Source organism: Paenibacillus sp. FSL H8-0034 (assembly GCF_038000305.1).
GTDB lineage: Bacteria > Bacillota > Bacilli > Paenibacillales > NBRC-103111 > Paenibacillus_S.
Map to the genome: position 1 here is coordinate 1,651,616 of NZ_JBBOBS010000001.1, position 115,343 is coordinate 1,766,958.

General features: G+C 46.2%; 107 protein-coding genes and 1 other annotated feature (2 of these 108 running past the window's edge). Of the genes, 63 read left to right on the forward strand and 44 right to left on the reverse strand.

The features are described from left to right. A protein-coding gene (locus NST47_RS07515; protein WP_341154575.1) for an ATP-grasp domain-containing protein crosses the window boundary here: on the forward strand, positions 1-29 show its 3' portion. 1,162 nt of this gene lie to the left of the window's left edge; 29 of the gene's 1,191 nt are visible here — the last part of the coding sequence; its start codon lies off the left edge, out of view; it ends in the stop codon at positions 27-29. 25 nt (positions 30-54) lie between these two features. Then, the gene (locus NST47_RS07520; RefSeq protein ID WP_341159624.1) at positions 55-867 is read left to right on the forward strand and encodes an amidohydrolase family protein; all 813 of its coding nucleotides are present in this window, start codon (positions 55-57) and stop codon (positions 865-867) included. A gap of 63 nt (positions 868-930) precedes the next feature. Here NST47_RS07520 and NST47_RS07525 read toward each other — a convergent pair whose 3' ends face one another. Together NST47_RS07525 and NST47_RS07530 are read right to left on the reverse strand one after the other, a co-directional pair. After that, positions 931-1,389 (reverse strand): hypothetical protein, encoded by a 459-nt coding sequence (locus tag NST47_RS07525; protein WP_341154576.1) that lies wholly within the window; start codon positions 1,387-1,389, stop codon positions 931-933. A 227-nt stretch (positions 1,390-1,616) separates the two neighbouring features. After that, positions 1,617-2,360, reverse strand: a complete 744-nt coding sequence (locus NST47_RS07530; protein ID WP_341154577.1) for a DUF975 family protein — start codon at positions 2,358-2,360, stop codon at positions 1,617-1,619. A 322-nt stretch (positions 2,361-2,682) separates the two neighbouring features. Here NST47_RS07530 and NST47_RS07535 point away from each other — a divergent pair, with 322 nt between their 5' ends. The 6 genes from NST47_RS07535 (at position 2,683) to NST47_RS07560 (ending at position 10,689) form a co-directional block, all read left to right on the forward strand. Further along, on the forward strand, positions 2,683-3,855 hold the full coding sequence (locus NST47_RS07535) for an MFS transporter (protein ID WP_341154578.1): 1,173 nt from the start codon (positions 2,683-2,685) through the stop codon (positions 3,853-3,855). 164 nt (positions 3,856-4,019) lie between these two features. Then, on the forward strand, positions 4,020-5,111 hold the full coding sequence (locus NST47_RS07540) for a GntR family transcriptional regulator (protein WP_341154579.1): 1,092 nt from the start codon (positions 4,020-4,022) through the stop codon (positions 5,109-5,111). Between the two features lie 164 nt (positions 5,112-5,275). Next, positions 5,276-5,971, forward strand: a complete 696-nt coding sequence (araD, locus tag NST47_RS07545) for an L-ribulose-5-phosphate 4-epimerase (protein ID WP_341154580.1) — start codon at positions 5,276-5,278, stop codon at positions 5,969-5,971. A 19-nt stretch (positions 5,972-5,990) separates the two neighbouring features. Beyond that, a complete protein-coding gene (locus NST47_RS07550) occupies positions 5,991-7,661 on the forward strand; it encodes a ribulokinase (protein ID WP_341154581.1) in 1,671 nt (556 codons plus the stop codon). 327 nt (positions 7,662-7,988) lie between these two features. Further along, a complete protein-coding gene (araA, locus tag NST47_RS07555) occupies positions 7,989-9,479 on the forward strand; it encodes an L-arabinose isomerase (RefSeq protein ID WP_341154582.1) in 1,491 nt (496 codons plus the stop codon). Positions 9,480-9,714: 235 nt separating this feature from the next. Continuing rightward, on the forward strand, positions 9,715-10,689 hold the full coding sequence (locus NST47_RS07560) for a diaminopimelate dehydrogenase (RefSeq protein WP_341154583.1): 975 nt from the start codon (positions 9,715-9,717) through the stop codon (positions 10,687-10,689). A gap of 84 nt (positions 10,690-10,773) precedes the next feature. Here the strand turns inward: NST47_RS07560 and NST47_RS07565 are convergent, their stop codons facing one another. The 3 genes from NST47_RS07565 to NST47_RS07575 are packed head-to-tail and all read right to left on the reverse strand — an operon-like array spanning position 10,774 to position 13,920. Next, positions 10,774-11,619: a carbohydrate ABC transporter permease gene (locus tag NST47_RS07565; protein WP_341154584.1), complete on the reverse strand. Its 846-nt coding sequence runs from the start codon at positions 11,617-11,619 to the stop codon at positions 10,774-10,776. A 1-nt stretch (position 11,620) separates the two neighbouring features. Next, positions 11,621-12,550, reverse strand: a complete 930-nt coding sequence (locus tag NST47_RS07570) for a carbohydrate ABC transporter permease (protein WP_341154585.1) — start codon at positions 12,548-12,550, stop codon at positions 11,621-11,623. A 56-nt stretch (positions 12,551-12,606) separates the two neighbouring features. Then, the gene (locus tag NST47_RS07575) at positions 12,607-13,920 is read right to left on the reverse strand and encodes an ABC transporter substrate-binding protein (protein WP_341154586.1); all 1,314 of its coding nucleotides are present in this window, start codon (positions 13,918-13,920) and stop codon (positions 12,607-12,609) included. Between the two features lie 241 nt (positions 13,921-14,161). Here NST47_RS07575 and NST47_RS07580 point away from each other — a divergent pair, with 241 nt between their 5' ends. The 6 genes from NST47_RS07580 (at position 14,162) to NST47_RS07605 (ending at position 24,095) form a co-directional block, all read left to right on the forward strand. Further along, positions 14,162-16,456 (forward strand): helix-turn-helix domain-containing protein, encoded by a 2,295-nt coding sequence (locus NST47_RS07580; RefSeq protein ID WP_341154587.1) that lies wholly within the window; start codon positions 14,162-14,164, stop codon positions 16,454-16,456. A 216-nt stretch (positions 16,457-16,672) separates the two neighbouring features. Continuing rightward, positions 16,673-17,599, forward strand: a complete 927-nt coding sequence (locus tag NST47_RS07585) for an ABC transporter permease (RefSeq protein ID WP_240416130.1) — start codon at positions 16,673-16,675, stop codon at positions 17,597-17,599. Position 17,600: 1 nt separating this feature from the next. Beyond that, positions 17,601-18,473 carry a carbohydrate ABC transporter permease gene (locus NST47_RS07590; RefSeq protein ID WP_240415859.1) on the forward strand — a complete coding sequence of 291 codons (873 nt, stop codon included), beginning with the start codon at positions 17,601-17,603 and terminating at the stop codon, positions 18,471-18,473. Positions 18,474-18,511: 38 nt separating this feature from the next. After that, on the forward strand, positions 18,512-20,029 hold the full coding sequence (locus tag NST47_RS07595; protein WP_341154588.1) for an ABC transporter substrate-binding protein: 1,518 nt from the start codon (positions 18,512-18,514) through the stop codon (positions 20,027-20,029). A 142-nt stretch (positions 20,030-20,171) separates the two neighbouring features. Continuing rightward, positions 20,172-22,538 carry an AraC family transcriptional regulator gene (locus NST47_RS07600; protein ID WP_341154589.1) on the forward strand — a complete coding sequence of 789 codons (2,367 nt, stop codon included), beginning with the start codon at positions 20,172-20,174 and terminating at the stop codon, positions 22,536-22,538. Between the two features lie 54 nt (positions 22,539-22,592). Then, positions 22,593-24,095 carry a sulfatase gene (locus tag NST47_RS07605; RefSeq protein ID WP_341154590.1) on the forward strand — a complete coding sequence of 501 codons (1,503 nt, stop codon included), beginning with the start codon at positions 22,593-22,595 and terminating at the stop codon, positions 24,093-24,095. A 160-nt stretch (positions 24,096-24,255) separates the two neighbouring features. On the opposite strand, the gene NST47_RS07610 is transcribed toward NST47_RS07605, so the two are convergent. Beyond that, positions 24,256-24,402 carry a hypothetical protein gene (locus NST47_RS07610; protein ID WP_341154591.1) on the reverse strand — a complete coding sequence of 49 codons (147 nt, stop codon included), beginning with the start codon at positions 24,400-24,402 and terminating at the stop codon, positions 24,256-24,258. 647 nt (positions 24,403-25,049) lie between these two features. Here NST47_RS07610 and NST47_RS07615 point away from each other — a divergent pair. Further along, positions 25,050-26,198 (forward strand): cyclopropane-fatty-acyl-phospholipid synthase family protein, encoded by a 1,149-nt coding sequence (locus tag NST47_RS07615; protein WP_341154592.1) that lies wholly within the window; start codon positions 25,050-25,052, stop codon positions 26,196-26,198. Between the two features lie 117 nt (positions 26,199-26,315). Here NST47_RS07615 and NST47_RS07620 read toward each other — a convergent pair whose 3' ends face one another. Next, positions 26,316-27,374, reverse strand: a complete 1,059-nt coding sequence (locus tag NST47_RS07620; RefSeq protein WP_341154593.1) for a LacI family DNA-binding transcriptional regulator — start codon at positions 27,372-27,374, stop codon at positions 26,316-26,318. Between the two features lie 420 nt (positions 27,375-27,794). Between NST47_RS07620 and NST47_RS07625 the strand changes: the two genes are divergently transcribed. The 21 genes from NST47_RS07625 (at position 27,795) to yunB (ending at position 54,798) form a co-directional block, all read left to right on the forward strand. After that, the gene (locus NST47_RS07625) at positions 27,795-29,126 is read left to right on the forward strand and encodes an ABC transporter substrate-binding protein (protein ID WP_341154594.1); all 1,332 of its coding nucleotides are present in this window, start codon (positions 27,795-27,797) and stop codon (positions 29,124-29,126) included. Positions 29,127-29,251: 125 nt separating this feature from the next. Then, positions 29,252-30,157: a carbohydrate ABC transporter permease gene (locus tag NST47_RS07630; RefSeq protein ID WP_341159625.1), complete on the forward strand. Its 906-nt coding sequence runs from the start codon at positions 29,252-29,254 to the stop codon at positions 30,155-30,157. Between the two features lies 1 nt (position 30,158). Further along, the gene (locus NST47_RS07635; protein WP_341154595.1) at positions 30,159-31,001 is read left to right on the forward strand and encodes a carbohydrate ABC transporter permease; all 843 of its coding nucleotides are present in this window, start codon (positions 30,159-30,161) and stop codon (positions 30,999-31,001) included. A 54-nt stretch (positions 31,002-31,055) separates the two neighbouring features. Next, positions 31,056-32,552, forward strand: a complete 1,497-nt coding sequence (locus NST47_RS07640) for a DUF5605 domain-containing protein (RefSeq protein ID WP_341154596.1) — start codon at positions 31,056-31,058, stop codon at positions 32,550-32,552. Positions 32,553-32,555: 3 nt separating this feature from the next. Beyond that, positions 32,556-33,992 carry an L-fucose/L-arabinose isomerase family protein gene (locus NST47_RS07645; RefSeq protein WP_076235589.1) on the forward strand — a complete coding sequence of 479 codons (1,437 nt, stop codon included), beginning with the start codon at positions 32,556-32,558 and terminating at the stop codon, positions 33,990-33,992. A gap of 83 nt (positions 33,993-34,075) precedes the next feature. Then, positions 34,076-35,023 (forward strand): transketolase, encoded by a 948-nt coding sequence (locus NST47_RS07650; protein WP_341159626.1) that lies wholly within the window; start codon positions 34,076-34,078, stop codon positions 35,021-35,023. Next, positions 35,016-35,954 (forward strand): transketolase family protein, encoded by a 939-nt coding sequence (locus NST47_RS07655; RefSeq protein ID WP_341154597.1) that lies wholly within the window; start codon positions 35,016-35,018, stop codon positions 35,952-35,954. The genes NST47_RS07650 and NST47_RS07655 overlap by 8 nt, the downstream gene beginning before the upstream one ends. Positions 35,955-35,966: 12 nt before the next feature. Next, positions 35,967-37,508, forward strand: coding sequence for a glycerol kinase GlpK (gene glpK, locus NST47_RS07660; protein WP_341154598.1), 1,542 nt, complete (start codon positions 35,967-35,969; stop codon positions 37,506-37,508). A gap of 42 nt (positions 37,509-37,550) precedes the next feature. Further along, positions 37,551-39,023 carry a DUF5605 domain-containing protein gene (locus NST47_RS07665; protein WP_341154599.1) on the forward strand — a complete coding sequence of 491 codons (1,473 nt, stop codon included), beginning with the start codon at positions 37,551-37,553 and terminating at the stop codon, positions 39,021-39,023. Positions 39,024-39,049: 26 nt separating this feature from the next. Then, positions 39,050-40,501, forward strand: a complete 1,452-nt coding sequence (locus NST47_RS07670) for a DUF5060 domain-containing protein (RefSeq protein WP_341154600.1) — start codon at positions 39,050-39,052, stop codon at positions 40,499-40,501. 75 nt (positions 40,502-40,576) lie between these two features. Continuing rightward, a complete protein-coding gene (locus NST47_RS07675; RefSeq protein WP_341154601.1) occupies positions 40,577-41,653 on the forward strand; it encodes a lactonase family protein in 1,077 nt (358 codons plus the stop codon). Between the two features lie 336 nt (positions 41,654-41,989). Beyond that, positions 41,990-43,543, forward strand: coding sequence for an extracellular solute-binding protein (locus NST47_RS07680; RefSeq protein WP_341154602.1), 1,554 nt, complete (start codon positions 41,990-41,992; stop codon positions 43,541-43,543). 166 nt (positions 43,544-43,709) lie between these two features. Then, positions 43,710-46,028, forward strand: coding sequence for a helix-turn-helix domain-containing protein (locus tag NST47_RS07685; protein WP_341154603.1), 2,319 nt, complete (start codon positions 43,710-43,712; stop codon positions 46,026-46,028). Between the two features lie 224 nt (positions 46,029-46,252). Continuing rightward, positions 46,253-46,933, forward strand: a complete 681-nt coding sequence (locus tag NST47_RS07690; protein WP_341154604.1) for a GntR family transcriptional regulator — start codon at positions 46,253-46,255, stop codon at positions 46,931-46,933. 42 nt (positions 46,934-46,975) lie between these two features. Next, complete coding sequence (locus tag NST47_RS07695) at positions 46,976-47,872, forward strand: dihydrodipicolinate synthase family protein (protein ID WP_341154605.1); 897 nt, start codon at positions 46,976-46,978, stop codon at positions 47,870-47,872. A 31-nt stretch (positions 47,873-47,903) separates the two neighbouring features. Next, positions 47,904-49,073 (forward strand): mandelate racemase/muconate lactonizing enzyme family protein, encoded by a 1,170-nt coding sequence (locus tag NST47_RS07700; protein ID WP_341154606.1) that lies wholly within the window; start codon positions 47,904-47,906, stop codon positions 49,071-49,073. 237 nt (positions 49,074-49,310) lie between these two features. Beyond that, entirely contained in the window at positions 49,311-50,270 is a 960-nt protein-coding gene (locus NST47_RS07705; RefSeq protein WP_341154607.1) for an ABC transporter permease, read from the forward strand. 99 nt (positions 50,271-50,369) lie between these two features. After that, positions 50,370-51,242 (forward strand): carbohydrate ABC transporter permease, encoded by an 873-nt coding sequence (locus NST47_RS07710; protein WP_262682092.1) that lies wholly within the window; start codon positions 50,370-50,372, stop codon positions 51,240-51,242. 23 nt (positions 51,243-51,265) lie between these two features. Next, complete coding sequence (locus NST47_RS07715) at positions 51,266-52,822, forward strand: extracellular solute-binding protein (RefSeq protein WP_341154608.1); 1,557 nt, start codon at positions 51,266-51,268, stop codon at positions 52,820-52,822. Positions 52,823-52,957: 135 nt separating this feature from the next. Then, the gene (locus NST47_RS07720) at positions 52,958-53,770 is read left to right on the forward strand and encodes a sugar phosphate isomerase/epimerase family protein (RefSeq protein WP_341154609.1); all 813 of its coding nucleotides are present in this window, start codon (positions 52,958-52,960) and stop codon (positions 53,768-53,770) included. 239 nt (positions 53,771-54,009) lie between these two features. Then, positions 54,010-54,798: a sporulation protein YunB gene (gene yunB, locus NST47_RS07725; RefSeq protein WP_341154610.1), complete on the forward strand. Its 789-nt coding sequence runs from the start codon at positions 54,010-54,012 to the stop codon at positions 54,796-54,798. Between the two features lie 9 nt (positions 54,799-54,807). On the opposite strand, the gene NST47_RS07730 is transcribed toward yunB, so the two are convergent. After that, a complete protein-coding gene (locus tag NST47_RS07730) occupies positions 54,808-55,842 on the reverse strand; it encodes a M23 family metallopeptidase (RefSeq protein WP_341154611.1) in 1,035 nt (344 codons plus the stop codon). A 212-nt stretch (positions 55,843-56,054) separates the two neighbouring features. Between NST47_RS07730 and larC the strand changes: the two genes are divergently transcribed. Then, the gene (gene larC, locus NST47_RS07735; RefSeq protein ID WP_341154612.1) at positions 56,055-56,564 is read left to right on the forward strand and encodes a nickel insertion protein; all 510 of its coding nucleotides are present in this window, start codon (positions 56,055-56,057) and stop codon (positions 56,562-56,564) included. 88 nt (positions 56,565-56,652) lie between these two features. Here larC and NST47_RS07740 read toward each other — a convergent pair whose 3' ends face one another. Then, positions 56,653-57,825 (reverse strand): LarC family nickel insertion protein, encoded by a 1,173-nt coding sequence (locus NST47_RS07740; RefSeq protein WP_341154613.1) that lies wholly within the window; start codon positions 57,823-57,825, stop codon positions 56,653-56,655. Positions 57,826-57,827: 2 nt separating this feature from the next. Beyond that, complete coding sequence (gene larB / locus NST47_RS07745) at positions 57,828-58,619, reverse strand: nickel pincer cofactor biosynthesis protein LarB (protein WP_341154614.1); 792 nt, start codon at positions 58,617-58,619, stop codon at positions 57,828-57,830. A gap of 125 nt (positions 58,620-58,744) precedes the next feature. Here larB and lipA point away from each other — a divergent pair, with 125 nt between their 5' ends. Both lipA and NST47_RS07755 read left to right on the forward strand, forming a co-directional pair. Further along, a complete protein-coding gene (gene lipA / locus NST47_RS07750; protein WP_341154615.1) occupies positions 58,745-59,650 on the forward strand; it encodes a lipoyl synthase in 906 nt (301 codons plus the stop codon). 124 nt (positions 59,651-59,774) lie between these two features. Further along, the gene (locus NST47_RS07755; protein WP_341154616.1) at positions 59,775-60,272 is read left to right on the forward strand and encodes a YutD family protein; all 498 of its coding nucleotides are present in this window, start codon (positions 59,775-59,777) and stop codon (positions 60,270-60,272) included. A gap of 71 nt (positions 60,273-60,343) precedes the next feature. Here NST47_RS07755 and NST47_RS07760 read toward each other — a convergent pair whose 3' ends face one another. After that, positions 60,344-60,802 (reverse strand): YhcH/YjgK/YiaL family protein, encoded by a 459-nt coding sequence (locus NST47_RS07760; protein ID WP_341154617.1) that lies wholly within the window; start codon positions 60,800-60,802, stop codon positions 60,344-60,346. A 213-nt stretch (positions 60,803-61,015) separates the two neighbouring features. After that, a complete protein-coding gene (locus NST47_RS07765; protein ID WP_341154618.1) occupies positions 61,016-61,828 on the reverse strand; it encodes an HpcH/HpaI aldolase family protein in 813 nt (270 codons plus the stop codon). A gap of 258 nt (positions 61,829-62,086) precedes the next feature. Here NST47_RS07765 and NST47_RS07770 point away from each other — a divergent pair, with 258 nt between their 5' ends. From NST47_RS07770 to NST47_RS07790, 5 genes are all read left to right on the forward strand, one after another. Beyond that, the gene (locus NST47_RS07770) at positions 62,087-63,058 is read left to right on the forward strand and encodes an ABC transporter permease (RefSeq protein WP_341154619.1); all 972 of its coding nucleotides are present in this window, start codon (positions 62,087-62,089) and stop codon (positions 63,056-63,058) included. Further along, on the forward strand, positions 63,052-63,981 hold the full coding sequence (locus NST47_RS07775; protein WP_083689678.1) for a carbohydrate ABC transporter permease: 930 nt from the start codon (positions 63,052-63,054) through the stop codon (positions 63,979-63,981). The genes NST47_RS07770 and NST47_RS07775 overlap by 7 nt, the downstream gene beginning before the upstream one ends. Before the next feature lie 60 nt (positions 63,982-64,041). Then, positions 64,042-65,649: an extracellular solute-binding protein gene (locus NST47_RS07780; RefSeq protein WP_341154620.1), complete on the forward strand. Its 1,608-nt coding sequence runs from the start codon at positions 64,042-64,044 to the stop codon at positions 65,647-65,649. A 52-nt stretch (positions 65,650-65,701) separates the two neighbouring features. After that, positions 65,702-68,104 (forward strand): alpha-glucuronidase family glycosyl hydrolase, encoded by a 2,403-nt coding sequence (locus tag NST47_RS07785; protein WP_341154621.1) that lies wholly within the window; start codon positions 65,702-65,704, stop codon positions 68,102-68,104. A 102-nt stretch (positions 68,105-68,206) separates the two neighbouring features. Then, on the forward strand, positions 68,207-70,531 hold the full coding sequence (locus NST47_RS07790) for a helix-turn-helix domain-containing protein (protein ID WP_341154622.1): 2,325 nt from the start codon (positions 68,207-68,209) through the stop codon (positions 70,529-70,531). 29 nt (positions 70,532-70,560) lie between these two features. Here the strand turns inward: NST47_RS07790 and NST47_RS07795 are convergent, their stop codons facing one another. The 4 genes from NST47_RS07795 to ylbJ all read right to left on the reverse strand — a co-directional run bounded on the left by NST47_RS07795 (position 70,561) and on the right by ylbJ (position 76,199). After that, positions 70,561-71,376, reverse strand: coding sequence for an NAD kinase (locus NST47_RS07795; protein ID WP_076235605.1), 816 nt, complete (start codon positions 71,374-71,376; stop codon positions 70,561-70,563). Positions 71,377-71,508: 132 nt separating this feature from the next. Next, positions 71,509-72,186, reverse strand: a complete 678-nt coding sequence (locus NST47_RS07800; protein ID WP_341154623.1) for a PilZ domain-containing protein — start codon at positions 72,184-72,186, stop codon at positions 71,509-71,511. A 169-nt stretch (positions 72,187-72,355) separates the two neighbouring features. After that, the gene (gene glgP / locus NST47_RS07805) at positions 72,356-74,911 is read right to left on the reverse strand and encodes an alpha-glucan family phosphorylase (RefSeq protein ID WP_341154624.1); all 2,556 of its coding nucleotides are present in this window, start codon (positions 74,909-74,911) and stop codon (positions 72,356-72,358) included. A gap of 37 nt (positions 74,912-74,948) precedes the next feature. Then, complete coding sequence (gene ylbJ / locus NST47_RS07810; RefSeq protein ID WP_341154625.1) at positions 74,949-76,199, reverse strand: sporulation integral membrane protein YlbJ; 1,251 nt, start codon at positions 76,197-76,199, stop codon at positions 74,949-74,951. A gap of 384 nt (positions 76,200-76,583) precedes the next feature. Between ylbJ and NST47_RS07815 the strand changes: the two genes are divergently transcribed. Further along, a complete protein-coding gene (locus tag NST47_RS07815) occupies positions 76,584-76,982 on the forward strand; it encodes a globin domain-containing protein (protein ID WP_341154626.1) in 399 nt (132 codons plus the stop codon). Positions 76,983-76,996: 14 nt separating this feature from the next. Beyond that, positions 76,997-77,695, forward strand: coding sequence for a DUF2225 domain-containing protein (locus tag NST47_RS07820; RefSeq protein WP_341154627.1), 699 nt, complete (start codon positions 76,997-76,999; stop codon positions 77,693-77,695). Between the two features lie 73 nt (positions 77,696-77,768). Here NST47_RS07820 and NST47_RS07825 read toward each other — a convergent pair whose 3' ends face one another. Genes NST47_RS07825 through NST47_RS07835 form a run of 3 tightly spaced genes read right to left on the reverse strand, consistent with a single transcriptional unit; the run spans position 77,769 to position 79,342 of the window. After that, complete coding sequence (locus tag NST47_RS07825; RefSeq protein ID WP_341154628.1) at positions 77,769-78,866, reverse strand: GGDEF domain-containing protein; 1,098 nt, start codon at positions 78,864-78,866, stop codon at positions 77,769-77,771. A 48-nt stretch (positions 78,867-78,914) separates the two neighbouring features. Next, on the reverse strand, positions 78,915-79,154 hold the full coding sequence (locus tag NST47_RS07830; protein WP_076235552.1) for a hypothetical protein: 240 nt from the start codon (positions 79,152-79,154) through the stop codon (positions 78,915-78,917). Then, complete coding sequence (locus NST47_RS07835) at positions 79,151-79,342, reverse strand: YycC family protein (protein ID WP_341154629.1); 192 nt, start codon at positions 79,340-79,342, stop codon at positions 79,151-79,153. Before NST47_RS07835 ends, NST47_RS07830 begins: the two co-directional genes overlap by 4 nt. Positions 79,343-79,498: 156 nt before the next feature. Between NST47_RS07835 and NST47_RS07840 the strand changes: the two genes are divergently transcribed. Further along, entirely contained in the window at positions 79,499-81,289 is a 1,791-nt protein-coding gene (locus tag NST47_RS07840; RefSeq protein ID WP_341154630.1) for a M3 family oligoendopeptidase, read from the forward strand. Between the two features lie 171 nt (positions 81,290-81,460). Here NST47_RS07840 and NST47_RS07845 read toward each other — a convergent pair whose 3' ends face one another. Next, on the reverse strand, positions 81,461-82,720 hold the full coding sequence (locus NST47_RS07845; protein WP_341154631.1) for a methyl-accepting chemotaxis protein: 1,260 nt from the start codon (positions 82,718-82,720) through the stop codon (positions 81,461-81,463). 214 nt (positions 82,721-82,934) lie between these two features. Between NST47_RS07845 and NST47_RS07850 the strand changes: the two genes are divergently transcribed. Together NST47_RS07850 and NST47_RS07855 are read left to right on the forward strand one after the other, a co-directional pair. Continuing rightward, positions 82,935-83,324, forward strand: coding sequence for a VOC family protein (locus NST47_RS07850; protein ID WP_341154632.1), 390 nt, complete (start codon positions 82,935-82,937; stop codon positions 83,322-83,324). Between the two features lie 172 nt (positions 83,325-83,496). Further along, a complete protein-coding gene (locus NST47_RS07855) occupies positions 83,497-83,880 on the forward strand; it encodes an O-methyltransferase (RefSeq protein ID WP_341154633.1) in 384 nt (127 codons plus the stop codon). A gap of 216 nt (positions 83,881-84,096) precedes the next feature. On the opposite strand, the gene NST47_RS07860 is transcribed toward NST47_RS07855, so the two are convergent. Then, entirely contained in the window at positions 84,097-84,282 is a 186-nt protein-coding gene (locus tag NST47_RS07860; protein ID WP_341154634.1) for a hypothetical protein, read from the reverse strand. Between the two features lie 659 nt (positions 84,283-84,941). On the opposite strand from NST47_RS07860, the gene NST47_RS07865 reads away from it, so the two are divergent. Next, entirely contained in the window at positions 84,942-85,697 is a 756-nt protein-coding gene (locus NST47_RS07865) for a hypothetical protein (RefSeq protein ID WP_341154635.1), read from the forward strand. Between the two features lie 109 nt (positions 85,698-85,806). Here the strand turns inward: NST47_RS07865 and NST47_RS07870 are convergent, their stop codons facing one another. Both NST47_RS07870 and NST47_RS07875 read right to left on the reverse strand, forming a co-directional pair. Further along, a complete protein-coding gene (locus NST47_RS07870) occupies positions 85,807-86,199 on the reverse strand; it encodes a hypothetical protein (protein ID WP_341154636.1) in 393 nt (130 codons plus the stop codon). 1,259 nt (positions 86,200-87,458) lie between these two features. Beyond that, a complete protein-coding gene (locus NST47_RS07875) occupies positions 87,459-87,872 on the reverse strand; it encodes a hypothetical protein (protein ID WP_341154637.1) in 414 nt (137 codons plus the stop codon). 143 nt (positions 87,873-88,015) lie between these two features. Between NST47_RS07875 and NST47_RS07880 the strand changes: the two genes are divergently transcribed. Continuing rightward, entirely contained in the window at positions 88,016-88,267 is a 252-nt protein-coding gene (locus NST47_RS07880; protein ID WP_341154638.1) for a DUF7667 family protein, read from the forward strand. 130 nt (positions 88,268-88,397) lie between these two features. On the opposite strand, the gene NST47_RS07885 is transcribed toward NST47_RS07880, so the two are convergent. The 12 genes from NST47_RS07885 to NST47_RS07940 form a co-directional block, all read right to left on the reverse strand. Next, a complete protein-coding gene (locus tag NST47_RS07885) occupies positions 88,398-88,511 on the reverse strand; it encodes a sporulation protein YjcZ (RefSeq protein ID WP_262682059.1) in 114 nt (37 codons plus the stop codon). A 243-nt stretch (positions 88,512-88,754) separates the two neighbouring features. After that, on the reverse strand, positions 88,755-88,979 hold the full coding sequence (locus NST47_RS07890) for a DNA-binding protein (protein WP_341154639.1): 225 nt from the start codon (positions 88,977-88,979) through the stop codon (positions 88,755-88,757). A 17-nt stretch (positions 88,980-88,996) separates the two neighbouring features. Further along, entirely contained in the window at positions 88,997-89,398 is a 402-nt protein-coding gene (locus tag NST47_RS07895; protein ID WP_341154640.1) for a VOC family protein, read from the reverse strand. Positions 89,399-89,471: 73 nt separating this feature from the next. Then, complete coding sequence (locus tag NST47_RS07900) at positions 89,472-89,627, reverse strand: hypothetical protein (RefSeq protein ID WP_341154641.1); 156 nt, start codon at positions 89,625-89,627, stop codon at positions 89,472-89,474. 35 nt (positions 89,628-89,662) lie between these two features. Beyond that, positions 89,663-89,836, reverse strand: coding sequence for an aspartyl-phosphate phosphatase Spo0E family protein (locus NST47_RS07905; protein ID WP_076236604.1), 174 nt, complete (start codon positions 89,834-89,836; stop codon positions 89,663-89,665). Positions 89,837-89,969: 133 nt separating this feature from the next. Next, positions 89,970-90,116, reverse strand: coding sequence for a hypothetical protein (locus tag NST47_RS07910; protein WP_341154642.1), 147 nt, complete (start codon positions 90,114-90,116; stop codon positions 89,970-89,972). A gap of 77 nt (positions 90,117-90,193) precedes the next feature. Further along, on the reverse strand, positions 90,194-90,865 hold the full coding sequence (locus NST47_RS07915; RefSeq protein WP_341154643.1) for an SOS response-associated peptidase: 672 nt from the start codon (positions 90,863-90,865) through the stop codon (positions 90,194-90,196). Positions 90,866-90,959: 94 nt separating this feature from the next. Beyond that, positions 90,960-91,604 (reverse strand): transmembrane-type terpene cyclase, encoded by a 645-nt coding sequence (locus tag NST47_RS07920; protein WP_341154644.1) that lies wholly within the window; start codon positions 91,602-91,604, stop codon positions 90,960-90,962. 159 nt (positions 91,605-91,763) lie between these two features. Continuing rightward, positions 91,764-91,910, reverse strand: coding sequence for a hypothetical protein (locus NST47_RS07925; protein ID WP_341154645.1), 147 nt, complete (start codon positions 91,908-91,910; stop codon positions 91,764-91,766). Between the two features lie 68 nt (positions 91,911-91,978). After that, positions 91,979-93,583 (reverse strand): catalase, encoded by a 1,605-nt coding sequence (locus NST47_RS07930; RefSeq protein WP_341154646.1) that lies wholly within the window; start codon positions 93,581-93,583, stop codon positions 91,979-91,981. A 176-nt stretch (positions 93,584-93,759) separates the two neighbouring features. Further along, complete coding sequence (locus NST47_RS07935) at positions 93,760-93,987, reverse strand: alpha/beta-type small acid-soluble spore protein (RefSeq protein ID WP_076236594.1); 228 nt, start codon at positions 93,985-93,987, stop codon at positions 93,760-93,762. A gap of 71 nt (positions 93,988-94,058) precedes the next feature. After that, positions 94,059-95,534 carry a stalk domain-containing protein gene (locus NST47_RS07940; protein WP_341154647.1) on the reverse strand — a complete coding sequence of 492 codons (1,476 nt, stop codon included), beginning with the start codon at positions 95,532-95,534 and terminating at the stop codon, positions 94,059-94,061. A 118-nt stretch (positions 95,535-95,652) separates the two neighbouring features. On the opposite strand from NST47_RS07940, the gene NST47_RS07945 reads away from it, so the two are divergent. After that, on the forward strand, positions 95,653-96,135 hold the full coding sequence (locus tag NST47_RS07945) for a hypothetical protein (protein WP_341154648.1): 483 nt from the start codon (positions 95,653-95,655) through the stop codon (positions 96,133-96,135). A gap of 133 nt (positions 96,136-96,268) precedes the next feature. Beyond that, positions 96,269-96,820 carry a DUF420 domain-containing protein gene (locus tag NST47_RS07950; RefSeq protein WP_341154649.1) on the forward strand — a complete coding sequence of 184 codons (552 nt, stop codon included), beginning with the start codon at positions 96,269-96,271 and terminating at the stop codon, positions 96,818-96,820. Positions 96,821-96,942: 122 nt separating this feature from the next. Here NST47_RS07950 and NST47_RS07955 read toward each other — a convergent pair whose 3' ends face one another. From NST47_RS07955 to NST47_RS07975, 5 genes are all read right to left on the reverse strand, one after another. Continuing rightward, the gene (locus NST47_RS07955; RefSeq protein WP_341154650.1) at positions 96,943-97,716 is read right to left on the reverse strand and encodes a fumarylacetoacetate hydrolase family protein; all 774 of its coding nucleotides are present in this window, start codon (positions 97,714-97,716) and stop codon (positions 96,943-96,945) included. Positions 97,717-97,918: 202 nt separating this feature from the next. Further along, positions 97,919-98,674: an IclR family transcriptional regulator gene (locus tag NST47_RS07960; protein WP_341154651.1), complete on the reverse strand. Its 756-nt coding sequence runs from the start codon at positions 98,672-98,674 to the stop codon at positions 97,919-97,921. Positions 98,675-98,857: 183 nt separating this feature from the next. After that, on the reverse strand, positions 98,858-99,811 hold the full coding sequence (locus NST47_RS07965; RefSeq protein WP_341154652.1) for an aldose 1-epimerase: 954 nt from the start codon (positions 99,809-99,811) through the stop codon (positions 98,858-98,860). A gap of 128 nt (positions 99,812-99,939) precedes the next feature. Beyond that, positions 99,940-100,947 carry a TIGR03943 family putative permease subunit gene (locus tag NST47_RS07970; protein ID WP_341154653.1) on the reverse strand — a complete coding sequence of 336 codons (1,008 nt, stop codon included), beginning with the start codon at positions 100,945-100,947 and terminating at the stop codon, positions 99,940-99,942. A gap of 12 nt (positions 100,948-100,959) precedes the next feature. Next, entirely contained in the window at positions 100,960-102,132 is a 1,173-nt protein-coding gene (locus tag NST47_RS07975) for a permease (RefSeq protein ID WP_341154654.1), read from the reverse strand. 197 nt (positions 102,133-102,329) lie between these two features. Further along, positions 102,330-102,600: a binding site (T-box leader), on the forward strand. Between the two features lie 64 nt (positions 102,601-102,664). Here NST47_RS07975 and trpS point away from each other — a divergent pair. After that, entirely contained in the window at positions 102,665-103,648 is a 984-nt protein-coding gene (trpS, locus tag NST47_RS07980) for a tryptophan--tRNA ligase (protein WP_341154655.1), read from the forward strand. A 60-nt stretch (positions 103,649-103,708) separates the two neighbouring features. On the opposite strand, the gene NST47_RS07985 is transcribed toward trpS, so the two are convergent. Beyond that, entirely contained in the window at positions 103,709-103,888 is a 180-nt protein-coding gene (locus tag NST47_RS07985) for a hypothetical protein (RefSeq protein ID WP_240419237.1), read from the reverse strand. A gap of 154 nt (positions 103,889-104,042) precedes the next feature. On the opposite strand from NST47_RS07985, the gene NST47_RS07990 reads away from it, so the two are divergent. Further along, positions 104,043-104,273 (forward strand): alpha/beta-type small acid-soluble spore protein, encoded by a 231-nt coding sequence (locus NST47_RS07990; RefSeq protein WP_076236572.1) that lies wholly within the window; start codon positions 104,043-104,045, stop codon positions 104,271-104,273. Between the two features lie 158 nt (positions 104,274-104,431). Here NST47_RS07990 and NST47_RS07995 read toward each other — a convergent pair whose 3' ends face one another. Then, on the reverse strand, positions 104,432-105,412 hold the full coding sequence (locus NST47_RS07995; protein WP_341154656.1) for a metal-dependent hydrolase: 981 nt from the start codon (positions 105,410-105,412) through the stop codon (positions 104,432-104,434). A 227-nt stretch (positions 105,413-105,639) separates the two neighbouring features. Between NST47_RS07995 and NST47_RS08000 the strand changes: the two genes are divergently transcribed. From NST47_RS08000 to NST47_RS08015, 4 genes are all read left to right on the forward strand, one after another. Beyond that, entirely contained in the window at positions 105,640-105,969 is a 330-nt protein-coding gene (locus NST47_RS08000) for a hypothetical protein (protein WP_341154657.1), read from the forward strand. Between the two features lie 121 nt (positions 105,970-106,090). Further along, on the forward strand, positions 106,091-107,902 hold the full coding sequence (locus tag NST47_RS08005; protein WP_341154658.1) for an ABC transporter ATP-binding protein: 1,812 nt from the start codon (positions 106,091-106,093) through the stop codon (positions 107,900-107,902). Beyond that, positions 107,899-110,013 carry an ABC transporter ATP-binding protein gene (locus NST47_RS08010; RefSeq protein ID WP_341154659.1) on the forward strand — a complete coding sequence of 705 codons (2,115 nt, stop codon included), beginning with the start codon at positions 107,899-107,901 and terminating at the stop codon, positions 110,011-110,013. The genes NST47_RS08005 and NST47_RS08010 overlap by 4 nt, the downstream gene beginning before the upstream one ends. Positions 110,014-110,195: 182 nt before the next feature. Continuing rightward, the gene (locus NST47_RS08015; RefSeq protein WP_341154660.1) at positions 110,196-110,729 is read left to right on the forward strand and encodes a DUF302 domain-containing protein; all 534 of its coding nucleotides are present in this window, start codon (positions 110,196-110,198) and stop codon (positions 110,727-110,729) included. Positions 110,730-110,944: 215 nt separating this feature from the next. Here NST47_RS08015 and NST47_RS08020 read toward each other — a convergent pair whose 3' ends face one another. After that, entirely contained in the window at positions 110,945-111,280 is a 336-nt protein-coding gene (locus tag NST47_RS08020; protein ID WP_341159627.1) for an SDR family NAD(P)-dependent oxidoreductase, read from the reverse strand. Positions 111,281-111,611: 331 nt separating this feature from the next. Here NST47_RS08020 and NST47_RS08025 point away from each other — a divergent pair, with 331 nt between their 5' ends. The 4 genes from NST47_RS08025 (at position 111,612) to NST47_RS08040 (ending at position 114,709) form a co-directional block, all read left to right on the forward strand. Continuing rightward, positions 111,612-112,109 carry a DinB family protein gene (locus tag NST47_RS08025; RefSeq protein ID WP_341154661.1) on the forward strand — a complete coding sequence of 166 codons (498 nt, stop codon included), beginning with the start codon at positions 111,612-111,614 and terminating at the stop codon, positions 112,107-112,109. Between the two features lie 131 nt (positions 112,110-112,240). Then, complete coding sequence (locus NST47_RS08030; RefSeq protein ID WP_341154662.1) at positions 112,241-113,473, forward strand: aminopeptidase; 1,233 nt, start codon at positions 112,241-112,243, stop codon at positions 113,471-113,473. 132 nt (positions 113,474-113,605) lie between these two features. Continuing rightward, positions 113,606-113,788, forward strand: coding sequence for a hypothetical protein (locus tag NST47_RS08035; RefSeq protein ID WP_341154663.1), 183 nt, complete (start codon positions 113,606-113,608; stop codon positions 113,786-113,788). Between the two features lie 138 nt (positions 113,789-113,926). Then, a complete protein-coding gene (locus NST47_RS08040) occupies positions 113,927-114,709 on the forward strand; it encodes a CAP domain-containing protein (protein WP_341154664.1) in 783 nt (260 codons plus the stop codon). Positions 114,710-114,771: 62 nt separating this feature from the next. On the opposite strand, the gene NST47_RS08045 is transcribed toward NST47_RS08040, so the two are convergent. Next, positions 114,772-115,343: the 3' portion of a DMT family transporter gene (locus NST47_RS08045; protein ID WP_341154665.1), read on the reverse strand. 394 nt of this gene lie beyond the right edge of the window; the window shows 572 of its 966 coding nt (coding positions 395-966); its start codon lies off the right edge, out of view; it ends in the stop codon at positions 114,772-114,774.

A 115,343-nucleotide genomic window follows, 5' to 3' on the forward strand; every position in this document is an offset into this window, starting at 1 on the left:
AGGACCTGGTGATTCGTTATGAACGATAAACAAAGGTTAATCGTCGATTTCCACATGCACCCCGGACCCAGATGGCTTCCGACTGAACGGAGGCTTCATGAGCTGCCTCATGTAAAGGAGAACTTTGAACTGCAAATCCAGGCCATGGACAGAGCGGGGGTGGATATGGCGGTATGTTTGCTGATGGATGAAGATTGGTTCCGAACGGAGGCCGGAAATAAGCTGTTTGAAATATACCGCACCTATGACTGGGATCAACGGTTTGTTTTTTGTGCAATGTTCGATATATTCCGTATATTTGAAACAGAAAAGGCTTTGGACGATGTTGCCGCGGCGGCTAAATTAGGAGTTAGGGGTATTAAAATACATCCTGATATTCAGCGTGTAAACAAAAGAGATTTTCCGCGTTTGGCTGCTTTAGCTCAAAAAGCTGAAGAATTAAACATGTTTCTCATTGTCCACGCTTATAGCAACCAGCACATGGAATATGATAATATCGGACTCGAAATTGTTTCCTCTATTGCCTCCCTGGTAAAAACGCCGATTATTGTGGCACATGCGGGAGGAGTGGATTTTTCAAGAGCCGTATTTTTGGCCAAACATCATGAAAATATCATGCTGGATCTATCTTATATTTTGGAGCTTGAACCATTAAATTTCAAGATCGGCGGATTATTGAAATGGGGCATTGACCAATTAGGTGCTGGCAGATTTCTTTTTGGCTCCGATCATCCCAGCTGCGATACCCTCCAGTATATAAACAGATATATGGAAATATTTCAAGAGATTCGTTTAACCAGTGAAGAAATCTCGATGATTTTTGGGGAAAATGCTTTGAAAATCATCAATGAAGCAGGTGAAATATAAATAAACCATTCGTAATAAGATAGTCCCCGCCTCAGGAGAGGACGGGGGCTCAAGTATGTCCTATTATGCGATTCTCATAATAACAAGGTGTGCTGAAACAGGGCTTGTTCCTCCAGCAAGAGGAGTGATGGTTAGGGCCGTTGTATTCCCAGCAGGATTTCGTACGGCCAGTATTGATTTGTTTACGGTCGTTCTCACAAGAGACATTCCTACTATTTGAGAAGTACCTGTTGCTCGCCCAACCACCGTGTAGGCTATTTCGGCGCCATTGAGAGTTAAAACGAGTTGTCCGGCTTCAGTCACACTCACCTGAAACAAAACCTGATAAGTGCCTTTTGCAGACAATCTAAATGTACTGGGACTAGTACGTGCAATAGCAATCCCACTAGTAGGTCCATTTTGCGGAAAACTTACGTCTGTACCGGGAGCGACTGTTGCTGCATTATCAGGAGGCATCAATGCAAAAAAATCTGAAAAGCTTAATACTCCGGCTGGTCCTTGAAGACAATTACAACATCCCATACTCTCATCTCCTATTTTCAACATACATTATCATATTAAAAGTAAAAAAAGATAAACATAGTAAATACCTATCCAACTAAAAATAGTAGTTACTATTCGTATGCACTGGCGGTAAAAGAAAAATAGCGGAAAAAGCCTTTTCCATAAGACTGGAAAGGCTTCTCCCGCTGCTGTCGGCATATTTTACATATTGAACCAGTGAACATACCGGCATACCTGACTGTGACTTATTGCACGATCAGATCAAGCTCCTCGTAGCTGCACTCTTGGTTATCAAGCAGATTTTGCCGCAATGCCAAATATAATTCCGCTTTTGTAGCATTTTCATAAGGCATAACAAACAGCACACCGACGAACAGCGCAATGCATCCGAGCAAATACCATCCGATAAAAGAAAGATCCAGAACCCACATCTTGAACTTGTGTCCGGCCGTCATCCGATTGCTCAACTCAACCGCCCGTTTGTATCCAATGTTGGCGTTGTCAGCCAAAATATAAGGCACCATGCGATACGCATACGATTTTACGATTCCAGGAATAAAGAGCAGCAGGAACCAGAGGAAGTTAAGAAAATCTTTCCATAACATGGATTTTACGATTGCCAAATATTTATTTTTGCGAAAACCGTATTCAATATGATTCAAATTATTATCGCCCTGTGCATTTCTTACAAAATACCGTCTGCCACCAACCTCAAGCGAATAACATAAAAAAATTCGAAACGCCATCGCAAACAACATAATCCCAAGAAATATAACGACGAAGATGAGTATGATCAGTAAGGTCTCATTATCCATCAAATCCCTGAATATTTCAGTAAAGCTGTCTCTGCCGCTGCTGGCATTATGACGATTGTACGAGCTGCCTCCATCAAGGTTCCAGGTATCAGGATTAAACCCATTAAAGAGATTGGATGGGATACTGCTGCCGCTGCCCCCGTTACCACCTACAAAGCCAATAATCAAACTCACCAAGAAGGCTTTCCAATAAGAGGTTCTTAACACGTCCTTTGCTCTCGTCTTAAGTTCCTTACGCGTCCACATGTGAATCAATCCTTTACAATTTGATAAGGTCTTCATCTATATATACCCATCTGCTGCAGTTGATTATGTGCGGAATACACTTTTTTGTCAAGTAATGGATAAGCTCAAAAAATTATGGTTGCATGATCTGTAGAATGGGTTATGATGTCATCATGCATGTAAGGCTGCTGCGTACTTTGCGCAAACTGAAGAGGCCTAATATGCCGCAATTATATGAAATCAAGAGCACAAATTTAAGGAGATGGACAACTTGCGCATCGCGGCATCTATCCGCAAAGTGCTGATCATGAACGCAGCCTCAACGATTATTTTTAACTACATTGGTATTTTTGTAAATCTGTTCATCTGGGAAAAGAATCATAGTATTTTTGACGTTACCTGGTTTAATCTGATTATGTTCATCACGTGGAGTCTCGCTTTTGCCGGGGGATCACGATTGTTAACCAAATATACGACACGAGCGTTGATTCGAACGACAGCGACATGTGGTGCGATCACGTTTATTCTCTTGACTACGCTGACGCTGGACAACCGTCTGCTGTGGATTACCATTATTGCGATACCGGTTGGGATCATGTGGGGATTGTATGCCGCTTCGCAAAATATTACATTAACCGCTATCGGCAAGGGCGGTAATTTTGAAGATTATTTCTCATATGCGACGATTATTGGACAGACCATTTCCATTGTGAATCCGATCGTATTTGCTTTCATTATCAAATGGATTGGTTACTACGGTTCGTTTATTATGATGTTTATATTTATAACGGTGCTAATGGTGGTTTCGTTCTTCATTTCTCCTGTGACCTTGGCGGAGGAAAAGAAGCCATTGTTCCAGCAGATGCGCTTCTCAACGGTATTTTCTTATCCGGCTATTCGCTGGATGGTGCCTTCTTGTTTGGCTGCCGGTATATTTTTGCAGTTTCAGGGCTTGTTTGCCTTAATTTTTACGTTTTCCGTCTCGAATGACAAGCTGGTCATAGCTCTGCTCAATGTCCTCTACGCAGTATCCTCGATCATTGCGATGGTGCTGCACAGAAAGCTTACGGTGAGCAGTGGGATTTGGTTGAAGGTAGGCATGGTGGCGATCTCGATCGGCTTTCTGATCGCGCTGCTTCAGCATTCGGTATTCCTTGTGATTTCGAATATTTTAACGACAGTGGGACTCTTTTATTTCAGTACGATCTGGAACAGCGGTCAATTCCGAATTATTAGCCGTCATACCTCCATTGAGCAGGCGCGAATTTTATTATGGCGTGAATGGTTTCTTAATATATCGCGGATCGCGATGCTGGTTCTTATTTTGTTTGTAAAGGATTTACAGGGTCTGACCTTCATCCTGCTGCTTGCTTTTTCACTTGGCTGCGCACTGCTGGTGCCGTTCTTTTCACAAAAAAGTGAGGAAGCCTTGGAAGCTGAATGAGGATTTGCACAAAATGGTTGCAGAGAGCTGTTTCGTAAGGTCCGAGAGGATTTGAGGGACGGCTTTTTTGTATGGCTAGCTGAAGGTTATAAGAATAGCATGGATAAATGGTACGTACAAAAGTATAATAGAAATTAAAAGATCACGAACAACAGAGGTGCACGATGAGTAAAAAACCTTTACCTAAATATATACAGCTAAAACAGGAAATTATGGGCTGGATACATGCCGCAAAAATTATGCCCAATGAGCGGATGCCGACCGAGCATGAAATTGCCGACCAATTTGGCATGAGCAGGCAGACGGTCCGGCAAACATTAGGCGAGCTGGAGCAGGAGGGCTGGCTGTATCGTGTGCAGGGAAGCGGTACGTATGTGGCGCCAGCACCAAAGCGGAAACGGGAAATTCAAACCATCGGTGTGCTGACGACCTATATTTCCGACTATATATTCCCTTCCATCGTGCGCGGAGTGGAAAATGTGCTCAGGTCGAGAGGCTATCGGATGCTGCTTTCCAGCACGGACAATGATAAGGCCAGAGAACGCGAAAGTCTGCAAATACTGCTGACCCATCCGCTTGCCGGGATTATCATCGAGCCGACCAAAAGCGCGGAGGGAAATCCGAATCTCGATTTTTATTTATCGTTGGAATACAGAAGCATTCCATTCTTGATGATCAATGAGAGGTACATGGAGATGGACTGCCCTTATATTAAAATGGATGACGAAGCCGGCGGGTTTACAGCAGTTGAGCATCTAATCAAGCTCGGACATCGGCGCATTGCCGGATTTTTCAAAATGGATGATCTGCAGGGAGTGAACCGGATGAAGGGCTTCATTCGGGCGCACCATGAGTGGAAGGTTCCGCTGCTGCCACACGCTGTGATTCATTATGCAACGGAAGAAAAGAAAACGAAGCCTTACGCTGCAGCTTTATCCATGCTAAGACAGGACGATGAGCGGCCGACTGCCTTTGTCTGCTATAACGATGAGCTGGCTGTACAGCTGATTGGCGCGATTCGCGAAGCGGGATTGACCGTTCCCGGAGATGTTTCGGTAGTCGGCTACGATGATTCAACGCTCGCTACCGCGATGGAGGTGAAGCTGACAACATTGGCACACCCGAAGCTGGATTTGGGTAAACAGGCAGCAGAAACCTTAATTGATATGATTGAGCATAAACCATCGGATATCGCTGATCGTTCGAAGATCTGGAAGCCCGAGCTGATTGTCCGTGAATCGACGAGACCTGTATAAGAGTGCGAAGCATATTTAGAAGTTCGTGAAGAACGAGCGCAGCGAGACTTATTCACCGGACTTTTTAGAGGATTAAAAATAGAAGTGGAAAATTTGTACGTACAAATATATAATGGGTATAGTGAAACGAAACAAACTCGATTTCAGGAAAGGTGTGGAACCGTTTGTTAAAAAAATTAAAGCAGGAAGTGCTGCAGGCTAATCTGGATTTGCCAAAGTACGGCTTGGTCACCTTTACATGGGGCAATGTGAGTGGAATTGACCGTGAACGCGGACTGGTGGTCATTAAGCCAAGCGGTGTTCCTTACGAGGAATTACAGGCAAACGATTTGGTCGTTGTGGATTTGCAAGGAACTATTGTGGAGGGCAGCTATCGCCCTTCATCCGACACACCTACGCATTTGGCGTTGTACCGCGCTTTTGAAGAACTTGGCGGAATTGTACATACCCATTCGCCTTGGGCGACGAGCTGGGCACAGGCTGGCAGACCGATTCCGGCACTCGGTACGACGCAGGCGGATTATTTTTATGGAGAAGTCCCCTGCACACGCAATATGACGAAGGATGAGATTGAAGGCGCTTACGAGCTGGAAACCGGTAATGTGATTATTGAAACCTTTCACAATTTAAAGCTGAATCCACGGCAAATCCCTGGTGTATTGGTCAATTGTCATGCTCCATTCGCTTGGGGCCAGGATGCTCATGATGCTGTTCACAATGCTGTAGTGCTGGAGGAAGTCGCCAAAATGGCTTACCATACGTACCAACTGAATCCGCAGATTGCTCCGATGGATCAAGTGCTGCTGGATCGGCATTTTTTGAGAAAACACGGAGCTAACGCATATTACGGACAAAAATAAAGCGATGGAGGCGAGCAGGTTGGGCAACAAATATGCAATCGGTGTCGATTATGGAACTGAATCCGGCCGAGCTGTATTGGTCGATTTAAATGACGGAACGGAGCTGGCGGATCATGTTACGCCGTATCCGCATAATGTTATTGACGAGCAGCTGCCGGAATCCGGTGTCAAGCTGGATATGGATTGGGCGCTGCAGCATCCTGCGGATTATATTACTGTACTTAAACAATCGATTCCGGCAGTACTGAAGTTATCCGGTATCGATCCGGCTGATGTGATCGGGTTGGGCGTCGATTTTACAGCGTGTACGATGCTGCCTGTTGATGAAAAAGGGGTGCCGCTATGCTTTGATCCCGAGCTGAAGGATCAGCCTCATAGCTGGCTGAAGCTGTGGAAGCATCATGCAGCTCAGGATGAAGCCAATCTGCTGAATGAAATCGCTGCGCAGCGCGGAGAAACGTTCCTGCCCCGTTACGGCGGTAAAATATCGTCCGAATGGATGATTGCGAAGATTTGGCAAATCCTGAATGAAGCGCCTCATATTTATGAGCGCACGGACTTATTCCTGGAAGCGACTGATTGGGTTATCGCGCAAATGACAGGCAATACGGTCCGTAACAGCTGTACGGCAGGCTACAAATCGATCTGGCATAAGCAGGATGGATACCCGAGCAAAGATTTTTTCAAAGCGTTGGATCCAAGACTTGAGCATTTAACGGACACCAAGCTGCGAGGAGAGGTCCTGCCTCTTGGCAGCAAAGCAGGTGGGCTGACTGAAGCTATGGCCGCACTTACAGGTCTCAAAGCCGGTACAGCAGTAGCTGTTGGCAATGTGGATGCTCATGCCGCGGTTCCCGCTGTCGGCGTCGTCACACCTGGCAAGCTTGTGATGGCGATGGGTACATCGATTTGCCATATGCTGCTTGGCGACCATGAAAAGCAGGTCGAAGGCATGTGCGGCGTCGTCGAGGACGGAATCATCCCCGGCTATATGGGCTATGAAGCCGGTCAGTCCGCCGTAGGCGATATCTTTGCCTGGTATGTAGAGCAAGCCGTCCCGGCTTACGTACACGAAGCCGCTGCAAGCGATCATATTTCCGTCCACGAATGGCTGGAGCGCCAAGCTTCCGCCTACCAGCCAGGACAATCCGGACTGCTTGCTCTGGATTGGTGGAACGGCAACCGTTCCGTATTGGTCGATACCGACTTAACGGGCCTACTGGTCGGCTGCACACTGCTGACCAAGCCAGAGGAAATTTACCGTGCCTTGCTGGAATCCACTGCATTCGGTACACGCAAAATCATCGACGCCTTTCATGATAATGGCGTCGAAGTCGAAGAACTGTACGCCTGCGGCGGCTTGCCGCAAAAGAACAAGCTGCTGATGCAAATTTACGCGGATGTCACCAACCGCGAAATCAAAATCGCCGCTTCCAAACAAACGCCAGCGCTTGGCGCTGCTATGTTTGGCGCTGTTGCCGCCGGCTCCGCTAACGGCGGCTACGATACCATCGTCGAAGCCGCTCAGCAAATGGCCCGCATCCGCGAGGAAACGTTCAAGCCGATTCCGGCCAACGTCGAGGTCTACGAGAAGCTGTATCAGGAATACAGCAAGCTCCACGAATATTTTGGCCGTGGCGCGAACGACGTTATGAAGCGCCTAAAAGCGATTAAAGAAGAAATCAAATAATCGTTTATATTGCTCTTGCCCTGCTCTTGCCCTGCTCTTGCTCTGCTCTTGCCCTGCTGATGTTCCGAAAGGAACGAAGTGCCCTTATCCCTAAAAGTAATTCCAAACACCAAAGTCAAGCGTGTCCCATTGGGACGAAAAGCGCCCCGAATACACAAAACTATGCACCCGCACCCCAGCACCCAAAGCCAAGCGTGTCCCGTAGGGACGAAAGCGCCCCGAGAACACCCCAGTCTGCAGACAGTCAGGGGAGTCCAGAGGGCAGCGCCCTTTGGGGCCCTCCCTACAGGGAGGGTTTGGGAGGGGGACATCCAGGAGGATGATATCGTGTTAACTATAAAACCCTACGAATTTTGGTTCGTTACCGGAAGCCAACACTTGTACGGCCCTGAAACACTATTAGAAGTCGAGCAGCATTCACGTGAGATCACACAAGGCCTGGACCGCGATAACGCAATTCCTTATTCAATCGTCTTCAAAAGCGTGCTCACAACGCCTGATGCCATTCTCCAGCTTTGTATTGATGCCAATGCGGACGCAGCCTGCGCGGGGATTATTACCTGGATGCATACCTTTTCCCCAGCCAAAATGTGGATTGCCGGTCTGACCGAGCTGCGCAAACCGCTGCTGCACCTGCATACGCAATACAACCGTGATATTCCATGGGACACGATCGATATGGATTTTATGAACACCAATCAATCGGCTCATGGGGATCGGGAATATGGCTTTATCGGCAGTCGTATGGGGATAGTCCGTAAGGTCGTAGTCGGATATTGGGAAGTAACCCAGGTTCGTGAACGGATCGGTGGCTGGATGCGCACAGCTGTCGCGGTAATCGAAAGCCGCAATCTGAAGCTGGCCCGTTTTGGGGATAATATGCGTCAGGTCGCAGTTACCGAAGGTGATAAAGTAGAAGCGCAGATCAAATTCGGCTGGTCGATCAACGGGTATGGTGTCGGTGATTTGGTGCAGCGGATTAATGATGTATCGGCCAGCCAGATCAATGCTCTGTTCGATGAATATGCCGAACTATACGAGATTTCTGCCGAAGGACGCACGCCGGGCTCATTGAAGGATTCGATCCTTGAACAAGCGCGTATTGAAATCGGGATGAGGGCTTTTTTACAAGAGGGCGGATTCAGTGCCTTCACGACCAGCTTTGAGGATTTGCATGGCATTAAGCAGCTTCCAGGGCTTGCGGTTCAACGGTTGATGAGTCAAGGCTACGGCTTTGGCGGAGAAGGCGATTGGAAAACAGCGGCTTTAACACGGATGATGAAAATTATTGCGGGTAACGAGGGAACCTCATTCATGGAGGATTACACGTATCACCTGGAGCCGGGAAATGAATTGGTGCTGGGCTCGCACATGCTGGAGGTTTGTCCAACCATCGCAGCGACGCGTCCCAAAATTGAAGTTCATCCGCTTTCCATTGGCGGCAAAGCAGATCCAGCGCGTCTGACCTTTGATGGTCGTGCCGGTGCAGCCGTGAACGCATCCTTGGTCGATATGGGCGGCCGTTTCCGCTTGATCATCAGTCAGGTAGACGCTGTAGCTCCGCATAAATCGATGCCCAAGCTCCCTGTAGCGAGGGTTCTCTGGAAATCCCAGCCTTCCCTGCAAGAGGCCGCTGAAGCCTGGATTTATGCCGGAGGCGCGCATCATACCGTGTTCTCCTATGTGGTAACCGTTGACCAACTGCTCGACTGGGCAGAAATGACGGGCATCGAAAGTGTCATCATTAATAAAGATACCAACCTGCGTGGATTCCGCAATGAACTGAAGTGGAATGAACTGTTCTGGCGTCTGCGCTAAGAAAGAGTACAGAATCAATTTAAGGAGCTTTGTCCCGTAATAGGCGACAGGCTCCTTTTTTACACCACTGGCGAAGAAGCACTTTTTGTCTATCTGCCTACCCGGAAGTCTGGTGAATAATGAGCGCAGCGGGTCTTAGTTACCGGATTTCATAATTTAAATCTTTTGTGCAATCCTTACATTTCATGTTATATTAGAACGGGCAGATTGTTATTATAATATGGAGGTATTCGTGATGAACAAAATAAAAGTAGGTATAGTAGGTTATGGTAATTTAGGCCGTGGTGTGGAATCGTCTATTCAGCAAAATGCAGATATGGAGCTCGTGGCGATATTTACAAGACGTCAACCCGCAGATATTCAATCAGCTGTAGAAATGGTTCACATTTCGAAAATCGAAACCTACATAGGCAAAATCGATGTGATGATATTATGTGGTGGTTCGGCAACGGATCTACCGGAGCAAGGTCCGTACATCGCGTCCATGTTCCATACGGTGGACAGCTTTGACAACCACGGCAAAATCCCTGAATATTTTGATGCCGTAGAGGCTTCAGCCCGAAAATCCGGACATGCCAGTGTCATTTCAACGGGTTGGGACCCAGGATTGTTTTCATTGAATCGTTTGCTGGCTGAAGTGGTGCTGCCCGAAGGCAAAGAATATACATTTTGGGGAAAAGGGGTAAGCCAGGGGCATTCGGATGCGATTCGTCGTATTCAGGGTGTGAAGAACGCTGTTCAGTATACCATCCCTAATGACGAGGCAGTTAATAAAGTCAGAAATGGCGAAGATCCCGTATTAACAACGAGAGATAAGCATCTAAGAGAATGTTATGTTGTGGCGGAAGCTGGAGAAGATCTGTCACGAATTGAAAAAGAAATTACTACGATGCCTAATTATTTTGCTGATTATGAGACTGTGGTTCATTTTATTAGCGCTGAGGAATTGCAGGAACAGCATGCGACTATGCCTCATGGTGGGCTTGTATTTAGAAGTGGCAAGACAGGCGTCAACAGCAAGCAGATCATTGAATTTGGACTTAATCTGGAAAGCAATCCTGAATTTACGGGCAGCGTACTGGTAGCTTATGCCCGAGCCGTCCATAAGTTTGCTGGCGAAGGTTTTGTCGGAGCCAAAACGGTATTCGATATTCCATATGGTTATTTGTCACCCAAATCAGCGGAACAGCTGAGAAAAGAATTATTGTAGCATTAAACGAGAGTAAAGCTGCACATAAAGGTCATACCTCCATTTTCTTGCGGGAAAAAGGGGTATGACCTTTTTAAATTTTAATTATTCCTTGACAGCTCCAGAAGTCAGACCCGATACCATATATTTCTGAAACATTAAGAATAACAGCAATATCGGTATCGTTGAGGAAACACAGACCGTCATGATATTAGCCCAATCATAGGCGACCTCACCCATATAACGAATGGAAATACCGGGGTTAAGCGTACGCAATGGATCTTTGGTAATGAGTGTGAGCGAGTAGAGCAGATCGTCCCACGACATGATGAAGGAGTAGATACCGACAGCAAAGATGCCTGGCTTGGATAAAGGAAGCACGATACGGAACAAAATTCCTGATCGGCTTACACCATCGATTTTGGCGGCCTCTTCCAGAGATATCGGTATGCCGTCAAAGAAAACCTTCAGCATCATGATCGAAAAAGGAAGAGCAGCTGTTGTCAGCGCGATGATAAGTCCGATATGCGTATTCAGAAGTCCGTAGCTCTTATACATCGCGTATAGGGCAATCAGCAGAGAGACGACTGGCAGCATTTGCGTCGACATAATGGATAGCATTGCAAGCTCTTTAAAGGCAAACCGAAATCGGGAAAACGCGTAGCCAGCCATCATAGCCAGCAATAAAGTAAGCAGAGTCGTAGACAAGCTGACGATCAGACTATTTTTGTAATACACAAGGAACGCAGATTCACTGAAGAGCTTGATATAATGCTCCAAGATGGGTTGGGTTACAAACCATTTGGGCGGCATCACGAACAAATCTGAATTGCGCTTCAGAGACGTAATGGCCATCCAGTACAACGGAAAGAGCAAGAAACTCAGATATACGATCATTAGAGCTGGGGACACTAGATAACGTAGTATCCGTTCATTCCAGGATTTATTCACGTTAGTGCCCCCTTCCATGTGCATGTTCACCAATCGTGAACAGCTTGTTATAGCCCCACGCGATGAATAGCAGCAGGAGCAGCCACAGTACGCCGATTGCTGCGCCCTCACCCAGGTTTAATTTTACAAATGCCGTTTTGTAGCTTAAAATGGCCAGCGTCGTGGTAGCATTAAGCGGGCCTCCGCCTGTCATAATCCAGAAGAGGGGAAACATTTTGAAATTTTCGATCATCGCTATCAAGGTGACCGTTTGAATGGTACTCTTCAGCTGGGGTAAGGTAATGTACCAAAATGCTTGACGGCGGTTAGCTCCATCGATATCTGCTGCTTCATATATTTCGGGCGATATGCCCTGCATCCCGGCCAGCAGCATCGTTGCCATAAAGGGCAGCTGTCTCCAGAGGGCAGCCGCCATGACGGCAGGCAGAGCGAGATCAAGAGAGGTCAACCAATCGTAAGGCTTGCCGATCAGTCCCCAGCTAACAAATAAGTAATTTAATACGCCGTATTGAGGCTGGAACATCCACATCCAGAGCAAGGCTACGACAAGAGTCGGAATGGTCCATGGGATCAGGATGAGTGTACGCAGCCATTTGCGCATAAATACGATCCGGTTAAGTAATGCGGCCAGCACAATTCCAAATATAAATTGTAGCAGCACAATACCCACAACATATTTTAATGTCGTACCCAGAGCACCAATAAATTCGCCATCCGTCGATAAATGCGCATAGTTAGCAAAATTGTTCCATTGATAGTCATTCATCCGCAGCAGGGTAACATTAAAAAAACTCATATAAATCGATTTGGCGATCGGAATGCCAATCGCTAGCAGCAGCATGACCATTGGGGGGGCCAGGAGGAAGAACAGAAACCATTTATCTTTGGCTCGATCCGATAACCAGGCCCTTCCATATGGCTTGTGCGTCATTACCTTTACATCCTGAGTGCCGTTCAAAGTCGTTCACGTCCTTCTATCCGGAATTTCTATTTGAGAGCTTGTTTCAGCTTGGCATCGATATCGGCAGCCGTTTTCTCCGGTGTTTCCTTGGCTAATGTGACTTTAAGGACAGCATCTGCCATATCCAGATAGGATTGCTCCAAACCGGGATTATTTTTCGGGAGAGCCTTTACAATACTCATTTGCTCGTTAAGTACTTTGTCAAAAGGGCTGGTATTAAATTCTGGTAAGGAGCTTATCGATTTTCTGGCGGAAACCACATCGCTTTTTTGATGATACAGCAGCATCATGTCTTTATCCGTTAAAAATTTGATGAAATCGGCAGCCTCCTGCTTATGCTTGGAATCTTTACTGATGACCAGACCATGCGCTTCGCCGATAGAGACACTTTTGCCAGAAGAATTTCCGGCAGGCACCAGTGCTGCTTCCCATACGCTGTCGTATGCTTCTCCCTTGCCGCTTAATGAGCGAAATACCGCTTTTCCATAATATCCATCTACATACATACCTAATCGACCAATAGAAAACAGGTTGCGTAAATCTTTGAGCTTGGCCGATTGTGGAGTGAGGTTTTCGTTGGTCAGTGTTTGGTAATATTTGTAAGAGGAAGCGGCTTCAGGCGTGTTCAGGTTTACTTTGCCGCTCGCATCAAAGATAGACCCGCCAAAGCTATAGAGGGTTTTCAAAAAAATCATTCCGTTAATCGGCAGTTTATCTGTAGGCTCGCCCAGTCCGTAAACAGCTTCACCGCTGTCGGTTTTTAATTTAGCAATTTTACGTGCTGCTTCGAGCATCTCATCGTAGGTTTTAGGAGGTTTGGCTTCAAGTCCCGCTTTTTTGAATAGCTCCTTGTTCCAGTAAAGAACATAAGGGGAAGCGGCCCAAGGCACACCCATCAGCTTACCTTGATACGAGTAGTCATCCTTATAGGAGGGCAGCAGGTCATTGACATAATCTTTACCGAGCAAATCATCAAGAGGTGCAATGATATCAGAGGTAGCATAAGTCGGAAAGGAGGCTGTAAAGGTCTGAATGACATCGGGTGCATCACCACTCGAAGCCATTACGAAGGTTTGCTCCTTAATGTTGCCGAAAGGAATACCAATGAATTCAATCTTGACATTAGGCTTCAAGCTTGTGTATGTGCTGGCCATTTGCTCCAGGGCATCTTTGGTTGCTGCTTCACTAATGCTCCAGCTGGCAAATTTTAAGGTAATGGGTTCGTTGGATGATCCGGCTGCAGATTTGTTCGTTTCAGGAGCCGTGCCTCCTTGAGAAGAACAAGCGACCATGGATGAAGCAAGACATACGCTTAATAATACGGTAACTTTTTTATTCATTTCGTTGGTATCCCCCTGTATGGATGAGTGGTTTAACTTACATTTTGATCATAATGTCCCGTAAGCTCTACTGTATATAGGAAGTATTGGCAGGTGAATGCTCAGAAAGCACAGTCCGGGATCATACATTTATGACTTCCATCATCATTTCCTGACACTGAATACTCAAATCGGCAGAAATATGGCATAATGAAGGCACTTTATTAGATGAAAGGGAATTGTGATGAAAGTCTTTATGCAGATGTGGAAGCAATGGAGGAAACCCAACCGGCTGCTGCTTTTATATTTTATTTCTTATGTGCTCGTTATTCTGCTGCCTGTAATAAGTATTGGTTATTTTTCATACAGGCTTGCTTTGTATACGGCAGAGGAGGAAATCAGCCGCTCCCATATTAATTCCCTAAGATATACAGGTACAACCTTTGATGAAACACTTCGTAAAATTAATTCGCTAACCGTTGCCATTGGTTTTGATAGTCGGTTGAACAGCTACTCGGCCAATACGGATAATCGCTACCTTTTGAATGAAGTTCAAGATATGCTGAAGCAGGCAGTCGCCTCCGACCGCAAGATTCATTCCGTACAGCTGTTTTTTGAAGTGGGTGAACAAATTGTATCTTCAGATGTTCTGGTGCACGCTTATCAAGGGGATCATGACGATCGCTGGATAGACATGATTCGTCAATCGGAGCAGGACAGCCTCTGGCTTTCACCGGAACTTATACGCAATTATGACGGGCATGAAGAAAGCATCATTACCTTTATTCGTAAGGTTCCCTTCGGCTCCCGCAACAAGGTTGGTTATGTAGCCATCCATTTGTTTGAGCGGCAGCTGCAGGGGCAATTAAAGCAAATGCAAAATATGGAGAACATGAATACCTATATCGTTTCGGCAGCTGGAGAAATCATTACTTCCTTCAGGCAGGCGGATGTGAGCACAGGGGTAACTCGTATGCATTTGGAGAAAATCGCTTCCTTGCAAGGAGAAGGATTTTTCACGGACAATCATGATCATCCAAGCTCTTTGGTGGCGTATTCGAGCACCTTATGGAATGGGTGGAGACTGGTCTCGCAAACACCGCTTACCAATATCTATGAGAAGCTGTCTTATATCGGCAGGCTCACGTTCGGATTTTGTGTGCTTTTAGGTCTAGTAGGCATTGCGGTTTCGTTCTGGCTATCACGCAAAATGTATGATCCGATTAAACAATTGATGGAACGAACCCGATCTTACATGAGCGAGCTGGAGCTGAAGGATTCTTCCAAGCATGGCAATGAACTGAGTCAAGTATCGGATGTTCTGGAGACTGCGGTCGGGCAAAAGAAGCTTATGGATCAGCAATTTCGCCAGCAGGTGCCTGTCATGCTTGATCGATTCGCGATGGCCTTGCTGCAGCATAGATTGAGCGATACGGAGATCAGGGATCGAATTGAGCAGTATCGTCTTGAGCTGTCGCTGCGAGGGTATGTGGTCATCGTTATTGAGCTGGATTATGCTGCTGAACTGGCTCAACGGTTTACTAACAAGGATATGAATTTATATCAATACGCTATTGCCAACATCGTGTCCGAGCTGATTCAGACAAAAACCCATTACAAGTTTGTGATGACCGATATATCGGAATACCAGCAGGCCGTGGTTATGAACGTTTTTGATATGATGGAGGCTGAGGAGCTGCGTGATCTTGCACAGCACATACAGCAGGTCATTGGAGATGTATTGAAGCTGTCGGTTTCCATTGGTCTTGGCAGCGTCTATGCGAATATTATGGAAACGCATGTTTCTTTTCAAGAGGCGCTACAGGTGCTCAAAACAAAGCTGCTGCAAGGAGCTAAATCCGTGCTTATATTTGAAACGGCGGGAGAAATGGAAACGGGGTACTATTCATTCCTGCAAACCGGCAAACAGATGACGAATAATTTGAAGGTGGGTAATACCAAAGAAGCGTTAGCTATACTGGAAGGGCTGAAGCAGGAGATTGCGTTAAAGCAGCTATCACCCGAATTGGTGTACATCGCGTACAACCGGCTGCTGGAAACCGGCATTGAAACGCTGCTTGAGCATAATGGAAACCCTCAGGAGCTATTTGGTCATGATACCGTGCTTCACCGTGAGTTAGCCCAGCTTGAGACTATTGATGATATTAACCTATGGATGACAACCATTATTGTGAAAATCTCGACCTATATTCAGGAACAAGACAACAAGAATAACAAAACCGTGGATAAGGTCACCTCCTACATTAATTTGCATTACCCAGAAGATTTGTCAGTTGAGATGATTGCCGAAGGGGTCGGGTTTAATGCCTCTTATTTAAGTCGCATGTTCAAGCAGCATACAGGCCGCACAATATTGGAGAACTTAACGTTGAAACGAATGGAGCAAAGCAAGCAGCTGCTGCTGGAAACGGCGATGAATTTACACGATATTTCGATGGCAGTTGGCTACAATAATGTGAATAGCTACATTCGTTTTTTCAAAAAGCTTGAGGGCATCACGCCTGGAGAATACCGAAAGCAGCGCATGGGGACTTGAAGAGCTTTGTCACTGTAATGAGTGGCAGGCTCTTTTTTTCATTACAAGGATAAAAAGTGCAAGCGGATAAAAAGTATTATAACCACCTAACAATAGGGGAGAAATGTGTTATTGTCGGCAATGGGAAGTTCCGCCTATGATTGCGCTATCGAGCAATAAGGGAGGAATACCATGGCAGTTAGCAAAACAGAGGAAGCCGCCTTAAGAGGGAGGAGCATGGGAAACAGCCACAACAAAAAGAGTGCCTTGATGTATGTGTTGAAGCGCGATAAATATTTATATTTGTTGGCTGTTCCCGGTATTTTATTTTTTCTAATTTTTAAATATGTTCCGTTGTGGGGGATCAGCATCGCTTTTCAGGATTATTCACCGTACCAGGGGTTTTTCAAAAGCCCATGGGTTGGCCTGGACAATTTTAATCGCTTTTTTGCCAATCCCGATTTTTTTCATCTTTTTCGCAATACGATCGCCATCAGCTTAATGAATCTGTTTTTTTATTTTCCGCTTCCGATTCTGCTATCCATTTTACTGACGGAATTAAAAAATGAGCTGTTCAAAAAAACGATTCAGACGATTATCTACATGCCTCACTTTTTATCGTGGGTTATTATTGCAGGAATTACTTTCTTGCTGTTGTCCCAATCTGAGGGTGTCGTTAACAAGATGCTGATCGCCGCAGGGCTGAATAAAATTGATTTTTTGACGAGTCCACAGCTGTTCTGGCCAATTCTTACCTTGCAAACGATATGGAAGGATGCGGGCTGGGGAACCATTCTATTCCTTGCAGCCATTGCAGGCATTGACCCACAGCTCTATGAAGCAGCGAAAATGGACGGTGCTGGCCGCTTTCGCCAAATCTGGCATATTACGCTGCCTTCCATTCGTAACGTGATCGTGATTCTTCTCATTTTGCGGATCGGACATATGATGGATGTGGGTTTTGAGCAGGTGCTGCTTATGGCCAATGGTGCCGTTTCCGATGTGGCGGACGTGTTTGATACTTATGTGTTCCGTGTGGGTATCCAGCAGGGTGAATTCAGCTACAGTACCGCAATTGGCATATTTAAATCGGTAGTCGGGTTGACCCTGGTTGTTATTGCCAACAAATTGGCCAAGAAGCTGGGTGAGGAAGGAGTCTATTAATATGAGGTTGTCCATAGGAGACAGGACGTTTATTGTATCCAATGTTATGCTGTTATCGATCGTCGGATTGGTCACCTTGTTCCCGCTGTATTACGTGTTTACGGTATCATTTACGAAGCCGGAGGAATATATCAGCAAAGGTTTTGTGCTTTTTCCTGAATCTTGGAGCTTGTTATCGTATCAATATATTTTTTCGACGCAAGCATTCGTGAAGGCGATTGGTGTCAGCGGTTTTCTGGCACTGGCAGGCACCGTAGTTTCTTTATTAATTACGTCCAGCTTTGCCTATACACTTTCGAGGAAAAGATTAAAGGGCCGCAAGCTTCTGATGCTGCTCGTACTGCTGACAACCTTGTTTCAGGCTGGAATTATTCCGGATTATTTGCTGATCAAGCAGCTGGGCCTGATGAACAGCTTGTGGGCGTTGATTATACCTGTCATGTCCAGCGGTTGGTATATTTTATTAATGAAAGGCTTTTATGATGGGATCCCGGATGCGCTGCAGGAAGCGGCTACAATTGATGGGTGTAATGAAATCGGGGTATGGGTTCGAATTATTCTTCCGCTTTCGGTGCCTTCCATGGTAGCGTTTGGCCTCTTTTTTGCTGTAGGCTACTGGAATACGTTTTTCAATGCGATGCTTTATATCAATGATCATCACAAATGGCCGCTGCAAATGCTGCTGCGCAATATGATCGTCGACTCTTCAACTTCAATGGGGGGCTCGATGGCTTTGGGAAATGATTTGCAGCTGCCTTCAGAGACGATCAAGATGGCTGCTGTGGTGGTTGCCACGGTACCGATTCTGATGGTGTATCCATTTCTGCAAAAGCATTTTGCCAAAGGGGCTATGATCGGCTCCATCAAGGAATGAATGCATACGATTTAACGACTAATAGGGGGAATGGTTCAATGATGAAGAAAAGCAGTGCAATTGCCTTATCGTGTATGATTGGGATGAGTGGGGTACTCGCTGCATGCAGCAAGAGCGGCAGTGAAGTCAGCACAGCTGGAAAAGAAGCGAACAAGCCCGTTGAGATTAACATCATGTCGGATTTCTACAGTCCGGAGCCTCCGAGTGATCAGGATCCGATTCGTTTGGAAATAGAGAAAGAAACAAATACGAAGCTGAACATTACATGGGTATCTCCGAACAATTATGGAGACAAAACGAATGTGACGCTGGCCTCTGGCGATCTCCCGGAGCTGATGCTGATTCGTGAGCCGTTTCAGGCTCAAATTAGAAAAATGGCAGACCAGGGTGCTTTCTGGGATTTGACACCGCTGTTGAAGGATTATAAAAATTTAAGCGCTTTTCCGGCGGAAAGCTGGAAAAATACGAGCCTGAACGGAAAAAACTATGGGATTCCATTTGCACGTCCGCTCTATGGTACGGAAGGCATGCCGATCCTGCGGAAGGATTGGCTCGACCAGCTAGGGATGCAGCCGCCCAAAAATCTGGACGAAATGTACGCGGTCATGCAAGCCTTTACCGAAAAGGATCCCGACGGCAACGGCAAGAAAGACACGATCGGATTAACGGCAACTGTCAATGCGAACAATATGGGCAGCCTTTCATGGGTGGAGAACGTATTGAACGGCAATTACGGAAAATGGAAGGAAAAGGATGGCAAGCTCATCGATATGACCTTTGAGAAGGGAACCAAAGACGCGTTAATTTGGTTAGCCAAGGCATATAAAGAAGGTTTACTGGCCGCCGACTTTCCGACCTTAAAGAACTCCCAGATGAGAGAGAGCATCACGACTAATAAAGCGGGGATCTTCACGGATGCGCTCAAACCGACCTGGCTGCTGACCGGACAGATGCGTGCAGCTAATCCGAAAGCCGATTTATTGCAGCTGTCTTCTTTGGAAGGGCCTCAAGGCAAGTTCGCACCCAAGGGCAGCGGCGCATTTGGCTTCTGGGTAATCCCTAAATCGGTACCAGAGGCAAAGCTGAAGCAAATTCTCGCGTTCATGGACTATGGCGCTACTCAGGAAGGCAGCGTCATGGCCAACTATGGCTTTAAGGGCGAGCATTATAATGAGCAGGATGGTATGTACTTGTTCACGGAGAAGGCTAAAGTCTACACCGGGGTTATTTTTCCGATCTTCCAAAGCCTTGATAAATATGCATTTGCCTATCAAACGGGTATTCCAGCTGACTTCCTGAAACGGAATATGTCCATTATTGATGAACAAGCGAAGGTTGCAACCGGAGACCCGGCGATTGGATTAAACTCCGATACGTACAACAAAGTCGGGATCGATTATGACAAAAGGACTCAGGATCTAAAGGTGAAAATCATTTTTGGGCGGGAGCCTATTGAGGCCTGGGATGCGTACACAGCAAGCTTAAAAGCAGATGCCCAATATCAAAAAATCGTGACCGAATTTAATGACGATTACAAGAAAAGACAAGCGAAATAAAGACTGGCGTGTGCGAAGTGAGGCCTAATGTTTACTGCACGGCATGGTGACTTTTCCTAATGGATGATAAAATGGCAAAGGATCAGAATTCTGACTTCAAGGATTCGACCATCCGAGCACAGAAAGGAAGTTAAGAGCTGCGTTGAATAACTGGACTGCCTCATTTCGTGCTATTGGTAAATATTCGATGGTACAAAAGCGTTTTTACCGCAAAAGCTTTATGATTATTCTCATAGCGATCTGCTTGCCGACTCTTGTTGTAGGCAGTGGTGTCAAATGGATCGGTACGCGGCAGCTGGAGGATAGTGTGCTCGTAGCACGTAATCATCAGGTGGCTCAATCAGCCCAGCGCGTGGACGATTATTTCTCTTATCTGGAGAAAACAGCGACCCAATGGGCGTTCAATCCAGAATTTGGCGTTAAATTAAAAAGTCAGGAAACGAGCTACGATTATGAATTTATCCGAAATGTATATACGAATTTATTGCTTTTAAAGGAATCCAATCCGTTAATTGATCAGGTTTATATCGTTCTGGATCGCCCCGGTCTTGTGTTCTCAGATAGTAACGGAACGATGGGATTGCGTGAGCAGGAACGTCCAAGATTCCATGAGCTGCTGAACAATCCACATTCGACCTTCTGGTTGTCAGCATATCAAGCTGCCAATACGGTAGCCGGCAAGGGAAGGCTGACGCTCGCCTATTTGCTGTCGGATGAAAGCGCCGAGCCGTTTGGTACACTATTAATTTATTTGAAGCAGAAGCAGGTAGCCCAGCTATTAAGCGGGGTGACCTTGGGCGAGAATGGTGCGACCTTTTTGTTTAACGAAACGGGGGAGACCTTAGGAAGCTCTAACGAAACGCCTGATTCTATTCAGCAGCAGCAGGAGCTGGCCCATCTGATCCAGAGACGTGAGCAGGCCAAAGGCTCTTTTGTTTACGATTACGGTGGGGCTGCCTATTCGGTTTCCTATACTTCATTTAAACGGCTGGGCAAGAGCTGGACTTATGTCTCGATGGATGCTTTGGACAAATTAAACTCGCCTGTCATTGCCGCTTCCAATTTCGTATACATGGTAGGTTTGGCAGGGCTGCTGTTCGGAATTATAACGGCGATTGTCGTTTCCCGCAAGCTGTACCAACCGATCCTTGAGCTGATGAAAATGTTCAAAACGAACAGCAATACAGGCAAGGAATCGGCGGATGAAATCGAATTTATTGGCGAGCAATGGAGGCGCCTGAACCTCGAAAGCCGGACGCTGGAGCAGCGATTGCAGCAGCAGCTGCCCACGATGAAAGAAGGCTTCCTGCTTCAGCTGCTCCAGGGGCATTTTCGCTCATCGGATCAATCGGAACTGGAAGAAAGAATGCGACTGTTTGGCTGGGATACGGATGAGGTTGGATTTGTTGTTCTCAGTATACAGCTGCATGGATCTTCCCGGGTGAAAGGAAGGTTTCATAAAGGCGACCAGGAGCTTATTTCCTTTGCATCTGTGAATATCACGGAAGAAATTATGAAGGACAGCTTTTTGAATGGAGAGATCATTAACTTTCACGATCTTTCGATTAGTGTCCTTGTAGGCTGTCCGCTTTATTATGAAGCTGATGAACGAAGTGATGAGCTGTATCGTCTTGCTGAACAGCTGTCCATGATGCTGCATCGCTTCATCCAAATGGATGTTACCGTATGCATCAGCACATGGGTTCCATCGGTCGTAGACATTCCTCAAGCCTGGGATGAGGTTGGTCGAATCGTCCGTTATCGGGATATGAACGAATCGAGGCAGGTTATCCATGCTGACGATTATTTATCTCAAGGGACCGATACGATCCATTACCCTTTTGCTGCAGAATCGGAAATCCTGCAGGCCATTCGCAATGTTAATGCGGAGGAATCGATAATCGCTTTGAATAAGTTTAGCAGCGAGCTCAAGGCGAATACGACCAAGGAGTATTTATTTCAACAAGGAATGCTGCAGCTGTATGGAAACCTGCAGTTCGGTTTTCTGAAAGCAGGCTATAATCCGTTTGAAGCGGCCCCTTTTAGCATTCAAGAGGAGCTGGCGAATTTAACAGAGCCTGCGGATATAACCAACTTGTTTCAAAAACGGGTCATCCAGCCTTATATAGACAAAATTCGACAAGATTCTGAAAAGCAGGATGTTCGTTTAAAGCAGGCAATTGAACGTGTTGTCGAGACCATCCATAACAAATACGAAACGGATTTGTCGTTGGACCTGTTTGCCGAGGAGCACAATTTAACGCCGCTTACGCTGAGCAAGGCATTTAAGAAAATGACAGGCACCAATTTTATTATTTATTTGACCGATGTCCGGATTCGCAAATCGAAAGAGCTGCTGTCGGAAACGGATTACAAAATCAATGACATCGCCGAAATGGTCGGCTATCAGCCAACCTATTTTAACCGAATTTTCAAGAAAAATGAGGGGCTGACACCAAGCCAATACCGCGAGTCCATGCTCGGGACATTGCCGCCGCAGGATGAATAACCCAGTATGGCTTGAATAATTGTCTGTAATTTTATAAAAAGGGAGAGAGAAAGCATGAAGGCAGTTATGGTGATGTTCGATTCCTTGAATAAACATATGCTCCCCCCTTACGGCTGCAATTGGGTTCATGCACCGATTTTTCAAAGATTGGCGGAGCGGGCCGTCACCTTCGACAACTGCTATGCGGGAAGTCTTCCTTGTATGCCGGCACGTAGGGATTTGCATACGGGCAGAACCAATTTTCTGCATAGAAGCTGGGGACCGCTCGAGCCGTTCGATGATTCCATGGTCGAATTGTTAAGTAAGAACGGAGTCTACACACATCTGACTACTGATCACAATCATTACTTCGAGGACGGTGGCGCCACCTATCACACTCGCTACAACTCATGGGAATTTGCCAGAGGCCAGGAGGGTGACCCGTGGAAAGGCAGCGTGAAGGACCCGGTAATTCCTGAAACCTTAAGCGGCCCGAAGCTGGGCGATCTATGGAGACAGGATTGGGTAAACCGCGGACATCTGGACACGGAGGAGAAGCAGCCGTTGGCTGTCACGGTAGGCAGGGGCATCGAGTTCATCGAGCGTAATTACGATCAGGACCGCTGGTTTTTGCAAATCGAGGCGTTTGATCCGCACGAGCCTTTTTTCACTCAACGCAAATATAAGGACTTATACCCGCACACTTACGAAGGCAAGCATTTTGACTGGCCCGATTATGGGGTTGTGAAGCAGCAGCCCGAAGAGGTGCAGCATGTCATCTATGAGTATGCTGCGCTGGTGAGCATGTGTGACGCCTATCTTGGACGCATTATGGACACCTTCGACCGTTATGATCTGTGGAAGGATACATTGCTGATTGTGAATACAGATCATGGTTTTCTGCTCGGCGAGCACCGCTGGTGGGGCAAAAACATCCAGCCGTTCTATAACCAAATTGCCAACATCCCGCTGTTTGTTTGGGACCCGAGAACGCAAGTGAGCGGCGGACGTTCCGAAGCTTTGGTGCAAATGATAGATATGGGTCCAACGCTGCTTGAATTTTTTGCAGTAGATATTCCACCTGATATGCAGGGCAAGCCGTTGAACGTACTCAACGATTCGGATGGGGGTAAGCCACGCGAGGCCGTGCTGTTCGGGACACACGGAGGTCATGTCAATTGCACGGATGGCCGCTATGTATACATGCGTGCCCCTATCCAGGAAGATAATGAACCGTTGTACGAATACACGCTGATGCCCACGCATATGCACACAAGGTTCGATCCGCGCGAATTTGCAGGAATGGAGCTGGCGGGTCCCTTTTCCTTCACCAAGGGTGCGCAGGTTATGAAGATAAAAGGTAAAACCTATCTGAATCCTTATCGATACGGCAGCCTGTTATTCGATCTTCATCAGGACCCGAAGCAGGAATCGCAGCTGGATGATCCCGAGATTGAAGCGCGTATGCTGCGTCTGATGGCACGATTGATGCGTGAGCACGATGCGCCTGCGGAGCAATTTGAACGGCTTGGTATGACGATGGACGGTCATTCTGTAAGTGCACACAAGATGGAGTAAAAGAAGGGGCTGTCTCTTAATGTAGACTGGAATGGAGACAACTCCGCCGTCAGCATTACAGGGATGTTAATCATTTATAATGCGTTCGTATGAAGCGCCCTAACCGGGCGTTTTTTTAATATATAAAAATGGCTCTACGCCACAACTCGTGCTTGACGACTTACGGACTGTCCATGCAGCAGATAGTAGCAGGAATACCAACCTGTGAAACGATGAAAAACATCGTTTCACGGAGAAACGTTGGATTTTGGGCTCTTGAAACGATGTTTTTCATCGTTACAGGTCTAGCCATCTTGTCGATCTTCATCGTCAAGCACTGATTTTGCAGTTGAGCCTAAACAATTATATATTTTAGATTTTGGGCTAGCTTCCCCCTTATTGTGCGAAGGGCAGCCGCGAATTGTGGGTAAATATGTTATGAGTAAACGAATACGAGCAATGATGAAGTTACCTTGGTATTTACGAATCAAGAGCTTGGAGGATTGAAGATAATTGACATTAAGGAGTAGAAGACAAAATAAAAAGTAATGAAAGAGGACATGGGTGTGGGGTGCAAAGTTTACGGGCCGTCTTTGAAGTCGTGTTCCCACCGCCCAACCTCATCCCTGGAACACGACTTCAACAACGGCTGGAACCCCATATCCATGTCCTCACCAAAGCACTAACGTATGGGTTTAGTCATGGACCTAGCCGCCCTCTTGTTTTCATTATTAAATTACATTCTACTTGTGGCAACCGGGTCTACACTTCCTTTAGAAAGGGAATAGTGTCTAGTAGCTTATCCAGTTAATTACTGACTCCAACTTCATTTCAAACTATAAATTTCCTGTTTTCATACCTAAATACAGCTTGTTGTTCATATATGTCATTGGGTAAAGGGAAAGAGCAGCACGCAGCAAATCACCGCTTTATTTGAATGGAAAGGAAGGATCGAATACGATGCAGAAATATATCATGGATAAATTTTTCGCTGGCATGAGGTCGGTGCCGTTTCAAGTTCATTATTGGGATGGTACCTCTACCGCGTATGGAGAGGATGTACCGCGATTTGCTCTGACTTTTAAGGAAAAGGTTTCGATCAAAGATTTTGTTAAAAATCCTGTCATGTCCTTTGGCGAGGGATATATGGATGGGATTATTGAAATCGATGGAAAAATTGAGGACGTTATTCAATTAGCGACCGGTAATCGTGAGCAGCTCTGGAGCCGCGCGATGCCACTCCTGTCCAAGCTCACTCCCAAGAGCAAACAAAAGGACGATGTTCAGCATCACTACGATATTAGCAATGAGTTTTATTCGCTTTGGCTGGATGAGACGATGAGCTATTCGTGTGCCTATTTTCGCACCCCTGAAGATACGCTGGAGCAAGCCCAGCTGCAAAAGATTGACCATGTGCTTAAAAAGCTCCAGCTTAAGCCCGGCGAGACGCTTCTGGATATTGGCAGCGGCTGGGGGTGGCTCATCATCCGCGCGGCAAAGCAGTATGGAGTCCAAGCAAAAGGGATTACCTTAAGCGAGGAGCAATACAAAAAAACCATGGAGCGTATTGCGGAGCAAGGTTTGCAGAATCAAGTAAAGGTTGAGTTAATCGACTACCGTGACTTGGCGGCGAGAGGGGAGCAGTTCGATAAAATCGCCTCTGTGGGCATGTTCGAGCATGTCGGTCAAGCCCATTATCCTACATTCATGCATGCACTTCAGACACTGCTGAGGGATAAAGGCCTGATGCTGCTGCACACCATCACCCACGCCAAGGAGGAGCCGACAGATCCCTGGATTCAAAAATATATTTTTCCTGGAGGCTACATCCCTTCTTTGCGGGAAATTGTCAACCTGCTTCCTGATTATGATTTCAACACCCTGGATATCGAAAATCTTCGTTTGCATTACGCGATGACCCTGGAGCATTGGGCTGCTCGTTATGAGAATTCGCTTGAGGAAGTAAGGAAAATGTTTGATGAGCGGTTTATCCGGATGTGGGATTTGTATCTGCAATCCTGTGCAGCCTTCTTCCGCTCAGGCAACCTGAATATTCACCAGGTATTGTTCTCCAAAGGCTTTAACAATGAGTTGTCGCTTACCCGCGAACATATATACAATTAAAGGTGCTTTCATACCCCCAAAAAGCTTGTTGCGCTATGACGAATGAAGTCCTGCTTCATCGAACGCATCAAGCTTTTTTTTATCGTACAGTTCCTATAGTTTATTGGTCTGCTAAGCTCAAAGCGCGGCTGCGTCGGTTTCTTTGACAGCAGCCGGACTGCACGATTTACGAATGACCAATTGCGTATCGATCAAGGATTTGATCTTCACCGTATCCCCATGCTCGATCATATCCAGCAGCTTGGAGACGGCAAGCTCCGCGATGGTGCTCTTTTCTACGTGAACGGTGGTCAATTCCGGTGTGATGATCGTAGATTCCTGAATGTTATCGAAGCCGACGATAGATATATCCTGAGGCACCCGAATGCCCAACTCGTTCAAGGCTTTAATCACACTGATGGCGATATAATCACATTCGCAAAATAACGCGGTCGGCAGATCATCCTTCAGCTCGGTAATTTTGTGTATAAACTCATGCTGTGCAGTGACGACTGTTGGTGATACCTCAAAATAGTGAGCTTTATCAACGGTGAGCTTATCCTCCTCCAAAGCCTGCAAAAAACCTCTCTTACGGGAATCAAAATTGTACATCCGCGAATTCGATTGTACATACCCGATTTTTGAATGCCCAAGCTCCAATAAATAACGTCCTGCCTGATAGGCTCCCATAACATTATTCATCACGATAAAATTCATATTTAACGTTTCCAGACAAGTATCGAGCACAACTAAATTCGGCTGTTTTTTGGCGATCAGTTGAATTTGCTCTGGAGTCAGATTGGTACCGAGTAAAATAATTCCGTTCGATTCGTGCTCGGTTTCCATCGTTTCCATGGCGTCCTCCAAATGGTCAGTGGTCACGGAGGAGAAGAACAAGGAGTATCCGCGTACACGGCACTGCTCCTCAATATGATGAATCAGCTCCATAAAAAAGGGCTGTTTATAGTACTGCTCCAAGACGATCCCGCTATTGGTGCAAGCGACAAAACGTAATGTTTTGGTTAAGCTGTAGAACTTGTCAGCCTTGATCATGGACCTTGGCAAATAGCCGCTGTCCTTGACAATTTTCAAAATTCGGGTTCGGGTATCCTCGCTAATGCCTGGTTTTCCACTAAGTGCTATCGAAACGGCTGATTTGGATACATTGGCCAGTTTAGCGATGTCCTCCATTTTCATGCTGTACTACACTCCTTCTAAATCACAGATGCATTTACTAAACTATTTTAGTTTACTACGCTCTTGTTTATTTAACAAGTTTGAATTTCGCAGGAGCGCTATTCACTTTGGATACATCGTGTTTTGCAGTGATGATAAAATAAATACAAGCTATATACATATAGACAAGTTTAGTTATTTATATAAAAAAGTTTATTTTATATATTGACTCATTTAGTAGCCGATGTTATGATTCGAGTGAGATTAGCAACTGGAAAATCCATCGAATAAAGCTGAATTATGTCATTATTACTCGGAAATTGGCGAAAACCCAGAAACGAAGGAGGTTTATTGAATAAAAAGATAACGCTTTCATCGTGCATTATAAATGTGGTATGAGGATTAAACAAATTTAGTAAAGATATTAGAGGAGGATATACAATGAACGTTAAAAAGAATGCGTCCTTGCTCGTTATGCTGGCCACTATAGCTTCTATGGTTGCTGCATGTACGCCAGGGGGAGGTGGATCTGCACCTGTAGAGACCAAACAGCCAACAGCAGCAGGCGCTACACCAACTCCAAGCAGTGATAAAAATGTTGAGCTGCGTATGATGTGGTGGGGCTCTCAAGCTCGTCATGATGCTACTTTAAAAGTGATTGATTTATTTGAGAAGAAAAATCCGAATATCAAAATAAATGGTGAATACATGGGCAGCGATGGGTATTTTGACAAATTAAATACTCAGGTTGCAGGGGGGAATGCACCGGACCTGATCCAGCTCGGTAACAACTATCCGGATTATGTGTCCCGCTCAGCGCTTTTGGATATTAATCCTTATATGGGTAAAGAAATCAACGTGGATAATTTCGATAAGGGGAATATTGAATCCGGCGCGATGGATGGTAAGCAGTACGGCATTATTTTGGGATCGAATGCATTTGGTATTGCTTATAACACGGAGCTGATTAAAAAATCCGGGCTTCAGCCCCCGACTGGCAAGTGGACATGGGATGAATTCGGTAAGTATGCGCAAGACTTGACCAAAGCGTTAGGCAAAGGCTATTACGGAGCTGTTGATGAATCGAGATTTCCATTATATCTGAACTATTTTGCCAGACAAACGAATAAAACCTTGTATAAGGATGGAAAGGCTGGTCTGGGCAAGGAAGAGATCGCCAACTGGTTTACGTTATGGGATAACTATCGTAAAGCAGGCAGCACACCTCCGGCCGAAGTCACAGCCGCTTATACAGAAGCACCGGAAAATTCTTCATTTGTTGAAGGAAAAACGGCGATGCACTTGATCTGGTCCAATCAAATAACAGCGTATCAAAAGCTGATGAAAGACGAAATCAATGTTGTGCTTCCGCCAACAGGAGGATCAGCACAAGGCTTGTGGCTGCAGCCGAGCCAATTTATGACGATTAATGCAAAATCGAAAAATCCGAAGGAAGCGGCGATGTTCATCAGCTTTATGGTTAACGATCCTGAAGCTACGATGATTCTTGGCAGCGAGCGCGGCGTTCCAGGCTCCTCCAAAGCTCGGGATGCTTTAAAAGCGAGCGCAACACCTGTTGATAAAAAGGTTTACGATTATATCGACATCGCCTCCAAAAATTCACGAGTGCCGGACAGAGAAATTCCAAATGGCAAAGAGTTTGAAACGACGCTCATTAATATGAGCCAAAAAGTAGGTTTCGCCAAGGAAACAATCGACAATGCGGCTCAAGAAGTATTTGCAGCTGCAGAGAAAGCTATCGGGAAAAAGTAAACGAACTTGATGTGAGAATTCGGACTCGGATGAAGATAATCCGGGTTCGTCTCTGACACAGCTTACATTTAAGAGGTGAAACAATGAATCAGGTTACAGCAGCAGATAAGAGTGCTCCCAGCACTATGAGCAGGTATTGGGTGAAGCTTTGGAAGAAAAACAATGTGCCTTATATGTTTTTATTGCCATGGTTTATAGGATTGTTCGCTCTGACGATTGGTCCTATGGTGAATTCCTTCTATTACTCACTAACAAAATTTGATGTGATTTCCCCGCCACAATTTATCGGGTTTGACAATTACAAAACAATGTTCACTGCTGACCCGAGATTTTTTACTTCATTAAAAGTGACATTTACTTATGTGTTTTTGTCTGTGCCATTAAAGCTGGCCTTCGCTCTGATGGTCGCTGCACTAATGAACAAGGGACTGCGAGGTCTTGGGTTTTACCGTACGCTGTACTATTTGCCCACCTTGCTTGGCGGCAGTGTGGCGATAGCGGTACTGTGGCGCAAAATATTCGGTGGCTCCGGTGTCGTCAATCAATTCCTTCTTCTATTTAATATTCATGCACCGGACTGGGTATCCAATCCATCCTATGCACTGTACTCCATTGTCTCGCTTTCCGTCTGGCAGTTCGGGTCCTCGATGATTATTTTTCTGGCTGGACTGAAGCAAATTCCGCAGGATTATTACGAGGCTTCGCAGATCGATGGAGCAGGCAAAATCAAGCAGTTTTTGCATATCACCTTACCTCTGCTCACACCGGTTATCTTTTTTAATTTAGTTATTCAATTGATTGGTTCGTTTCAAGCCTTTACCCAATCCTTTATTATAAGTGGCGGGCTTGGAGGCCCCATGGACTCGACGTTGTTTTACACGCTGTACTTGTATATGAAGGGCTTTGCGTTCTACGAAATGGGCTATGCTTCCGCGATGGCGTGGGTGCTGCTCGTTATTATCGGCATTGTAACCGCTATACTATTTGGTTCATCCAAGTATTGGGTGCATTATGCAGACGGGGGGAAATAAGATGGCAGCTGCCAACCGAATAAACCGTTACCTGCTCCATGCTGTTATCCTCATCCTGGGTCTGATTATGCTGTATCCGATTCTTTGGTTGATCAGCAGCTCCTTGAAGCCTGCAAATTTGATTTTTACAGATATGAGTCTGTGGCCTAAGGAAATCACTTTTGATAACTACATCAAAGGCTGGGCAGGGATTGCACGTGTAAGCTTTTTAACCTTTTTTACGAATTCCTTTATTATCTCGGCTCTTTGCGTGGCTGGTAACATCTTATCCTGTTCGATGGCGGCGTACTCGTTCGGCAGGCTTGATTTTTCCTGGAAAAAGGTATGGTTCTCGCTCATGCTGGTTACGATTATGCTGCCGCATCATGTGACGATCATTCCTCAATACATTTTGTTCAAAGAGCTGAACTGGATTGATACGTACTATCCATTGACAGTGCCGAAATGGCTGGCTACAGATGCATTTTTTATTTTTCTGATGGTTCAATTTATTCGTGGGCTTCCCAAGGAGCTTGATGAATCAGCAACAATTGATGGCTGCGGACGGACACAGATTTACTGGCGGGTTATTATGCCGCTGGCAGCACCTGCACTGATTACAACAGCGATTTTTACCTTTATCTGGACGTGGGATGATTTCTTTAGTCAATTGCTTTACATCAATACAGCCAAGTTGTACACAATTCCGCTTAGTTTGCGGTTGTTTATGGATTCATCCGGGGAGTCTGCCTGGGGCGTGTTGTTTGCGATGTCGGTATTGTCGTTGATTCCAAGCTTGATTATTTTCTTCAGCAGTCAGAAGTATTTTGTTGAGGGAATATCGACCTCGGGAATTAAAGGCTAAATTCGGATCATGAGGTATAGAGATAAAGACTAATTCGTATAGGAGTGATGGGTTATGAAATCGAGTCAGCTTGCTTCATCTACAGTTAAAATCGAACGCTGGAGCTTTATCGAGCTATCCCTGGAGGGTCCGATTGACGGTAATCCCTTTAAGGATGTTCACTTGCAAGCACAGTTTAAGCATAAACAACGGGTCATTGATGTGGATGGCTTTTATGATGGAAATGGTGTGTATAAAATTCGCTTCATGCCGGATACCGAAGGGGAATGGACGTATTCGGTCAGCAGCAACGTCGCGGTGTTGAACGGATCAGCAGGAAGTTTTGTATGCTCGGCAGCCTCTGTCGGAAATCATGGCCCTGTTCATGTTCGTGATACCGACCGGTTCGCCTATGCAGATGGAACCACCTACCGACCTTATGGTACGACCTGCTATGTATGGACACATCAAGAGGAAGCCTTGCAGGAACAAACGCTGCAAAGCTTAAGTCATTCGCCATTCAATAAAATCCGCATGTGCGTGTTTCCGAAGCGCTACAGCTTCAATACGAACGAGCCGGAGCATTTTCCGTTTGTTGGCTCCAAGACGGATGGATTTGATTGGACCCGCTTTAACCCGCTTTACTTTGCAAGACTGGAACAAAGAATTGGGGAGCTGCAAAGGCTGGGAATCGAAGCGGATTTAATTCTCTTTCATCCCTATGATAATGGGCAGTGGGGCTTTGATCGGATGGATGCTGAAACCGACGAGTTTTACTTACGTTATGTGATCGCCCGATTGAGCGCATTTCGAAATATTTGGTGGTCACTTGCCAACGAATTTGATTTTATGAAAGAAAAAAAGCTGGACGATTGGGATCGCTTCTTCCGCATCGTACAGGAGAGTGACCCTTATCAGCACCTGCGATCGATTCATAACGGAACGAAAATGTATGATCCTACCCATTTGACGATTTACGATCATACAAAGCCTTGGGTGACACATGCCAGTATGCAGTATTGGGAGCTATCGCCGACCACGGCTTGGCGCAAGCTTTACAGAAAGCCGATTGTTGTAGACGAGTGCTGTTATGAGGGAAACCTGCCGCAGCGTTGGGGCAATATTACCGGTGAAGACATGACGGCGCGGATGTGGGATGGATTTATGCGTGGCGGGTATGTGGGGCATGGGGAAACCTTCTTGCATCCCGATGAAATCGTATGGTGGTCCAAAGGAGGCCAGCTCTATGGGGACAGTCCGGCGCGAATTGCTTTCTTAAGGCAAATTTTCGATGCTTCTCCTGAGGGGATTACGCCAATCGAGACCTTCCGCGATGCCCCAACGCTCGGTATTGAGGGGGAATATTATTTACAATATTTTGGTGTTCACCGACCGGCCTATCGGGAGCTTCCACTGCCCGAGGAGTCATGCTTTCAAATCGAAGTCATAGATACCTGGAATATGACTATAACAGCTTTAACTGGCGTTTACTCAGGTTTGACCCGTGTTAACATGCCTGCAGCCCCATACATTGCATTACGGGCATACCGGGTAGAAAGGGTGGAGAACTAATTCATGAGAACATTCAAGCTGGGTTATGCGCCGACGAGAAGATTTGTGTTCAGCGCGGAGGATGCTTTTAAATATAAAGTCTTGATTCGTCAAAAGATGGAGAGCTTCGGACTTCCAATCGAAATTGTTGATTTGGAGGGCTTGAATAAGGAAGGTTTACTGTACGACGACCTCTATAATGCAGAAGAAATTATTAAGCATTTTCAACATCAGGAAGTAGATGCTGTGTTTTTCCCGCACTGTAATTTCGGAACGGAGGATATGGTCGGTCGTGTGGCCAAAGCGATTGGTAAACCGGTGCTGCTTTGGGGGCCGCGTGATGAAGCGCCGCTTGAGGATGGTATGCGTCTGCGGGATACGCAATGCGGCTTGTTTGCTACAGGTAAAATTTTGCGACGTTTCAATGTGCCATTCACTTATATCACGAACAGTCGGGTTGACGACCCGGTATTTGAACGGGGCTTTCGTAATTTCGTGGCTGCAGCGAACGTGGTCAAGCATTTCCGCAGTATGCGGATTTTGCAAATTGGACCGAGACCGACTTCGTTCTGGACGATGATGTGCAATGAGGGTGAGCTGCTGGAGCGCTTCGGGATCGAGATTTATCCGATCACGCTGGAGGATATCAAACGCGCCTCCTTGAAGGCAGCGGCCAAGGATAGTCCCGAATTATTGGAAGCTATCCAATATATCAAAGAGAAGCTCGACTATACCGAGGTTGGCGAAGAGGCCGTCCGCAAAATTGCTGCATTAAAGGTTGCCATGAAAAACTATGCGATCCAGTCGAACTCTACCGCAATTGCGATTCAATGCTGGTCGTCGCTGCAGGATGCGATGGGGATCATGCCCTGTTTGGCGAACGCGATTCTAACAGATGAGCAAATTCCGGTTACTTGTGAAACGGACATTCATGGCGCGATTACTTCCATTATGGTGCAGGCGGCTTCGATGAATACGGCGCCTACGTTTTTTGCTGATTTGACGATTAGACATCCTGAAAATCCGAACGGCGAGCTGTTGTTCCACTGTGGAAACTTCCCGGTCTCGTTGAGTGTGGAAGAGAAGCCGAAGCTGCGTAAGCATTTTTTGTTTGATGATCATTCTCCGGGTACGCATGAAGGGGAAATAAAAGGCGGTGCCATGACGCTGGCGCGGTTTGACGGGGACCATGGGGAATATTCGATTTTTCTCGGCAAAGCCAAAGGGATTCAAGGGCCTTACACTCGTGGCTCCTACGTTTGGGTGGAAGTGAATGATTGGCCGCTATGGGAAGAAAAGCTGGTTAAGGGGCCTTATGTGCATCATGCTGTCGGTATTCATCAGGACGTGATTCCTGTTTTATTCGAGGCCTGTACGTATATTCCGGGTTTGATTGCAGATCCGGTTGATCCGACGGTTAGTGAAATTCAGTCCTGGCTGCGTGGGAACGAGTGGAAGTGACGGGGAAATCCGGTGAAGGGTATCGCTGCACGGCCAAATATCCTTACGATCGCTGTTGTTTCCGTACTTTTTGATTATATAAAATATTTAGCGGTAAAAGTACGGAAACAAAGGCGAGCGCAGACGCTTCTCCAGGATCATTTGGCCGCTCCGCTAGTTATTCACCGGATTTCCATCATAAAAGGAGTGTAGAGAAAATGAATATTCAAGATTTAAAGCGAAAAGCGGTTCAAATTCGCATGGATCTGCTGCAAATGGTATACGACGCGAAGACAGGTCATACAGGGTCGTCCTTGTGCAACACGGATATTTTAACGGCGCTTTATTACCATGTAATGAATGTGGATGCGGCTCGGCCTCAATGGGAGGACCGTGATCGTTTTATAGCAAGTAAAGGTCATGCGGTCGAATCCTTGTATTGCATACTCGCGGACAAGGGCTTTTTTCCCAAGGAGGAGCTGAGGACCTTTAGCCGTTTTGGCTCGCGGTTAATCGGGCATCCGAATAATAAAGTACCTGGTGTCGAGATGAATACAGGTGCGCTTGGGCATGGCTTATCGATTTCAGTTGGTATGGCCAAGGCAGCCAAGATGGACGGCAAAGCTTATCGCGTCTTTACTTTGATGGGGGACGGGGAGCAGGCCGAAGGCTCAGTCTGGGAAGCGGCGATGGCGGCGGCTCACTACAAGCTGGATAATCTGGTCGGCTTTATCGACCGTAATAAGCTGCAAATCAGCGGCAGTACGGAGGATGTCATGGGGCTTGAGCCGTTGGATGAGAAATGGAGCAGCTTCGGCTGGGATGTTATTCAGGTTAACGGCAACGACATCGCGGAGCTGTGTGAGGTTCTTCATCAAGGACCGCGTGTGGCAGGCAAACCAACGCTCCTTATGGCAAATACGATCAAGGGTAAAGGGGTATCCTTCGCCGAAAATGTACCGCATTGGCATCATCATGTGCCAAGTGATTCCGAGCTGGAGCTCGCTTTGGCTGAATTAACTGAAGAATTGAAGGTGATCGGACATGAATAAAATCGCGAATCGACAAGTGATATGTGAAACCTTATTGGACCAAGCCAGACAGGATCGGGATATCGTGCTGCTTGCCAGCGATTCAAGAGGCTCGGCGTCGATGGCGCCTTTTGTCAAGGAGCTGCCTGACCAATTCGTTGAAACCGGAATCGCCGAGCAAAATATTGTCGGAATCGCTGCGGGTTTGGCTGCCAGCGGTAAGAAGCCATGGGTCACCTCCCCGGCCTGCTTTCTCAGCATGCGTGCCATAGAGCAGGTAAAGGTTGATGTCGCATACTCGGGTACGGACGTTAAGCTTATTGGGATCAGTGGCGGGGTTAGCTATGGCGCACTGGGCATGTCTCATCATTCCCTTCAGGACATTGCGGTAACACGCGCCATTCCGGGCTTAACGATCATTCTGCCTGCTGATCGTCACGAAACAAAGAAGATGACCGAAGCACTTGCCGCCCATAAGGGAGGGGTTTATGTAAGAATCGGACGTAATCCTGTTCAGGATTGCTACGAATCTGACGATTATCCTTTTGAAATTGGCAAGGCCGTTACGCTTCGCGAAGGTACGGATATCACCCTTATTGCGGCCGGAGAAACCGTACGTGTTGCACTGGATACATCAGATGCACTCTCCAAGGAGGGCATTAGCTGCCGGGTAATCAACATGCATACGATCAAACCGTTGGATACGGAAGCCATTATCAAGGCCGCTCAGGAAACGGGTCGTATCATTACGGTTGAGGAGCACAGTATATTCGGAGGATTAGGTGCAGCTGTTGCCGAGGTCGTCGTGCAGAACTGCGCAGTTCCGATGAAAATTATTGGCATACCGGACGAACCGGCCATCACGGGCAATACAGCTGAGGTGTTCAACCATTACGGGATACATGCGGACGCCATCCGCTCCATTGCTGTCCATATGGTTAACCGAGTGTGAGGAGCTTGCGCTATGGAGAATAACGAGGCTTCACAAGGTCATCAAGCTTTCAACAAGCAGTATGATCACACTTATATATTGGCAGTCGATCAAAGCACATCGGGCACCAAAACCTTATTGATTGACAAGTCAGGCAGTATCGTAAGCAAATATGCAATTGAGCATGCCCAGATCTATCCGCAGCCCGGCTGGGTCGAGCATGATCCGATGGAGATTTATCGGAATGTAGTCTATGCGATCAAGCAGATTATAAGCAGAAGTGGGATTTCTACACGACAAATCGCAGCTATCACGATTACGAATCAACGTGAAACGGCAGTAGTTTGGGATTCGGCAACAGGGCTTCCTATATATAACGCGATTGTGTGGCAATGCCGCAGAACCGCTGATCAATGCGCAGAATTGAAGAATCAAGGCAACGAGCCTCAGGTTAAAGCCAAAACAGGTCTTGTTCTTGATCCTTATTTCTCTGCCAGCAAATTTCGCTGGATTAGTGATCAAGCAGCCCGGCATCATGATGTTGGCAATGAGCAGCAAGCACAGCTGCTCGCGGGTACGATCGACAGTTGGTTGATCTGGAAGCTGACCGGTGGAGCTGTTCACGCAACAGACTACACGAATGCAAGCCGGACCTCCTTGTTTAATATTCATTCGCTTCAGTGGGATGAGGAATTAATCGAGCTATTCGGTGTAGGTAATCTTAAGCTCCCTCAGGTTAAATCAAGCAATGAGATTTATGGCTATACGGCAGAGCCTGAGCTGTTCGCCGATTCCATTCCGATCTCAGGTGTTATCGGGGATTCACACGCTGCGTTATTCGGGCAGCTGTGTCACCGGCCGGGTATGGCCAAAGCTACCTATGGGACGGGTACCTCGGTGATGATGAATATTGGAGAGAGTCCGGTACCACCAGTGAACGGCTTGGTTACGGCAATAGCCTGGGGGATTAATGGCAAGGTGGAATATGCGCTGGAAGGGATCATCCACTGTACAGGTGATTGCATGAAGTGGGTACGCGATCAACTAGGACTGTTTACGGATTATTCGGAGGCAGAGACTCAAGCAGCTGCGCTTGCAGATAATGAGGGTGTATACCTGGTTCCGGCTTTTGTCGGACTTGGAGCACCTTATTGGTTTCCAAATGCCCGAGCCGCTATTGTTGGTCTGAGCCGAAGTAGTGACAAGAAACATATCATCAGAGCGGCGCTGGAAAGTATTGCTTATCAAGTGCGCGATACGATAGCATTAATGGAAGCAGAGTCTGGTGTCCCCATTGTGGAGCTGCGAGTGGACGGAGGCGCCGCCGAAAACCGACTGCTGATGCAGTTTCAGGCGGATTTGCTGCAGGCAGATATCGTAAAACCGTCCATTGCAGAGCTGTCTGCTATCGGATCTGCGTTTCTTGGCGGGCTGTGCATCGGCTACTGGAGCAGCATAGAGGAGCTGCATAAATTGGCTCAAGCTCCAATCGGGTACGCACATAAAATGGATAAACAAGTGAGTGATGGCTTCCATGAAGGCTGGAAAAAAGCGGTTCAATCTGTTATTTCCTGATCAGGGACATTGACAATGCAAAGGAAGTGAACAAAACAAGATATGGAATCTATCAATCAAGTCGAATGCTGGGGCATCTTTGAGCTTGCCTTGCCTTCTGCGGCGAGTTTGCTCGGAGGAGAGTTTGCAGGAAAGGTTATCTTTTCAAAGGGCAGCCGTGTAAGGGAAGTGGATGTCTTTAGCGATAACTCAGGCGGGTATCGGGCTCGTTTTATGCCAGATGAACAGGGTGAATGGCTATATCAAATAAACAGCAACTCTGTGGATTACAAGAATGGGTATGGCAGCGGTCGCCTCTACTGTACCGCGCCCTTAGAGGGAAATCACGGACCTGTTGGCGTTGTTAATGATAAGGATTTTTGCTACGCAGACGGTACGCCGTATTATCCGTTCGGTACGACTTGCCTGAACGGGTTTAGGCGTGAGCATATGGAATCGACTTTGGCGTCAATGGCAAGCGCTCCATTTAATAAAGTTCGAATTTCCCTGGATAGCAGCTTTGATGATTTTACCGTACTTGAGGAAGTGCTTGTCCGTCTTATGGAACTGGGCGTACAAGCCGAGCTGCTACTGGACTGTGGGTCTGGAGAAGCTCAGGCTGCAGCTTTTGTACAGCATGTCGTCATCAGACTGGCGGCATATCGCAATATTTGGTGGTCGCTGCATCTCCATGGAGAACAAGCTTCATTGGAGTTCAACAAGCTGGAGCTTCTTCGTATATGGGAGGAGCACGATCCTTACCATCATCTTATAACGATCCATAGCAATACTCCAGAAAAGGATTACGGGCATGGGAGCCTGACTCATGTCAGTCTGCAGGGTATGGATCCCAGTCAAGTTGCCTATTATGCCAGATTACACCGTAAGCCCATACTGATGGAAGTGTGCGGCTGTGAAGGAGATGCACCCACGCTATGGGGAAGCTTGCCTGGTCAGGAAATGGTTAACCGAGTCTGGGAAAGTATATGTAGAGGTGGATATGCCGGGCATGGCGAGATGTTTCTCCAGCCGGAGGGTCACAGTTGGCATTACAATGGCGGCTCCTTGCAGGGCTCTGCCGTAGCGAGAATTGCTTTTTTGCGCCGTATTTTGGAAGAAGCTCCGCTCGGACTTCGTTATATGCCGGTTTTTTATGATGCGGCAACGATTGGCTGCGAAGGGGAGTATTACTTGCAATATTTTGGTATTCACAGATTTCCTTCCAGAGAACTTCATTTACCTGAGGGTCGCTATAACGTCGAGATCATTGATGTGTGGAATATGACGGTTACGGCTGTAACGGGTATTTGTGAACAACATGTAACAGTGAAGCTGCCTACGCTTCCTTATCACGCCCTGCGCATACGTAGATGGTACCCGCAGGAAGCCAAATCCATCAAAAAATACGATTTATCCTTACAAGGCTTAGGTAGTACAAGCTTCATTACCGATACACCGAGTTCAGAGATACGCGATGCCGAACAGAATGACAACTATACGACTGATCTATCCAAGAAGGATCATTCACAGAGGTAAATAGAGGCTAGATCGGAGATGATGAGATGTTCAGCAAGGATGCAATCGGTATGGCTGCCGATACGCTGGAATGCTGGGGACGGTTTGAGCGCAGCTTTCACGGACCGGCTGCTGGGAATCCCTTTCAAGAAATCACATTTCAAGCGGAGTTCAGGCATCATAATCGTGTGGTGAAAACAGAAGGCTTTTACGATGGCGGTGGTAAATACAAGCTTCGATTTATGCCTGATGCGGTAGGAGCCTGGAGCTATGTGACATCCAGTAATTGCAAAGAGCTGGACGCTCAATATGGACAATTGCAGGTGGCAGCTCCCGTTGGAATTAACCATGGGCCCGTAAGGGTGAAGGATGCATACAGGTTTACTTATAGCGATGGTACGCCGTACCTGCCTTTTGGCACAACGCTGTATCATTGGTTTCATCACGGTGATGAGGCGCAGGAGCAGACAACCTTGGCCACACTCGCTGCGTCACCCTTTAATAAGGCTCGGATGTGCATACTGCCAACTGGAGAGATGAAGCCTTCGATGCTTGCTTTTGCCGGTAACAGGGAGCAAGGGGTCGATATACAGCAGTTTAACCCGGATTTTTTTGCGCATATGGAAAAAAGGCTCGATGATTTGCAGCAGCTTGGCATTGAGGCTGATATAATTTTGTTCCATCCGTACGACCAAGGCGTATGGGGCTTTGAGCAGCTGGAGCCAGAGGTAGAAGAAGCTTATCTGCGGTATGTGATAGCCCGGCTCTCTTCATATCGCAATGTATGGTGGTCGATTGCCAACGAGTTTGATTTTAATATACATAAATCCATGAGTGATTGGGATCGGTTATTGCAAACCGTGCAGCGTTTGGACCCTTACGGTCATTTGTGCTCCATTCACAATGGAACCAAGATGTATGATTATGAACGGACAGCCTTTTATGATTACACCAAGCCTTGGATAACACATCAAAGCATTCAGCATTGGGATACTTCATGGACGACAAGCTGGCTGGATAGATGCGGCAAGCCAGTCGTTATCGATGAATGCTGTTATGAAGGCGATTCGATTCGCAGATGGGGAAATATTTCGGGTGAGGAGCTGCTGCGGAGAATTTGGGAAAGCCAGATTCGGGGCGGATACGCGTCGCATGGTGAAGCTTACGAGGGTCAAGGGGGCGGTACCTGGATTTCCCGCGGCGGTACACTGGTGGGAGAGAGCCCGAAACGAATTCAATTTTTACGCGAATTGATGGAAGCGGGACAAGCAGACTTGTGGGAATTGGAGAGTGAACGAACCTGCTTCTGGATTTATTTGGGGCTTAGCCGTCCCGGCTATTGGGAGCTACAGCTTCCCGAGCAGCGGGCTTTCCACATCGATCTTATTGATACTTGGGAGATGCAGGTGGAGAGGTTTCCTCAGACGTATTGCGGAAGCTGTAAGGTTACACTTCCGAATAAATCATACTTAGCACTGCGGATTACTGCTGTTTCGTAAAGCGTGAAGAGGACTTGCAGGCAAATTTAGGGTACAATAGGGAGGGAAAATTAATCGAGGAATGGAGTGGTTCTTTTGGAAAGCTCAAGCTATGTGATTTATTTGGGTTCCTATACCGGAAAGGAATTACCTGGCATTTTTGCGTACCGGTTTGACGAGGATACGGAGCAGCTAACTTTTATTGAATCCGTTGACGGCTTGAAGGACCCGACCTTCATTAAGGTCAGTGAAAAGCATAAGATGCTCTATTCCTTTACACAGGCTTATGAAGGGCAGCCAACATCCGTCATTTATGCTTATCGGATTGACGAGACTACCGGCAAACTGACATTGGCGGGCAGTCAGGAAGGGACAGACAAATCGGCAACCCATATCAATACGGATCTTGGCGAGCAGTTCCTGATGACAGTTAGCTATGGAGAAGGCAATGTTTCCTTGTTCAAGCTGCAGGGCGATGGGAATATTGGCGAGCTCTGCGGAAGCATGCATCATAATGGTGGGAGCGGCGTTGTGGCCGATCGCCAGGGTTCCGCTCATCCGCATTCGATATATCCGGACCCGTCGGATCAATTCGTCATCGTACCGGATCTCGGACTGGATAAAATTATGGTGTATCGACTGGATCGACAAGAGGCTAAATTGGTGCTTCACGATGAGGTTGCTGTCAATCCGGGGGCAGGCCCGCGCCATTTTGCCTTTCATCCGACAGGCAGCTTTGCTTATGTCATTGAAGAGCTTAGCTCCACGATTACTGTGTTCTCTTATGAGCGTTTGATCGGCAAGCTGCTTCCGCTTCAAACCGTGAACACACTGCCTGAAGGTTTTGTGGGAGCCAGTTCTACAGCTGAAGTTCAGATTTCTCCTTGTGGCCGTTATCTATATGGCTCGAATCGTGGACATGACAGCATCGTTGTGTTCGCCATCGACCCGCTTAGCGGTAAGCTAAGCCTGCTTCAGCATACGTCCACTCTGGGCAAGCATCCCCGCCATTTCAGCCTGACGCCAAGCGGACGATTCCTGATTGCAGCTAATAAAGATTCGGATTCGGTATACTGGTTCAAGGTGGATCCAGACAGCGGTAAGCTGACGCCAACCGGACAACAAATTACGATGCCCCAACCAACCTGCGTACGTTTCTATAAGCTTCCCTAATTCAATGAAGCTGCTCAGGATACATGGATGATTTTACCTAAAAGCTGGTCTCCCTTATTCATAAGGAGATCGGCTTTTTGTTATTTTAGAGCGCTTCATCCGACGGGCTTCGGCATTATTCGGATGTACAGCGATGCTCATTAGATTTGTTTTTATACCCGTAAACCCTTGATAGTGCTGGGAATAGCTGTGGATTGCAACAAGTTAAATAAAGAGGATTGTCTGTAATGGGGCATGGCGATATACTCGGCTTACATGAAGCGGCAACCAGCAGCTTCATCCGATTATCAGATAGGCATATTTGCCAAACTTAGTAGGAAAAGGGGTAATGGTTTAATGAACAGGACACCTAGGCAATGGTTTGCAGCAGTCGGGACGATTACAATGGCGATGGGGGTATTAGCTGGCTGTGGAGGAGATCAACCGGCCAGTAAGACAACAGAAGGAGCTAAACCTGCTGATACAAAAGTGGCAGATACCAAGGCAGATGCCAAACCGGTAGAAGTATCGATCGTGATGCCGCAGGTTGGAGACATTCCAGCCAAGGGTAATACAATTGAACAAGCGATTGAGAAATATACCAATACCAAATTAAGTATTCAGTGGGTACCCAACTCGACATACGACGAGAAGATCAATGTGATGATCGCGTCCAATGAAATGCCCAAAATTATGAAGGTCAATTATGTTCCTACTATTATTAGCACCGTCCAGGGCGATCAATTCTGGGAAATTGGAGCTTACCTGAAAGACTACAAAAACCTGGCTGCCCAAAATCCGCAATACTACGAAAATATTAAGGTGGATGGCAAGCTTTACGGAATTCCCAATTATCGGGAGATTGGCCGTCCGGCTGTTATTTACCGCAAAGATCTAATGGATGCTATGGGCTTAAAGTTACCAAAGACATTGGATGATTGGTACAATGTTGTGAAAACGCTAACATTAGACGATCCCGATAAAAATGGCAAAAATGATACGTATGGACTCATGCTGGACAAAAAATATAATGATGGTGTAAACTCAGTCCTGACCAGAATGGCTGTAAGCCAAGGCGGGGTTAACAAGTGGGGTGTAGACAGCAGCGGGAAATTCACACCTGAATTTGTAACACCGCAATTTGTTGATACGTTGAAGCTGTTCAGAAAACTGTATACAGAAAAATTGATCAACCAGGACTTCCCGGCTTTGGATGCTACCGAGATGGATAAGCAGTTTGAATCCGGACGTGCCGTTATCAAAATCAATGGCGTGGCCACCAACGCAGCGAATATTCAGGACCGTATTGTCAAAGTAGTGAGCACAGCCCAAATGGATATTACCCCATGGGAAGGTCCGGCAGGTCCGAGAGTTTCTGGTCAGTCCGGCAACAACGGATTCCTAGCATTCCCTAAAGCAACTGTAAAAAATGAAACCGAAGTTAGACAACTCTTATCATTCCTGGATAAATTGTTGGATAAGGATATGTCTCTCCTGCAAAAACGTGGTATTGAGGGCGTTCACCACAAGAAAGCTGCGGATGGCTATGTCGAATGGACTGATCTTACGCTCTTTAACCGTGAGGTGAAGCCTTACCGTGATAATCTGATCAACTTTGAAACCTATAACGTACCCCCACTCAAGGATACGGAATTAGCTATGAAGGGTTATAAAATGGAGCCGGAAGGTCTTAAATACGCGGTTGCCAATCCGGCATTAACGTTAACGTCTCAAACCTATTCAGATCGAGGCAAAGAACTCGACACCCAAATTGCAGATGCACAGACCAAATACATTGTAGGTAAAATTGACGATGCAGGCTGGGCTGATGAGGTTGCCAAATGGCGTAAAGCGGGTGGTGACAGCCTGATCAAGGAATATGAAGCAGCTTATGCCAAAAACAAGAAATAATGTCGTGATCGATCACAGGAACCATAAAAGGGGTTAACCCAAGTAAGCTGTCTGTTACAAGGAATGAGCCAAAAAAACCTTGCCATTGGTAAGGTTTTTTGGCTCATTCTTCAACATGTTATATGGTATAATTATGGATACCACGAACTAGAGAGGAGATCGACCGATGCCCAAATTTTTGCTGCGGCTGCTTGGCTTTAGCTTTATTCTCGCAGCAATGTCAGTCATCTCGATCGGTCTGATATCTTATTACATTGCTTCAGGCGACATAGAGGAGAAGGTCAAGGAAGGCAATATGCAGGTGCTTTTGCAAACTCAGATGCGGGTGGAGCAGGTTCTTAAAACGCTGGAACTGACGTCTCTACAATATTTGAATTCTCCATTGGTAGCGGAGTCGATGAACAAAAAATTGACGGCTGACGATTTTTTTGAAATTCGGGACTTGTCCAAAGGGTTATACAATTTACAAACATTCACCGGTATACGTGAAGCCTATCTGATTAATCTGCAGCAGGATTGGTTGATTAGCTTTTCCATTTTTCGCAAATTTAGTACGTATACCGACAATACGTTGATGGCTTCTTATGCAAATTATCCTAACAGTCTTTTTTGGATAACAGGCAAGTCCGGCAATAAGGAAGCTCTAACCAGCACGCCGGAAGCATCTGCCGAAGAGGTTCCCACTGTTTCCAAAGTCATTAGAATGGTCTATAAGGTGCCAGTGGTTCCAAGCATCGTGCAGCCAAAAGGGCTGTTAATTGTGGAAATTGCCAACAGTGAGTTCAAGGAGCTGCTGTCCTCGAATAACAAACTGGGGGAAGTATTCCTGCTGGACCGAGATGGGTACGATTTTCTTGCAGAAGGCAATACAGATGGCAGTAATCGTGAAATTCATGCGATGGTAGCCGAACGAATTATCGCGACCAATGAGGAGACTGGCTTTTTTAACGCGGATGTGAATGGTCGTACACTTGGTGTTACATTCCGTGCTTCGCCTTATAATGGCTGGATGTATGTATCTGCTGTATCGATCAAGGATATCACCCAGCAATCACGCAAAATCGCCTGGATTACGTTTATTGCGTGCTCGATCATCTTTGTGCTGGTTGCCCTGTTCGCTTTGTATGGGAGCCGAAAGATGTATTCGCCGATTAAACGGCTGTTTGAGTTCACGAAGCAAATTGAAGTCGAAGGCCAGGATAACAAAGATGAGTTATTATCGATCGAGCAAAGATTCAGTACCCTGTTCAGTACGGAGAGAAAGCTGCAGCAGCAGGTTATCGGGCAATTCAGCCAACTGAAGGAATTTTTTATGCTGAAGCTATTTGCGGGTCAGCTGTCTGATAGTGAATTTGCCTATCGCTCGCAAATATTCGGGTTTCCTACAGAGTGGAAGCGTCTTGGTGTATTGGCCGTACAGATCGATTCCTTGCAGGAAACGCGTTATCAGGAGCACGACAAGGAGCTGCTGCTGTTTGCGATCAATAATATCGCAGGTGAAATTATTTCCAAGGAGGAACGGTTCAGCCCGATTCTATTGAATCAATCGCAGGTCACACTGCTGCTCAGTTCTCACGAGCATGAAGCGCAGCTGAAGCAGCAATTTTACGATATCGCAGAGCAGATTAAAGCCAAGGTGCATGAATTTCTGCAGCTCCCTGTCAGTATCGGGATCAGTCGGCCTTTTGAACGGGTGACGCAATCGGTGCTGGCTTATGGAGAATGTCTGGAAGCATTGAAGTGCCGGATGAGCTTGGGACAAGAGATCATTATCCATTATGAGGACATCGATGCCGGCAAGAAGCTGATGGAGGTCACGGTGTATACGCAGTTGAAGCTGATGGAGGACCAGTTGGGCAACGCTTTGAAGGCCGGTGATCAGGCAGCCGTGGATGTGATTTTTGATAAATATATCGCAGCGATTGTCGAGAAAGGGATTCATTTTAATGAGTACCCGGTACTGATGATGCAGCTTATTGCCAAAGTGTTTCATTTGGTGCAGGAGCAGGGTGGCTCGGTTAAACATGTGCTCGGTAAAAAGGCGACGATCGAGCATTTTCTTAAGCTGACTACGCTGGAATCGATCATGAAGTGGTTTAAGGTGGAGCTGTTTGAGCCAATTATCAGCTTCTCCAATCAGCAGGCCGAATCGCAATACATGAATATAGCCAATCAGATGATCAAGCTCGTTCATGAACGCTACGATCAGGAGATTTCGTTGGAGGCTTGTGCGTCTATTTTGAATTTCCATCCTGTATATTTGAGTCGGGTATTTAAAAAGGAAATGAAGGTCAATTTCAGTGAATACCTCGCTGAGTACCGGATGAATATAGCCAAGACCTGGCTGGAAAACACATCGTGGAAGATTTCGGAAATAGCCGAGAGATTGAATTATACGAACACGACGGCATTTATTCGTACCTTCCGCAAGATTGTCGATATGACCCCTGGACAGTATCGGGATCAATACAACAAAAATTTATGAAGCCTCAATATACAGCAAAATATAGCAAAATTACTGACTAAATGCTGCTGAAACCTCAAATGCTGAACATCCAAAAGACCGGCCTATCCTCCATAGTCCGGTCTTTTTGTGCGCATACGGAAGAAAATAGATTGACGAGGTGGGAATATTAACTTAATATCTGATATATCAGATATTAAATATGATAATGAAGAACATTATTAATGAAAAGGAGGCTAACAACTATGGAGTTGGACCAGATGGCAGAAGAAAACGCGATACAAACGAAGTCGATTCGCGATGTCGTATATGAAAGATTGAAGGATGCTATCATATCCGAGCAGTACAAGCCGGGACATCATCTGAAGGAGCGGGAGCTCGCCAAGCTGTATGGAATCAGTACAACACCGCTGAAGGAGGCACTTCGCCGTCTGGAGCAGGAGGGGCTTGTGACAACCAGCGCAAGACGGGGGACCTTTGTTTCCAGTGACATCATGAATTCCGTTGAGGAAATTAACTGGGCCCGGTCCGCACTGGAGGGCGTGGCAGCAAGACTGGCGGCTTTGAAAATATCGGATGATGAAATCAGCCAGCTTGGAGCTGTTGTCGAGCAAATGAAGCAGTTCACGGAAAGTAAAGATGCTGAGAAGTTGCTGATCCTCAACGCCGATTTTCACAAAATGATTCGCACGTGTGCGAAGAACAACTATATTTTCCAACAAATTGAAGCGATCCATTCGTTCGACCGATCTTTCCGCAGGAAGGCATTGTCTCATGTAGAAGAGCTGGAGAGAGGCTTTCAGGAGCATGTGCAGATTTACAGGCAAATTTGCGCAAGAAACGCAGATGGGGCGGAGCACGCGATGATTTCCCACATCCGGCGTACGATTGTATTTGTTAAAGGAAATGCTCAGCCTGCTGAATAATTCAAATCATCTATAACTACTAGAAAGAAGGCGAAAGTGGTCATGACAACCTCAATACAGTCCAGGCTTAAAGGTATTAATGCAATTAATGTAACTCCGTTTGATAATCAGTTGGAGATCGATTGGGAATCCTTGAAGCGAAATGTGAACTTTTTGCTGGATCGTGGTATTCAGGCGATCTATCCATGCGGCAATACCGGTGAGTTTTATGCGTTAACGCTGCAGGAAGCCAAGGAGGTTACAACCTTCGTTACCGAGGCTATAGCCAAACGCAGTCTTGTGATTGCAGGCGTTGGATATGATGCGAAAACAGCCAGCGAATTGGCAGCAAACGCGGAGCAGGCAGGGGCAGACGGTATTATGGTTCATCAGCCTGTGCATCCGTACTTGCTGCCGTCAGGCTTGATCGCCTATTACAAGCAAATTGCTGCATCGACCAAGCTGCCGATGATCTTGTATGTACGCAGTGAGCAGATTACCCCGGAGGTATTGGCAGAGGTTGCAGAGCTGCCAAATGTGGTTGCGGTCAAATATGCTGTGAACAATCCCCCATCCTTTAGAAAAGCCGTGGAGGCGGTGAAGAAGGATATTGTCTGGATCTGCGGGACGGCTGAAATGTGGGCACCTTCCTTTTATGCGGCTGGTGCTGAAGGATTCACCTCAGGTATGGTCAATGTCGATACCGAGCGTTCCTTTGCCATGCTGGAAGCGCTTCAGACAGGTAACTATAAGCAGGCGATGGACGTGTGGACGGATATATTACCATTTGAAGAGCTGCGTGAAACAAATAAAAACGGCAATAATGTCAGCGTTGTGAAGGAAGCGATGTACCAGCTGGGTCTCATATCCAATAGTGCAGTTCGCCCTCCGATTGCTCTGCTTAAGGACAGTGAAAAAAGCAGAGTTACAGAAATTTTGAAATTATGGAAATTAAAATAATACTAAAACTGTGCAAAAAGGAGCTAAAAGGATGAAAATTTCAGATATTCGTTTAACGGTAGTCGGCATTCCAAGAACTACAGGATTTGTGAGCAAGCATGTGATTGTTGAGCTAATGACCGACGAGGGTGTGACTGGAATCGGTGAGATGTCGGATTTCTCACATCTTCCCCACTATTCGCTGAATGTCGATGATTTGACTCACTCCCTGAAAGATATTGTACTAGGCAAAAATCCATTTGATATCTCGCTAATCAATAAAGAATTGACAGCTAATTTCCCCGAAGCGATGTTTTATTATGAAAAAGGTAATTTTATACGTAACGGCGTTGACGCGGCTCTGCATGATCTGTGCGCTAAGGCTTTGAATATTTCCGTTGCTGATTTCATCGGAGGCCGCATTCAGGATAAAATCAAGGTTTGCTTTCCGATCTTTAGACATCGGTTCATGGAAGAGGTTGAGGAAAACCTTGAGGTCGTCAGGAAGCGCTTTGCCCAGGGGTTTGATACGTACCGCCTGTATGTCGGTAAAAATCTCGATGCAGATGAAGCTTTCCTCGATGGTGTGAAAAGTGAATTCGGCTCCAAGGTGACGATAAAGTCGCTCGACTTCAGCCATTTACTGGATTGGAAGCTGGCATTGCGGGCGGTTAAGCGCCTATCCCAATATGAGTTTCAAATGGTCGAAAGTCCTGCCGTTCAAAATGATTTTGACGGACTGCATCATTTCCGGATGAAATGCGAGCATTTGGTCAGCGAGCATGTGTGGAGCTTCCGCCAGCAATATGAAATGATCCGTCACGATTCCGTCGATATTTTCAACATCTCACCTATTTTTATTGGTGGATTGACGAGCGCCAGAAAAGCAGCGGCTGCAGCAGAGGTTGCAGGCAAAGGCTGCCTGATGGGTACGACTCAGGAACTATCGATTGGAACCGCAGCGATGGCGCATCTGGGCAGCTCTTTAATCAATCTGAATTATACCTCCGATCCTACTGGACCTGAATTGTACATCGGTGATATTGTCAAAAATCCGGTGAAGTATGAGAACGGTTACTTGTTGGTTCCCGGTCGTGATGTGCCGGGACTCGGGATGGAGTTGGACTGGGATTTAATTGAGAAGTATCGGGTTCCCGATCTGAGCTGGGGCACCATATCCGTCCATCAACTGCAGGACCGTACCGCACAAACGAAATCATAGAAGCAATTAGCAGTAATCATTATATAATAAACAAGCAGTCAGCTTAATAATAGCCGGCTGCTTTTTATTACAATATATATGAGCAATGCATATAAAAAGGGGCTCTAAACCGCTCTATATCAAGCAATTAACCGCTTACAGACAATAAGTTAAATTCAAACTATAGCATGTTACGGCAAACCGAAACATAATGAGATCAACAAGCACGCTGTACAATAATGGTCAGGAGGACAACTTATGAATTCACAGATTGAAGCAGATGCAATTAGAAGCAGGACGAGATCGATCAGGCGTAGTCCTCTCTTGAAGGATTTAATCAGGGATAAATGGATGTACTTTATGCTGCTGCCAGGAGTGATTTATTTTATTATTTTTAAGTATGTACCGATGTATGGAGTCATTATTGCTTTTCAGGATTATAAGCCTCATCTCGGTATGTTAAATAGCAGTTGGGTCGGCATGAAGCATTTTGAACGTTTTTTCAGTGAACCACAGTTTTGGGAGTTGTTTCGGAATACGGCGCTGCTGGCAGTGTACAACCTGGCCTTCTTTTTCCCGCTGCCGATTGTGTTATCGTTAATGATGAATGAAGTCAGAAGAGAACGCTTCAAAAGATGGGTGCAGACTTTGATCTATGTGCCGCATTTTGTCTCATGGGTCGTTGTAGTTGGTGTATTTTATATGCTGCTTACAACAGAAGGCGGTATCATTAATGAATTGCTGTTTCTTGTAACCGGTGTCAAAATCGCATTTTTGCTCGAGCCTGAATGGTTTAGGACGATGATTGTAACACAATCGATATGGAAAGAGGTAGGCTGGGGGACGATTATTTTCTTAGCTGCACTGTCTGGAGTCGATCTGCAATTGTATGAAGCTGCACGGATGGATGGAGCGAACCGCTGGAGACAAGTGTGGCACATTACACTGCCTGCCATCCGGGGAACGATTGTTATCCTGCTAATATTGCGCCTCGGTTCTTTTATGGATTCCGGATTTGAGCACATTTTCCTTATGCTGACGTCAACGAATCGCGAGGTAGGGGAAGTGTTTGACACCTACGTATACGTGAAGGGCTTAACGCAATCACAGTTCAGCTACAGTGCCGCAGTCGGATTATTCAAATCGGCGATTGGTCTGGTCTTGGTCATGGGAGCTAACTGGATGGCCAAGAAATTCGGTGAAGAAGGCGTATACTAACTGAACAAGGCAGATGCTTACGAAGAAAGTTTTCTACGAAAATACAGATGATGCTTACGAAGAAAGTTTTCTACGAAAACTTGAAGGAGGAACAACCCGATGAATCATGATCGTACCGTAGGTAATAAAATTTTTGACGGCGTGAATTACGTGCTTCTCGCACTGATCAGCCTTGCAACTATACTTCCCTTTATCTATATTTTGGCCGTGTCGTTTACAAGTCCTCATGAGGTAGCCAAAGGCGGTTTTATCCTGTTTCCCAAGGAATTTTCGCTGTCTGCCTACAAGTATATTTTCTCTACAGATACTTTAGTTCGGAGTTTACTTGTATCCGTTTACATTACAGTCGTAGGAACCTTCATCAACCTTTTGCTGACCTCCTTAATGGCTTATCCATTGGCACGGCAGACACTTCGTGGTCGTCAAATTATTTTGATGGCAGTTTTGTTTACGATGCTGTTCAGCGGCGGCTTGATTCCGACGTATTTTGTAGTTAAGGCTATGGGTTTAACGAATTCCTTATGGTCATTGATGATTCCCAATGCGATTAGCGCATTTAATCTGATCGTGCTGAAAAACTTTTTCCAGCAAATCCCCGATGGGCTTGAGGATTCTGCCCGAATCGACGGGTGCAGCGATGTTGGCGTTTTGTTCCGGATTGTGCTGCCTTTATCGATGCCTGCGATGGCTACCTTCGGTATGTTCTATGCGGTTACGCATTGGAATCAATTTTTCAGTGCAATCATGTACATTAATGATAATAATAAATGGCCGGTGCAGGTGCTGCTGCGCGAGATCGTTATTTTGGCCCAAAGCCGGATTGGGGATACAGGCTTCGATGAAACCGAAATTCAACCGTTAACGATTCGGATGGCAGTCATCGTGTTTGCCACTTTGCCTATACTGGCGGTTTATCCGTTTTTGCAAAAGCATTTTGCCAAGGGAGTCATGCTCGGATCGGTTAAAGGATAATGTTAATCGTAAAGGAGAAACTGATGAAGCCAAGCGAAAAGCGAGACAAACAGCCAAAGTCGTTAATAAAGTCCGGTTTGATGCTGCTGGCAGGCGCGCTCGTAGTAACGACTTCGCTAACGGCTTGCGGCGGTGGCGGTGCTTCAGTTAATAAACAGCCTGCAGGCGGGAAAGAAAGTCAAACACCGATGACGATCAATATTGCACTTGCCCAGGTTGGCGATATTCCGAACAAAGACAGCGAAGTGGAGCAATTGATCGAGAAATACACGAATACCAAGTTGAATATTCAGTGGATTCCGACCGCCGCTTATGATGATAAAGTAAACGTGATGATTGCATCCAACGAAATGCCGCAGCTGCTAAAAATACAGTACACACCCAGCACCATCAGTTCCATGCAATCGGGACTTTTTTGGGAAGTGGGTCCGTATTTGAAGGATTATAAAAATTTGTCAGCGCAGAGTCAGCAGTTTTTCGATAACATTATGGTCGATGGGAAAATGTTCGGGGTTCCTATTTTCTCGGAAATCGCGCGTGCGGCGATAGTGTACCGGAAGGATTGGCTGGATGGTCTCGGACTCAAGCTGCCCAAAACCACGGATGACTGGTACGAGGTGATCAAAGCGATGACCTTAAATGACCCTGATAAGAATGGGAAGAACGATACGTACGGGATGGTGCTGTTCAAAAAATATAATGAAGGCCAGGCCTCGCTGCTGACTCGATTCGCCGTAGGATTGGGCGGACCTAATAAATGGTCGGTAGTGAATGGCAGCTTTGAGCCGGAGTTTACCTCCAAGGAATATAATGATGTGCTAAAGCTGTTCAAACGACTATACGAGGAAAAGCTGATCAATCAGGACTTTGCCGTTTTTGACGCAACTGAAGCCGAAAAGCTGTTTGACTCCGGTCGGGCCGGTATCAAAATAGCGGTTGCTCAAACCGCCAAAAGCCAGCAGGATCGTTTATCTAAAGCAGATCCCAAAGGAATCGTAGATGTAGAGCCTTTGAATGGTCCCAAGGGAATTCGTGTCGCAGGACAAACGGGTAATTCGGGCATCTACGTCATTCCCAAATCAACAGTAAAAACCGAAGCCGAAGTCAGGAAGCTGTTAACGTTTCTGGATAACGTCATGAACCCTGAAGCCACTACGGTTCTGCAGCGCGGTATCGAAGGCAAGCATTATATGAAAACGGCGGATAACCAGGCGGAATTTACCGATCTGACTGCTTTCCAGAGGGAAGTCAAGCCTTTTCGAGATAATCTTCCGTACATCGAGGGCTATAACAGCTTACCGCTGAAGGACATCCCGATCGGTGAGAAGGGAATTGCGGTAGCGAAGGAAAATACGAAGTATTCGATCGCCAATCCGGCGCTTACGCTGAATTCAGCGACTTATACGGAGCGCGGGAAAGAGCTGGAGCAGATGATTTGGGATGCACAAACCAAATACATTATGGGCAAGCTGGACGATGCAGGCTGGCAGGCCGAGATTGAAAAGTGGAAGAAGGCTGGTGGCTCCAAAATTATTGAGGAGTACAAAGCCGATTATGAGAAAACCAATAAGAAAAAATAACGATTTTGAAAGGCTCGCACGGAAAAGGCGTATGTAAATAATCTCTTGTACCATCAAGGGATTGTTTGCGCTTTATAGCTGTCCGAAAAACTGGTATCATGTGTACCAGAATATATGGAAATGGAGTGTATGGAAATGTCAGTTGGAATATTGGCTCATAATGTAGGTCCTCAGCCCTTCGCGCAGCTCGCAGCCAAGGTCGCATCTTATCGCTTTAACTATGTGCAGCTGGCGCTGTCCAAGGCCATCACAGATGTCGATTGCAGCTTGGGCAAGCTTAGCCCCGGTTTGGCCAACGCAATAGGAGAGGCCTTTGATAAACAGGGTGTAGGGATACCTGTGTTGGGCTGTTATATGGACTTGATTGAACTTGACGATACGAAGTGGCGGCATAATGTAGACCGCTTCAAGGAGCATTTGCGTTATGCACGCCAGTTCGGTGCCTCGATTGTTGCTACCGAAACGGGTGTGCCTGTAATACAAGATCAGGATCGGAATTGGCGGCGCTTGCGCTCAGCGGTTGAGGAGATGGCTGAGGAAGCGGAGAAATTCGGTATCATGATCGGACTGGAGGTCGCTTCACGTCACATCGTAGGTACAGCGGGAGATTTGGCACAGTTGATTGACGAGGTGCCTTCTTCCAATATCGGCGTGGTGATGGATCCGTGTAATCTGATGACCCAGGATAACTATGAGCGTCAGCATGAAATTATGCAGGAAGCGTTCCGCCTGTTGGGTCATCGGGTGGTCAGCGCGCATTCGAAGGATATCAAGCTGGATGCCGACGGCAAGCTGCAAACCGTTTCCTCGGGACAAGGTATATTAAACTATCCGATGTTCATCGAGCTGCTGAACCAGTATAAGCCGCTATCCTATATAACGCTGGAAAATGCCCAGGAGCCCTACACCAGCGATGCTCGTGATTTTGTACTTAAGCAGCGGAGGTAGGCTGTAAATTGTAAATAAGAGTAGAGCAGGAGCCGTGTAACCATAGCGGCTCTTTTTGGTCTGGATTGAATGAAGCCAACAACTTCCAGCATACTCACAGGGTTAGCGATGTCATCGGCAACAAATCCTTTTCTTCTTTTTCAGTTGGCAGCGGCATAGGCTTTAGGGAAGTACATGCTGATTAGAGCGAGCCTTAGGAAGCCAGCTTTGCTATACAAAACTTTTAGGAGGTCCCTGCCATGCTGGTGCTGAAGCGAAGATGGAGAAGCAAACCCGTTGGCACCAAAAAAATAAAACGCAACCTGATCATCATTGCTCTCATTGTGCTGCTATTTACCTTGCAAATGTTTATTTATATTGAAAAGAACTTAAAGCCTCCGCTGGCCAGTCTGGCCAAAATTCGGGTGAAACAGATCGCTACGCAATCCATCAATTCAGCCATTTCCGACAGGATTGCGCAGAGCACCAATTTTGAAAAGCTGATTGATTGGCGGACAGACAATAACGGTAAAATTACCGGGTTTATGCTGAACTATTCCGAGCATATGAAAATAACTGCCGATACAATCAAAACCGTCCAGAATCAGCTTACCAATCTGCAGGCTTTTCCGGAGCATATCCCTTTAGGGCAAGCCTTAAACAGTCCGATTCTGGCTTCATTCGGCCCCAATATTCCTATAAAGTTTGTGCCTGCAGGTGCCGTTAAGGTTGATTTAAGCACACGCTATCAAAATGCAGGAATCAATATGCTGCTCGTAGAGGTGTACCTTCGCATTATCGCCGAGGTGACCATTATTATCCCGATGGACACCGTACCGGAAGTGGTGGAGACGGAGGTGCCGATTTCGTATGCGCTTGTAGTGGGTGATGTACCGACTTATTATTTTGACGGCAAAGGGAACCAGGTGAACAGCTCTCAGGCTCCGGCACTGCCCTCGGGCTTATCACTTCCCAAGCTGCCATTGGTCCCTTCCAAGGAAACCGCTCCCCATGAGGCAGGGGAAGCTGGCAGCATAATCAAGCCATGATGACGGAGCTCATTTCTTTTTACGAATTCGTTCCTCGCGCTCCCATTTACGCAAATGGGGGTAAGGATCGAATGACCAATCCGTCAAGCCGTTATCGCGGTAAAGTCCATAATGTAAATGCGAAGGAAATTTACCGGATGTACCCTGCTTGCCATATCCTGAGCTGCCTACCCAACCTATAATCTGGCCAGCCTTGACAATATCCCCTTCCTTGACTTCTTTGTTGAAGCCCGATAAATGCGCATAGTAATGATACACATTATTTAAATCGCGGATGCCAACTCTCCAGCCCCCGTATACATTCCAGCCCATAACCTCGATAATGCCATAAGCAGCACTGCGTACAGGAACTCCATAGCCCGCAAACAGGTCGGTACCTTCATGGATGCGATAACCGCCCCAGCCGCGGCTGGCTCCCCAAGTACTACGGTATGAATAGTCGGCGTTCAGCGGCATGACAAAGGTGTGCTCGTGCAAATCAAGCGTTTCGAATTCTGCATACAGCCTTGCAAACTGCTCGATGCGCTCCACACTACGTGTATTTTGATAATATTCCCACAAACCAATTCGCAGGTCCTCGTCGCCAGAGCCTTGCTTTAACAAATAGTTGGCCATGGCATACAGCCTGTCCAGCTCGTTCAAGCGGTCTGCTTTTCCATCACCGGAGCCATCCTTGCCGATTCCGTCAAACAAAGCAATACTGGATTCATTGGTGTCCGAGTGATCCGGATTCATCATGCCGCACCATTGCAGCTCTGTAAAGGTGAGCGCGATCAGTCCGTCGCTATTCGGGCGTTTACGTGTGAGTTGAATGGTACGTTCATATTGGTCTATACCTGCGAATATGTACCAGGGTATTCCAGTTACCGTACTGATTTTATCGAATAAATCTTTTCTTTCGGCGAATACAGCGCTAAGGCTTTTGGGCTCTGCGGCAGGCTGAGAGGGTTGATTTGCTGCTGCATATATCGGAAAAGACGTCCCCAGAAGAATGCTTCCGCACATGAATACTTTAAGGAGCCCACGTATTCCGATTGCTTTCATGATGTTTTCCTCCATATCCGGACATGATGGCTGTGTACGTCCGCTCAAATTGGTGTTAGTAGGTTATGTTGGAAGTGCTGCTTTTATCCGCGCATACAAACTTGAGGTACAGATTCTCAGCATAGCTTATTTTTGGTAGAATCAAGGTTAAGAGCAGAGCTTACCATGATCGTTGGGTAGGGGACCTGGTGCTGAGGAAAGAGGGACGCAGGATGGGATTTGAACACCGTGAAGAGCACATTGATGAAGATATGCTGCTCATTCAGGCCAATATTGACGATATGAATCCGGAGATTTGTCCTTATGTGACCGATCGGTTATTTGATGCAGGTGCAAATGATGTGTACTGGATACCGATTATTATGAAAAAAGGCCGACCCGGTATGATGTTGAACGTGCTTATAGACGAACGGAAGCTGCAATCGATAGAAGAAGTGATATTTAGCGAAACAACAACGATTGGTCTTCGTTATTTGCGGGCATCCTGTCATAGGCTGGGACGGTCATTTGAGCAGGTTTCCACACCGTGGGGCATGATCAATGTTAAAGTCGGCTATCACCGCGGCGAAATGGTGCAATTTGCCCCGGAATTCAAAGAATGCGAGCAGGCTGCGCTCGCACATGGTGTCCCTTTGAAACAGGTTTATGAAGAGGTAAAACGGCAGTTTCTACATAAAGGCAGGCGAGCAAACGAGGGGTTAACCGTACAAAGTGAGGAATAGGATAGGTATGGAAAAGATCTAAAAGGAAAAAGGACACTTTAGGAAGAGACTCTTCCTGTTGGTGTCCTTTTTGTCTAAGCTGTCCGGGTTATTGCTTGAGGTCTGGAGGAATATCCGTGCACTCACCATGAATGGAAGGATCATGTTTATGATTCTGATGATCGTGATCGGATTCAAGATCATTATGAGAATGAGTATGTGAGTGATCATGGGAATGGCTATGAGGCTGCTCAATCATACGAAAGCGTCCTTGATCCTGGTTGCGCAAGTGGCTGTGCTCCTGCTCATGACTGTGATCATGGGAATGCTCATGTCCATGACTATGCCCGTGATCATGATCGTGATTATGTCCATGGCTATGTCCGTGATCATGATCATGATTGTGCTCAGTATGTCCATGACTGTGCCCGTGATCGTGACCATGCTCATGGCTATGTCCATGATTATGGTCTTTATGATGCTGCTCTTGCTCATGCACATGTCCATGGTTTTGAATTTCTTGATGCTGGACTTGATATTTAGGAATAAAAGGGTCGGTTTTTCCAATCACGACACGAAGCACGTTCGGTTGGTTCGGCAAGTCTCGGGTACCGGCGCCATAACCGATAGTTTCAACAATCATCGAAGGAAAACCTTTGGAGAATTCATCCACTACGCCGGCAATGATACCGGCACCTGTTGGCGTCGTCATTTCCATGCTGTAGACGGTTGGGGCGATAGGAAGCCCACGCATCATTTCCAAGGTTGCTGGCGCAGGAACCGGATAGATACCATGGTCGCAGCGAACGGTTCCCGAACCGAGCGGCACTGGTGAGGACCATATTTTCTCGACCTCTAACGAATCCAGAGCAAGGGCAACACCGATTACATCAACGATAGAATCGATGGCCCCGACCTCGTGAAAATGAACGGTTTCAATCGGGATATTATGGATTTTGGCCTCGGCAATAGCAATTTTCTCAAATATAGCCGAGCTTAATGCGACAACACGATCGTTAAAGCCGCAGCTGTTAATGATTTTTACAATTTCCGAATAATGCCGATGGTAGCTCGGCGGTGAATGGGGATCGAGTATAACGTCCATTTTTAAAGCTGAGATCCCTTTTTTATTAACACGCTTCCACTCCAGAGAAAAAGGCTCGATCTGAATCTTGCTCAATTCCTCCTCGATATAATGACGATCAGCGCCCGCATCGACGAGGGCTGCCAGGCTCATATCTCCACTGATCCCGGAAAAGCAGTCAAAAAATGCTATTTTCATCGTTAATCCCTCTTTGTCGTATTTTTATGTATTAATGCGGCATTATAACCGGCACCAAAGCCGTTATCAATATTAACTACAGATACGCCTGGCGCACAGGAATTAAGCATAGTGAGAAGTGCAGCCACACCATGAAAGCTGGCACCGTAGCCTACGCTCGTAGGAACGGCAATAATGGGCTTCGAGACGAGTCCGCCTAGAACGCTGACCAGAGCGCCTTCCATGCCTGCTGCAACGACGATCGCATTGGCTCCGCGAATCACGTCAAGCTTACGAAATAATCTATGTATACCGGCAACACCTACATCATATACCCGCTCCACACGGCAGCCCATATTTTCAGCTGTTAATGCAGCTTCCTCGGCAACGAAGAGATCGGAGGTTCCGGCGCATACTATTGCAATATAGCCTTCGGTCTTGGGCATACGCGCAGCCTGATCCTTATACCATGTCAGTACGCGAGCATCCTCGTGATAGGTAATCCCGGGAATCGCCTGCTGCACAATATCCGCCTTTTCCTTGCTGACACGTGTAGCCAGCACGCGGTCCAAATGGTCCATCATTTTAAGAAAGATCGCCGTGACCTGCTCAGCCGATTTATTTTCCCCGTAGATAACCTCAGGAAAGCCGGTCCTGCGTTCCCTATCGATATCCAGCTGTGCATAGCCGAGATCCTCGATACGATCGCTTGCCTGACTTTGGTTACTCATGAATTCCTCGAGATGCTTTTGCGCTTCTGCAACGTCCAAATCTCCGGAACGAACGTGTTTAAGTATGGATTCCAGATTTATCATATAAAGCCTATGCCTCCAAAGTGACAGTTGAGCTCTGCCCGTTAATTGTTGTCCTTATCCAGTTTAACACAAATAAAAGCGAATGTGGATTGTTAGCTCTTTCGTGATATAATAGCTTCATAAGCTTGGAATATGCCACGGAAAGCAGGGACGACACAATGTCTACACCAGTTGAACGTAAGCCCGATTGGTTAAAAATTAAACTGACTACAGGTGAGAATTTTAAAGAATTAAAAAATATGATGCGCGACAAAACACTACATACGGTTTGTGAAGAAGCCAAATGTCCGAATATTCATGAGTGCTGGGCGAATCGCACGGCCACTTTTATGATACTTGGTGATATTTGCACACGCGCATGCCGTTTTTGTGCTGTTAATTCAGGTTTGCCGACTGAGCTTGATCTTCAAGAGCCGGAGCGTGTGGCCGAGGCATCAGAGCAAATGGGACTTAAACACGTTGTAGTTACTTCGGTAGCGAGAGATGATCTGGCTGATGGAGGTTCTTCAATATTTGCTGCTACCATTAGAGCGATTCGTAAACGGCTGCCGATGTGTGGTGTCGAAGTGCTGATCCCCGATTTTTTGGGCAATGAGGAATCACTTCGGACCGTGCTGGCCGCCAAACCGGATATTTTGAACCATAATATCGAAACCGTGGAGCGTTTGTCCGATAAGGTGCGGTCCAAGGCCAAATACAGCCGTACCTTGGAGCTGCTTGCAAGGTCGAAGAAAATTGCACCGGAAATCCCGACGAAGGCCAGTATCATGCTTGGACTGGGAGAAGAATGGTCCGAAATTCTGCAAACTATGGACGACCTGCGCGCAGTAGGCTGCAATATTATGACAATCGGTCAATATTTACAGCCATCCGTCAAACATTTAAAGGTAAAAAAATATTATACACCGGAGCAATTTGCGGAGCTAAAAATCGAAGGCATGAAGCGCGGCTTCAGCCATGTCGAATCCGGACCTTTGGTGCGCAGCTCGTATCATGCGCATGAACAGGTAAAATCGGCACAGCAAGTATAGGCTTTGCCTACGGCAAAACTTTAAGAGAATGCTTACGAAGTTAGTTTTGCCTACGCAAAACTTTAAGAGAATGCTTACGAAGTCAGTTTTGCCTATGGCAAAACTTTAAGGAGGGGAAAACCAAATGATTTTCATCGCCAACAAAACCTACGAGGTGGTCGTTGACCACAAAAATGGCTGGAAGCCAGATGCCTTTAAAGAGCGATTCAGTGAAGTCCTGGAGCGCTATGACTATATTGTTGGGGATTGGGGCTACAATCAGCTGCGTATGCGCGGTTTTTTTAAGGACAGCCATCCGAAAGCTACCAAGGAATCGATGATTGCTACGTTTCAGGATTATTTGAATGAATATTGTAATTTCGGCTGTGCTTATTTCATTATTGAAAAGGTACCTTCCAAGAATCAGTCCAGCCAGCAGCCAACTGATGATGTGGAATCGGAAGAACGGGAAATCGGTGTGGCTGCTGGTCTTGAACAACCAGAGGTTCTGGCGCAGGACCAGCAGGAGGATTCCTTACCCCCTCAGATACCTACTCCTCGCCAGCAGCGCCAGCATCATCAGCGAAAATCTTATTCCAATAAGCATCAAAACCATCAATCGAATCACCCGAAGCCATCATGAAAAAAAGGCCAGCCTTTAATAAAGGGTTGGCCTTTTGCTTTGTGTGAATTGTGATTCATTTCACGAATTTGTCATTGCCAATCGAGCGCGACCTTCACGACGAGCTTCCTGACCGGTCGGGCATCCTGCACAGATATGCAGGCCATATGGACGTCCTGCGGCGCCAGAATGGTAAAGAAGCCCTCGGACAGCTCGAAAAAGCTGCCGTCCCCGCTGTATAAGGCATAGTCCAGCTTCTCGTCATAGGCTTGGGATACTTCCATGCGATCGATCGGTGATACACCCATAAGCTCAGTTCCGCTGGTTACATACTGGACATCAATGTAACGAAGATGTGCTTCCCAGACTCCCGCATCGAGCGGTCTGCTGTCATATTCCTGTACAAGCACAAACATCTGCTCACCCTCAAGCGTATACTTGCCCGGCTTTAAAGCTGCAGCCTCCTCACTTTGAAGAAATTCCAGCGCCTTGGTTATTCCCGGATTCAACCCGTAGTAGCTTGCTGCGCGGCTCATTTTATCGAATATCATCGTATCGTTCCCCTCTGTTCAATGGACTAGAAGTCCGGTGAATAAGTCATGCTGTGCGTCCAAATATCCTTCCGATCGCTGTTGTTTCCGTATTTTTTTAATTTTATAAGAGATTTAGCGGTAAAAATACGGAAACAAAGGCGAGCGCTGACGCTTCTACAGGATCATTTGGCCGCTCCGCTCTTTATTCACCGCACTTCTAGATTTTTTGCTTTAAATAGAAATACTCTCGGTCTCGCCTGTCGGCTGATCGCCAAGAGCCGCTTTGATCGTTCTCAGATCCTTGCCCAAATACTCAATAAATGTAGTGATATCCGAGCTTTGAATGATCAGATTCAACCCTCGTTTGGCCCATTCGATTTGGCGCTCCGTTCCGATCCAGTAATGAATACCTGCTCCAATTCCACGGCTTCGCGCCTTGTCGATAATTTCTTCGACTGCCTTCAGGAAAACAGGATTGTCATATTGCTCCGGCACATTCAGATTGCAGGACAGGTCATGAGGACCAATCAGAACCGCATCGATATCCGGTACCTGAAGAATGTCGTCCAGAGCCTCCATGGCAGGCTTGCTCTCAATATTAATGATCAACAGATTATGCTTGTTGTAATCCTGAATATAACGTTCCAGTACTCCATCGCAGGCTTCGGTTCCACTCAGGATGTTTTCCAGCTTTTGTCCGCGCAGTGGACGGTATTTGACAGCGCCGCGCAAGGCTTGCACCTGTTCAACCGTTTCCACATAAGGGACGATAACGCCGTTGGCGCCTCCGTCCAGCACCATTGTCGCAGCGTACGGATCAGGAGAAGGAATGCGTACGATCGGTGCAAGACCGAGCGCTTTATAAGCCTGGCACATCCATGACAGCTCATGTCGGTCGATACTGATATGCTCGGTATCGATAAATACAAAATCCATGCCCAATCTGCCAATGTGCCCAGGCAGCTTCGGGGAGTTCGAGGTAATCAGGGTACCGTATACTCGTGTTCCACGGGACAGAGCCTCTTGCAGTTCCACAGCGTTCATTAAAGTAAACCTCCTTCGGAAGATAGCTTGATTGTAGGTTCGTGTCCTTGTGGCGTCAATCGTCCAGTTTTCCAGACTGTTTCAGATTTCGCCCTCTGCTGAAAGGGCGATAATCGAAACAAGGTGGATTTTTGAAACAGTCGGAACAGGGTAGAATAATGAAACTTTTGGGCATGGATTGGATGTATCAGAGCGGTGCAGACGGCTGTTAGTATAAAAGCACAGCCGCACCACAACAGGACAAAGGAGGAAAGACAAGTGGCGGGAAAAGCATTATCAGAGACGGTTAAGGTTAACAAGTCAGGCAGAAAAACAGTTTCGGCTCTGATTATGGATCGGCTGAAGCTGATCGGGCAGGGCAAGTACTTATATGCAATGCTGCTGCTGCCGGCCGTATATTTTATCGTATTCAAGTACGGCTCGATGTTTGGTTTATTGATTGCTTTTGAAAACTATAATTTCGTCAAGGGGGTGTTTGGAAGCGAGTGGGTCGGACTGCTGCATTTTCGCGATTTTATGTCGGATCCATACTTTTGGAAGCTGGTGCGCAATACGGTGCTGCTAAATGTGTGGATGATGGTCTTTTACTTCCCGGCTCCGATTTTGCTCGCTCTGCTGTTGAATGAGGCTAGAATCGGGCTGTTCAAGAAGTTTGCCCAGACCGTCAGCTACCTGCCGCATTTTCTGTCCACAGTGGTCGTGTGCGGGATGGTAATCAACTTTTTGTCCAACGAAGGGATGATCAATCGGCTTCTCGGACTTGTTGGTCTGGAGCCGTATTCATTCCTGATGGATGCCAACTGGTTCCGCAGCATCTATATTGGCTCGGAAATATGGCAAGGTATCGGCTGGGGCTCGATTATATATTTGGCTGCGTTAACTGCCGTGGACCCTCAGCTCTATGAAGCGGCTACTATGGATGGTGCCAGCCGTATCCAGCAAATCCGCCATATTACGCTGCCTGGAATTGCCTCCGTTATTACTGTTATGTTCCTGCTTAATCTCGGCAACGTAATGTCGATTGGGTATGAGAAAATTTTGCTGCTGTACACAGGTCCAACCTATGAAACCGCGGATGTCATCTCGACTTATGTGTACAGAAGAGGGCTGCTGGGCAATGATTTTAGCTATGCAACGGCGGTTGAGCTGTTCCAGTCGGTGATTGCGCTATGCTTCGTCGTGCTGGCCAACCGGTTTGCCCGAAAGGTGAGTGAAACAAGCTTATGGTAAATACAAATTCGGCGCATGGCGGGAAAGCGGGATTGTCACCCTTCAGGAAGAGTGGTCTCAAGCAGCTTTCGGCAGGCTCACTGCTGTTCGATTGCGTCATCTACGCGCTGCTGCTGGCCATGATTCTGGTTTTTCTCTACCCGATCTATTACATGGCAGTCGTATCGGTCAGCAACGGGATGAATGTGATCAGGGGAGAGGTTAAATGGTTTCCGATCGGCTTCAATCTGGAAGCCTACAAAATGATTCTTTCCGACAAATCGATTATTCGTTCCTACGGCAATACCTTGCTGTATACGTCGGTTGGAACGCTGATCAATGTCGCAGCGACGGCTTTATGCGCCTACCCGCTATCGCGCAGCAAGCTGTATGGAAGAGGCCTGTTCACACTACTGATCATCATCACGATGCTATTTCACGGTGGGATGATTCCATCGTATCTGGTTGTGAACACCTTGAATATGACTAACAGCATTTGGGCGATTGTGATTCCCCCGGCGATCAACGTATGGTATATGATCATCATGAGAACCTTTTTTCAAAATATCCCCAATGAGATTCATGAATCCGCTTTTATAGACGGGGCAAATGATTTACTGGTGTTTGTACGGATTGTGCTACCATTATCGATGCCGGTGATTGCGACCATGACGATGTTTTATGCGGTGTGGCATTGGAACAGCTTTTTCCCGGCGATGATCTATTTGTTTGACAGTGAGCTGTATCCGGTACAGATTATTATGCGCAGCATGCTGATTGATGGCAGTGTGGGCAACAATGATCCGGCCCGTGATTTGACGACCATCCAGACGAATATGAAATATGCGGTCATCATCGTTACCATTCTTCCAATTATTATGGTATATCCGTTTATACAAAAATATTTTGTGCAAGGGGCGATGGTCGGGTCGCTTAAAGGATAGCAGCAGACAGCTGTTGGCGGTTTCACAGAAGGTTTTGACCATTAATCAGGAGGGGTTCTTATGCAATCCAATAAGCTTCAATCCAAAAAGAAAATCATGTTGATGTCCTGCCTTTGTATCACGCTATTGGGGGCGGCGGCTTGCTCATCCAATCAGGGCGGCAAACAGGCAAACGGCAATACGCCGGCCGCAGCAGGCGGGGAAAAGGCTGGCGGCAAGCTGCTGGCCGAGCCGATCACGTTCAAGGTAATGACCGTGGATTCCTCACCGCAAATCGTCAAGGATGCACCAGTGTTCAAGCATATATTCGATAAAACGAATGTCAAGATCGAGCTGGAGCCAGTGCCAAGTGCCAATTATGATCAGAAAGCCCAGACGCTGATCGCGACCAATAATCTGCCTGACATTACCCGTATTCCTAACGGGAAGCCGTACTTCAACGAAGCGGCCAAAAACGGGATGTTTCTGCCGATTTCGGATTATTTGGACTATGCTCCTAACATCAAACGGCTGATGAAGGAAAATAAGGAGATTGGCAAAGGCGAGGTCAATGGCAAGCTCTACGGTTTCCCGCTGCTCGGCCAATGGAAGCTGCAGCTGGCGCAGGCTCCGATGATTCGGATGGATCTCCTGAAGGAGCAAAATCTGGAGGTTCCCAAAACCTTCGACGATCTATACAAGGTGCTTAAAAAATTAAAAGAGGCGTACCCGGATAAAATTCCCTTTACGAATCGTGAGGGTGCGGCGAATCTGCTGACCTCAATGGGTTTTGGCATGGGCTCGGGCTTTAAAATTTATTATGATCCGAATGTCGAAGGCGGAAAATATGTATATGGACCGTCCCGCCCAGAGTTCAAGGCACCGCTCGAATATCTCAATAAGCTGTACAAGGAAAAGCTGCTGGATCCCGATTACGCCGTCAATACCGTTGACAATATGAAGGAAAAGCTCAGCTCGGGAAGAGCCTTGTTCTATTATGACAATAACAGCTTTGGCGATCAGTTCAATGCATCATTGAAGCCGGTTAGTCCGAAGGCGCAATTCGAGCTGCTTCTGCCGCTCAAAAATGATTTAGGTCAAACCCGAAATCTTATGTACAAAAAGGATTGGCTGCACCACTTTACGATTAATGCAAAAATAAAAAATCCGCAGGCAGCGGTGAAATTCCTCGATTGGATGTATAGCGATGAAGGCACTTTGATTACCAATTACGGTATCGAGGGTGAGCACTTCAAGCTGGAGGGCGGCAAGCCGGTCATTATGGACAGTATTATGAAGCAATTTGCCAATGCTAAGGACCCTTTCCGCAACATGCAAAATGCGCTCGGAATTGGCTTCCAAACGTTTACCTTAAATGTTGATGAGCATCCGATGGCGACCATGTCATCACCTGATCTTGTCAGATGGAGCGAGCTTATTACCACAAAAAATGGTTATATATCCGAGGTTGCCCCTCCCCCGTTTACTGATTCGGAAATTGACAAGCTGAAAACAATTCTCTCCAAGGTGGATACAATCGTTAATCAGGAGATTGACAAGTTCGTGATGGGAGCACGCCCTATGAGCGAATTCGACAGCTTTGCACAGAAGCTGAAGGAGAGCGGTGCGAGCGAGATCGAAAAAATCTACAATGAGGCCAATGATCGTTACCAAAAGAGCAATCCCTAACAATTAAAGACATTCAAATATACAAATCCAATAGGAAAAGCAGGGGATATAAATGAAAGCGGTTATTGAACTATCCGCAGCCTGCGTTGTTGCTTCCTCGGCAGCCCGCGGATCTGAAGCGAAAGCGATACAGGTACTGATTGAGGAGGTAGCAAAGCGTACAGGAGTGACCTGGTCACAGCTGGACAGCTTGCCGTCCGAGCTTCAGCAGCCGCTGATTATTGCGGGCACAGCAGCAGCTCTGGATAACCTTATCCTGCATAGGAGCGAGCTGGAGGCCGATCTCGGCAGAATACAGCCTGAAGGCTTCATTCTGCATGCAGCAGCACAAGCGGGAAGGCCGATCGTGTATATCATCGGCAAGGACGCCCGCGGGGTTCTGTACGGCGTAGGGAGGTTTCTGCGTAAAGCGGTGATGAAGGAGCAATCGATTGGCATGAGCGTCCAGACGCACCTGGTAAGCTCCCCAAGCTTTTCGATCCGCGGTCACCAGCTTGGTTATCGCCCGAAGACGAACGCTTATGACGCTTGGAGCGTCGAGCAGTATGAGCAGTACATCCGTGAGCTGGCGTTGTTCGGAGCGAACAGTATTGAAATTTTACCGCCGCGCACCGATGATGATGCGACAGGTCCATTGATGAAGGTAGATCCGCTCCAGATGATGATTCAGCTGTCAGCGATTATTGATTCCTATGGCCTGAATGTATGGATCTGGTATCCCAATATGGCTGAGGATTATTCAGATGCCGAGGTTCGCAGAGAGGAGCTGGCGGAGCGGGAGGAGATTTTCAGCAAGCTTTCGCGAATTGACGCCGTGATGATTCCCGGCAGCGATCCGGGTGGAATGCATCCGGTTCCGCTGTTCGAATGGTCAGGGGAACTATCGGAGCTGCTGCAGCGCTACCATCCGCAGGCGCGCATATGGCTGTCTCCACAGGTAATGAAATATGAGCCAAGACCTTGGCTCGAGGCTTTTTATGAGCAGGTAAATCAAGAGCCTGAATGGCTTGGCGGCGTTGTGTACGGACCGCATATCGATGAGCTGCTGCCCGTTTACAGGGAACGGATCCCACAGAAATACCAGATTCGGCGTTATGAGGATATTACGCATAATTACCACTGCCAATACCCGGTGGTGGATTGGGATTTGGCACTGGCGATGACAGCGGCCCGCGAATCGTATAACCCGCGCCCCTTGGCAGAGAAGCATATCCATAACCAGTTTGCTGCATACGCCGATGGCAACATATCGTACTCGGAAGGGATTAACGATGATGTGAACAAATTTGTGTGGAGCGATCAGGACTGGAATCCGGACACACCTGTGATTGAAACACTTCGCGACTTTGCCCGTCTGTTCTTTGGCAGCGAGGTTGCCGAGGGTGTGGCTCAGGGACTGCTCGCTTTGGAGCAGAATTGGGTCGGACCGCTTATTATCAATGACCAGGTGGAAGTGACCTTACAGCAGTGGATGCAGATGGAGCAGGAGGGAGGGGCGCAGGTACTGAATCAGTACCGCTTTCAAATGGGCTTGATCCGCGCCTATTATGATGCCTACGTTAAGCGGCGGCTCATTTATGAAACAGAGCTGGAGCATAAAGCCAAGGATCTGCTGCGCGATGCAGGCAGACTGGGCAGTTTAAATGCGGTGGAGCAAGCCGAGCGGGTTCTTGAGCAGGCCCATACGGCTCCGGTAGCTCAAGGCTATAAGCAGCGCTGCTGCGAGCTGGCCGACGAGCTGTTCGCCAATATTGGCTCCCAGCTTACTGTCGAGCGTCATTATGCAATTGCTGTTGATCGGGGAGCATTCATGGATACGATCGATGCCCCGCTGAATGATGCCAATTGGCTGCGTACACAGTTCAGGCTGGTACGCGAGCTGGGTGATGAGCAGGCAAGGCTGCTTCATATCCGTCAGGCCTTGAGTCGGACGAATCCGGGTCCTGGCGGCAGCTACGACAATTTGGGCTCTTACCGTAGTGCAGGCCGGGTAGATCCGGGTATGGGCGGTTACGAGGACCCCGGATATTTATACTCACCACGGGTTGCGCCTTCGATTTATTTGCTGAAAATGAAAGAAGAGAAGAAGCGCGCGTTAGGCGGCGTACCGCTTGCCTGGGCGCAGCATGTGAATGCGCTGGCGGATACCCCTATTCATGTCACCTATCAGCATCTGGACCCGGATTCTGCCTATACTGTCAAAGTTGCCTATGTGGGTGATACGGTAGACGTCGAGCTGTCCCGGGATTGCTGGGTACGCTTGACAGTCAACGACATTTATGTGCTTCAGGACGATATTCATGTCCGGGAAGGCATGGTGACGATTCAGGAGTCATCCATCCCGCAGGAGGCGTTAGCCGACGGACAAATTAAATTGACGTTCCAGCGTATAAGAGGTTTCAAGCGATTGAACGTTGCCGAAATCTGGATCATTCGTCAGTCGGTTCAGCTTTAGGCATTTACTTTCGTGCTCAGGATGCATTAGTATAAGCTTGACGGATATGACTCATCATGAATGGCTGCTTGGCAGCGGGAGAGGAAGATACGAATGCGATGGATGACTAGACGTATGCCCAGATTAAACCGATTATTTTTTCGCATTCTGTTGTATTTTCTCTCCCTGCTGCTCCCGATTATTATTATTGGAGCGGTTTTTTATATCAATGTCAGTAACCGCTTACAGGACGAATTTACTCAAAAGGTGCAAATGAATTTACAGTCCTCGGCCAATACGATCGAAATTTATATGCGTACCATTCAGGAAACCAGCATTAACTTCTTTTATGAAAAAAGGCCGCTGCTGCTGCCTTACGATGAATACAATTTGCAGGAGCGTGTACGTATTGCGGAAATACCAGACACACTATCCAAAATCTCCGGCAACCTCAGCGCCCTGAGTGTTAATCTGTTTTTGTTCGCGGACAATCAGAAGGTGTACACCGCAGCAGGTCTGGATGATTTTGATTATTATTTTGATAAGGGGTATTCCTTTCAGCAGTACAATAAGCAATTCTGGAAGCAAAAGCTGCTCACGGAAAAATCGATTGAGATTCTTCAGGTTTCCGAGGTAAAGCTCAATAATGGTGTGCATACAAGCGTAATTCCGCTCGTTTTTATGAATACGGTCAATGGTCATAAAGCGATTCTGGTCACGACGCTTTCGGTCGATATGCTGCAGAGGACGATTCTGAACCATGCTGTCACGCCTTCAACCTCGTTTATCCTGAGCGACCATAACGGCAATGTCATTCTAAGCAGTGACAAAAGCATGCAGGACTCCGGTATGCTTAGTGAGCTCAACAGTTATTTCGGCTCCGGCAACGCCAAGTATGGTGAATTCAAGCTGGGCAGCACGCATTATATCGTCAATTATATCAAGTCTGAAAGCTATGGCTGGAACTATTATGCGATGACCCCGGTATCCGATTTTAAGGAGCAGATCAACTATTTTGTAACTTTAATTGTGACGATCTGTCTCGCTCTTGTTGTGGTGGGCATCCTGTTTTCCTTCATTTTCACCTTTAACCTGTACAACCCTATTCAACACATCCGTGATATTTTAATGAGCAAGAGTGAGCTCGCAGAAGAACCGGCAGGCAGAGCGGGGACGGCGAACGAGTTTGAGCAGATCGGCAGAGGCATCCATCAGTTGATCGAATATAACCACAAATTCAAAAATGAGCTTGAGCTCAAGTCCACGGAATACCTGGATCAATCGCTGCTGAATTATGTACAGGGCAGTACAGCAATCAATGAGAAGGAGCTTCATAAAATGCTGGCCGAGCAGGTTCAATTCATTCATCCGGCATACATGTGCTGTTACATCCAATTCGGACTGAAGCCGGCTTTTTATGATGATATTCAGGATACGGAACGGCTGATTATTTTGGATAAGCTTAAGAAGATCGTATGGGGGCTGATCCAGCCGCATGTGAACGCCTATATTTTGGAGGAGCGGGAGTGTCTGTACACCTGTGCCATCAATGTGCGGGACATGGAGGATAGTCTGCAGCAGGTCAAGGACGGGCTGAAGCAGCTGCTGGATACGTTTCGTTATGACTCGCAGTATTGCTATATTCATATTGGCATAGGAACCGTCCATACCGGGATGCAGGGACTGGTCAAATCTTATACGGATGCGGTGCATGCCTTGGAAGCAGCGGACCCGCAGAAGGATTTTCAAATGATCGATGCGCAGCAGCTGCCGCCTGCGGTTACGCAGTATTCGTACTCCTTTATTGATGAGAACATGATCATCAACTGCCTGAAGACGCGGAATCTTGAAAGTCTGACGAACAAAATCGATGACCTTCTTCACAAGAATAGATTGAACGCTTCACATGCCGCTGTATCTTCACTTTTATCGGCTATTTACTATACGGGGTGCCGCTTTCTTGGGGAAAACGGTCTGAATGCACACGATTTGATTACGGAGCAGGAGCATGCGGCACTGGATAAAAAGTCTGACCTTTATTTGGGAGTTGAAGAAAAGAAACGGCTGCTGCTTCATTTTTTTGAAAACGTAATTGAGTATACCGAGGATCAGGAGCAGGGAAAATCCAGTTCGCTCGCTGCCATGATCAAGCACTATATTGAGGACAATTATCATCATGATTTGTATTTGGAGAAAATAGCTAATGAATTGGGGGTTTCCACGAAATATATTTCGCGGGCTTTCCATGAGAAAACAGGCGTTCATCTCTCGACGTACATTAGTCAATTCCGAATGACCAAAGCCAAGGAGCTGCTGCTGTCAACGAATTGGACGATCAGCGACATCTCGCAAAAGGTTGGCATTTACAGCAGAACGACCTTTATTCGCCTGTTCAAAAAGCATGAGGGCATAACCCCGCACCATTATCGGACACTTCACAAAAAATAGCGGAGTTATGAGTTGTTGTTGTAACCAGTTTATTGAACCGATTCGTAGCCAATGAACGCTTCACGGACACGACTCCAAAAGGGGAACGGACGAAAACGCGCGAACTTGACCTTTTTGCCTGCCGCTACCATGCTTCTGATCGATAAAATATCATTGCGCTGGGTATACACATGATCGAGTGAAAGCAGTATATTTTGGCTCGCCCGAGGGTAAATATCGCAGTGATGATGCTTCGGCAAAATAATGGCAGACCCCAGAGTACGATACACACGGTTGTTGATCGACGCGATCTCGGCAATCTGAATAGCATCCAGAGAAGGGTGGACAATGGCACCGCCCAAGCTTTTATTATACGCCGTGCTGCCTGCTGGGGTCGAAATACAGATACCGTCTCCACGGAAGGTTTCCAATGGTTCGTCATTGATATGCAGCTGAGCGGTCAGCGTAGCGTCAATGCCCTTCAACGTGAATTCATTCAGTGCCAGCTGGGTTTCGATTCCAAGAGGAGTCGTAATCTGAATTTCTACCAACGGATATTTGACGATACGAAGATCGTTTTGCTCCGCACTTTCGCCAATCAGCTCGGCTAATAATTCTACCTCGTCCGGCTTCCAATCGGCAAAAAAACCAAGCCTGCCCGTATGAATACCTACAAATGCCGTCGTTTCCAATTGATCCTTATATTGATGAAAAGCGTGGAGAAGAGTACCGTCGCCTCCAATAGAGAGCACCAGATCAGGATTTTCCTCTTCATGAACAAGGTCGTATTTCTCGACCAATTGATGGAACGTCTGCATGAGGCGGAACGATATATCATCACCGCGATGTATAACATTATATTTCAAATCATTTCCTCCTAAGGGCTTTCCGAATGGAAAGCCGACTTCGTAAGCATATCCTAAGGGCTTTCCGAATGGAAAGCCAACATCGTAAGCATTTCCTGCATATTCTATGGGCTTGTCATAAGGACAGGCCTTTTACAGCTGGGGTCGTGAGCAATATTCATTAATGAGCTGTGCTGTGGCCTCAGGGATATCGCGGAATTCAACAGCAAACCGATAGGAGTCATGGGCATAATTGGATACTCTGATGATTTCACCTTGCAGTACATAGGCATGTGGATCATCAGGCAGTGTAAAGCTAAGCTCAAGAAATAAAGGATAAAATATTCGCGTATTGGTTACAAAAGAAAGTCCGCCTGCAGAGATATCGTGAATAAATCCGAAAAAGGCTTCACCTTGGTACGAAGCGGCTTTGCGTACTCCAATCACTCTACAGGTCAGGGGGGTACGGGTATCAAGCTGAATCCGGTTAGCTCTGCGATTTTGAAAGGTACGGAATTCATGAGGTGCGGATAAGGTCAGTGAGCATACAGCCTGACTTACGGATTGTTGGAGCAGTTCCACAAAAGCATAATACAAAATACCTCGTTCACGGAACGAGATTTCGATAAAACCAATATCCTGCAGCTGTTCTAGCGGGTTCCAGGTATGGAACTCTATAGTGGCGACCATCTGTTCAGCATTGACTTGTTGCAAAGTGAAATTGTCCTCATAGCAGAAGGGCAGACCTTCCTTGGTCTTACCTACGATAATAAGGCTTATGCTCATCTTGGGGACAACAATTTCCAGCGCTAAAGCTTGATCCCAATTCATTCAATCACCATTAATCAGTTATTTGTGAAAACGTTAATTCCATCATAATCAATATTGGCGGATAACACAATGGCGGCAAGCGATGAAAGTACAAACGCCCCTCAGGTCAGCAGGTTAATGCCAATTGAAGGGCGAAGCGGGTGAAGATGAAGCTATTGTGTCAGGCTAATTAAGTTGTTGTGACCAATGGCAGTTCAAAGGAGCTGACAAAGCTTGGGCTGATCGGCCTGATTCGTATGGTGTAGTGGGTCAGATGCTGCAGATGGGAAGCAATGACAGCCTTAAACTGGACAACACGGTTATCGAGCTCCCGACTCGGCTCCATCTGAATCACAACGGGATACCAATCCTCGCCGCGCTGCTCATAGTACACAATTTCAACGACCGTATCCTTATACCAAATGGGTCCGAAAGAGAGGGTTGCCGTTACTTCCTTCAATCCCTGTGTCTTGTCATTGGAGGCTTTGGCAGCGAATTCGGCAGATTGTCCATTGACATCATCACGAATTTCAATAAACCGAACATGGTGCCAATTGGAAATGATAAACCTTTTATAATCCGCGACCTTGGTGACCAGATCGTAGTCATTGTCCAAAAATTGCAGTGTTCTTTTGAGAGAGGGCATATAAGCCTTGTTGGTATAGTCCATCACCATGCGGTCTGTATTGTATACAGGTGCAAGGGATTGAATGGACTGCTTCATCCGGTCTACCCACTTGGTCGGCAGCTTGCCTTCATTGTAATAGAGAGGAACAATTTCCTGCTCAAGCTGACGATAGATGGATTCGGTGTTCTCAAGCTCCTGGGTATGCCAATCTGCTTCATTATTACCTTCGATGCTCCAGCCATTGGTACCGTTATAGCCTTCTTCCCACCAGCCATCCAATATACTGAAGTTGATGACCCCATTCATGGCTGCTTTCTGACCGCTGGTGCCGCTTGCTTCGTAAGGACGGCGCGGATTGTTGAGCCAAACATCCACACCTTGAACCAGGTGACGGGCCATATTCATATCGTAATTTTCAAGCAAAATAATTTTGCCGCGAAAACGATTCATTTGGGATACACGATAAATGTCGCGAATCATGTCCTGGCCAGGCTGATCAGCAGGGTGGGCTTTACCTGCAAACAGAAATTGCACCGGACGTTCGGGATCATTGACCAGCCTGTCCAAACGATCCAAATCGCTAAATATAAGATTGGCCCGCTTGTACGTGGCAAACCGGCGTGCGAAGCCGATAGTTAGCGCTCGTGCGGATAGATAGCTATGTACACCTTCAATGATCTCGGCAGGTTGGCCGTTTCTAGTAAACTGTTCACGGAGATTGCTGCGGGCAAACCGGATCATACGCTCCTTGAGCACCACATGAGTTTCCCACAAGGACTCGGCAGGGATTAGCTCTAAGGACTTCCAGAGGTTGCCGCTTGTTTGATCCTCCAGCCATCTTCCAGGCAGAAACCGGCTGTACAGCTCCTTCAGCTCCGGTGCAAGCCAGGTCGGCATGTGGACACCATTGGTAATATGATGGATCGGTACCTCCTGAACGCCAATGTTGTTGTGAAACGAACGGAACATATCCCGTGACACTTCACCGTGCAGCTTACTGACACCATTGCGCAATGCGGCTGTGTTGAGAGCCAGGTGTGTCATGTTGAACAGCTGCTTGGCTTCGTCCATGCCGAGCTGCAGGAATTCATGCCTGTGATCATTCCAGCGATTCAACAAGCTGCTGCAATAATATTCAACCATACTTTGGGTGAACGCATCGTGGCCAGCCGGAACAGGTGTATGCGTTGTAAAAATAGAGCTGGAGCGAATCACCTCCAGGGCAATATGGAAGGGGATGCCATTATCGAGCTGCTCGCGGATTCTTTCAAAAGCCTGAAAGGCTGCGTGGCCCTCATTAATATGATAAACCGCTGTTGGCAGCTCAAGTGCCCGCAGTGCCTTAACGCCGCCCATTCCAAGCAGCAGCTCCTGCGCAATGCGAATATCCTGGTCGCCGCCATACAGCTGAGCCGTTAATTCACGATCCCAGGGGCTGTTGCCTTCCACATCAGAATCGAGTAGATATACGGAATTGCGTCCAATCCGGACCTGCCAGATTCGAAGATGGACCGTACGGTCAGCAATGGAAACGGTGATAAGGAGCTGTTCACCATTGTTATTGGAGACGGGAAGGATGGGCAGATGGTTAAAATCATAGACGATCTGTTCAGCCTGCTGCTGGCCATCCTGATTGATTTTTTGCAAAAAGTAACCGCGTTTATATAGAAGTCCAATACCGACTAATGGAATACCCAGATCACTTGACGATTTGCAATGGTCACCAGCCAAGATGCCAAGACCACCGGAGTAAATTTGCAACGATTCGTGAAAACCGAACTCGGCGGAAAAGTAAGCGATACGGTGTTGAAGATGCTCGGGGTAGCTTTTTTGAAACCAGGTGGTTTCACTAAGATAGGTATCAAACTGCTCACATACACGCTCATATTGCTCCAGAAAAGGACGATCCTTGCTTAAAGTGTTCCAAACCTCGGAATCGGTTTCCAGCAGCAGGCGTACGGGATTATGCAGAGTCTGTTCCCATCGCTTGGGATCAATAAGGGAAAATAGGGCCTTGGCCGCATCGTTCCAGCTAAACCACAAATTATAAGCAAGCTCGCTTAAACGCTCGATTTCCAGCGGCAACCCGATAGTAGAATAAGGATTCTTGGTATTCATCGTTTAGCCTACCTTCCCGAAATTTTAATTTTATTGGTCATTTTAACCACTTCATACATTGTTTAACCGCAAGATGCAAAGCATAAAACATGAGCAGGCCCAAAAGCACACCTATACACGCTGCTGCTATCCATGTTAGCACAGAACTGGGCTTGGTTGGTAATGCTGCGGTCGATAAACTCATCACAGGCAGTGAGAGGGCCGTGGCTCCACGGTACGACTGCATGGGCTCCCATAACAGAATTACAGCAGTGGCAGCCAATAGCCCATGTATAAGCCTTGCCATAACGAATGGAAAGTAGCGCAGATTCGTGTGATGTAGAATCGAGATGATTTGTGCATGCACAGATAATCCAGCCCATGACAGGATAAATGCGGCGATAGCTGCTTTGTGCATCAGACTGATCGATGCGGGCGCACTGCCTGCGGCCTTGGCTCCAAGTGTGACCTCGAATAATCCTCCAGCTACCGCTTCGGAAAGCGCAGTTGGCACACCAAATAATTGAAGCACGGCATTAATCCCCTTATATACAATCGGCATCACCTGTATGGAGGTCATAATTTCTATGACAACAGCAAAAAACACTACGAGACCGCCAATTACCATCACCAACTGCAGAGAGGATTGAACAGCCTGCCTCAGCATTTCGCCAAGACTCCTTCCATCAAGCAATCTCGCCCGATGCATCGCTTTAAAGGCGCGGGTTAAGAGGCGAGACGATGTATGGCCGGCAGTTTGAGGTGCTGGCTCTGTTACCTTCTTGGAAGCTGAACCTCCGTGAAACCTCATCATCAAGCCAACGAGGATAGCAGTACCGTAATGAGCGGCAGCCAAAATAACGGCAAGGCTCACATCATGGAAAAATCCGACCGAAACGGCTCCGATCAGGAAGATGGGATCAGAGCTGGTTGTGAATGCCACAAGCCGTTCCCCCTCTTCACGGTTAACCAACCGTTGTTCCCATAGCTGTGAGGTGAGCTTGGCAGCGACCGGATAACCGGCGGCGAAGCCCATAGCCATCACAAAACCGCCTGTCCCAGGAATGCGAAACACGGGACGCATGACCGGGTCCAGCAGCATCCCAAAAAAATGGACGATGCCCAGGCCCAGCATCATTTCGGAAACGACAAGAAAAGGAAATAATGCTGGAAACAAAATATCCCACCATATCGATAAACCTTTCAGAGAGGCGTGAAGAGCTTGTGCTGGAAAGAAGAGCATGGAGATCAATAAGCCAACTGCCATTAAGCCAATCCCGTAAGTGACCGCGAAATTGTTAACCTTCATTTAATAACCCTCCCGCTTATGAGGCTGCATCTCTTATCCATATGTAGCCCAATAGGTAGACATGCCTGCAATATGGGGACAAACTATCATAAAAAAATTACAATAGTCAGCTAAATTGCTGAATTTTCAAAAAAAATATGGTACAATTGTACTACTATGAGATTGGGAGCTGATTCTCATGATGAGCATTATCGCTGGAATTCTCGTATGTGCGTTTACTTTTGTAATCAAGGAAACCTTAATGGCTTCCAACGAAGAGGATTTGGAAAGCTAGCCTACTTATGCAGCGGTTCCTTCTCAGGTAACGGATGCTAATTGCCTGGGCATTAGCATCTTTTTTTGTTTGTATACTTAATGAAGCCAAATAGATAGGTGAGAAGCGCTATGACTGAACAACAGGATTCACAACCATCCATGACACCATATCAAGCCATCGGGGGAGAGGCGGCCATTCGCCGTCTTGTGGAAGCCTTTTATCCGTTGGTACAGGCTAATCCTTTAATTGGGCCTTTATTTCCTGCCCATATTGAACCGGTTATGGAAAAACAGATTTTGTTTTTGACACAATTTTTCGGGGGGCCGCCGCTGTATTCGGATCAATACGGTCATCCAATGATGCGTGCCCGGCACCTGCCTTTTGAAATCACGCCGCAGCGGGCTGAGGCTTGGCTTGGCTGTATGAAGCAGGCGATGGAACAAACGGGAATAAACCCGGAGTTACAGAAATTTATGCTGGAGAGGCTGAACGGGCCTGCCCACCATTTTATTAATACGAACGCATAAAAGGAAGTGTGTTTATGGTTGAACCTTTATTTCAGGTCAAGGCGGATTGTGCTTATTGTGAGAACTCCTTCCAAACATCAAGAGTAAGGCCGAGCTTTAAAAAAGCGACCAAAACGGATACTGATTTTTGTATTCATTATAAGGACACGAATCCCGACTATTACGTTGTCAGAGTTTGTCCGTTTTGCGGTTACGCCAGTACAGAGAATTCGATCACCAAGTTTACTGCCGAGCAGCGTCAGGCTGTGGAGGAGCGGATTGTCCATAATTGGACTTACAAGGACTATGGCATGGAGCGCAGCTGGGAGGATGCCATGTATACGTACAAGCTGGCCTTGGTATGCGCGCAGCTGCGTAATGAAAAGGGACGAGTGATTGCAGGCTTGCTCCATCACATTGCCTGGCTGTACCGTTATAAAAACGATGAACAGCAGGAGAAACGTTTTTTGCAATTCGCGCTGGATGCCTACACGAGTGTACTGGAGACGGAAACTGGCGAGTTGAATAATGCCCGGCTTATGTATTTGATTGGAGAATTAAATCGTAGAATGAAGCATTATGGTGAAGCTGTCAAATGGTTTGGCAGAGTTATCAACGATAAACGGATTAATGATGCAGGGATGATCCGGGCATCGCGTGAGCAGTGGGCTGTTACAAGAGAGGACATGCTGGCTGATAAGGTCGAGCTTGCCGAGCTTGGAAGTGTGGATTAATCGTAACCGCTGTAAACTATAATTTTATTAAAAAACGCTTTGTGCACAGAGGTCTATTATGGAAACCCTGGCACTAAGCGTTTTTTGTTGTGATGGCCATGATCGAGGGATGCAATGTAAATCGGTTTTTGCCGCCATGCTTGGAAGCATACAGTGCTTCATCGGCTTCCGAAATAATTCGCAGCAGATCTGCCTGCAGATTGAAGGAGACTGAAATCCCGATGGAAATCGTAACGCCTGTTCCTTCCTGACTGTGGGATCGATGTGAAGAGACAGCATGACACAGCTTATGGGCATAAGCGGACAACTGAACGTTATCAGTGATATGGCTTAAGACAATAAACTCCTCACCCCCATAACGGGCGGCGTAGTCATGCTCATGAATAATGGAGCTTAATAGCTGTCCAACCTCGCACAACAGGAGATCGCCCTGTAAATGCCCGTATGTATCATTAAAACGCTTGAAATTATCAATATCGATCATCATGATGGAAAGCGGTCGACGTCTGGTTGTATTTTGAGCGATATTCATAAAGCTGCGCAGATTGGGGAGTCCTGTCAGTCTATCCTGATTGGCTTGAATCTCCAATCGGTGCTGATGCACCCAAGTCCGATTATCATCGTTGTACATAGCGATCAACACAATAATCACGAGTGCGAACAGCAGAAGCGGCAGCAGCTGACTGAAATAATCAGCGATATGGGTATTCGAATACAGGTAGCCGCCAAACAGAAACCGGGTCAGACCGAGAATTCCGCAAATCTTGAGACCGTCCATAAAAGGAATTTCAGCATAAGCGGAAGCGCTCTCTTTTTTGTGAAACCATGAACTCACAAGAGCTGGAGCCAACAATTCCTGCAGGATTCGAAGAAAGCTGCTTTCTTCGAAAGGTTCACTCATGAGCAGGTAAATAGCTGGTGGCAGGGTAGAAAGCAAAGCGATCATCCAACCAAAGCGAAGACCTGCCATAATAATCGGGATACAATACAGAATAGCCGCAAAAGGATCGCCAAAATGGGGTTGAAGCATAATAATAATGCAGGCCAACCCCGTCAACAATGGAGCGCTCCACAGCTCATAGCGCTCCATAAATAAACGATGCTTTAATTTTAAAGCGGCGTAGCTTAAAGCAATCAGTACGCAAGCATCGGTAAAGGCGATAGGGTTCATGCTTATTTACACTCCTGAACAGAGCCGGCAATCGCTTTGAGGGGCTTGTCAGCGTTGATTTCTTAAAGGTTGGTTAGCAAGTAAATAGTCACGATCGGCTCCTACAATCATGAGCTTGTTCAGGCAGCAGGGGAGCACCAGAAGTTTTTTGACGCCGCTGATAAGTTCGGGAAGGTCTTTTCTTTTGAATGGCAGTAATACATTGGATTTACCACAAAGCGGGCAGTCCTGAAAGTATACATCCTGCTGGATCAACTCATAAGGCCAAGTATTGAGAAAAGGAATCATGAATGAGGTTCCTGCTTCTTGCTGTCTGCTGCTTCCGAATCAGATGCTGGTTCTGGTATTTGCTTGGCAAGCTCGGCCATCTTTTGCAATAAAATATGCTGCGGCATATGCATCAGGTGCTCCAACGGGATATTTAACTGTTTGGCAAGCTTTTGCGCCGTTTCGGCAGAGATCTGTAAAGGTTTCATGCTGCGGTCAACTCCTGTCAATAGATCTATAGTCATCATTTAAACATAACCTACGCAACAATTCAACCAAAATCTGGGATGAACTATTTTGGCTGTGACGATAAATATGGTTTAATAGTAATGATACTTTATTTTAAGGAAAGGTGCGATGCTCATATGTTGAAACCGTTACAGCAAACATGGGATTTGGAAACATTTTTCAGTGGAGGCAGCAGTTCAACGGCTTTCTTGGCTTTCTTGGAGGGAATGCGTACCGAGATTACCCAATTAGAGGCTCAGCTGGATGGATTAAAGTCCTTACCAACACCTGTGGATACAACAGCATTGCTGCCGATTCTGGACCTTCTGCAATCCATTGCAAAGAAATTGCGGGAGTCCGACTCATTTGTAGCCTGCCTTGCTGCCGAGAATCAGGCGGATAAGGCTGCTATCGGTTTGGCTGATCGTGTGAAAACATCGTACGCGACCTATGCGTCTGTCATGACACGATTCGATCAGTATTTGGCAGAGATCAGCGAAGCGGATTGGGAAAGGCTGCTGTCGAGTCCAGAGCTTAAGGAAATCGCCTATCCGTTGACAGAACGCCGTGCACTTGCAGCAGAGAAGCTGCCACCTGAGCAGGAAGCACTGATCAATGATCTGGCTATTGACGGCTATCATGGCTGGGGCGAAGCCTATAACACAACGGTAAGCAAATTTCGCATCAAGTTCGAAGAAAACGGGGAAGTGCTGGAGCTGTCTGCCGGTCAGGCGGCGAATAAAATGCATCATCCCGATCGTACCGTACGTCAGCAGTTATTTGGTCTCTGGGAGAAGCAATGGGGTGAGCATGCCGACTATTGCGCCGATGCCCTGAATCATTTGGCCGGATTCCGTTTGAAGCTGTATGAGCGCCGCGGCTGGGAAGGAATACATAAAGAACCTCTGTCCATCAACCGGATGTCCAAGGAGACACTGGATGCGATGTGGGGTGTGATTGACAAGAGCAAGGATGTGTTTGTCGAATATTTACAGCGCAAGGCGAAGCTGCTTGGAGTAGAACGACTGAGCTGGTACGATGTAGAGGCTCCTGTCGGTCAAGGCAGCAAGCATTTCACTTATGACGAAGGTGCGCAGCTGATCGTTGATCAATTTCGACGCTTTAGTCCAAAGCTGGCTGACTTCTCGGCCCAGGCCTTTGACAAGGGATGGATCGAAGCTGAGGATCGGCCGGGCAAAAGACCGGGTGGTTTCTGCACCTCCTTCCCGATCGCCGAGCAAACGCGGATTTTCATGACGTATGCGGGCACAGCCTCGAATGTATCCACTCTGGCACATGAGCTGGGTCATGGTTATCATCAGCATGTGATGAATGATTTGCCGGCGCTGGCGCAGGATTATGCGATGAATGTGGCGGAAACGGCTTCAACGTTTGCGGAGCTAATTGTATCTGATGCAGCTATGAAAAGCGCGGTTAACGCTGAAGAGCGTCTAACTCTGCTGGAGGACAAAATTCAACGCTCGGTAGCCTTTTATATGAATATTCATGCGCGTTTTTTATTTGAAACGAAGTTTTATGAGGAACGCAGCAAAGGCTTGGTCAGCGTTGAGCGGCTTAATGAGCTAATGGTGGAAGCGCAAAAGCAAGGCTACAAGGATTCACTCGCGGAATATCACCCGCATTTTTGGGCATCCAAGCTGCATTTTTATATTACAGAGGTGCCGTTTTATAACTTCCCATATACCTTCGGATATATGTTTAGTGCTGGCATCTATGCGGAAGCGGTTCGTCAAGGGGCTGCCTTTGAGGATAAATATGTGGCATTGCTGCGTGATACCGGGAGAATGACCGTGGAGGAGCTTGCGGAGAAGCACCTTGGCGTCGATCTGCGACAAGCAGATTTTTGGCAAAATGCAATGGATTTATCTGTTCAGGATGTGCGCGAATTTCTGAAGCTGACGGAATAGACGATAAAAAAGCCGGGGTGTCTGCACTACATTGTGCGTCACTCCGGCATTTATTGGAACGATCCATAGGCTAATTGCAAGTCAAGCCTGTAACGGCTTAACCTTCTTGGTATGGAGGTCACGGACAGTGGATATATATGTAGAGGATTAAATGAGCAACAATCAGGCAGGTTACAGCTTGAACAACTGCATCGTTTGCTGTAATTTAGATACCAGCTTGGTCATTTGCTCCGACTTGTCTACGATCTCTTGAACAGCAACAATTTGCTCGTTCATCGAGGCCGATACTTCCTCCGTTCCGGCAGCGGATTGCTGGGTAATGGCGGAGATGCTCTCCATTGTGCCGGATATGCGTTGTGCGCTGTCCAGCATCATCTGGCTGTCATCTGCAAAGGTGGCAATTTGCTCGGAAATAAAGGTGACACTGCTGACGATGTCGGCAAATATTTTCTCGGTTTCTGTGATCAGTTGAGTTTGTTTGTTAACAATTTCCTCATTTTGTGCAATGTGCGTGAGTGCTTGGTGGATGCCGCCCTCGATCGATTTGACGAGATGGAATACTTCTTTGGTGGACGTAGTAGACTCTTCGGCGAGCTTACGAACCTCCTGCGCAACGACAGCAAATCCTTTGCCATGCTCACCCGCACGAGCTGCTTCGATGGATGCATTCAAGGACAACAGGTTGGTTTGCTCGGCAATTTCGGAAATTGTCCGTGTAATCTGGGAAATTCCATTAGCTTGTTCAGCCAGCTGGTCGATCGTTCTTGACACATTCGCGGTAGCTTCGACGTTGCGTTTCATGCCTGCGCTTTGCGTTTCAACGGCCTGCAGACCATTTTGGACCAAGGCTAACATATGCCCGGATCTTGAATTCATTTCGTGGGTGGAAGCGGTAAAGGTAGTTACCTTATTTTCAATTTCTTTGGTGGACACGGAAATATCAGATATTTCTTCGGATATTTGGTTGGCACCGGAAGCCAGTTCATTGGAAGAAACAGCAACCTGCTCAAGGATATTTTTCAAGTTTTCATTTTTGAAAAAAATATCTCGACTGGAATCGAATACATGCTTCGACATACTACCGGTATCCTGTAAAATTTCGCGAAGTCGTTCCATCATTTTATTAAAAGCAGTTCCAAGCTCACCGAGCGCATCATCGGACTGCACTTCTACCTTTTGGGAGAAATCGCCTTTGGAGATGCTGAGTGCGACGCGCGAGATGTTGTTAATCGGTTCTGTAAGCGTTCTCTCAAACCAGTTGATAAAAGGAAAGCTTAGCCCGATCATGACAACTAAGAAGATAACTCCCAGAATCAAGCTTTTTTGTGATTCCAAGCTAATGATCAGAAGTCCAATGGAGTAAACAGCCACCAACAGGTAGCAGCCGAACTGAAGTTTCTTTTTAAACGATAAGCCCTGTAACCAATTCATTAGCATATCTCCTTCAGATGTTAATATCTTACTTACGAGCAAATTATATCATCCAAAAGTAACAGGGTCTATACTTCAAATCAATTCCAGCGTAAAAAACAGAGATAACTGTCGAAAATAGTTCTTTTGTCGTATTTGATGGTTGCCAAATTGTGATAATAATCGATATAGTAGCGTAAAGCAAGTACATGCTAAGTCAAAGGGAGACGATGAAATGATTACCTATGAAGGAATACATCATGTTAGCCTTGTTATCCGTGATTTGAAGCGCTCCAAAACTTTTTATACAGAGGTTCTCGGACTGAAGGAGCTGGAACGGCCGCCGTTTGATTTTGAGGGTGCATGGTTTGCGGTTGCAGAAGGCGGGCAGCAGCTGCATCTGATTGTACATGAAGGACAAACGCTGCGGGATGGGAAAATAGACTCAAGAGATGGGCATTTGGCCTTGCGTGTCAGCAGCTATGAGGGCACAAGAAAATGGCTGGAGGAGAAGGGGATTCCCTGTGATGCTCGCCCTCATGCCAAAGCAGGGTTCCCGCAGATCTATATTTTGGACCCGGATTGCAATATTATCGAGCTGAATGCCGATGTTTATGATGGGTAAGGGGAAATTGACAAGGTTTCCCCAAGGGGATAATTGTCGTTTTTTGTTGCATGCTGACGACATATGGGTAATAAATATATAAATGTAAAATATTGTTGATTAATTCGGGAATCCTTCATATAATAGGACTGCAGCACCACGCTGACAACACCGATTAGGTAGGAGGATGTTAATGATTTTAGAAAATGTGACTTTGGCAAGGCAGATTGATATCGTGTTTCGGGAAATTAAGGAGGAGCTGGCTCTCCTCACTTCAGGAACGGTCTTTGTCCAAATTCGCAATAATGTAATTGGGAAATTTGGAGTTAGGGCGTTCCCTTTAGAGAGCAAGGGGAACCAAATGCAGAAGATGGAGCTGGGATTGTCGGAGGAGGAGCTTCAAACATTCCGGCACACCGCAATGGAATCGTTAAAGCTCAAACGCTGGACGCACGGTGAAATCTCGTTCGAATTTGCCATGCGCCAGAACAAGCTGTGCACGAGTGTCACGTTTGAGTCTAATTACAACATGTCCAGCCTGATGGAAGAACTGAACCCCAACAAGAAAAAGGATTAAGCAAGCTATTTAGACAGACGGTTTGGCCACGATTTCGTATATATCATACAGCACTTTATTAATTTATTATTCGTATTCCTTATTCGGGCTTTCATCGAAATCGTTGAACCGCTGACAGCTGCTGTTGGTGGTTTTTTTTTTGAAACCCTCTTTCCTTAGATTGAGGGGGGTTCCTTTGCATAGGGCATGAATCAATCGCTTGGAAAAGAACTTCACTTATCTGAAAAAACTACTAATAATCCCTATTGACCATAAAATCAGCGGTCCAATAATTATAAACCCAATTATTACTGCCATAAATTTAAGAGGCGTTGATATTCCCCTTCGCTCGCTAATCGCATCTAATTTCTGATTTATTTTCTTAAGTTCAACAAGTATTTCCCTGTTCAATTCTTCCGACATCGTATTTAAGTCCCCCTTTTAATGCTTTAAGATCATATTACCATAATACTCGAATATCGTTCCGCTGAAAGATAATAACTTTTCGAATTAATTCTATTTCCAGTAATTCAATAACTGCTTATCGACTCTATGCTCAATCGCCAGGCTGTAGTATTCAAGTTAATCCTTGTTATTTACTTTTCAGTATTGAAATCAACCTCCTTACAGCGAAGGCTCCTATCCCTTCACCTAAAAGAATTATGCAAATATCAACTTATATTTACAATATATGGTTTTATATGTTTGGGCATCTAATGGAATATCTTGTAATCTACTATTTGTCTTATATATATTGATTTAGAAAATAATGGAAATACTTGTTTGAGAAAGTATTTATCTGGTTTTATATTGACGATTACAATTTTTTTAGTGATTCCTGTTTCCTCAGTACTATTACATTTGGGGTACATGGATAACTACAAGTGGTACTTATGAAGGTAGAGTAAACTCAAATTCTACTCGTGGAGATAAGGGAGCTAAAATGAAGTTTGATTTCACAGGAACGAAATTAAATATTCGGACTTGGTTATTAGAAGGTAACAGTTACAATTTAAAAGTTGACAATATAGATAAAGGCGAAATCAAAGGGGACGGTACTGGTAAATATGGAGTTACTTATATTGACCAATCAATGTCTGAAGGGAGACACAGCGTTGAACTCACCCCTACTAGCAGCTACCTGTACGTCGACACCATATAACATCAAACGCTCCACAACGGCCAGTGGTCCTTACTCAACAGTGGAAAGCAATGTATATGGTTCACCTTATACCGATACGACTGTTACAAATGGCACAACTTACTATTACGTTGTCACTGCCTTAAATACAAGCGGAGAAAGTGTCATCTCCAACGAAGCATCAGCCACTCCTATGGGATCAAAAAGAGTCATTCTTACAACAAACATGACTAATGGTGATACTTTTGAATACAACCTCAGCCAAACGGAGTTAACCACGTTCCTTGCTTGGTTTGACGCCAAAGCAGCAGGTACAGGACCGGCCAAGTATACATTCGTTAACCAGCACCTAAAAGGTTCCTTCTTAACTCGTAAAAATAGCTTGATTTTCGATAAAATCTTAAAATTCAATTACGATGAGTATAGTGTTAATGGCAGCGGAACACTTACTGAAATAGCAGAGGTGACTGCTGGAACTACTTTGAGTATTACCTTAACAGACGGCAAGGTAGAGGAGTTTATCCTGTCTGTAGCAGATCACGATGCTTTCGTTTCTTGGCATGATGCAAGATCCGCTGGTACGGGTCCAGCACGTTACACATTTGAGAATCCGTTGAAAAAGGGGCCTTTCTTAGCCCGGCATGAAGTCGTGATTTTTGATAAGATTTCTTCGTATGATTCAGAGGATTTTAACTAATGTTTTAATTACAAGTGAAAAGCCCTCATCCTTCGGGATAGAGGGCTTTTTGCATTGATAATTATCTATAATAATAAAGTCCAAAAATGCTGGCGCGTATCTAATTTTATTAACAGTTATTGTTCATATTTATTGAATCTTCTGTATAAGAAAGGGCACTAACTAATTTACTCGCTGCCTCATAGGCTAAATTAAATGAATCAGTAACTTCTTTTTCTTCTTTGTTTGCTTCCTCCACTGCTTTAGAAGCTTTTAAAATAGCAGATACAGCCTTAAGGGCAGCTTCCTTACTTTCGAGCATAATTTTAGGTAAAAGCGTTGAATCCGTACAAGATGCTAAAATTTCAATAATCAAAGCGGCTGTTTCCGTTGCAGCTGTTGCCTCAAATTGATATTTAACAGCCCTTTGTCTGAGTTCATAAGCCTTAGTGTTAGTTATATTAGATTTCTCTCTTGCAACTTTCATTAACAAAGCAAGTTCATTTAATTCTGACGGACTCATCTACAGCTAACCTCCACTCTAAGATGTAAAATAATATATAGATTTATAACTATTAATTTACAGGAACTAAATTTGAAATTTAAATAACAATAGTTCATACGCGGTTTATATTCAATAGTTTCGGGTAAAGAATAATCATACAAACTAATCGTTTAATTATGGAAATTACATAGATTGTGACATGTTATAGAAAGGATGGATGGACAAATGTCTTTTGAAGTGGTTTTTAAGCGCAAGGAGGAAATGATCCTAACTCTTCATAATTTGGTTAATAGGACTTCTGCTATGGATGCGATAAAGACACATCGAAATATGAGGCTATCGTATGATTCTGCCGATTTATTTGAGATCCTTGGTAGATTGCGTTATCTTATAAAAAGAGAAAAATTCCATAATTGATATGTATAGTTTAGCCCTCATCCTTCGGGACGGGGGCTTTTTCATAAATATACGTTCTATTAATTATGTGTTCTTGTCTTGAGCACCTATTGTTTTCTTATGTTTAAGATAACGCATGATCGCAATAGGCAAATTTGTGATACCTATAAATATGCCGCACAATAATGGTATAAGCTGTTGGAAAGTAGGAGCAGTAATTCCATTCCCCACAGGTCCAATTTTTGGCTGGCTGGCATCCCATAATCCATACAAGATAGCGCATATAGGGAAAACTAGCGTAAAAGCTGATATGACTATATAAAAAACGTACCTGTTCACTATATCACCTCGACGTTTTATATTTTTTATTTGTATACGTATTTAACTGTTAAATGTTTCTATATTATTTTATCGTACTTTAAAGGTGATGGACTTAGTATGACCCCGCCAGCATCGCCAACGGGGTCCAACCGATGTAGGGCTAGAAGCCATTCGCTCATATTTTATTTGCTATTACTCCGGACTTTTCCCTTGCTGCTGAAAGGTAACTCCCCTTTGAACTAACTCCATTTCCAGTAATTCAATAAAAGCCTTATTAACTCTATGTTCAATCGCCTACATAAAAAATGGTATATAAGGGAGAGGTTTGTTTGAAGAAAATGTTGGTTTTATTTTGGCAGTGATGATTTTATTAATGGTTCCTGTATCGTCTGTTTTAGCGGCCAATAATAACTCCTCATCATTAGACGGAGCAAAATCTTATGCAATAATTCCATTCAATTAAAGCAGAAAGTTACTAAAGTCACGGTTCAAATTTCCGCAATTCATTATTGTATAAATTAATGTAGTTGACTCCAGCAGCCAACGGGTGGATTTGAATCCTAAGCTGCTCTCGGTGCTTTGTAAATGATAAATACAATACTAACTAATGCCACTAATTCTAAAATGATTGAATAAAACGGCGCATGTGTAACTGTGGAATGTAAAAAACTGTGTATTTCATCAAACTCAGGGCTAATTTTAAGCACCCACATGACATCTGGAAGAGCGCCCAGGAAAGCTGATACCAGGACAAAAACATCCTTATCGCGCCAAGCTATGTATAACAAAAACAGGATGATCAGGGAGCCGATGAGTACATTGCTCAACATTTGCAGCTCAAAGTGGGGTACGGCATCTAAAGCAAAATGCGAGCACAAGGATAACGCTAATATAGCTGGCAGTGCAACTGCCTTTTGGATGCCGGATGTGTTTTTGACTGAAGATAGGACATACATAGCAGATGCTGCTGCCATATGTGTGGCTACGAGCACAATAATTCTCCTCTCCTGATGGGGTTGCACAAGAGTCATTATAATTTGATTTTGGTGTACTTACAACAAACGTATGAGTTCGTTAATAACTTGGTTATACTGGCGGGTATAGGGTGGTGGCAGCTATGGCGTTCTTGCCTATGTATCAGAGGCTTGCAGAGTTGTGGACGGTCATGCAGCAGCGACAACTCACAGCCGACGAAAAGATTGAAATGGACCAGTGCCTCAAGCTCAATGCCAAGCTTTGCTGGGATATGGCGTACTTGGAGAATGTGTCGTTAATGGCATCGATAACAGCAGATGTGGAGTGGCAGCACGAAATATGTCTGGAGATCGAATCGTTACAGCTGGGACAAGATAAAAAGCCGGGGAGATAATCCCGTGGCTTATTTTCGTTGAGTCAACAAATGAGTGGGAATATCAAGGCCCTCAGTCCGAAAGGAAAGAGGGCTTCATGTTTATAGAGGAAAGGATATACGTATCTTCAACTTGGGCGGAGCGTCATATTTAGATAAAGGCACGACTAATAATAACCAACAGAATAAAGAGAACAAGAATTTCACCTGTAGAAGTTCCAAAACCAAAACCTCCACAACTTCCGCCAACTCCAAGTGCACCCATGTTAATCCCTCCTTCCGCCTAGCATAATGTATGTTATGATAGCCCGAAGAAATGTGATTGGACGCTGCCAGCTGATTCATCATATTTTGGCTTGAAACCTTTTCATTGTGTTAAACGTTGTTGTTATTACGAGGTAATTAAATGAACCCAATACACATTCGATAACTCCATAAATGCATTTGGGTCGTTCCTTATGTAATTGCAACAAGATGGGTCAGTCAAATAAGCTTCGCTCCAACTGGCTTAAGATTTATTGGCGAATGACATTCCTTTCACGGCGAGAGCGTGATTGAGCTGACCAAGCGCTTTGGGGCCCGTACCATGCAGCTTCAGAACCTCTGTTTCAGTGAGCCTCGTCAACTGTTCAAGACGCGTATAACCAGCCCCAATGAGTGCTCGCCTTGCTGGATTCGATAATTTGATGGGAAGATCACTCGCTGATTCTTCCTGAAAATTGTTATTTGACATTACCAATTCCCCCTCAACTATTCCTGTGAAGCAAGGCTTAGTTGCCATGAAACTCCGAATTTATCTGTTACCCAACCAAATTTTTTACTAAAAGGATACGCTCCTAAAGGCATTAATACAGATCCTTCCAGAGATAATTTCTCAAAGACCCTACTAACATCTTCTTCGGTATCACAAGTTACATACAAGGACATTGAAGGAGTAAAGGTAAATGCATGCTGTATACTGCTATCGATGCACATAAACTCTTGTCCATTAAGAGAGAAGGTAGCATGTATTACTGTGCCCTCAGCTCCAGCCTCATTTGCTCCATAACGAGTAATACTTGTTATTTCCGACTTTTCGAATAAAGAGATATACAAATTCATCGCTTCTTCAGCTTTACCTTCGAACATTAAAAACGTCGTGATTTTTGTCATAAAGATCAATCTCCTTTGGCTATTGCTTAAATGGTTCTCCCACAGTAAACCCACTTTGTTTAATCGGAAGCTGCTATTTTTTAAGAGAAGACATAATAACCGGATGTAATTGTTGCAGCAGCGCCTCTTCAATTAATTGCTCTCTTGGCTGTGAACAGGCTGCAGCTTGGTTACCTGTAATTAACAGACAGATCAATAGCAAGAAATGGATGGTAAACTGTATTCTCATTGTATCACCTTATCCATCATTAGGTTCTAGATTGTTTATTCCTTTGCCTTATCTATCAACAGGCGGTTATATTCATTCAATACAGCATCCATCATTCTGCTTGCCGTGAGCAGTTCTGGGTCCGCCAAGTCCTTGTTTCTGGAGAGTCTGTTTAGCTCCTGCCTAAGCTCCTCGATGCGCTCGATAAGCTGATCTAATTTAGTGGTCATCTAGAATTCTCCTTTTGTGGTTTGTAATTTAGGTTCCCCACAAAGTAAAGGAAGATTCGACTTTTAAAAAAATGTATGTATGGAAATATCAAAAGCCCTCGTTCCTTTTTAAGGACTGAGGGCTGCTTACGATTTATTGTGGATTATTTTGTTTTGGAATCCCATTTAAACTCGGTGGTCGTTTTGCAGCTTTATTGGCTTGAAGCTCAGCCTCTTCTTCTATAAATTTATTTTCCTTAAAGTCTCGGCTTTTGGGCGAATCGGGTTTGGTAACATCCATGATAAAAAATCACCTCCTGTCCCGTTTAGTATCCCAGCAAGCAAGCTTACTATTCGGGGAGGAACCTTCTTTGATTATCAGGATACCTCTTTTATATTTTCTGGAGAATCATTTTTAACATTCCCTACAGCTTGGGTCACCGGGTACACCCGCAGCTCCTCATCAGGAAATGGTTGTCCAATCAAAGACTGCAGCAGGTTAACATCCTGAATGCTGCGGTCCAGCCAAGCTGCTTCATCTTGTTTCTTCAGAATGATCGGCATCCGGTCGTGAATGCCCGCCATCGTCTTATTCGGTACTGTCGTAATAATCGTACAACTGCTGATCTTGTCACCCTCCGGACTTACCCAGGTATCATAAAGGCCCGCCATCGCAAATAATTGTCCGGTTTTTTGCACAATCCGCATCGGCTGCTTACCATCCTCAGTTCGTTTCCACTCATAAAAACCGTCTGCAGGAATGATGCAGCGTTTGCTCCTTAATGATGTTCGAAATGCAGGCTTGTCAGCAATGGTTTCCACTCGGGCGTTGATCATCGTATAACCAATCTTGGCATCTTTGGCCCAAGAGGGGATTAGCCCCCAGCGCAGCTGCCCTAACTTGTTCTGTGCTCCATTGTTAATAATGGCAGGAATCATTTGTCCGGGTGCAACATTGTACCGCGGCTCATAAAAGGGAGTTGAGCTTTCAAGCATAAATCGCAGCATCAATTCTTCCTCGGTAACGGTGATCGTGTATCTTCCGCACATTGAAAAACCCCCTGTGAATATCGATACCACCATTTTACCTCAAATCTTTCAAGGCTTAAACGCTAATAACAAATTATCCAGAAAATACCTAATGTTATTTAGCGATGATTTTGTTGGGCTTGTAAATGAGATTTTTAGACTTGTGGGTAATCAAAACGATGTACACGACATCTACAATAAAAATGAGGATATACAGCATGGTTAGCAAAAGGGAGTGAGGGTATTGGGAATAACACAAAACGGAGATGCACAGCGTACCAATCATTTTAAAATAAGCGATGGATGTGGACTGGCCTTGGAAGTTTTTTATCATCAGCATGCGGATAAACAGGATGGACATCATGAGGTTGATGCCAAATGCTGAATATTTGCCCTCAAGATCATGAAATTCTTTCGCGATTCCATAGTGCAGCAGAAGGGCAATGGCCATTAAAGAAAAGATAACGGTTTTGGCAGGAAAACCGGGATTTTGTTTCTTGGAGTAATACAAGCATTGCAGAAGAATGATACAGTCCAAGAAGAACCAGATCACGGTTATGATTTGTTGCAGCGGGTCAAAGGGGAGGATGAAGGAAAATAAAAACTCCCAAGTGATATTGGCACAAATGGCGGCGGTTGGCATACCGCTAGTACGATCCTGACAGCTTCTATAAATCACAAGCAGGTAGGTGATTGTCCAAAAAAAGGCCATTCCAAGCAGCAGCAACAGTTCTACACGCTGAGAAAAAAAGTGTTGCATATTGAGAAAACACATCCTTCCGGGGGATTTTCTCTTATAAGTATGATGTGCCAGGCTTGCCTATGATTTTGTTTTCAAATGAAAAAAAGCCCTGCTGGGCTTTTCAATAATCAATGAACAAAACCTATTGTCGGATTTGTTCGGCTGACCTTTGGATGATTAATCCTTTTTGCTTTTATTGCTCCTGCCCATCGCTTTCTCGGCACGGTTGGCCATATTTATCGTATCCTCAACAGTATCTTCAACCGTTTTCTCTACGAAGTCAGCTACCTTATCAACCAATGAATGCTGTACTTTCTTAGGCATAATGCTTCCTCCTTTCTTCGACTCGATGGCTATAAATTCGCCATCAAATCCGTGATTATTCGAGCTGTTTAATAGGGTTCTGCACCGTGAGCGATGTTTACGGCTTTATCTGGTGCCTGGTCACCATTTTTATTGCCAAGCGGTTTTTGGCTGGACCCACCCTTGGGCGAATTTTCAAGACCTTCTCGTAATCGGCGCCCGTATTCTTCGTCGGCTTCTTCGGCAAGTGCGATCATGGCATCGCGGATACGGACGTCGCACCGTGAGAGATCGCCAACCAGATTGGAAATCAATTCATCGCGTTCCCAATCCTTGAACCGTCGATAAGTATCACCTGCTTGCTGCGTATTGTTCGATCGGTCAATGGATTGACGCACGAGCCTTCCTTCAATGAGCGGGGTATATTCCTTCCCGGCTTGCTGTGCTTCAACTAACCCGCCCAGAAGGGAAGGCTCATAGTTGATATGAGGATTGTGGCTTGGTGATCGATCAACATAATATTCCATTTGACCGCCGCTTTGGTTCGTGGCAACCCGTTTTTTTGGAGCGTTAATCGGTAATTGCAAATAGTTGGCACCTACCCTATGCCGCTGTGTATCGGAGTAAGAAAACGTTCGACCTTGCAGCATTTTGTCATCTGAAAAATCGAGACCATCAACGAGCACGCCTGTACCGAAGGCTACCTGCTCCACTTCAGTGAAATAATTGACCGGATTTCGGTTTAAAATCATTTTTCCGACCGGCAGCCATGGGAACTGCTCCTCCGGCCACAGCTTGGTATCGTCAAGAGGATCGAAATCCAATTCAGGATGCTCATCATCACTGAGGATTTGGACAAGCAGCTCCCATTCCGGATAATCACTGCGTTCTATGGCTTGATATAAGTCTTGGGTAGCATGATTAAAATTGGTTGCCTGAATTTCGCTGGCTTCCTTTTGCGTTAAATTTTTGATGCCCTGCTTCGGTTCCCAATGATATTTAACGAGGACCGCTTGACCGTCGCTGTTCACCCATTTATATGTATTAACGCCAGAGCCCTGCATCATGCGGTAGTTGGCTGGAATGCCCCAGGGCGAATAAACAAAGGTAACCATGTGAAAGGATTCAGGGGAGCTGGCACAAAAGTCGAAGAACCGTTCTGCATCTTGAATGTTCGTAACCGGGTCCGGTTTAAAGGCGTGAATCATGTCTGGGAATTTGATGGCATCGCGAATAAAGAAAATTTTCAGATTGTTCCCGACCAAATCCCAGTTTCCGTCCTCTGTATAAAATTTCACGGCAAAACCACGGGGGTCACGAAGGGTTTCCGGGGAATGACCACCATGAATAACCGATGAAAAGCGCACAAAAACAGGTGTCTGTTTACCTTTTTCCTGAAACAATTTGGCACGCGTATATTTGGATACCGGCTCGTTGCCTACAGTTCCATAAGCTTCGAAATAACCGTGCGCACCCGCACCCCGCGCATGAACCACACGTTCTGGAATACGCTCCCGGTCAAAGTGGCTGATTTTTTCGATAAAATCGTAATTTTCCAAAGTAGCTGGACCCCGATTACCTACTGTTCTTATGTTCTGATTATTGGTTACAGGGTGACCTTGCCGGTTTGTCAACGTGTTATTGTCCTCGGTATTCGACTGTTGCTTATTACGATTAGACGGATCATTGGTCATTCAATAGTCCTCCCGGATTGTAAGGATATGGAAATTTATATTTGGCAGCTTCTGCCATGGTTGTTCCAAGCATAGATTTCCGCGTTGTCTCAACAAATATTCCTGTTTTTCTGCAAACCAAATAAAAAGGCGACTCCTCACGGAATCACCTTAATCTAAGTATATGGAGCGATTCATTATCTGGAAAATTTGCCTGCCAGTTGCTGCTCAGCGATTTGAACCAGACGGCGCGTGATGTGTCCCCCGATTGCTCCGGTGTCGCGAGATGCCATGAAACCGTAGTAACCATCCTGAGGAATTTGAATACCCAATTCTTGAGCCACCTCATACTTCAATTGTTCTAAAGCTTGAGAGGCTTGAGGTACGACTAAGGTATTGCTGTTGCTGGATTGTCCTTGTGCCATTGATATCACCTCCGTTCATACAGGTAGTATGTGACAATTTCAAAATCCTACACCTGTATATGATTGGAAATTTATGGGTTGATATTGGGCACAACGACATTCACTCGATACAGGCTGTCATTCCATTCGAGTCGGGCTCCGAGCGATTCCGCGACAAAGCGCAGCGGAACATACATCAGACCATCGACAACCTCGGGGGCCGCATCCAGCTCGACGGGTTGGCCATTCAGCATAGCTGTCCTACTCCCTGGTGTGAGAACAGCGCTCAGCTTGCCTTTACTAAGATGAAGACTGGAATCTGCGGGATTCCAGCTGTATTCAGCCTGGATGCGATTAAGCAGTACACGAAAAGGAACCATCGTGACATCATGCTCGATATAGCCGTCGCGATTGCCTGTTAACGTACCATTGACACTGAGCTGCACCTGAGGCTTGTCCGTCTGCTGCACAATAAGCGCGTTACTCAGCAGCCGTCCTGGCTTGCGCAGCAGCTTGCCTTGATAGTACAGTGCCGAGCTTGCCCCGCCATCCAGATTAATCGCATCCGTAATGCCAGCCTGCAGTAAAGCATTGGCCATTTGATCAAGTGTGGAGTAAGAAACCGTGCCTACAACAAGCAGCTGGTTGTCATCGACACCGGCAAAGCTGCGTACATTAGCCTGCGAGGTGACAAGCGGATCGTTAAAACGATCACGTTCCACATCAATATCCACAACTCCACCTGTAAGCAGCTTCGGCCCGGCACCAATGGCCATTTGCAGCTGGCTGATGGGGGTTCTTGTGTTCGAATCGAGATTCACACTTGATTGTTCCATGCTGAAGAGATCGCCTGCTTTAACCGACTTGGTCACAGAATCAAGCGTCTGATCGGAGGATAGCAGCAGCGCATAACCGCCAGCCGGAATAGGGATGGAATCGATGGATAGCGCAGCAACCTTCATATCGGCTGCAATGGCAACTTTAACTCCAGGGTAATCGATGATATCTCCGTAATCCTTGGAGAACACCCATGCGCTATTCGTACGGTCGCCATGATACATGTCTACACCATTCAAAGGCAGACTAAGCCTGCCCACCCGAACGGAGCTGCTGACCGAAAGTCGCTGTACCGCTGCTTCCTTATCCTTCGAGACAGTAATGGATGTCTCTTTGTCTCCACGGTAGAACAGATCATTATTGTTCATCAGCATGCCGTAGGGAGTTCTGTAATCGATATCTTCTGTAAACGCATCGAAATAAGTGCCATTAATGCCGACAATAGCCTCGTTATCACTCATCATATCGATGAAGGGTTGTACACTGCCTACCTGATGATTCGCCGCTATCGCCTTCACCTGAACAGTCGGGTCCTTCAGATTAATCCGAATCAGCTCCAGCGTGTAGGTACTGCCTTCATAGCTTACATTCCGTTTTTCATGCACTATGGCTTGTTCATTGGCAAACACAGGGCTTACTGCAACAGCCGCCGGTATAAGCAGCATGGAAGCCAAGCTTAATTTAATCGCAAACTGAAGCTTTACAACGGGTATACCGAACTGTAGTTTCAAAATAGTGTCACCAATCCATTCTTTTAATTTAGGCAGCTCAAGGCTTCTATACATCACATCGCAGAATCTTTATAATTAAAGCATGAAACAGATCTACAGGGGAAGTAGGGGGAGTATATTGTTTACCTTAAGCTGCACCAACTGGTCCTGGGATGCCGATTTGCAAATTATTCATGCCGATGTACTGCTGAACATAAATGGAGATGTACTGATCGACGAGCCGCTTTGTGTGGATGTGGGTCTTCCGGCATTGCTGTACAGTGTGACTCACGATGTGGAGCCGAACCGTTGGGGAAAGGTTGATGAGTGGGAGCGGATGCCCTTTTTTTGCTGTGGATGCGGAGACCCGGAATGCAGAGCTTTTTCCTTTCGAGTTCGTCATAGTCATGAGCAGAGCCTGGAGCTAACGGAGCTGGAGGAGCGGGAGCATGGGGAGCCGAGAGAGCATAGTTCATACACAATCCCATTACAACGATACCGGACAGAGGTTGTGGTCATGGCCAGGCAGTTTCTTTCCCATATTGATGGACTCGATTATCGGCCTTATTACGCAGATACGGTCCAGGTGGTCGAACGACTGTTGAAGCAAATCGAGGCTTGATCAAATAGTTCGGAATATTGTTATAAAAATGAAACGTAGCTACTTGTTGTCGGCTCCAGTATCCTTTATGGTATAGCTAGACCGTGTTGGATAAGCTTCTTTCATCCAAAATATAGCTGCTGGAGGGTCATCAATGAGCGAGCAATACAATCGCAACAAGCTTGTAAAAGAGCGAAACTATACACCGTTTATTCTGATTTTTTCGTTTGTTCTGGTGTCGATTATAGCTTTATTGTTTTTCTTGCCAGGGTATGACGGGCATCTCGATTTTGACGTTACGATTTTCCCCTTACTGAATGCCATCTTCAATTGCTTTACGTTTATTGTTTTGGTGTTGGCTTTGGTGGCCATCAAAAAAAGAAACATTCCGCTGCATAAAAGCTTTATTATGGCAGCCTTTGGATCGACGACGCTTTTTTTGATCTCGTATGTCATTTATCACTTTCTGACCGAGCCAGCCCGGTTTGGTGGAAGTGAAGTGATGCGGTATGTGTACTTCTTCATTCTGATCACACATGTAACTCTGGCGATTGTGAATGTGCCGCTTGCGCTTTTATCAGTAACCCGCGGATTGAATATGCAGATTGAACGTCACCGCAAAATTGCCCGTTGGACTATGCCGGTCTGGTTATATGTGAGTTTGACAGGCGTTATCGTGTACTTGTTGATTTCTCCTTATTATTAAAAGAGGACAGGCTTGGTGAAACTTGTGTTCCCGACGGCCTGCCTGATGATTGGAAGCACAAAAAGCCGTCCGGCGATCCGGGCGGCTTTTTTGCTGGTTCTTTCACTAATCGCATGTTTCAACTAGGACTGTGGTGGTGCTACCGTGGAATTTCTTAAAATACCGATTCCGTCGATCTGGCATTCAATCAGCTCACCCGCCGCCATGAATTCAGCTCCTGCAGGAGAACCGGATAAAATGACGTCGCCCGGCTGTAAAGTCAGTACGCGAGATAAGTAGGAAATCAAAAACGGAATGGATAAAATCATCAATTCAAGCTCGCTGTCCTGCTTACGTGTTCCATTATACTGAGCTTGAACTCGGACCTGCTGCAGATCCAGCTCGGTTTCCAGATAAGGTCCGAGCGGTGTAAACGTATCGAATGATTTGCTGACCGTCCAATGACCGTCAGGGTGGTTAAACTGTGGTGCAGTCACATCATTGGCAATCGTATAGCCAAACACATAATCCCATGCTTCCTGCTCCTGAATGTTACGGGCTTGTTTACCGATGACGACTGCAAGCTCGGATTCAAATTTGACTTCGGTGACACCTGAAGGAATGACAATATCCGCTTCAGGACCAATGACAGAGGTAACAGGCTTATAGAAAAAAACAGGGACCTTTGGCAACTGCTCGGGTTTGGTTTCCCCAGCGGCGATGTAGTTTTTGCCTACTCCGATAATGGAATGCGGTTCAAGGGGAGCAAGCAGTGTAACTTCGTTTAGATCATAAGAGGAGCCCTTGTATTTCCAAAGACCAAAAATATCCCCTTCAATCACATAAAGGGTCTGTTCTCTTAGAACAGCTTGCTTAATCGAACCGTCGGCTTTTAAGGCAAAGCGTGCAAATTTCATGGGAATGGACTCCTTATCCGGTTATAAAATGATTAAAATTATTAAGTTCAATATAATGAACTTGGTTCATCAACAATAAATTAATTGTATCACCTCATAAAAAATCGGTCAATGTATAAATGCATGCGTCCATACATGTAAGCAAAAAGGCCCTCCATTCCAATTGGGAATAAAGGGCGTGTTTGGTAGACAGGCAGTTGTTTTAAACAGGGGAGCTGAACGACAGCTTGTCAGCCAATGCAAGCACGCCGCTTAACGCTTTCTCACGTTTTTCCTCCCAATGGTGCAGAGGCATCGAGAAGCTGACTGCGGCTACCATATGACCGCCACTGTGATAGATCGGCGCTGCAAGACAATTGAAGCCCATCACACCTTCCTGCAGATCGATTGCATACCCTTGCTTGCGAATAATGTCCAATTGTTCAAACAGCTCACGTTTGGTGCGAAGTGTAAAAGGGGTCAGGCTGGATAAATTCTCTTCCGTATAAAGCAGCTGCAGCTCCGAGTCCTCCAGACCGGACAGCAGTATCTTGCCAAGTCCGGTCGCATGAGCAGGCAGTCGTGTGCCTGGACCCGAAACCATTTGAACGAGCGAAGGGGCTGCTTCCTTGGCGAGATATACGATCTCGCTGCCATCCCTGTTGGCCAGTTGAATCGATTCGTTGATTTCTTGCATAAAGGCAGGCGCCTCTGCCCGAAAAGCATCAATTAAATCATATTGACTGAAAAATGCATGACCCATCCGGCCAAAATGCATACCCAGCGTGTAGGCATCTGAACGATCGCGAGTAATCCATTGCAAGGCTTCCATCGTTTGCAGCAAAGAGAACATCGAGCTTTTGCTGATTTCCAATCGTTTGCACAGCTCGGTCAGCTTGAGCCTTGAGGGCTCCTCGGCAACAAGGCGGATGACGGCATGCGCCTTTTCAAGAGCGGGCACCCAGTATTTTTTGTCCATAATTACTCCACTCCTGCGTATATCGTATATGGAAATAAGTTCAATAGGCTACATAAGCATGAGGCTATCTTAGCATCGGGGTATGAAGGAGTCAATCCAGCCTCTTCCTATTATCAAGTAAACATGAAGCAAAAAACCTCCTGAGCTGCAGTGCAGCTTCAGGAGGTTGGAATCGTTGCTGTTCTAGAGATGATTAATTTCCAGGGTGACTTCCAATTGCAGCGTATCACCGGGCTTAATGCCCCGTAGACCCGTCACTTCGGCAGGCTGATCGATATTGGGTGCATTGGTGACCCATGTGTAAGGCTCCAGACATATAAAATCATGAGCTTCACCTTTGGTGAAAATCACCCACTGCTTGAACAAATCAGAGCCGCTGTAACGAATCTCTACCTGATCATTGGATAAAATGGCCGTGCACGGATTGCTGCCGATCTGAAAAACGGTATCCATATTGTGGCCTTTCAGTGAATCTCCCTCAATAAGTGCTTCGTAGCGACCGAGCGGGGCTATATGGCCAACCGGGATATTCACTTCATTCAGCTCCCAGATGCCTTCTACAGGCAGCTGAAGCTTCCAGCTTTCCGGTTTACCATCGAGTAGAAACCAGGTATGTAAACCGTAGCCAAATGGAGCCGAATCGTTACCATTATTTGTAGCCTTCAACGTTTGGGTCAACTTGCTGCCATCCAGTACATAAGTAATTTCCAGCTCCAAGGCATGCGGGTATTGGCGCTGTACATGTTCATCCTCAGCCAGATTTAAAGTAGAAGTGATGAACAATTGCCCGTTTTCCTTTTCTCCTGCTTGCGTTACGATCCAAGGCTGCTGGCGGACCAGTCCGTGAATATGATTGCCAGTGGCAGGCTGGGTAATATCAAATTGGTAGCTGCGGCCTTCAAAGGTAAACTGTCCTTTGTCGATACGGTTCGGCGGCATCAGAATTGGTGTTCCAAATTGCACGAACTGCTCGGACAAGGCTGCAGGACCCTCAGGGGTGCGCAGCATTTCCCGCTGCAGCTTCTTGTCCCAGATGCTGTATACATTGTTGCCAATTCCAGGGCAGATGGAGACGATCAGAAACTCATTTTCCAGTACATGGGCAGGCGTACCCTGCCAGTCGATTTGCTTAATCATGGGATCAGCTCCTTATTTGGGATGAATGTGATGGCTAATAGATGATAAGGTCACTCGTTTGTGACCTATTGCAGCTATATTGTAGCATAAAGTGCGACGGCGGGGACAAGGAAGCTTGCAGTTTGTATTTAAACCCCGAAATCAAAATTCGGATACACATACTGTGCCTTTGCAGGCTCTGCTTTGCTGATTTTCTCAACCTTCAAAAGCATAATATCCATATCATTGAATTTGGTTTGCTGAATCGTACCTGTCACGGTTACCCAGGAATCGCTCGGAAATTGCTGGGCCCGCTCGTAATCAACGAGAACGCCATATGGAGCAGCATCAGCAGAGCAGCACTGAATGGCAAAGCGTCCAACGACGAATTGACTGGGCTTCATATCATCCTGACGATATACGAAGCCGGTGAGCTGCATCTTTTTGCCGACAAATTTGTCAAGATACAGATCCACGGTGGTCAGTGTTTCCATATACAAATCCTCTTTTACCGGAATCACACTTTCCTGATACAGCTCCTTGGCATAGGCAGCGTAATGCTTGGTGAATTTATCGGATGGAAACATTTCATCCTGCTTATCGACCGTTGCGGCGCCGGCTTTAGGACTTGTTGCTGCGGAGCCAGCGGCACCTGTATTGCTTGTTGGATTGGGAGTGTTAGTCCCACTGTCAGTCCCAGTTCCTGTGGTACTGCTTGGAGCAGGTGCAGCAGCAGGCGGCGAAGCTTGGGTGGACGTTGTATCTTTCTTGACTGCTGTCGCGCTGCTCAGATTCATCCCTTTTTTAGCTGCAAGGCTGCTGCCCATAGAAGCGTCCGGAAGCAGGAAGCCCAGCAGCAGCGGGAAGCAAAACAAACCGTAGATCAAGGTATTTTTTAATACCGAGGGTGACGGGGTATGATCATGATCGCAATCGCATGCAGCGACAGAGCCGGTGAAGGCACGAATCGCTTGGTAAATTTGATAAACAGCAATCGCATAGAAGCCGACGGCTGACCACTTCACATAGTCGACCATGCGGGGGGCGATATAATATAAAATATTGTCGGTTTTGACCAGATAGGCGATATACATCGCAAACCCGAATAAAATCGACGCTTTAATGAAATGATGCAGACTTAACCATTTTGTACTCATGTTAGCACACTCCTATGGAAACACGATTTTTTCGAAAATAAGCGAACATACAAGGACAACCACGATAATCAGAGCGGATAAAGCCAATACAAATCGGGTACGGAACGCAGACAGCAGCATCAGCAGGCTCTTAATATCCAGCATAGGTCCAAAGACGAGAAACGTTAATAAGGAGCCTGTGGAAAAGGTCGTAGTGAACGATGAGGCGACAAAGGCATCCGATGTGGAGCATAACGAGAGCACGAAACCAAGCGCCATCATGAACAGATGAGACGTAATTTCACCCTGACCTATGGAAACAAGGCTGTCCCTGTTCACGAGTGTCTGAATAACGGCGGTTATGATGGCACCGAATAACAAGTATTTACCCATATCGAAAAACTCGTCGGATGCATGACCCAATACACCAAAAATACGGCCAACAATCGTGGTTGGAACGGGATGATCATGGTCATGGTCATTGTTATGGGTGTGACTGTGATCGTGCTTATGCGCATGATTGCCTGCTCCGTGGTTATGATGTTCATGCTTATGCTCATCGTGTTGATGGCTGTGCTGGTGATCATGCTCGTGATCGTGCTTATGTACAGTATGATGCTCATGGTGATGCACAATATCTGAGGTCCTTAGATAGGACAGGTCACGCAGCGGATTGCTTTTGAAAAATTTGTAAATGATCAGACCCATAACAAGCGCTACAATAAAGGCCAGTGCCATACGGGAATAAGCAATTTCCGGGCGGCTGCGAAAGGCCATGTAGGTGGAAGCATAAACGACCGGATTAATAATCGGACCCACCAGTATAAAGACGATAGCTACGTAGACAGGCATGCCTTTTCTCATTAAACGCCGAATAACCGGAATCATACCGCATTCACATAATGGAAAAATAATACCGACCAGGCAGGCGAACAAAATTCCAAGCACCGGATTTTTGGGAATTAAACGGCGGATTGTCTGCTCGCTGACGAACATTTGAAGCAATCCGGAAACGAGCACCCCCAGCAGAACAAACGGAAAGGCCTCCAGAATAATACTTAAAAATATCGTTTTGAAGCTTTGCACGGTTGTGCTGTCCAGGAAGGAGAGATCTGGCGTTTGTTTTTGAGTAAAAATGAGAAACAGCATAACCAGGCAAATGAGCGTGAGCACATTCGTGCTCCATCGAAGTAATGGCGTTTGCAATGGACATATCTCCCTTTCTAAATCGTAATTATTATTATAACTTATGAAACAAATTGAGTATATAGGACATGCCGCGCACAAAAAAATCTTCATATTACGTAAATAGTTGGCTTGTTGACATTCCTATATTGAAATCTTATACTGTACAAAAGTATGTTGTCTCATTTCAAAGCATACCTGATGGTTAGCAAATGAGGGTACAGGCAATGACAGGAACAAGTAAACGACAGTGATGTCTTTCAGAGAGCCGGTGGCTGCTGTGAACCGGTAGACAGCTTGCGTTGAATGGATCCTTGAGCTGACGGCTGAACGACTTGAAGGAAGACCTGTGTGATGCGGGTGTGCCATTCGGAGTCCAACGCTGGTCCGGGCACTTCCCGTTACAGAAGATAAAGGCTTAATGACGTTTGCGACCTCGGGGTCGGTTATTTGCGAAATAGGGTGGCACCACGGTTATCCGTCCCTGAATATGGGGCTTTTTTGCGTTTCTGGAACAAATGCGGCATGGAAAGATCAATGAGGGGGAAATCAAATGAAACGTGTATTATCGGGTATGCAGCCCAGCGGTCAATTGACATTGGGCAATTATATTGGGGCTTTGAAAAATTATGTGACTCTGCAGCACACGCACGATTGTTACTTTATGGTAGTGGATCTCCATGCGATTACGGTACCTCAGGAGCCGGCAGCCTTAAAAGAGCAAAGTGAATCGGTAACGGCACTGTATATCGCAGCGGGTATTGATCCGGCTAAGGCGACGGTATTCATGCAGTCACATGTCAGACAGCACGCTGAGCTGGGCTGGTTGTTCACGACCTTAACTTATATGGGCGAGCTGGAACGGATGACGCAGTTCAAGGATAAATCGGAAGGCAAGGATTCCGTAGGAGCCGGTTTGTTTACGTATCCTTCGTTGATGGCGGCTGATATTTTGCTGTACAACGCGGATCTGGTGCCTGTCGGCGATGATCAAAAGCAGCATTTGGAGCTGACGCGTGATCTGGCTCAGCGCTTTAATCAGCGGTATGGCGACACCTTCACGATTCCTGAGCCGTATATTCCGCAGGTCGGGGCGCGGATCATGTCATTGGACGATGCATCCAAAAAGATGAGTAAAAGCAGTACGAATGCGGGCAGCTTCATTACGTTGTTGGATTCGCCTGATGTGATACGCAAAAAAATAAGCCGTGCGGTTACCGACTCCGGCCGTGAAGTGAAATTTGATCCTCAGGCGAAGCCAGAGGTTAGTAATTTAATTAGCATCTATGCCAATTGCTCGGATTTGACGATTGCCGAGATTGAAGCCTTATATGAGGGCCAAGGCTATGGTCCATTTAAAAAGGAGCTGGCTGAGCGTGTAGTTGCTTTGCTGGAGCCTCTGCAGCAGCGTTACCGTGATATTCGTGAATCCGGAGAGCTGTATGACATCCTGCGGCAAGGCGCTGAGAGAGCTGCAGAGCAGGCTGAGAAAAACTTGCGGATCGCCAAAGAAAGAATGGGCTTTCTTGTACTTTAATAAATTGTACAACTGTATTATTCATAGCAAGCCCAAAAAAAACGCAATGGTGCTGAATCCTCAGCCGCCATTGCGTTTTCTTAATTTGGCCTTCACAACAAAGCCGAAGCCGATAAAGCCGATCGAGAGAATTGAAAACAGCCCCACAAGCCAGACATTGCCTATACTCATGGCGTAGCTGATTGCGGTTAGTAGCAGGGTGCCGATGACGGCAAAAACGAGTGCCAAGCCTTTGTTCATTGTTGGAATTCCGCCTCTTTTACGAATATTTGAAAATCTAAAAAACATTTTTCAGCAGGTGCGTATACTTTTTATCAGATGTCACATAATAAGTTTGCAAGCTTGCAAATACATCAAAGCTATTCATTCAGATTTGAGAGGAGTGCTGATTATCATGGCACAAGGACAATCCCGTAACAGTAATGTATTGGTGGTACCGCAGGCATCTTCTGCACTAGAGCAATTGAAGTATGAGGTTGCCCAAGAATTGGGTATCCAAATTCCTCAGGATGGCTATTACGGTTACATGGCAACTCGTGATACAGGCGCAATTGGTGGCCATATTACTCGTCGTCTGGTACAAATTGCAGAGCAATCTTTGGCAGGCGGACAATCTCGCTCATAAGGCATCAAATTTCAATAGAAGCTCAAGGATCTTGTATCCTTGGGCTTTTTAATCGTTGTATGAGTCAATTGAGAGCGGTCATCATCATAACGAAAGGGCTGCCGCAGCAGCCCGGAAGTTATCATGTCCAGGTGACAATAATTGCTGTAAACCAGCCGTCAGGTATTGACCCTCAGCTTTTTCTCCAGTCGTGTGTCATTGACCCAGCCTACATAAGAATCAATCGGGTTCAATTCATTATCCAGCAGCAATACAGCGACGAAAGGGTACTGCTTGCGGTGACGATAGCGCACATCGGCCCATCGTACCTCATAGCCCCAGTCATGACTGCGTAAATCCGAGCAGGCGAACGAAGTGAAGTACAGGAAGGCAGCGATGTCACTGTGTGTTTTGGATGCCTCAACAGCAGGATGTGAGGTGCAGGACACCTCATCAATCCATTTGATCTGGTTGTTTTTGTATTCACCAAGTGCAAAACGTCCATCGCTCTTTGTTTTGACAATTTGCCAAAAGTTCAGGTTAAAGGTTGGAATCAAAATATAACGATCACCAGGATGATAATCGGGGTCCTTGTGATACAGATTGGATTCCAGCCGATGATGCCACCATGATCTCCATATATAATACACTGCCAGGCATGCATATAAAATAGGAAAAATAATCTGGGGCGCGGCCAGATGGACAGCCCATAATAAAATCGCTACGATATGAGAGATGAAAATAAACGGATCAAAAATATGGATAATGTTCCAGGCAATCCATTTTTCCGTAAATGGCCTGAATGCCTGAGTCCCATATGTATTGAATAAATCCGTAAACACATGGAAGGCAACCGCGATAAATACCCACAGGGCAACATGAGCCAAAGGCAAGCCGTCGAACAAAAGCATTAATACGAGCGTAATAAGAGCCGTCCAAATGAGTACAGCAGGGATGGAGTGTGAGCGTCCGCGGTGATTTTTGATATAAGCGGCATTGCTCTTGAAACGCAAGAGCGTGTCCATATCGGGTGCCTGCGACCCGACAACAGTCCCGATGAGTATGGCTGTGGAAAGCACAGGATTTGCCGCTACAACAGGATCAATATAAGCCAGTCCGGCCAACCCGAATCCAATTACTAGATGTGTTCCACTATCCATGGGGTTTCCTCCTAAGAGTGTTCCTTTAGGAACACTGACTTCGTAAGCATGAGCTGAGTTTTGCGTATGCAAAACTAACTTCGTAAGCATCGGCTGAGTGTTCCTTTAGGAACACTGACTTCGTAAGCATGAGCTGAGTTTTGCGTATGCAAAACTAACTTCGTAAGCAATGGTTTCATTTTAGTGTATCATTTTTTGATTTAAAATAAAGCTCGGTAGGTGAAAAAATGTCCAAAGTTTTTGTTGAATATCAAATATTACCCCAACACAGGTCAGTTTATTCACAGTGGATTCAAATTGTCAGTGACAAGTGCCCAGAGCTGGAACTGCTCGAAGGTGTAGATCAGCCTGGCTTGTTTATTGAGGTTTGGAGTGGCTGGACACGTGAAACGTTCTTACATATGAAGCAGATGAGAAAGAGTGGCACGAATCAATCGGCAGATATGGAGAATGAGGCTGCAGTTCGTTATCGCACGATTGAATGGCACTGCTTGGATACTTGGATTCAAGGGGGCATTTCCAAAATCAATATTTGGCATTTTGAAAAAGTTAGATAGTCCATAATATGAGATCAATAAATCCATGGTAACTTTATATTAATCGCGGTAATCTTACTATAGTTAATTAATGGATCGGTTAAAGTAGCTGATAATAGTGGGAACACGCGGGGGGATACAGATGGAGAGAACAACTATTTTTTGGAATCATATTAAGAATTATCGATGGTCCTACCTGATCGGATTTGCATTATTGTCCATTTCAAGCTTACTGCAATTATTGATACCTGTACTTTTGGGGCAATTTACCGATAAGCTGCAGAGCTCGCTTCTGAATGTTCAGGAAACGGTTCAATTTGCTGTCTGGATGGTCGTGATCGGGCTTGGGATCGCCTTCTTTCGCTCCACCAGCCGTATTTATCTATTTCGTTTATCGAGAATGCTGGAGACACGTGTTCGCGGTGATTTGTTCAAGCATTGGGAAAAGCTGTCGGCCCAGTATTTCAATAATCAGCGGATCGGTGATCTGATGTCACATGCGATCAGTGATGTCGGCGTTATTCGCGAGGTAACGATGCAAGGGTACTTTAATATTATGGAAGCCATTCTGCTGATCGCCGTCTCGGTTGTTGCGATGGTAACGACAGTCAATCCTTGGCTGACTCTGGTGACCATGCTTCCCTTGCCGCTGCTTAGTATTCTGGCTTATCGCTTTAATGGTCGTATTCAAAAGCAATCGGCTGACATGCAAAGTGCGATCTCCGATTTAACGAGCCGCGTGCAGGAGTTTACTGCAGGTATTCGGGTCGTAAAGGCTTATGTCCAAGAAAGAGAGGAGCAGAAGCTGTTCGAAAAAGACAATGAACACGCTGTCAAAATGAACCGGATTTTTGTTCGGACCAACTCATTATTTGGCTCCTTAAGTACGGGCATTGTCGGATTCAGCTTTTTGGTATCGGTCGTCATGGGTGGGGTGATGGTGCTCAATCATGTAATAACACTCGGTCAATTCGTTGCTTTTAACACCTATCTGTCTTTGCTGATGGGTCCGATTGAGAACTTGGGCAAGGTCGTGAACCTGATGCAGCGCGGAAAAGCGTCGGAAGTACGCATCATGGAGATTTTTAATACACAGCCGCAGGTCATTGATGATATGGTCGCTAATCAGAATATTCAGCATATCGAGGGCGAAATTGAATTTCGCGATTTGACCTTTGCTTATCCCGAGGAAGAGGATCGGCCCATGCTGAAAAATATATCCTTGAAGGTGCCAAAAGGCAGCAGCCTCGCTATCGTAGGTCGGGTGGGCAGCGGTAAAAGCACACTAACCAATTTATTGGTAAGATTGCATAATCCGCCTGTGGGAACCTTATTCATAGACGGTCATGATATTCACGAAATCCCGTTAACCACGCTTCGCGGACAGATCGGTATCGTACCGCAGGATCAATTTCTGTTCTCCTCAACCATTCGCGATAATATTGGTTTTGACCCGAATCCATATACGGACGAGCAGGTTGTGGAAGCATCCAAGGTGGCTCAGGTGTATGAGAATATTGTAGAATTTCCGGATCAGTTCGATACGACTCTCGGGGAGCGTGGCGTATCATTATCGGGAGGACAGCGTCAACGGGTGAGTATTGCCAGGGCAATTATTAAAAAACCTTCAATTCTCATCTTCGATGACAGCTTGTCGGCCGTCGATACGATTACAGAGGATTTGATATTGGAAGGCTTGAAATCGGTGATGAACAAACGGACAACGATCATTATCGGACACCGGATTTCATCCGTTCAGGGAGCCGATCAGATTGTCGTCATGGACGAAGGGAAAATTATAGAGCGCGGTACTCATGAACAACTGCTTCGTCGCAATGGGCTATATGCGGACTTACATCATAAGCAGCAGCTCGACCAGGAAGCAGAGCGCCAGGATGGACAGGATATGGAACGGCTGCAAGCCGCCGTGCTTCAGGAAGGGGCCAGCCTATGAATATCCATGCAGAACAAGATCTCAAGAATATGAAGGACAGTCAGCTCTTTTCCAGACTGATGTCTTACGCCAAGCCTTATTGGAAAATGATTGTATTCTGTATCGTGCTGGCCTTTTTGATTGTCGTTTCCGATTTGGCAAGACCTTACTTGATGAAAATAGCGATTGATGGACATATTAATGGATTAAATAAGCCAATGTTAACTATGGAAAGCACGCAGGGACAGCAGCTGCAAGTATTCGATCCGGTCACGACATGGAATGGACGGGACTATGTAAGAATTGAACCTTCGGATGTCGAAGCGGGAAAGTTTCCTCAGGGCGCAGTGAAGGCCCAGATTGTAAGTGTGGACAACAAGGATTATATGATAGAGGGCTGGAAAACTACTCAGGAGAGTGAAGTCAAGCTGCTTCCTGATGATGGAACCGGTAAGGTAAGGATCTCCGCTGAAAATCAGATCTATTCAGCCGTACCGCTTGACGAAGCTACGATGGATTTGTTTCGCAAGCAGGATTATATCGGCTTTGCCAAAATTGGAGTCTTGTTTTTACTGACAGTAACAGCTGCTGCCCTGCTCAGTTATTTGCAAAGCAACCTGCTGCAGTATACGGGTCAGCGAATTATTTTTAATATCCGCGACATGCTGTTTAAGCATCTGAGCCGGATGTCGATGTCCTATTTTGACAGAAATCCGGTGGGTCGGCTTGTGGTCAGGGTCACGCAGGATACAGAGGCATTAAACCAGCTGTACTCTCAGGTTATCGTCAATCTGATTAAAGATGTTATTACCCTGCTCGGCATTGTCCTGATCATGATGCAAATGAGTATGAAGCTGGCGCTGCTTTCCTTTGCGGTCATTCCGGTGCTGGCTGTTATGACCTTCTGGTTCCGCAGAATGATGCGGGAAGCGCAGCGAACAAGCCGGGTTATTTTGTCCAGACTGAATTCATTTTTGGCTGAGAACCTGTCCGGTATTCGTATAACTCAGCTGTTCATCCGTGAGGAACGGCAGGGTGAACAATTCGATAAACATAATAACGATTACTATCGTGCAGGTATGCGTGGAACGGTAATTAACTCGATATTTCAGCCGACCATTGGGTTTATGGGAAATTTATCGATCGCCTTGCTTCTCTGGTATGGAGGCGGCAGTGTGATTGACGGCAGTATAACGTTTGGTATCGTGTACGCCTTTACGCACTATGTTCGCCAGTTCTTTCAACCCTTGTTAAGTCTTGCCGAGAAATATAACCAAATCCAGACGGCTATGGTAGGTGCGGAGCGGATCTTCGAGATGCTGGATGAGAAACCGTCTATCGTCGATGCTGTACAGACAACCAGTCTACCTGCAGCGGTTCGCGGTGAAATTACGTTCGAGCATGTGTGGTTTGCTTACAATGATGAGGATTGGGTATTGAAGGATGTGAGCTTCACGATCCATCCTGGACAAACCATTGCCTTCGTAGGTGCAACCGGTGCTGGCAAAAGCTCAATTATCCAGCTTATCAATCGCTTCTACGATATTCAAAAGGGCCGTATTCGTCTGGACGGTATTGACATTCGCGAGATTCCGTTGGATGAGCTCCGTCACTGTATCAGTATTGTGCAGCAGGATGTATTCCTGTTCACTGGCGATATCTCATCGAATATTCGTCTTAACAATACGAGCATTACGCAAGAGCAGGTTGTTCAGGCAGCGAAGATGGTTCATATGGATGATTACATTCAAACCTTACCAAATGGCTATGAGACGATACTGGGTGAGCGAGGTATCAATCTATCGCTCGGACAGCGGCAGCTGTTGTCATTCGCTCGGGCAATTGCCTTCAAACCGCAAATATTGATCCTTGATGAGGCAACCTCCAATATCGATACCGAGACAGAGCTGGTCGTGCAGGATGCGCTGCATAATATATCCGCTGGTCGTACGACCGTCATTGTTGCCCACCGGTTGTCCACAATCCAGCATGCAGACCAAATTATCGTTATGCATAAGGGCAAGCTAAGGGAAATCGGCAATCATTATCAATTATTGGCGCAGCGCGGCTACTATCACCGATTGTATGAGCTGCAATTTAAAGAGCAAAAACCTCTGCTGACCGCGAGGTAACAGATAATAAATAGGCATAAAGGAGCTGCCGCGGCAGCTCCTTTATCATTTTTACATATTGTAGGGATTGATACGTTAGTAAAATAAAGGCGGCTGCGTCCAACCCCTACATCGTTCTTGCAGATAATGCAAAGGAATACAATGTTGGTAAGAAATGATTAACAGGGGAGGATTCCGATATAATGGCAAACGGTCCTTTTATTCCTTACAAAATGGTTTCGTGGCTAACAACCGTCCGTGAAGATATACCTTCGGGGTTGAGCTATGAGGCGCTTGTAACTGCGTTCGAGCGGGAAATGGGACATTGGGATAGGGAAGCCGAAACCACGCTCGTTAAAGAGCATGCTTCCTGGGATGAGGTACAGCAAGCATTCGAGAAAATGGCTGGACCCCACGGGTTAATGATCTTCTCCAAAATCGATCAAGGCCGGCTGGTTTCGCTTCATAACGGCATAAAAAAATGCGTTTTGTATATCGTCGGTAATGGAGTCGTGGCAGAACCGATCCTCACAATTGATATAAGAGCCAGTTTGTTTGTCCCGTTCCGGATTTGTCTTTATGATAACGGTAATCCAGCTGGAGCGATAATTAGTTACGAGCGACCCTCGTCCTTTTTAGCGACGTTGAATCAATCGACGTTGTACCCGTACGGTTCTTTGCTCGACCACCGAATGAATGGTGTCGTTCAGTGTATTTTAAGGAAATGTCAGAATTAAACATTATAACAAGCAATATCTTTTGAAATGGAAATTATATAACATAATAAAATCCTCCCAAGTATATGTTATCTCTAGCTTTGCTAGAATTGGGAGGGTTAATCTGATTTTTATCGCTTGTTACTGTGCGAGTGTTGGCAGTTAGTCAAATGAACCAGAGTCAATAATCATTCCTTAAACAAATACTCCCTTTGGTCGTTATTGTTATATAATTCTCAATACACATCGGCTATCCTGTCCGGGTCGTAAAACGTCCCCTTTTTGACATGATCGGCGATTAGAGCCTGACCTACAGAAATTCCGTAAGGAGGCAACGTCTCGGCCATTGAAAGGGCAAGCGAGTGGGTCGCGGCTTTGCCGATGGATAAAGAAGCATAAAGCGGATTCGGAATTAGCGCAATACCGCCTCCTGTGAAAAAGAGCGTCCCTTGTCTTCGTTCTACCATATCGGGAATGACTTGTTGAGCGCTTGTTAGCGCACCGACAGTGTTCACCTTAAAATCTTCAATAAGCTGCTGTTCAGTTAACGAAAGGGGATCTCCCGGTGCGATGTGTGCCTATTATATACTAACACATCGGTGGCTCCATATTGATTTTTTATTTGTTCAAAGGCTGCGGAAGCTGTTGCTTCCGAATTTCTTGGCTATACCGGCGCTCACTCCCGGCCCAGAACCGACGATGACTAACAAAGGCTTATCGCTCATCCCTACCACACCTTGCTTTCAGATATTAGTTTAATACATAAATTTATTATTTCTATACTTCTAATAATATAGAAATAATGGGATATCGTCAATTATAAAACTATACGGTTCGGTTAGACTGAGAAAGTTCCACTCGACTGGAATTTATAGTATGATAAACAGAAAAGGATGGTAATTAATGGTCAAACAACTGATAGTTGGCGACGCCATGCATGAACTGGCTACTACGCGCCGCATTCTGGAGCGCTTGCCCGAGGAGCATATGTCGTGGAAGCCGCACGAGAAATCGATGACGCTTGGCGGGCTGGCCACGCATCTGATCAACCTGCTGAACTGGCAAATCGCGATTTTTCAATACACGGAGTTCGATCTTTCGACTGTGCCGCAAAGGCGGGTGGCTTTGGAAAAACGCGCTGACGTTCTGGAGGAGTTCGATGCGAACGTTGACAAGTTTGCAAAGCTGCTTGACGAATGCGACGAGATAACGCTCGGCGAGGAATGGACGCTGCGTCACGGCGACCATATCATCCTCCGCAAGCCGCGGGCGATGGCGCTCCGCACCTTCGGTTTAAGTCACATGATCCACCACCGGGCGCAGCTTGGGGTATACCTGCGGCTTCTCGATATTCCGTTGCCGGGCATTTACGGTCCCACGGCCGACGAGGAAGCCCAATGAACTAGATTTAAGACACATTCATTGATTACAATGGAGGTGTCTTTTTTGCTAAGAAGAACGGAGCTTTTGCTTTTCTGTTTTTTTACATTAAAATGGTGAGAGAAACCATGAATTCATAGGAGGGATACACAATGCTGGAATTCCAACAACAGTTAAGCAGCTATGCCGAGCTCGTCGTCAAGATTGGTGTTAATATTCAAAAGGGACAAACGCTCGTTATTAACGGTACGATTGAGGCGGCCGAGTTGATTCGAATTATCGCGAAAAAGGCTTATGAAGCAGGGGCCTATATGGTCAAGGTCAATTGGACCGACGATACGGTATCTCGTCTGCGATACGATTTGGCGGCCGAGGAGTCGTTTTTGGAAGAACCCAAATGGTATGCCGGAGAAATGCTGGAACTTGTTGAGAAAGGTGCTGCGGTAATCAGTGTCGTATCGTCGGACCCTGACCTGCTCAAAGGTGTGTCCCAGGAACGAATTGTCAATTATCAAAAAACATATGGTAAAGCGATGGCGAAGTATCGGCAGTACCTGCAATCCGATAAATTCAGTTGGTGTGTAGTTGCGGCTCCTTCGAAAAACTGGGCGGCTAAAGTATTTCCTGAACTGCCAGAGGAAGAGCAAGTAGCTAAGCTATGGGAAGCGATTTTCAAAACCGTACGTGTTGATCAGGAGAACCCCGTCAAGGCATGGGAAGAGCATGTGAGTAGATTGAATCAGAAATCGGACTATCTCAATGCCAAGAAATACAAAAAACTGCACTACCTGGCCCCAGGGACGGATCTGACCATTGAACTGCCAGAGGGTCATATCTGGGTTGCTGCTGACAGCATGGACGAGCGAGGGAATGCTTTCGTCGCCAACATGCCAACGGAGGAAGTATTTACTGCACCTTTCGCTGGTGGAGTTAATGGCAAGGTGTCCAGCACAAAGCCTTTGAGCTATGGGGGTCAACTTATTGACGGGTTTACACTTACCTTTGAGAATGGGCGCATTATCGATTGTACCGCTGCTCAGGGTGAAGCCACTTTGAAGGATTTGATTAATATGGATGAAGGATCGCATTATTTGGGTGAGGTTGCGCTGGTTCCTCATGCTTCTCCCATCTCGGATTCAAATATCCTTTATTACAATACACTTTTTGATGAAAATGCTTCGAATCACTTGGCTATTGGCAGCGCTTATGCTTTTTGTCTCCAAGACGGCAAAAAGATGTCTCAGGATGAGTTGAAAGCCCAAGGACTTAACACGAGCATTACCCATGTTGACTTTATGATTGGCTCAGCAGAGATGGACATTTACGGTGTAACTGCTGAAGGCAATAGAGAGCCTGTATTTCACAAGGGGAACTGGGCATTCTGATACACACGAAGAAGATAAATTGCTTGTTTATTCCAGCACAGCCATAATGGTTGTGCTTTTTTTAATGTTGATCGATAAATTGGGCATCCTATCATTAGGACTCACAATCACTTTATGAGGGAGAATATGAACATGGAAAATAAGAAGCATAAAAATAACTATGTAGGCACAACCAATACTCAAGCGGAAAATCAGGATATGGCTTTTGTGAATGACACCTTGGAAAATGCAAAGAGCACAGCTTCCATCAACTTAATGAAGGATGACCTTAATGAGGGTAAAGAAGATGAACCGCTAAATTTAAATGATATCTAGAGCGGCTTGATTTGGTCGTGATTGATTAGGATTTACCAGCATTAATGTGACGTTCCAATGGGTATGTTAAGCGGGTAACGAGTGACTTGCATGCTGTCACCGTTACCACAATAACAAGAACATTTGGAGGGTATTAGGATGAAAACTTTATTTATTATAGCCACTATTTTACTGGCGGCAGGCTGCACGAAGAATGACAACATAACACGTATGCAGCAGGCTGCACCTAATGAAGCTGCTCAGAAAACTTTAGAGGGATCTGTTGTTACCCAGGCATCATCCATATCTACACCAGGAGCTCAACAATCCACGATTACCGTGAAACAGGACCCATTTACACTTCCCCAATGGCTTGCAGGCGGACAAGTGCCAGGAACAGGAACAAGCCCGATAACGAATCCAGGTACAAGCCCTACGACAAATCCGGGGACCAGCCCAATAATGAACCCAGGAGCAAATCCGGTAACGACTCCGGGAGCAAGTCCTACGACAAACCCGGAAACGAACCCAAACACAAATCCTGGAGCAACTCCAGCAGATAAAACCTCGGCATCAAGCCCTTATGAGCAGCAAATTTTGCAGCTAGTTAACAAACAAAGAACAGATGCAGGACTTGGTGCACTTATGATGGACGACAAGCTGTCTCAAATGGCTCTCGCCAAAGCACAGGATATGTACAACAATAATTACTTCGATCATAATTCTCCAACATACGGATCGCCGTTTCAGATGATGGATAAATTCCAGATCTCTTACAACACTGCAGGTGAAAATATCGCCAAGGGCCAAACCAGCCCCGAGCAAGTGATGAATGATTGGATGAACAGTCCTGGACATCGAGCCAATATTTTAAACAATACGTATACCAAAATTGGTGTTGGTTATTACAATGGTGAATGGGTTCAGGAATTTATTTCATAGATGAATTTCACACATGACAGACATAAAAGCCGCTATTAGGCGGTTTTTGTGCATTTCGCACTTTAATTCAAAATAATCGCTGAAATCCCGAGCAGCACGAGCAAGCTCCCCATTATCGTACGAAGGTTAATGCCCTCTTGGTTTTTGAGCAGAAAATAACTAAGTGGTATGACCAGCAGTGGCTGGGAGTTGGTGATCAAAGTAGCGACAGAAATCGGAATGTAATGCATAGCCGCCATGTGCCCGATCTGAGCCGTTATTGTCAATACCCCGCTTATAGCGTATAACCATACACCTTTTCTGTCGGCGGCACGAAGGTCGGATAGAAAGGTCCTTGTTGTTTTGTTCAGCAGCACCTGCAGCAGCAGCCCGGTTAAGGCTCCCACAAAACCTCCCAATACAGGCTCATTCCAATCGTGAATGGCCGTTCCTCTAGTAATGTTACCCAGTGCGTACGAAATTGAGCCCATCATGGCCAACCAAACACCGGGCTGAATAAGTCCGCTCCAGCGCTTTTTGGCAGATTGGCCTGTATGTAGTTTAGAGTTTCCTGGTGTGGTATCTGATCCTGCTGCTGTTGCTTTAACAACCTGTCCTGCTTGGGCAGGCTTATAGCTAACGATAAACAATCCCA

What these genes read in the sequence shown, in the direction of transcription:
- NST47_RS07520 (WP_341159624.1), top strand. Translation starts at nt 55, where the DNA reads ATGCACCCCGGACCCAGATGGCTTCCGACTGAACGGAGGCTTCATGAG.
- NST47_RS07525 (WP_341154576.1), bottom strand. Translation starts at nt 1,389, where the DNA reads ATGGGATGTTGTAATTGTCTTCAAGGACCAGCCGGAGTATTAAGCTTT.
- NST47_RS07540 (WP_341154579.1), top strand. Translation starts at nt 4,020, where the DNA reads ATGAGTAAAAAACCTTTACCTAAATATATACAGCTAAAACAGGAAATT.
- NST47_RS07560 (WP_341154583.1), top strand. Translation starts at nt 9,715, where the DNA reads ATGAACAAAATAAAAGTAGGTATAGTAGGTTATGGTAATTTAGGCCGT.
- NST47_RS07570 (WP_341154585.1), bottom strand. Translation starts at nt 12,550, where the DNA reads ATGACGCACAAGCCATATGGAAGGGCCTGGTTATCGGATCGAGCCAAA.
- NST47_RS07575 (WP_341154586.1), bottom strand. Translation starts at nt 13,920, where the DNA reads ATGAATAAAAAAGTTACCGTATTATTAAGCGTATGTCTTGCTTCATCC.
- NST47_RS07580 (WP_341154587.1), top strand. Translation starts at nt 14,162, where the DNA reads ATGTGGAAGCAATGGAGGAAACCCAACCGGCTGCTGCTTTTATATTTT.
- NST47_RS07585 (WP_240416130.1), top strand. Translation starts at nt 16,673, where the DNA reads ATGGGAAACAGCCACAACAAAAAGAGTGCCTTGATGTATGTGTTGAAG.
- NST47_RS07590 (WP_240415859.1), top strand. Translation starts at nt 17,601, where the DNA reads ATGAGGTTGTCCATAGGAGACAGGACGTTTATTGTATCCAATGTTATG.
- NST47_RS07595 (WP_341154588.1), top strand. Translation starts at nt 18,512, where the DNA reads ATGATGAAGAAAAGCAGTGCAATTGCCTTATCGTGTATGATTGGGATG.
- NST47_RS07605 (WP_341154590.1), top strand. Translation starts at nt 22,593, where the DNA reads ATGAAGGCAGTTATGGTGATGTTCGATTCCTTGAATAAACATATGCTC.
- NST47_RS07610 (WP_341154591.1), bottom strand. Translation starts at nt 24,402, where the DNA reads ATGAAGATCGACAAGATGGCTAGACCTGTAACGATGAAAAACATCGTT.
- NST47_RS07615 (WP_341154592.1), top strand. Translation starts at nt 25,050, where the DNA reads ATGGATAAATTTTTCGCTGGCATGAGGTCGGTGCCGTTTCAAGTTCAT.
- NST47_RS07620 (WP_341154593.1), bottom strand. Translation starts at nt 27,374, where the DNA reads ATGAAAATGGAGGACATCGCTAAACTGGCCAATGTATCCAAATCAGCC.
- NST47_RS07625 (WP_341154594.1), top strand. Translation starts at nt 27,795, where the DNA reads ATGAACGTTAAAAAGAATGCGTCCTTGCTCGTTATGCTGGCCACTATA.
- NST47_RS07630 (WP_341159625.1), top strand. Translation starts at nt 29,252, where the DNA reads ATGAGCAGGTATTGGGTGAAGCTTTGGAAGAAAAACAATGTGCCTTAT.
- NST47_RS07635 (WP_341154595.1), top strand. Translation starts at nt 30,159, where the DNA reads ATGGCAGCTGCCAACCGAATAAACCGTTACCTGCTCCATGCTGTTATC.
- NST47_RS07640 (WP_341154596.1), top strand. Translation starts at nt 31,056, where the DNA reads ATGAAATCGAGTCAGCTTGCTTCATCTACAGTTAAAATCGAACGCTGG.
- NST47_RS07645 (WP_076235589.1), top strand. Translation starts at nt 32,556, where the DNA reads ATGAGAACATTCAAGCTGGGTTATGCGCCGACGAGAAGATTTGTGTTC.
- NST47_RS07655 (WP_341154597.1), top strand. Translation starts at nt 35,016, where the DNA reads ATGAATAAAATCGCGAATCGACAAGTGATATGTGAAACCTTATTGGAC.
- glpK (WP_341154598.1), top strand. Translation starts at nt 35,967, where the DNA reads ATGGAGAATAACGAGGCTTCACAAGGTCATCAAGCTTTCAACAAGCAG.
- NST47_RS07665 (WP_341154599.1), top strand. Translation starts at nt 37,551, where the DNA reads ATGGAATCTATCAATCAAGTCGAATGCTGGGGCATCTTTGAGCTTGCC.
- NST47_RS07670 (WP_341154600.1), top strand. Translation starts at nt 39,050, where the DNA reads ATGTTCAGCAAGGATGCAATCGGTATGGCTGCCGATACGCTGGAATGC.
- NST47_RS07680 (WP_341154602.1), top strand. Translation starts at nt 41,990, where the DNA reads ATGAACAGGACACCTAGGCAATGGTTTGCAGCAGTCGGGACGATTACA.
- NST47_RS07685 (WP_341154603.1), top strand. Translation starts at nt 43,710, where the DNA reads ATGCCCAAATTTTTGCTGCGGCTGCTTGGCTTTAGCTTTATTCTCGCA.
- NST47_RS07690 (WP_341154604.1), top strand. Translation starts at nt 46,253, where the DNA reads ATGGAGTTGGACCAGATGGCAGAAGAAAACGCGATACAAACGAAGTCG.
- NST47_RS07695 (WP_341154605.1), top strand. Translation starts at nt 46,976, where the DNA reads ATGACAACCTCAATACAGTCCAGGCTTAAAGGTATTAATGCAATTAAT.
- NST47_RS07700 (WP_341154606.1), top strand. Translation starts at nt 47,904, where the DNA reads ATGAAAATTTCAGATATTCGTTTAACGGTAGTCGGCATTCCAAGAACT.
- NST47_RS07705 (WP_341154607.1), top strand. Translation starts at nt 49,311, where the DNA reads ATGAATTCACAGATTGAAGCAGATGCAATTAGAAGCAGGACGAGATCG.
- NST47_RS07710 (WP_262682092.1), top strand. Translation starts at nt 50,370, where the DNA reads ATGAATCATGATCGTACCGTAGGTAATAAAATTTTTGACGGCGTGAAT.
- NST47_RS07715 (WP_341154608.1), top strand. Translation starts at nt 51,266, where the DNA reads ATGAAGCCAAGCGAAAAGCGAGACAAACAGCCAAAGTCGTTAATAAAG.
- NST47_RS07720 (WP_341154609.1), top strand. Translation starts at nt 52,958, where the DNA reads ATGTCAGTTGGAATATTGGCTCATAATGTAGGTCCTCAGCCCTTCGCG.
- yunB (WP_341154610.1), top strand. Translation starts at nt 54,010, where the DNA reads ATGCTGGTGCTGAAGCGAAGATGGAGAAGCAAACCCGTTGGCACCAAA.
- NST47_RS07730 (WP_341154611.1), bottom strand. Translation starts at nt 55,842, where the DNA reads ATGAAAGCAATCGGAATACGTGGGCTCCTTAAAGTATTCATGTGCGGA.
- larC (WP_341154612.1), top strand. Translation starts at nt 56,055, where the DNA reads ATGGGATTTGAACACCGTGAAGAGCACATTGATGAAGATATGCTGCTC.
- NST47_RS07740 (WP_341154613.1), bottom strand. Translation starts at nt 57,825, where the DNA reads ATGAAAATAGCATTTTTTGACTGCTTTTCCGGGATCAGTGGAGATATG.
- larB (WP_341154614.1), bottom strand. Translation starts at nt 58,619, where the DNA reads ATGATAAATCTGGAATCCATACTTAAACACGTTCGTTCCGGAGATTTG.
- NST47_RS07755 (WP_341154616.1), top strand. Translation starts at nt 59,775, where the DNA reads ATGATTTTCATCGCCAACAAAACCTACGAGGTGGTCGTTGACCACAAA.
- NST47_RS07760 (WP_341154617.1), bottom strand. Translation starts at nt 60,802, where the DNA reads ATGATATTCGATAAAATGAGCCGCGCAGCAAGCTACTACGGGTTGAAT.
- NST47_RS07765 (WP_341154618.1), bottom strand. Translation starts at nt 61,828, where the DNA reads ATGAACGCTGTGGAACTGCAAGAGGCTCTGTCCCGTGGAACACGAGTA.
- NST47_RS07775 (WP_083689678.1), top strand. Translation starts at nt 63,052, where the DNA reads ATGGTAAATACAAATTCGGCGCATGGCGGGAAAGCGGGATTGTCACCC.
- NST47_RS07780 (WP_341154620.1), top strand. Translation starts at nt 64,042, where the DNA reads ATGCAATCCAATAAGCTTCAATCCAAAAAGAAAATCATGTTGATGTCC.
- NST47_RS07785 (WP_341154621.1), top strand. Translation starts at nt 65,702, where the DNA reads ATGAAAGCGGTTATTGAACTATCCGCAGCCTGCGTTGTTGCTTCCTCG.
- NST47_RS07790 (WP_341154622.1), top strand. Translation starts at nt 68,207, where the DNA reads ATGACTAGACGTATGCCCAGATTAAACCGATTATTTTTTCGCATTCTG.
- NST47_RS07800 (WP_341154623.1), bottom strand. Translation starts at nt 72,186, where the DNA reads ATGAATTGGGATCAAGCTTTAGCGCTGGAAATTGTTGTCCCCAAGATG.
- glgP (WP_341154624.1), bottom strand. Translation starts at nt 74,911, where the DNA reads ATGAATACCAAGAATCCTTATTCTACTATCGGGTTGCCGCTGGAAATC.
- ylbJ (WP_341154625.1), bottom strand. Translation starts at nt 76,199, where the DNA reads ATGAAGGTTAACAATTTCGCGGTCACTTACGGGATTGGCTTAATGGCA.
- NST47_RS07815 (WP_341154626.1), top strand. Translation starts at nt 76,584, where the DNA reads ATGACTGAACAACAGGATTCACAACCATCCATGACACCATATCAAGCC.
- NST47_RS07820 (WP_341154627.1), top strand. Translation starts at nt 76,997, where the DNA reads ATGGTTGAACCTTTATTTCAGGTCAAGGCGGATTGTGCTTATTGTGAG.
- NST47_RS07825 (WP_341154628.1), bottom strand. Translation starts at nt 78,866, where the DNA reads ATGAACCCTATCGCCTTTACCGATGCTTGCGTACTGATTGCTTTAAGC.
- NST47_RS07830 (WP_076235552.1), bottom strand. Translation starts at nt 79,154, where the DNA reads ATGATTCCTTTTCTCAATACTTGGCCTTATGAGTTGATCCAGCAGGAT.
- NST47_RS07835 (WP_341154629.1), bottom strand. Translation starts at nt 79,342, where the DNA reads ATGAAACCTTTACAGATCTCTGCCGAAACGGCGCAAAAGCTTGCCAAA.
- NST47_RS07840 (WP_341154630.1), top strand. Translation starts at nt 79,499, where the DNA reads ATGTTGAAACCGTTACAGCAAACATGGGATTTGGAAACATTTTTCAGT.
- NST47_RS07845 (WP_341154631.1), bottom strand. Translation starts at nt 82,720, where the DNA reads ATGAATTGGTTACAGGGCTTATCGTTTAAAAAGAAACTTCAGTTCGGC.
- NST47_RS07850 (WP_341154632.1), top strand. Translation starts at nt 82,935, where the DNA reads ATGATTACCTATGAAGGAATACATCATGTTAGCCTTGTTATCCGTGAT.
- NST47_RS07855 (WP_341154633.1), top strand. Translation starts at nt 83,497, where the DNA reads ATGATTTTAGAAAATGTGACTTTGGCAAGGCAGATTGATATCGTGTTT.
- NST47_RS07860 (WP_341154634.1), bottom strand. Translation starts at nt 84,282, where the DNA reads ATGTCGGAAGAATTGAACAGGGAAATACTTGTTGAACTTAAGAAAATA.
- NST47_RS07870 (WP_341154636.1), bottom strand. Translation starts at nt 86,199, where the DNA reads ATGAGTCCGTCAGAATTAAATGAACTTGCTTTGTTAATGAAAGTTGCA.
- NST47_RS07875 (WP_341154637.1), bottom strand. Translation starts at nt 87,872, where the DNA reads ATGGCAGCAGCATCTGCTATGTATGTCCTATCTTCAGTCAAAAACACA.
- NST47_RS07880 (WP_341154638.1), top strand. Translation starts at nt 88,016, where the DNA reads ATGGCGTTCTTGCCTATGTATCAGAGGCTTGCAGAGTTGTGGACGGTC.
- NST47_RS07885 (WP_262682059.1), bottom strand. Translation starts at nt 88,511, where the DNA reads ATGGGTGCACTTGGAGTTGGCGGAAGTTGTGGAGGTTTTGGTTTTGGA.
- NST47_RS07890 (WP_341154639.1), bottom strand. Translation starts at nt 88,979, where the DNA reads ATGTCAAATAACAATTTTCAGGAAGAATCAGCGAGTGATCTTCCCATC.
- NST47_RS07895 (WP_341154640.1), bottom strand. Translation starts at nt 89,398, where the DNA reads ATGACAAAAATCACGACGTTTTTAATGTTCGAAGGTAAAGCTGAAGAA.
- NST47_RS07900 (WP_341154641.1), bottom strand. Translation starts at nt 89,627, where the DNA reads ATGAGAATACAGTTTACCATCCATTTCTTGCTATTGATCTGTCTGTTA.
- NST47_RS07905 (WP_076236604.1), bottom strand. Translation starts at nt 89,836, where the DNA reads ATGACCACTAAATTAGATCAGCTTATCGAGCGCATCGAGGAGCTTAGG.
- NST47_RS07910 (WP_341154642.1), bottom strand. Translation starts at nt 90,116, where the DNA reads ATGGATGTTACCAAACCCGATTCGCCCAAAAGCCGAGACTTTAAGGAA.
- NST47_RS07915 (WP_341154643.1), bottom strand. Translation starts at nt 90,865, where the DNA reads ATGTGCGGAAGATACACGATCACCGTTACCGAGGAAGAATTGATGCTG.
- NST47_RS07920 (WP_341154644.1), bottom strand. Translation starts at nt 91,604, where the DNA reads ATGCAACACTTTTTTTCTCAGCGTGTAGAACTGTTGCTGCTGCTTGGA.
- NST47_RS07925 (WP_341154645.1), bottom strand. Translation starts at nt 91,910, where the DNA reads ATGCCTAAGAAAGTACAGCATTCATTGGTTGATAAGGTAGCTGACTTC.
- NST47_RS07930 (WP_341154646.1), bottom strand. Translation starts at nt 93,583, where the DNA reads ATGACCAATGATCCGTCTAATCGTAATAAGCAACAGTCGAATACCGAG.
- NST47_RS07935 (WP_076236594.1), bottom strand. Translation starts at nt 93,987, where the DNA reads ATGGCACAAGGACAATCCAGCAACAGCAATACCTTAGTCGTACCTCAA.
- NST47_RS07950 (WP_341154649.1), top strand. Translation starts at nt 96,269, where the DNA reads ATGAGCGAGCAATACAATCGCAACAAGCTTGTAAAAGAGCGAAACTAT.
- NST47_RS07955 (WP_341154650.1), bottom strand. Translation starts at nt 97,716, where the DNA reads ATGAAATTTGCACGCTTTGCCTTAAAAGCCGACGGTTCGATTAAGCAA.
- NST47_RS07960 (WP_341154651.1), bottom strand. Translation starts at nt 98,674, where the DNA reads ATGGACAAAAAATACTGGGTGCCCGCTCTTGAAAAGGCGCATGCCGTC.
- NST47_RS07965 (WP_341154652.1), bottom strand. Translation starts at nt 99,811, where the DNA reads ATGATTAAGCAAATCGACTGGCAGGGTACGCCTGCCCATGTACTGGAA.
- NST47_RS07970 (WP_341154653.1), bottom strand. Translation starts at nt 100,947, where the DNA reads ATGAGTACAAAATGGTTAAGTCTGCATCATTTCATTAAAGCGTCGATT.
- trpS (WP_341154655.1), top strand. Translation starts at nt 102,665, where the DNA reads ATGAAACGTGTATTATCGGGTATGCAGCCCAGCGGTCAATTGACATTG.
- NST47_RS07985 (WP_240419237.1), bottom strand. Translation starts at nt 103,888, where the DNA reads ATGAACAAAGGCTTGGCACTCGTTTTTGCCGTCATCGGCACCCTGCTA.
- NST47_RS07990 (WP_076236572.1), top strand. Translation starts at nt 104,043, where the DNA reads ATGGCACAAGGACAATCCCGTAACAGTAATGTATTGGTGGTACCGCAG.
- NST47_RS07995 (WP_341154656.1), bottom strand. Translation starts at nt 105,412, where the DNA reads ATGGATAGTGGAACACATCTAGTAATTGGATTCGGGTTGGCCGGACTG.
- NST47_RS08000 (WP_341154657.1), top strand. Translation starts at nt 105,640, where the DNA reads ATGTCCAAAGTTTTTGTTGAATATCAAATATTACCCCAACACAGGTCA.
- NST47_RS08005 (WP_341154658.1), top strand. Translation starts at nt 106,091, where the DNA reads ATGGAGAGAACAACTATTTTTTGGAATCATATTAAGAATTATCGATGG.
- NST47_RS08010 (WP_341154659.1), top strand. Translation starts at nt 107,899, where the DNA reads ATGAATATCCATGCAGAACAAGATCTCAAGAATATGAAGGACAGTCAG.
- NST47_RS08015 (WP_341154660.1), top strand. Translation starts at nt 110,196, where the DNA reads ATGGCAAACGGTCCTTTTATTCCTTACAAAATGGTTTCGTGGCTAACA.
- NST47_RS08025 (WP_341154661.1), top strand. Translation starts at nt 111,612, where the DNA reads ATGGTCAAACAACTGATAGTTGGCGACGCCATGCATGAACTGGCTACT.
- NST47_RS08030 (WP_341154662.1), top strand. Translation starts at nt 112,241, where the DNA reads ATGCTGGAATTCCAACAACAGTTAAGCAGCTATGCCGAGCTCGTCGTC.
- NST47_RS08035 (WP_341154663.1), top strand. Translation starts at nt 113,606, where the DNA reads ATGGAAAATAAGAAGCATAAAAATAACTATGTAGGCACAACCAATACT.
- NST47_RS08040 (WP_341154664.1), top strand. Translation starts at nt 113,927, where the DNA reads ATGAAAACTTTATTTATTATAGCCACTATTTTACTGGCGGCAGGCTGC.